Source organism: Azospirillum sp. UENF 211521 (assembly GCF_058780535.1).
Map to the genome: position 1 here is coordinate 2,350,928 of NZ_JBSNCF010000001.1, position 110,636 is coordinate 2,461,563.

Annotated in this window: 111 protein-coding genes, 1 tRNA gene and 1 pseudogene (1 of these 113 cut by a window edge); 45 read left to right on the forward strand and 68 right to left on the reverse strand. The window is 68.2% G+C overall.

The features are described from left to right. On the forward strand, positions 1–92 hold the 3' end of the coding sequence (locus tag ACWPN5_RS11040) for a hypothetical protein (RefSeq protein WP_145686354.1). It extends 136 nt beyond the left edge of the window; 92 of the gene's 228 nt are visible here — the last part of the coding sequence; the start codon falls outside the window, past its left edge; its stop codon occupies positions 90–92. 49 nt (positions 93–141) lie between these two features. Here ACWPN5_RS11040 and mltG read toward each other — a convergent pair whose 3' ends face one another. From mltG to fabD, 5 genes are all read right to left on the reverse strand, one after another. After that, positions 142–1,143 carry an endolytic transglycosylase MltG gene (gene mltG / locus ACWPN5_RS11045; protein WP_492295409.1) on the reverse strand — a complete coding sequence of 334 codons (1,002 nt, stop codon included), beginning with the start codon at positions 1,141–1,143 and terminating at the stop codon, positions 142–144. A gap of 26 nt (positions 1,144–1,169) precedes the next feature. Beyond that, positions 1,170–2,432, reverse strand: a complete 1,263-nt coding sequence (gene fabF, locus ACWPN5_RS11050) for a beta-ketoacyl-ACP synthase II (protein ID WP_145676542.1) — start codon at positions 2,430–2,432, stop codon at positions 1,170–1,172. A gap of 86 nt (positions 2,433–2,518) precedes the next feature. Next, complete coding sequence (locus ACWPN5_RS11055; RefSeq protein WP_014240383.1) at positions 2,519–2,758, reverse strand: acyl carrier protein; 240 nt, start codon at positions 2,756–2,758, stop codon at positions 2,519–2,521. A gap of 169 nt (positions 2,759–2,927) precedes the next feature. Then, positions 2,928–3,665, reverse strand: coding sequence for a 3-oxoacyl-[acyl-carrier-protein] reductase (fabG, locus tag ACWPN5_RS11060; RefSeq protein ID WP_014240382.1), 738 nt, complete (start codon positions 3,663–3,665; stop codon positions 2,928–2,930). An 8-nt stretch (positions 3,666–3,673) separates the two neighbouring features. Next, positions 3,674–4,630 carry an ACP S-malonyltransferase gene (gene fabD / locus ACWPN5_RS11065; RefSeq protein WP_145686358.1) on the reverse strand — a complete coding sequence of 319 codons (957 nt, stop codon included), beginning with the start codon at positions 4,628–4,630 and terminating at the stop codon, positions 3,674–3,676. A gap of 393 nt (positions 4,631–5,023) precedes the next feature. Here fabD and rpsF point away from each other — a divergent pair, with 393 nt between their 5' ends. From rpsF to ACWPN5_RS11115, 10 genes and pseudogenes are all read left to right on the forward strand, one after another. Further along, positions 5,024–5,461, forward strand: a complete 438-nt coding sequence (rpsF, locus tag ACWPN5_RS11070) for a 30S ribosomal protein S6 (RefSeq protein WP_035673612.1) — start codon at positions 5,024–5,026, stop codon at positions 5,459–5,461. Beyond that, positions 5,462–5,734: a 30S ribosomal protein S18 gene (rpsR, locus tag ACWPN5_RS11075; RefSeq protein ID WP_014240379.1), complete on the forward strand. Its 273-nt coding sequence runs from the start codon at positions 5,462–5,464 to the stop codon at positions 5,732–5,734. It abuts the gene before it with no gap. 33 nt (positions 5,735–5,767) lie between these two features. Then, on the forward strand, positions 5,768–6,724 hold the full coding sequence (locus ACWPN5_RS11080; RefSeq protein ID WP_145676545.1) for a DUF2232 domain-containing protein: 957 nt from the start codon (positions 5,768–5,770) through the stop codon (positions 6,722–6,724). Next, a complete protein-coding gene (gene rplI / locus ACWPN5_RS11085) occupies positions 6,724–7,293 on the forward strand; it encodes a 50S ribosomal protein L9 (protein WP_145686360.1) in 570 nt (189 codons plus the stop codon). The genes ACWPN5_RS11080 and rplI overlap by 1 nt, the downstream gene beginning before the upstream one ends. A gap of 249 nt (positions 7,294–7,542) precedes the next feature. Beyond that, positions 7,543–8,796: a cyclopropane fatty acid synthase gene (locus ACWPN5_RS11090; protein ID WP_145686362.1), complete on the forward strand. Its 1,254-nt coding sequence runs from the start codon at positions 7,543–7,545 to the stop codon at positions 8,794–8,796. Between the two features lie 182 nt (positions 8,797–8,978). Beyond that, positions 8,979–10,511 (forward strand): replicative DNA helicase, encoded by a 1,533-nt coding sequence (locus ACWPN5_RS11095; RefSeq protein ID WP_145686363.1) that lies wholly within the window; start codon positions 8,979–8,981, stop codon positions 10,509–10,511. Further along, positions 10,489–11,626 (forward strand): annotated as a pseudogene (gene alr, locus ACWPN5_RS11100) (alanine racemase). The gene ACWPN5_RS11095 and the pseudogene alr overlap by 23 nt, the downstream one beginning before the upstream one ends. Next, positions 11,626–12,402, forward strand: coding sequence for an MlaE family ABC transporter permease (locus tag ACWPN5_RS11105; protein ID WP_145676552.1), 777 nt, complete (start codon positions 11,626–11,628; stop codon positions 12,400–12,402). The pseudogene alr and the gene ACWPN5_RS11105 overlap by 1 nt, the downstream one beginning before the upstream one ends. 8 nt (positions 12,403–12,410) lie before the next feature. Then, entirely contained in the window at positions 12,411–13,202 is a 792-nt protein-coding gene (locus tag ACWPN5_RS11110; protein WP_149648698.1) for an ABC transporter ATP-binding protein, read from the forward strand. 116 nt (positions 13,203–13,318) lie between these two features. Continuing rightward, entirely contained in the window at positions 13,319–13,537 is a 219-nt protein-coding gene (locus tag ACWPN5_RS11115; protein WP_145686369.1) for a hypothetical protein, read from the forward strand. A 3-nt stretch (positions 13,538–13,540) separates the two neighbouring features. On the opposite strand, the gene ACWPN5_RS11120 is transcribed toward ACWPN5_RS11115, so the two are convergent. Together ACWPN5_RS11120 and map are read right to left on the reverse strand one after the other, a co-directional pair. Continuing rightward, on the reverse strand, positions 13,541–14,134 hold the full coding sequence (locus ACWPN5_RS11120; RefSeq protein WP_145686371.1) for an NUDIX hydrolase: 594 nt from the start codon (positions 14,132–14,134) through the stop codon (positions 13,541–13,543). After that, the gene (map, locus tag ACWPN5_RS11125) at positions 14,131–14,958 is read right to left on the reverse strand and encodes a type I methionyl aminopeptidase (RefSeq protein ID WP_145686373.1); all 828 of its coding nucleotides are present in this window, start codon (positions 14,956–14,958) and stop codon (positions 14,131–14,133) included. Before map ends, ACWPN5_RS11120 begins: the two co-directional genes overlap by 4 nt. 169 nt (positions 14,959–15,127) lie before the next feature. Here map and radA point away from each other — a divergent pair, with 169 nt between their 5' ends. From radA to ACWPN5_RS11145, 4 genes are all read left to right on the forward strand, one after another. Further along, positions 15,128–16,528 carry a DNA repair protein RadA gene (gene radA / locus ACWPN5_RS11130; protein WP_035673586.1) on the forward strand — a complete coding sequence of 467 codons (1,401 nt, stop codon included), beginning with the start codon at positions 15,128–15,130 and terminating at the stop codon, positions 16,526–16,528. 42 nt (positions 16,529–16,570) lie between these two features. Next, positions 16,571–17,257, forward strand: coding sequence for a CvpA family protein (locus ACWPN5_RS11135; protein ID WP_114856813.1), 687 nt, complete (start codon positions 16,571–16,573; stop codon positions 17,255–17,257). A 100-nt stretch (positions 17,258–17,357) separates the two neighbouring features. Next, positions 17,358–18,806 (forward strand): amidophosphoribosyltransferase, encoded by a 1,449-nt coding sequence (gene purF / locus ACWPN5_RS11140; protein ID WP_014240365.1) that lies wholly within the window; start codon positions 17,358–17,360, stop codon positions 18,804–18,806. Positions 18,807–18,896: 90 nt separating this feature from the next. Then, a complete protein-coding gene (locus ACWPN5_RS11145) occupies positions 18,897–19,607 on the forward strand; it encodes an SDR family NAD(P)-dependent oxidoreductase (protein ID WP_200478352.1) in 711 nt (236 codons plus the stop codon). Positions 19,608–19,670: 63 nt separating this feature from the next. On the opposite strand, the gene der is transcribed toward ACWPN5_RS11145, so the two are convergent. The 5 genes from der to ACWPN5_RS11170 form a co-directional block, all read right to left on the reverse strand. Next, the gene (gene der, locus ACWPN5_RS11150) at positions 19,671–21,074 is read right to left on the reverse strand and encodes a ribosome biogenesis GTPase Der (RefSeq protein ID WP_145686374.1); all 1,404 of its coding nucleotides are present in this window, start codon (positions 21,072–21,074) and stop codon (positions 19,671–19,673) included. Between the two features lie 36 nt (positions 21,075–21,110). Beyond that, entirely contained in the window at positions 21,111–22,505 is a 1,395-nt protein-coding gene (locus ACWPN5_RS11155) for an outer membrane protein assembly factor BamB family protein (protein ID WP_492295410.1), read from the reverse strand. Continuing rightward, complete coding sequence (locus ACWPN5_RS11160; RefSeq protein ID WP_145686376.1) at positions 22,505–23,149, reverse strand: tetratricopeptide repeat protein; 645 nt, start codon at positions 23,147–23,149, stop codon at positions 22,505–22,507. Before ACWPN5_RS11160 ends, ACWPN5_RS11155 begins: the two co-directional genes overlap by 1 nt. 171 nt (positions 23,150–23,320) lie before the next feature. Continuing rightward, positions 23,321–23,875, reverse strand: a complete 555-nt coding sequence (locus tag ACWPN5_RS11165) for a thioredoxin family protein (RefSeq protein WP_492295411.1) — start codon at positions 23,873–23,875, stop codon at positions 23,321–23,323. Positions 23,876–24,070: 195 nt separating this feature from the next. After that, entirely contained in the window at positions 24,071–24,718 is a 648-nt protein-coding gene (locus ACWPN5_RS11170) for a response regulator transcription factor (RefSeq protein WP_145686378.1), read from the reverse strand. 778 nt (positions 24,719–25,496) lie between these two features. Here ACWPN5_RS11170 and ACWPN5_RS11175 point away from each other — a divergent pair. Beyond that, positions 25,497–26,240, forward strand: a complete 744-nt coding sequence (locus ACWPN5_RS11175) for a response regulator transcription factor (RefSeq protein WP_492295412.1) — start codon at positions 25,497–25,499, stop codon at positions 26,238–26,240. A 241-nt stretch (positions 26,241–26,481) separates the two neighbouring features. Here the strand turns inward: ACWPN5_RS11175 and ACWPN5_RS11180 are convergent, their stop codons facing one another. Continuing rightward, positions 26,482–27,174: a LuxR C-terminal-related transcriptional regulator gene (locus ACWPN5_RS11180; RefSeq protein ID WP_038527688.1), complete on the reverse strand. Its 693-nt coding sequence runs from the start codon at positions 27,172–27,174 to the stop codon at positions 26,482–26,484. A gap of 482 nt (positions 27,175–27,656) precedes the next feature. On the opposite strand from ACWPN5_RS11180, the gene ACWPN5_RS11185 reads away from it, so the two are divergent. Beyond that, positions 27,657–27,848 (forward strand): hypothetical protein, encoded by a 192-nt coding sequence (locus ACWPN5_RS11185; RefSeq protein WP_145686381.1) that lies wholly within the window; start codon positions 27,657–27,659, stop codon positions 27,846–27,848. Between the two features lie 121 nt (positions 27,849–27,969). Here ACWPN5_RS11185 and ACWPN5_RS11190 read toward each other — a convergent pair whose 3' ends face one another. Beyond that, on the reverse strand, positions 27,970–29,424 hold the full coding sequence (locus ACWPN5_RS11190; protein WP_247883201.1) for an ATP-binding protein: 1,455 nt from the start codon (positions 29,422–29,424) through the stop codon (positions 27,970–27,972). A 785-nt stretch (positions 29,425–30,209) separates the two neighbouring features. Here ACWPN5_RS11190 and ACWPN5_RS11195 point away from each other — a divergent pair. Then, a complete protein-coding gene (locus ACWPN5_RS11195) occupies positions 30,210–32,162 on the forward strand; it encodes a potassium transporter Kup (RefSeq protein ID WP_186466119.1) in 1,953 nt (650 codons plus the stop codon). Positions 32,163–32,165: 3 nt separating this feature from the next. Here ACWPN5_RS11195 and ACWPN5_RS11200 read toward each other — a convergent pair whose 3' ends face one another. After that, complete coding sequence (locus ACWPN5_RS11200) at positions 32,166–32,984, reverse strand: ABC transporter substrate-binding protein (protein WP_492295413.1); 819 nt, start codon at positions 32,982–32,984, stop codon at positions 32,166–32,168. Positions 32,985–33,122: 138 nt separating this feature from the next. Here ACWPN5_RS11200 and ACWPN5_RS11205 point away from each other — a divergent pair, with 138 nt between their 5' ends. Further along, positions 33,123–35,864: a PAS domain-containing protein gene (locus ACWPN5_RS11205; protein ID WP_492295414.1), complete on the forward strand. Its 2,742-nt coding sequence runs from the start codon at positions 33,123–33,125 to the stop codon at positions 35,862–35,864. Beyond that, positions 35,861–36,679 carry a response regulator gene (locus ACWPN5_RS11210; RefSeq protein ID WP_492295415.1) on the forward strand — a complete coding sequence of 273 codons (819 nt, stop codon included), beginning with the start codon at positions 35,861–35,863 and terminating at the stop codon, positions 36,677–36,679. The genes ACWPN5_RS11205 and ACWPN5_RS11210 overlap by 4 nt, the downstream gene beginning before the upstream one ends. A gap of 137 nt (positions 36,680–36,816) precedes the next feature. On the opposite strand, the gene ACWPN5_RS11215 is transcribed toward ACWPN5_RS11210, so the two are convergent. Beyond that, positions 36,817–37,785, reverse strand: a complete 969-nt coding sequence (locus ACWPN5_RS11215) for a methyl-accepting chemotaxis protein (protein WP_492295416.1) — start codon at positions 37,783–37,785, stop codon at positions 36,817–36,819. A 16-nt stretch (positions 37,786–37,801) separates the two neighbouring features. Between ACWPN5_RS11215 and ACWPN5_RS11220 the strand changes: the two genes are divergently transcribed. Further along, complete coding sequence (locus ACWPN5_RS11220) at positions 37,802–38,110, forward strand: hypothetical protein (RefSeq protein WP_492295417.1); 309 nt, start codon at positions 37,802–37,804, stop codon at positions 38,108–38,110. Here the strand turns inward: ACWPN5_RS11220 and ACWPN5_RS11225 are convergent. The 3 genes from ACWPN5_RS11225 to cobD all read right to left on the reverse strand — a co-directional run bounded on the left by ACWPN5_RS11225 (position 38,100) and on the right by cobD (position 41,626). Beyond that, on the reverse strand, positions 38,100–38,651 hold the full coding sequence (locus ACWPN5_RS11225) for a PAS domain-containing protein (RefSeq protein ID WP_492295418.1): 552 nt from the start codon (positions 38,649–38,651) through the stop codon (positions 38,100–38,102). The two genes, ACWPN5_RS11220 and ACWPN5_RS11225, sit on opposite strands and share 11 nt — an antisense overlap. 162 nt (positions 38,652–38,813) lie before the next feature. Then, a complete protein-coding gene (locus ACWPN5_RS11230; protein WP_492295419.1) occupies positions 38,814–40,415 on the reverse strand; it encodes a sensor domain-containing diguanylate cyclase in 1,602 nt (533 codons plus the stop codon). A gap of 158 nt (positions 40,416–40,573) precedes the next feature. Next, positions 40,574–41,626 (reverse strand): threonine-phosphate decarboxylase CobD, encoded by a 1,053-nt coding sequence (gene cobD, locus ACWPN5_RS11235; RefSeq protein WP_492295420.1) that lies wholly within the window; start codon positions 41,624–41,626, stop codon positions 40,574–40,576. Between the two features lie 34 nt (positions 41,627–41,660). On the opposite strand from cobD, the gene cbiB reads away from it, so the two are divergent. Next, entirely contained in the window at positions 41,661–42,623 is a 963-nt protein-coding gene (gene cbiB, locus ACWPN5_RS11240; protein ID WP_492295421.1) for an adenosylcobinamide-phosphate synthase CbiB, read from the forward strand. Positions 42,624–42,695: 72 nt separating this feature from the next. Here the strand turns inward: cbiB and ACWPN5_RS11245 are convergent, their stop codons facing one another. The 9 genes from ACWPN5_RS11245 to ACWPN5_RS11285 form a co-directional block, all read right to left on the reverse strand. After that, positions 42,696–44,114, reverse strand: coding sequence for a homospermidine synthase (locus tag ACWPN5_RS11245; protein WP_492295422.1), 1,419 nt, complete (start codon positions 44,112–44,114; stop codon positions 42,696–42,698). A gap of 140 nt (positions 44,115–44,254) precedes the next feature. Further along, positions 44,255–45,529, reverse strand: coding sequence for a type III PLP-dependent enzyme (locus ACWPN5_RS11250; RefSeq protein ID WP_492295423.1), 1,275 nt, complete (start codon positions 45,527–45,529; stop codon positions 44,255–44,257). A gap of 432 nt (positions 45,530–45,961) precedes the next feature. Next, positions 45,962–46,786 (reverse strand): hemerythrin domain-containing protein, encoded by an 825-nt coding sequence (locus ACWPN5_RS11255; protein ID WP_492295424.1) that lies wholly within the window; start codon positions 46,784–46,786, stop codon positions 45,962–45,964. Between the two features lie 129 nt (positions 46,787–46,915). Further along, a complete protein-coding gene (locus ACWPN5_RS11260; RefSeq protein WP_145686402.1) occupies positions 46,916–47,479 on the reverse strand; it encodes a 1,2-dihydroxy-3-keto-5-methylthiopentene dioxygenase in 564 nt (187 codons plus the stop codon). A gap of 100 nt (positions 47,480–47,579) precedes the next feature. Next, positions 47,580–48,833, reverse strand: coding sequence for an MFS transporter (locus ACWPN5_RS11265; protein WP_492295425.1), 1,254 nt, complete (start codon positions 48,831–48,833; stop codon positions 47,580–47,582). 150 nt (positions 48,834–48,983) lie between these two features. Beyond that, positions 48,984–49,856 carry a VOC family protein gene (locus tag ACWPN5_RS11270; RefSeq protein ID WP_492295426.1) on the reverse strand — a complete coding sequence of 291 codons (873 nt, stop codon included), beginning with the start codon at positions 49,854–49,856 and terminating at the stop codon, positions 48,984–48,986. An 89-nt stretch (positions 49,857–49,945) separates the two neighbouring features. Next, positions 49,946–50,458, reverse strand: a complete 513-nt coding sequence (locus ACWPN5_RS11275) for a thioesterase family protein (protein ID WP_492295427.1) — start codon at positions 50,456–50,458, stop codon at positions 49,946–49,948. Positions 50,459–50,504: 46 nt separating this feature from the next. Continuing rightward, positions 50,505–50,897, reverse strand: a complete 393-nt coding sequence (locus ACWPN5_RS11280; protein WP_145687001.1) for a MerR family transcriptional regulator — start codon at positions 50,895–50,897, stop codon at positions 50,505–50,507. A 138-nt stretch (positions 50,898–51,035) separates the two neighbouring features. Then, positions 51,036–52,754 (reverse strand): long-chain-fatty-acid--CoA ligase, encoded by a 1,719-nt coding sequence (locus ACWPN5_RS11285; protein ID WP_492295428.1) that lies wholly within the window; start codon positions 52,752–52,754, stop codon positions 51,036–51,038. Positions 52,755–52,988: 234 nt separating this feature from the next. On the opposite strand from ACWPN5_RS11285, the gene ACWPN5_RS11290 reads away from it, so the two are divergent. From ACWPN5_RS11290 to ACWPN5_RS11300, 3 genes are all read left to right on the forward strand, one after another. Further along, a complete protein-coding gene (locus ACWPN5_RS11290) occupies positions 52,989–53,297 on the forward strand; it encodes an SCP2 sterol-binding domain-containing protein (protein ID WP_119508228.1) in 309 nt (102 codons plus the stop codon). Positions 53,298–53,376: 79 nt separating this feature from the next. Then, positions 53,377–54,009 (forward strand): DUF6134 family protein, encoded by a 633-nt coding sequence (locus ACWPN5_RS11295; RefSeq protein ID WP_492295429.1) that lies wholly within the window; start codon positions 53,377–53,379, stop codon positions 54,007–54,009. Positions 54,010–54,032: 23 nt separating this feature from the next. Further along, positions 54,033–54,317 (forward strand): DUF1488 family protein, encoded by a 285-nt coding sequence (locus tag ACWPN5_RS11300; RefSeq protein WP_038527656.1) that lies wholly within the window; start codon positions 54,033–54,035, stop codon positions 54,315–54,317. Positions 54,318–54,442: 125 nt separating this feature from the next. Here the strand turns inward: ACWPN5_RS11300 and ACWPN5_RS11305 are convergent, their stop codons facing one another. From ACWPN5_RS11305 to ACWPN5_RS11330, 6 genes are all read right to left on the reverse strand, one after another. Then, positions 54,443–55,195, reverse strand: a complete 753-nt coding sequence (locus ACWPN5_RS11305; protein ID WP_492295430.1) for an ABC transporter ATP-binding protein — start codon at positions 55,193–55,195, stop codon at positions 54,443–54,445. Then, positions 55,183–55,947 (reverse strand): ABC transporter permease, encoded by a 765-nt coding sequence (locus ACWPN5_RS11310; protein WP_186452926.1) that lies wholly within the window; start codon positions 55,945–55,947, stop codon positions 55,183–55,185. The genes ACWPN5_RS11305 and ACWPN5_RS11310 overlap by 13 nt, the downstream gene beginning before the upstream one ends. 5 nt (positions 55,948–55,952) lie before the next feature. Next, positions 55,953–56,999 carry an ABC transporter substrate-binding protein gene (locus ACWPN5_RS11315; protein ID WP_492295431.1) on the reverse strand — a complete coding sequence of 349 codons (1,047 nt, stop codon included), beginning with the start codon at positions 56,997–56,999 and terminating at the stop codon, positions 55,953–55,955. 196 nt (positions 57,000–57,195) lie between these two features. Beyond that, complete coding sequence (gene cysC / locus ACWPN5_RS11320) at positions 57,196–59,070, reverse strand: adenylyl-sulfate kinase (protein WP_145686428.1); 1,875 nt, start codon at positions 59,068–59,070, stop codon at positions 57,196–57,198. Positions 59,071–59,088: 18 nt separating this feature from the next. Further along, positions 59,089–59,886, reverse strand: coding sequence for a sulfate adenylyltransferase subunit CysD (gene cysD, locus ACWPN5_RS11325; protein ID WP_035674621.1), 798 nt, complete (start codon positions 59,884–59,886; stop codon positions 59,089–59,091). Then, complete coding sequence (locus ACWPN5_RS11330) at positions 59,883–60,617, reverse strand: phosphoadenylyl-sulfate reductase (protein ID WP_145686430.1); 735 nt, start codon at positions 60,615–60,617, stop codon at positions 59,883–59,885. Before ACWPN5_RS11330 ends, cysD begins: the two co-directional genes overlap by 4 nt. A gap of 209 nt (positions 60,618–60,826) precedes the next feature. Between ACWPN5_RS11330 and ACWPN5_RS11335 the strand changes: the two genes are divergently transcribed. Genes ACWPN5_RS11335 through ACWPN5_RS11355 form a run of 5 tightly spaced genes read left to right on the forward strand, consistent with a single transcriptional unit; the run spans position 60,827 to position 64,764 of the window. Beyond that, the gene (locus ACWPN5_RS11335; protein ID WP_145686432.1) at positions 60,827–61,384 is read left to right on the forward strand and encodes a precorrin-2 dehydrogenase/sirohydrochlorin ferrochelatase family protein; all 558 of its coding nucleotides are present in this window, start codon (positions 60,827–60,829) and stop codon (positions 61,382–61,384) included. After that, positions 61,381–62,205, forward strand: a complete 825-nt coding sequence (gene cobA, locus ACWPN5_RS11340) for a uroporphyrinogen-III C-methyltransferase (protein ID WP_145686439.1) — start codon at positions 61,381–61,383, stop codon at positions 62,203–62,205. Before ACWPN5_RS11335 ends, cobA begins: the two co-directional genes overlap by 4 nt. Before the next feature lie 24 nt (positions 62,206–62,229). After that, positions 62,230–62,556, forward strand: a complete 327-nt coding sequence (locus ACWPN5_RS11345; RefSeq protein WP_247888350.1) for a DUF2849 domain-containing protein — start codon at positions 62,230–62,232, stop codon at positions 62,554–62,556. Between the two features lie 35 nt (positions 62,557–62,591). Then, the gene (locus ACWPN5_RS11350) at positions 62,592–64,280 is read left to right on the forward strand and encodes a nitrite/sulfite reductase (protein ID WP_492295432.1); all 1,689 of its coding nucleotides are present in this window, start codon (positions 62,592–62,594) and stop codon (positions 64,278–64,280) included. Beyond that, positions 64,267–64,764, forward strand: coding sequence for a DUF934 domain-containing protein (locus ACWPN5_RS11355; RefSeq protein ID WP_145686451.1), 498 nt, complete (start codon positions 64,267–64,269; stop codon positions 64,762–64,764). The genes ACWPN5_RS11350 and ACWPN5_RS11355 overlap by 14 nt, the downstream gene beginning before the upstream one ends. A 52-nt stretch (positions 64,765–64,816) precedes the next feature. Here the strand turns inward: ACWPN5_RS11355 and ACWPN5_RS11360 are convergent, their stop codons facing one another. After that, positions 64,817–65,155: a hypothetical protein gene (locus tag ACWPN5_RS11360; protein WP_492295433.1), complete on the reverse strand. Its 339-nt coding sequence runs from the start codon at positions 65,153–65,155 to the stop codon at positions 64,817–64,819. A 290-nt stretch (positions 65,156–65,445) separates the two neighbouring features. Here ACWPN5_RS11360 and ACWPN5_RS11365 point away from each other — a divergent pair, with 290 nt between their 5' ends. Beyond that, on the forward strand, positions 65,446–67,197 hold the full coding sequence (locus ACWPN5_RS11365) for a cation:proton antiporter domain-containing protein (protein WP_492295434.1): 1,752 nt from the start codon (positions 65,446–65,448) through the stop codon (positions 67,195–67,197). 140 nt (positions 67,198–67,337) lie between these two features. Here the strand turns inward: ACWPN5_RS11365 and ACWPN5_RS11370 are convergent. The 8 genes from ACWPN5_RS11370 to ACWPN5_RS11405 form a co-directional block, all read right to left on the reverse strand. Further along, a tRNA-Pro gene (locus ACWPN5_RS11370) sits at positions 67,338–67,414 on the reverse strand. A gap of 85 nt (positions 67,415–67,499) precedes the next feature. Further along, positions 67,500–68,003 carry a MerR family transcriptional regulator gene (locus ACWPN5_RS11375; RefSeq protein ID WP_200477582.1) on the reverse strand — a complete coding sequence of 168 codons (504 nt, stop codon included), beginning with the start codon at positions 68,001–68,003 and terminating at the stop codon, positions 67,500–67,502. 40 nt (positions 68,004–68,043) lie between these two features. Further along, a complete protein-coding gene (locus tag ACWPN5_RS11380) occupies positions 68,044–68,382 on the reverse strand; it encodes an integration host factor subunit alpha (RefSeq protein ID WP_014240747.1) in 339 nt (112 codons plus the stop codon). Positions 68,383–68,520: 138 nt separating this feature from the next. Beyond that, complete coding sequence (locus ACWPN5_RS11385; RefSeq protein ID WP_014240746.1) at positions 68,521–69,492, reverse strand: beta-ketoacyl-ACP synthase III; 972 nt, start codon at positions 69,490–69,492, stop codon at positions 68,521–68,523. Between the two features lie 4 nt (positions 69,493–69,496). Next, positions 69,497–70,549 (reverse strand): phosphate acyltransferase PlsX, encoded by a 1,053-nt coding sequence (plsX, locus tag ACWPN5_RS11390; RefSeq protein WP_145686486.1) that lies wholly within the window; start codon positions 70,547–70,549, stop codon positions 69,497–69,499. 49 nt (positions 70,550–70,598) lie between these two features. Next, the gene (gene rpmF / locus ACWPN5_RS11395) at positions 70,599–70,784 is read right to left on the reverse strand and encodes a 50S ribosomal protein L32 (RefSeq protein WP_014240744.1); all 186 of its coding nucleotides are present in this window, start codon (positions 70,782–70,784) and stop codon (positions 70,599–70,601) included. 105 nt (positions 70,785–70,889) lie between these two features. Further along, on the reverse strand, positions 70,890–71,498 hold the full coding sequence (locus tag ACWPN5_RS11400; RefSeq protein WP_145686488.1) for a YceD family protein: 609 nt from the start codon (positions 71,496–71,498) through the stop codon (positions 70,890–70,892). 132 nt (positions 71,499–71,630) lie between these two features. After that, on the reverse strand, positions 71,631–72,194 hold the full coding sequence (locus ACWPN5_RS11405; protein WP_145686491.1) for a ubiquinol-cytochrome C chaperone family protein: 564 nt from the start codon (positions 72,192–72,194) through the stop codon (positions 71,631–71,633). Positions 72,195–72,323: 129 nt separating this feature from the next. Here ACWPN5_RS11405 and ACWPN5_RS11410 point away from each other — a divergent pair, with 129 nt between their 5' ends. Beyond that, entirely contained in the window at positions 72,324–72,791 is a 468-nt protein-coding gene (locus ACWPN5_RS11410) for an outer membrane protein assembly factor BamE (protein WP_145676631.1), read from the forward strand. A 70-nt stretch (positions 72,792–72,861) separates the two neighbouring features. Here the strand turns inward: ACWPN5_RS11410 and ACWPN5_RS11415 are convergent, their stop codons facing one another. The 11 genes from ACWPN5_RS11415 to rpiB all read right to left on the reverse strand — a co-directional run bounded on the left by ACWPN5_RS11415 (position 72,862) and on the right by rpiB (position 83,062). After that, positions 72,862–74,964, reverse strand: coding sequence for a sodium-translocating pyrophosphatase (locus tag ACWPN5_RS11415; protein ID WP_145686493.1), 2,103 nt, complete (start codon positions 74,962–74,964; stop codon positions 72,862–72,864). A gap of 205 nt (positions 74,965–75,169) precedes the next feature. Beyond that, entirely contained in the window at positions 75,170–75,628 is a 459-nt protein-coding gene (locus ACWPN5_RS11420; protein WP_145676634.1) for a hypothetical protein, read from the reverse strand. A gap of 89 nt (positions 75,629–75,717) precedes the next feature. After that, complete coding sequence (thiL, locus tag ACWPN5_RS11425; protein ID WP_145686495.1) at positions 75,718–76,740, reverse strand: thiamine-phosphate kinase; 1,023 nt, start codon at positions 76,738–76,740, stop codon at positions 75,718–75,720. After that, positions 76,718–77,290 carry a transcription antitermination factor NusB gene (nusB, locus tag ACWPN5_RS11430; protein WP_145686497.1) on the reverse strand — a complete coding sequence of 191 codons (573 nt, stop codon included), beginning with the start codon at positions 77,288–77,290 and terminating at the stop codon, positions 76,718–76,720. Before nusB ends, thiL begins: the two co-directional genes overlap by 23 nt. Before the next feature lie 33 nt (positions 77,291–77,323). Beyond that, positions 77,324–77,788, reverse strand: a complete 465-nt coding sequence (locus ACWPN5_RS11435) for a 6,7-dimethyl-8-ribityllumazine synthase (protein ID WP_014240735.1) — start codon at positions 77,786–77,788, stop codon at positions 77,324–77,326. A 22-nt stretch (positions 77,789–77,810) separates the two neighbouring features. Next, positions 77,811–78,935 (reverse strand): 3,4-dihydroxy-2-butanone-4-phosphate synthase, encoded by a 1,125-nt coding sequence (gene ribB / locus ACWPN5_RS11440; protein WP_200477586.1) that lies wholly within the window; start codon positions 78,933–78,935, stop codon positions 77,811–77,813. Further along, on the reverse strand, positions 78,932–79,519 hold the full coding sequence (locus tag ACWPN5_RS11445) for a riboflavin synthase (RefSeq protein ID WP_145676639.1): 588 nt from the start codon (positions 79,517–79,519) through the stop codon (positions 78,932–78,934). The genes ribB and ACWPN5_RS11445 overlap by 4 nt, the downstream gene beginning before the upstream one ends. A 113-nt stretch (positions 79,520–79,632) precedes the next feature. After that, a complete protein-coding gene (gene ribD, locus ACWPN5_RS11450; protein WP_492295435.1) occupies positions 79,633–80,751 on the reverse strand; it encodes a bifunctional diaminohydroxyphosphoribosylaminopyrimidine deaminase/5-amino-6-(5-phosphoribosylamino)uracil reductase RibD in 1,119 nt (372 codons plus the stop codon). Between the two features lie 17 nt (positions 80,752–80,768). Next, positions 80,769–81,233 carry a transcriptional regulator NrdR gene (gene nrdR / locus ACWPN5_RS11455; RefSeq protein ID WP_014240731.1) on the reverse strand — a complete coding sequence of 155 codons (465 nt, stop codon included), beginning with the start codon at positions 81,231–81,233 and terminating at the stop codon, positions 80,769–80,771. Positions 81,234–81,265: 32 nt separating this feature from the next. Beyond that, positions 81,266–82,576 carry a serine hydroxymethyltransferase gene (glyA, locus tag ACWPN5_RS11460; RefSeq protein WP_014240730.1) on the reverse strand — a complete coding sequence of 437 codons (1,311 nt, stop codon included), beginning with the start codon at positions 82,574–82,576 and terminating at the stop codon, positions 81,266–81,268. A gap of 54 nt (positions 82,577–82,630) precedes the next feature. Beyond that, a complete protein-coding gene (gene rpiB, locus ACWPN5_RS11465; RefSeq protein WP_145686506.1) occupies positions 82,631–83,062 on the reverse strand; it encodes a ribose 5-phosphate isomerase B in 432 nt (143 codons plus the stop codon). Between the two features lie 535 nt (positions 83,063–83,597). Here rpiB and ACWPN5_RS11470 point away from each other — a divergent pair. Continuing rightward, a complete protein-coding gene (locus ACWPN5_RS11470; protein ID WP_145686508.1) occupies positions 83,598–84,041 on the forward strand; it encodes a Ros/MucR family transcriptional regulator in 444 nt (147 codons plus the stop codon). A gap of 143 nt (positions 84,042–84,184) precedes the next feature. Here the strand turns inward: ACWPN5_RS11470 and ACWPN5_RS11475 are convergent, their stop codons facing one another. Next, on the reverse strand, positions 84,185–84,493 hold the full coding sequence (locus tag ACWPN5_RS11475; protein WP_492295436.1) for a hypothetical protein: 309 nt from the start codon (positions 84,491–84,493) through the stop codon (positions 84,185–84,187). A gap of 327 nt (positions 84,494–84,820) precedes the next feature. Beyond that, entirely contained in the window at positions 84,821–85,063 is a 243-nt protein-coding gene (locus tag ACWPN5_RS11480) for a DUF6898 family protein (protein ID WP_145686510.1), read from the reverse strand. Positions 85,064–85,191: 128 nt separating this feature from the next. Between ACWPN5_RS11480 and ACWPN5_RS11485 the strand changes: the two genes are divergently transcribed. The 5 genes from ACWPN5_RS11485 to ACWPN5_RS11505 all read left to right on the forward strand — a co-directional run bounded on the left by ACWPN5_RS11485 (position 85,192) and on the right by ACWPN5_RS11505 (position 87,659). Next, positions 85,192–85,704, forward strand: coding sequence for a YciE/YciF ferroxidase family protein (locus ACWPN5_RS11485; RefSeq protein WP_200477589.1), 513 nt, complete (start codon positions 85,192–85,194; stop codon positions 85,702–85,704). Between the two features lie 113 nt (positions 85,705–85,817). Continuing rightward, positions 85,818–86,240, forward strand: a complete 423-nt coding sequence (locus ACWPN5_RS11490) for a hypothetical protein (protein WP_145686515.1) — start codon at positions 85,818–85,820, stop codon at positions 86,238–86,240. An 80-nt stretch (positions 86,241–86,320) separates the two neighbouring features. Continuing rightward, the gene (locus ACWPN5_RS11495; RefSeq protein WP_492295437.1) at positions 86,321–86,740 is read left to right on the forward strand and encodes a hypothetical protein; all 420 of its coding nucleotides are present in this window, start codon (positions 86,321–86,323) and stop codon (positions 86,738–86,740) included. Then, positions 86,737–87,201: a DUF488 domain-containing protein gene (locus ACWPN5_RS11500; RefSeq protein ID WP_145686520.1), complete on the forward strand. Its 465-nt coding sequence runs from the start codon at positions 86,737–86,739 to the stop codon at positions 87,199–87,201. The genes ACWPN5_RS11495 and ACWPN5_RS11500 overlap by 4 nt, the downstream gene beginning before the upstream one ends. Before the next feature lie 8 nt (positions 87,202–87,209). Then, the gene (locus ACWPN5_RS11505) at positions 87,210–87,659 is read left to right on the forward strand and encodes a GNAT family N-acetyltransferase (RefSeq protein WP_492295438.1); all 450 of its coding nucleotides are present in this window, start codon (positions 87,210–87,212) and stop codon (positions 87,657–87,659) included. A 15-nt stretch (positions 87,660–87,674) separates the two neighbouring features. Here the strand turns inward: ACWPN5_RS11505 and ACWPN5_RS11510 are convergent, their stop codons facing one another. From ACWPN5_RS11510 to ACWPN5_RS11520, 3 genes are all read right to left on the reverse strand, one after another. Continuing rightward, positions 87,675–88,448 (reverse strand): hypothetical protein, encoded by a 774-nt coding sequence (locus ACWPN5_RS11510; RefSeq protein ID WP_145686525.1) that lies wholly within the window; start codon positions 88,446–88,448, stop codon positions 87,675–87,677. Positions 88,449–88,575: 127 nt separating this feature from the next. After that, the gene (locus ACWPN5_RS11515; RefSeq protein ID WP_492295439.1) at positions 88,576–90,153 is read right to left on the reverse strand and encodes a cisplatin damage response ATP-dependent DNA ligase; all 1,578 of its coding nucleotides are present in this window, start codon (positions 90,151–90,153) and stop codon (positions 88,576–88,578) included. After that, positions 90,150–91,136, reverse strand: a complete 987-nt coding sequence (locus tag ACWPN5_RS11520; RefSeq protein WP_492295440.1) for a ligase-associated DNA damage response exonuclease — start codon at positions 91,134–91,136, stop codon at positions 90,150–90,152. The genes ACWPN5_RS11515 and ACWPN5_RS11520 overlap by 4 nt, the downstream gene beginning before the upstream one ends. A 149-nt stretch (positions 91,137–91,285) precedes the next feature. Here ACWPN5_RS11520 and ACWPN5_RS11525 point away from each other — a divergent pair, with 149 nt between their 5' ends. Next, complete coding sequence (locus tag ACWPN5_RS11525) at positions 91,286–92,206, forward strand: pseudouridine-5'-phosphate glycosidase (protein ID WP_492295441.1); 921 nt, start codon at positions 91,286–91,288, stop codon at positions 92,204–92,206. A 109-nt stretch (positions 92,207–92,315) separates the two neighbouring features. Continuing rightward, positions 92,316–92,729 (forward strand): hypothetical protein, encoded by a 414-nt coding sequence (locus tag ACWPN5_RS11530; RefSeq protein ID WP_145676656.1) that lies wholly within the window; start codon positions 92,316–92,318, stop codon positions 92,727–92,729. Positions 92,730–92,809: 80 nt separating this feature from the next. Here the strand turns inward: ACWPN5_RS11530 and ACWPN5_RS11535 are convergent, their stop codons facing one another. From ACWPN5_RS11535 to ACWPN5_RS11550, 4 genes are all read right to left on the reverse strand, one after another. Continuing rightward, positions 92,810–93,694, reverse strand: a complete 885-nt coding sequence (locus tag ACWPN5_RS11535; protein ID WP_492295442.1) for an S-methyl-5'-thioadenosine phosphorylase — start codon at positions 93,692–93,694, stop codon at positions 92,810–92,812. 76 nt (positions 93,695–93,770) lie between these two features. Beyond that, positions 93,771–94,469, reverse strand: a complete 699-nt coding sequence (locus ACWPN5_RS11540) for a rhomboid family intramembrane serine protease (RefSeq protein WP_145686560.1) — start codon at positions 94,467–94,469, stop codon at positions 93,771–93,773. 126 nt (positions 94,470–94,595) lie between these two features. Then, the gene (locus tag ACWPN5_RS11545; RefSeq protein WP_492295443.1) at positions 94,596–98,912 is read right to left on the reverse strand and encodes a translocation/assembly module TamB domain-containing protein; all 4,317 of its coding nucleotides are present in this window, start codon (positions 98,910–98,912) and stop codon (positions 94,596–94,598) included. Positions 98,913–99,025: 113 nt separating this feature from the next. Next, positions 99,026–100,966, reverse strand: coding sequence for an autotransporter assembly complex protein TamA (locus tag ACWPN5_RS11550; protein ID WP_247888351.1), 1,941 nt, complete (start codon positions 100,964–100,966; stop codon positions 99,026–99,028). Between the two features lie 270 nt (positions 100,967–101,236). Here ACWPN5_RS11550 and typA point away from each other — a divergent pair, with 270 nt between their 5' ends. Further along, the gene (gene typA / locus ACWPN5_RS11555) at positions 101,237–103,063 is read left to right on the forward strand and encodes a translational GTPase TypA (RefSeq protein WP_492295444.1); all 1,827 of its coding nucleotides are present in this window, start codon (positions 101,237–101,239) and stop codon (positions 103,061–103,063) included. A gap of 132 nt (positions 103,064–103,195) precedes the next feature. Next, a complete protein-coding gene (locus ACWPN5_RS11560) occupies positions 103,196–103,672 on the forward strand; it encodes an OsmC family protein (RefSeq protein ID WP_492295445.1) in 477 nt (158 codons plus the stop codon). Between the two features lie 35 nt (positions 103,673–103,707). On the opposite strand, the gene ACWPN5_RS11565 is transcribed toward ACWPN5_RS11560, so the two are convergent. From ACWPN5_RS11565 to ACWPN5_RS11575, 3 genes are all read right to left on the reverse strand, one after another. Further along, positions 103,708–103,890: a hypothetical protein gene (locus ACWPN5_RS11565; RefSeq protein WP_492295446.1), complete on the reverse strand. Its 183-nt coding sequence runs from the start codon at positions 103,888–103,890 to the stop codon at positions 103,708–103,710. Continuing rightward, on the reverse strand, positions 103,890–104,066 hold the full coding sequence (locus ACWPN5_RS11570; protein WP_145686581.1) for a CsbD family protein: 177 nt from the start codon (positions 104,064–104,066) through the stop codon (positions 103,890–103,892). Before ACWPN5_RS11570 ends, ACWPN5_RS11565 begins: the two co-directional genes overlap by 1 nt. Before the next feature lie 121 nt (positions 104,067–104,187). Beyond that, positions 104,188–104,601 carry an HIT family protein gene (locus ACWPN5_RS11575; protein WP_492295447.1) on the reverse strand — a complete coding sequence of 138 codons (414 nt, stop codon included), beginning with the start codon at positions 104,599–104,601 and terminating at the stop codon, positions 104,188–104,190. Positions 104,602–105,056: 455 nt separating this feature from the next. Between ACWPN5_RS11575 and ACWPN5_RS11580 the strand changes: the two genes are divergently transcribed. Next, complete coding sequence (locus ACWPN5_RS11580) at positions 105,057–107,666, forward strand: glycosyltransferase family 2 protein (protein WP_145686585.1); 2,610 nt, start codon at positions 105,057–105,059, stop codon at positions 107,664–107,666. Positions 107,667–107,793: 127 nt separating this feature from the next. Here ACWPN5_RS11580 and ACWPN5_RS11585 read toward each other — a convergent pair whose 3' ends face one another. Beyond that, a complete protein-coding gene (locus tag ACWPN5_RS11585; protein WP_492295448.1) occupies positions 107,794–108,078 on the reverse strand; it encodes a hypothetical protein in 285 nt (94 codons plus the stop codon). Between the two features lie 240 nt (positions 108,079–108,318). Between ACWPN5_RS11585 and ACWPN5_RS11590 the strand changes: the two genes are divergently transcribed. Continuing rightward, positions 108,319–109,113: a Crp/Fnr family transcriptional regulator gene (locus ACWPN5_RS11590; RefSeq protein WP_114856882.1), complete on the forward strand. Its 795-nt coding sequence runs from the start codon at positions 108,319–108,321 to the stop codon at positions 109,111–109,113. Between the two features lie 233 nt (positions 109,114–109,346). Continuing rightward, entirely contained in the window at positions 109,347–109,760 is a 414-nt protein-coding gene (locus ACWPN5_RS11595; RefSeq protein ID WP_145686610.1) for a response regulator, read from the forward strand. 25 nt (positions 109,761–109,785) lie between these two features. On the opposite strand, the gene ACWPN5_RS11600 is transcribed toward ACWPN5_RS11595, so the two are convergent. Next, a complete protein-coding gene (locus ACWPN5_RS11600; protein ID WP_145686621.1) occupies positions 109,786–110,493 on the reverse strand; it encodes a Crp/Fnr family transcriptional regulator in 708 nt (235 codons plus the stop codon). Positions 110,494–110,636 lie beyond the last annotated feature (143 nt).

Sequence of the window (110,636 nt, forward strand, 5' to 3'; positions counted from 1 at the left end):
AATCGCTGGAGAAGATGCGCGCCGCCCGCAAGAGCTACGGCGCCCTGGGCGGTGTCGTCGCCCTGGACGTGGTGGCGTCGAACGCCGCCTGACCCGCGGCGCTGCGTTCAGGCAGGCCTTTCGCTCGGGAACAGGGGACCGCTAGTCCTGCGGCGAGTCCCCGTTGCCCGCGCCGCCGGACTGCCGTCGCTGCACCTCGCGCCACTTGGCGACGTTCCGGTTGTGATCCGGCAAGGTCTTCGCGAAGACATGCCCGCCGGTGCCATCGGCGACGAAATACAGGAAGTCGTGCTTTTCCGGGTGCAACGCCGCCTGGATGGACGCCCGCCCCGGATTGGCGATCGGCCCCGGCGGCAGTCCCGCGGCGACGTAGGTGTTGTAGGGCGACTCGAACTTCCAATCGTTGCGGGTCAGGGCCCGCCCCAACTCCCCGCTGCCATCGGTCAGCGCGTAGATCACCGTCGGGTCCGACTGGAGTTTCATGCCGGTCTCCAGGCGGTTGACGAAGACGCCCGCGACCTTGGCGCGCTCGGCCGCCACGCCCGTCTCCTTCTCCACGATGGACGCCATGGTCAGCGCCTGCTGCGGAGTCTCGTAAGGCAGGTCCTGACCACGGTTCTTCCAGGCATCGTTCAGCGCCTGGGTCATGGCGTGCTGCATCCGCTCAACCAGGGCCGAGCGCGAATCGCCATAGGAATAGTGATAGGTTTCAGGCAGTACGGTCCCGTTCTTCGGAACCGTCTTCAACTCGCCGGTCAGCGCCGGCTCGGCGTCGAGCAGCGCCACCACCTGCGCGGAGGTCAGCCCCTCCGGCACGGTGAAGCGGCGGACCACGGTCTTGCCCTGGCGCAGCATCTCCAGAACCCCGTCGACGCTGATTCCCGCCGGAAAGGCATATTCCCCGGCCTTCAACGGCCCCTGGAGCTTGGCCGCGAAGAGGAACAGGATCGGGGACTCGACGACCCCTGCATCCTCAAGCGTCAGCGCGATCGCTTCCAGCCCGCTGCCGCGCGGAATGACCACCGTCTCGGCATGCTCAAGCGGTCCGGGGGCCATCACACGGAGGGCACCCCAGAACGCCACGCCGCTGCCCGCGGTGAGGACGGTCAACGCCCCCGCCGCGATTCGGAGGCCCCAACCCATCGGCGGTCTCCGCGATGCTTCGCCGCTCAGGCGAATTCCTTGAAGATCAGAGAGGCGTTGGTGCCGCCGAAGCCGAACGAGTTCGACAGCGCGGCCCGCACGCGGCGCTCCTGCGCAACCTTCGGAACGAGGTTGACGCCGAGGCAGCTCTCCGACGGGTTCTCAAGGTTCAGGGTCGGCGGAACCAAGCTGTGGTTGATCGCCTTGATCGAATAGATCGCCTCGACCGCGCCGGCGGCCCCCAGCAGATGGCCGATGGCCGACTTGGTGGAGGACATGGCGACGTTGTTCATCGCCTCGCCGAACAGACGCTTCACCGCGCCCAGCTCGATCTCGTCGCCCAGCGGCGTCGAGGTGCCGTGCGCGTTGACGTAATCGATGTCCGACGGCTGCAGCCCGGCCCGCTTCAGCGCGTTGCGCATGGCGCGGAACCCGCCGTTGCCATCTTCCGCCGGAGCGGAGATGTGGTAGGCGTCGCCGGACATGCCGTAGCCGATCACTTCGGCGTAGATGTGGGCGCCGCGCTTCTTGGCGTGCTCCAGTTCCTCAAGGACGACGACACCGGCGCCCTCGCCGATGACGAAGCCGTCGCGGTCCTTGTCGTAGGGGCGCGACGCCTTTTCCGGCGTGTCGTTGAAATTCGTCGACAGGGCGCGCATGGCGGCGAAACCGCCGACGCCCAGGCGGCTGACCGCCGCTTCCGTGCCGCCGGCGACCATCACGTCCGCGTCACCCAGCATGATCAGGCGCGAGGCATCGCCGATGGCGTGCGCGCCGGTCGAGCAGGCCGTGACCACAGCGTGGTTGGGGCCCTTGAAGCCGTGCTGGATGGAAATGTGACCGGACGCCAGATTGATGAGGCAGGCCGGAATGAAGAAGGGAGAGATGCGGCGCGGGCCCTTTTCGGCCAGCGTGACCGCACCATCGGCAATGCCCGGCAGGCCGCCGATGCCCGAGCCCACCATGACGCCGGTGAGTTCGCGCTCTTCCTCGGTCTGGGGGACCCAGCCGGAATCCTTGATCGCTTCGTGGGCGGCGGCGATGGCGAAGATGATGAAATCATCCATCTTCCGCTGGTCCTTCGGCGGGACGAAGACGTCGGGGTTGAACAACCCCTCGCCATCGCCGCGCGGGACCTGCCCGGCAACTTTCGAGGCCAGATCGGAGGCGTCAAAACCCGTGATGGCGCGGATGCCCGATTGGCCGGCGGTCAGACGCTCCCAGTTGAGCTTATGGCCGACACCGAGCGGCGTGACCAGACCAAGGCCGGTAACGACGACACGTCTCATGGGGTATTCCTTGACCTTTCCTCGGAAAACTCAGCGACGGCCAGGCCACTTTGGAAAGCTGCCTGGCCTTTCACGCCAGCGCCTGATCAGGCGGCGGCGTTCGCCTTGATGAAGTCGATGGCGTCCTTCACCGTCAGGATCTTCTCGGCGGCGTCGTCCGGAATCTCGCAGCCGAACTCCTCCTCGAAAGCCATAACCAGCTCGACCGTGTCGAGGCTGTCGGCGCCGAGATCGTCGATGAAGGAGGCGTTCTCCGTCACCTTCGACTCCTCGACCCCGAGGTGGTCCACAACGATCTTCTTAACGCGCTCGGCGACATCGCTCATTTTTTAAGACCTTCCAATCCTTGAGACCGCTCGGGCGAATTCGGCCGGCTCAACACGCGGCTGCGTGCCTTCCTGCCACAAAAAGCCCCGTCCGATAACACATTTTTACAGCCTTGACCAGCGCCCGCGGGAGCCGGTCGGAACCTCTGGTTCAGGCAGCGAATCCGCCTCAGATCATGGCCATGCCGCCGTTGATGTGCAGCGTCTGGCCGGTGACATAGGCGGCCTCATCGCTCGCCAGGTACACGACTCCGGCGGCGATTTCCCCCGGCTCGCCCATGCGGCCGGAAGGAATGGCGGTGAGCAGCTTGTCCTTCTGCTCGGAATTCAGGGCGTCGGTCATCGCCGTGGTGATGAAGCCCGGCGCGACGCAGTTCACGGTGATGCCGCGCGACGCGACCTCCGCGGCCAGCGACTTCGACATGCCGATCATGCCGGCCTTGGAGGCGGCGTAGTTGGCCTGGCCGGGGTTGCCGGTGACGCCGACGATCGAGGTGATGCCAATGATGCGGCCCCAGCGGCGCTTCATCATGCCACGCAGCACGGCGCGCGACAGGCGGAAGGCGGCGGTCAGGTTGACGTCCAGCACCGACTGCCAGTCGTCGTCCTTCATGCGCATGGCGAGCTGGTCGCGAGTCAGGCCGGCGTTGTTCACCAGGATGTCGATCTGGCCGAGGGCGGCCTCCGCGTCCTTGGCGAGCTGCTCGGTTCCGGCGGCGTCGGCGAGGTTGCCGGGCACCACCAGGGCGCGCTCGCCCAGTTCGGCGGCGAGCGCCTCCAGCGGGGCGACGCGGGTGCCGGACAGCGCGACGGTGGCGCCCTGCGCGTGCAGCGCGCGGGCGATCTGCGCCCCGATGCCACCCGAGGCGCCGGTGACCAGCGCCTTCTTTCCGGTCAGGTCGAACATGGAATGCCTCACAGGGTCTTCAGGAACGATTCGACGTCGGCCGGGCCCTGCACGGAGGTGCCGGCCAATTCCTTGTCGATGCGCTTGGCGAGACCCGACAGCACCTTGCCGGAGCCGAACTCGACCAGCGTGTCGACGCCCTGCCCCTTCATATAGAGCACGCTCTCGCGCCAGCGAACCATGCCGGTCACCTGCTCGACCAGAAGGCGGCGGATCTCGTTGGGGTCCGACACGGCCGACGCGGTCACGTTGGCGACCACCGGGACCGCCGGCGCGTTGATCGTCACGGTGGCCAGGGCCTCGGCCATGGCGTCGGCGGCGGGCTGCATCAGCGGGCAATGGAAGGGGGCGCTGACCGGCAGGCGCACGGTGCGCTTCAGCCCGCGCTCGGCCGCGATCACGATGGCGCGCTCGATGGCCTCGGCGTGACCGGAGATCACCACCTGCCCCGACGAGTTGTCGTTGGCGACGGTGCAGACCTCGCTCTGGCCGTTGGGGGCCTTGGCGGCGGCATCGGCGATGGCCTGGGCCTGCTCCAGTTCGGCGCCCAGCAGCGCGGCCATGGCGCCCTGCCCGACCGGCACCGCCTTCTGCATGGCCTGGCCGCGCAGCTTCAGCAGGCGTGCGGTGTCGGCCAGCGTGAAGGCGCCGGCGGCGCACAGGGCCGAATACTCGCCGAGCGAATGGCCGGCGACGAAGGCCGCGTGCTTGGTCAGATCAAGCCCGCCCTGATCCTTCAGCACCCGCATGACCGCGACGCTGACGGCCATCAGGGCCGGCTGGGCGTTCTCGGTCAGCGTCAGGTCGGCCTCGGGGCCTTCGAACATCAGGCGGGACAGGCGCTGGTTCAGCGCGTCGTCCACCTCTTCAAAGGTGAGCCGCGCGACCTCGAACGCCTCGGCCAGCTCGCGGCCCATGCCGACGGCTTGGCTGCCCTGGCCCGGAAAGACGAACGCCCTGGTCATGCTGTCTGGGAACCCTAGTAAAAAGGCGCGCCACCCGCGGCGCTGCCGTTGAATTCGGCGACAGTCATAACCAGCCTTTCGGGCAAGTCAAGCGATGCTCAACGTTGTCGGGCTGGAATTGGTGCCTTTCTGTTGCATTTCCGGCATTTTTTCATTGCTGCGATGCAAAGGCGAACGGAGAAAAGGGTCTTTCCATGCCCTTTTGAAAGCGGCGGCGGCGGAATCGCCCGCCGGCTCGTGTTTCCGCTTGTCGGGATAGGGCTTTTGTGCATACTGCGCCGCTTCATAACTCCTTGCCGGTGGCCCGCGTGCCGTCGGCTAGGCCCGGGCGGCTGATTCTGTCCATAGGGGATGGGGCGCAGCGCCGGACCATGAACAGCCATGGGGAGTACAATGGCTCTTTACGAGTGCGTGCTGATCGCGCGCCAGGACATTTCGGCCGCCCAGGCCGAGCAGCTCGGCGAGCAGTTCGCCCAGATCATTCGCGACAACGGCGGCCAGGTCGCCAAGACCGAATACTGGGGTCTGAAGACGCTCACCTACAAGATCAAGAAGAACCGCAAGGGTCACTACACCCTGTTCAACCTTGACGCCCCCGCCGCCGCCGTCCTCGAGATGGAGCGCAACATGGGCATCAACGAGGACGTGCTGCGCTTCATGACCGTCCGCGTCGATGCGCTGGACGCCAACCCGTCGGTGATGATGCAGAGCCGCGGCGAGCGTGGTGACCGCGGCGATCGCGGCGACCGCGGCCCGCGCCGCTTCGACGATCGTGGCCCGCGCCCGCCGCGTCGCCAGGAGCCCACCGTTGCCGAAGGGGAGAACGCCTAAATGTCCGACAAGCAGACCTCGGGCGCTCCGGCCCGCACCGGTGGCGGTCCCCGCCGTCCGTTCTTCCGCCGCCGCAAGACCTGCCCGTTCTCGGGCGCGAACGCCCCGGCGATCGACTACAAGGACGTCAAGCTCCTGTCCCGCTTCATCTCCGAGCGTGGCAAGATCGTGCCGAGCCGCATCACCGCGGTTTCCGCGAAGAAGCAGCGCGAACTCGCCCGCGCCATCAAGCGCGCCCGCTTCCTGGCCCTGCTTCCCTACGTGGTGAAGTAAGGACCAAAGCGGACAACAGGCAAAGGTAATCCCATGGCCTCGCCCCTGGCCGCCCCTCTGGCGGCTGCCATCGGTGTCGGCGTGGTCAGCGCTTTCTTCTACCTCGCCGTTCTGTTCGGCGGGTTCGGAGCGCTGATCCTGGGCTATCTGGCGCCGCTGCCGTTGTTCCTCGCGGGACTGTGGCTCGGCTCCACCGCCTCCCTACTCGCCGGTGCGGCGGGAACGGTGGCGGTCCTGGCGGTGTCGTCCAGCGTCCTGGTGTCTCTCGCCTATCTGGTGACCGCGGCTGTCCCGGTCATCCTGGTGGTGCGGCAGGCGCTGCTGGCGCGGGCGGCGGCCGACGGGAGTGTGGAATGGTATCCTCCGGGCCGGCTCCTGATGGCGCTGACCGGAATGGGACTGGCGGGCCTTCTGGGTGCTGCGGTTCTGACGCTCGATCAGCCCGGCGGGCTGGAGGGCGCGGTGCGGGAAACGCTGAGCCGCATGGCGGACCAGATGTTCTCCGCGCAGGGCCAGCCGGCCCCGGACCCGCAGGACATCTGGATGGCCGAGGTGTTGCCGGGCTTCGCGGTGATCTCATGGCTCGTCATGACGATCGTCAACGGAGCCCTGGCGCAAGGCGTCCTGATGCGGTTCGGCCGCAACCGGCGCCCCGCCATGCGGCTGGACGATGTGGAGTTGCCCCGGTGGCTCGCCACCGCGTTCCTGCTGACCATGGTGGCCGCCTCGCTGGCGTCGGACCCGGTCGGGTTCCTCGCGGTCAACGCCGCGCTGATCCTGTCCCTGCCATTCGCCTTTGCCGGGCTTTCGGTGGTGCATGTGTTCGCCCGAAGCCGATCGGCCAAGCTGCCGATCCTCATCGGGTTCTACATGTTCCTGTTTCTTTTCGGTTGGCCGATCGTGCTGATGGTCGGTCTGGGCATGATCGAGCAATGGATTGGGCTGCGTCGCCGTCTCCGGCCCGCCGGCCCCGATCAGGAGGACGAGTGATGGAAGTTATTCTGCTGGAGCGGGTCGAGAAGCTCGGCCAGATGGGCCAGGTCGTGAAGGTGCGTCCCGGCTTCGCCCGCAACTATCTGCTGCCGCAGAAGAAGGCCATGCGCGCCACCAAGGCGAACATGGCGTTCTTCGAGAAGCAGAAGGCCCACCTGGAGGCCGTCAACCTCGAGCGCCGCAAGGACGCCGAGCAGGTTGCCGCCAAGATGAACGACGTGACGGTCGTCGTGATCCGTCAGGCCGGCGAGACCGGCGTGCTGTACGGTTCGGTGACGCCGCGCGACGTCGCGGACGCCCTTGACGCCGCCGGCTACAAGGTCGACCGCAAGCAGGTGTCGATCGAGACCCCGATCAAGACGCTGGGCCTGTTCAAGCTGCGCGTCGTCCTGCACCCCGAGGTGAGCATCTCCGTCACGGTGAATGTCGCCCGCTCGCAGGAAGAGGCCGAGCTGCAGCTGTCCCGTGGTGGCATGGTCACCGCGGCCGACCTGCGCGACGACGACGAGGACGAGATCGAGGAGGCCCCCGAGGCCGCCGAGGCCGAGGTTTCCGAGGAGGGCTGACCGCCCGCTCAACGAGACCAGTCCGCTCGTCCGGAAGCCGCCCGCCCCCCCAGGGGGCGAGGCGGCTTTTCCGCGTTCGGCACTCCGCATCGTCCGACCCTCCCCCATCCGGATGCGCCGGACGCCCCGCCGCCTGCCCCGTCCGGCGGATTGCCTCCCCCCGCACCGCTCCCCGACTCTCGTTCCCGGTGATTCGCCCGCGGCGATGAAACCGGACCGAGTCGTGTTCGACGGATGCGGAGACGCGCGATGCTGCTTGCCCGCCTGCTCAGCCCGGCCCTGACCGCCGGGGCCCTGGAGATCGTCGGTGCGGACGGACGGCGGCACCGGGTGGGTGCCGGCGCCCCCTCGCTGACGCTCCGCCTGCACGACAAGGCGCTGCACCGCGACCTCGTGGTCAATCCGCGGCTGCGCTTTGGCGAAGCCTACATGGACGGACGCCTGACCATCGACGGGGGCTCGGTCTATGATTTCCTGGCTCTGCTGAGCGCCGGCTCGGACAACGTCCAGGGCGTCCTGGGCAATCTCCGGGAAGCCGTCTCCCCGGCGCTGCGGCTCGTCCAGCAGAGCAATCCCCTGCGACGCTCGCGCCGCAACGTCGCCCATCACTACGACCTGTCGCGGGCCTTCTTCGAGCTGTTCCTCGACCGCGACCTGCAATATTCCTGCGCCTACTTCCCCACCCCCGACACCGGGCTGGACGAAGCGCAGGAGGCCAAGAAGCGGCACATCGCGGCGAAGCTGCTCCTCCAGCCGGGCATGCGCGTCCTGGACATCGGCTGCGGCTGGGGCGGCATGGCGCTCTATCTCGCCCGCATGACCGGCGCCCAGGTCACCGGAATCACCCTGTCCCGCGAACAACTCGCCGTGGCGCGCGAGCGGGCGGCCCACGCCGGGCTGGCCGGGCAGGTGCGGTTCGAACTGCGCGACTACCGGGAGATGGCCGGTCGCTTCGACCGCATCGTCTCGGTCGGCATGTTCGAGCATGTCGGGGTGCCCCACTATCCGGCCTTCTTCGCCAAGCTGCGTGACCTGCTGACCGAGGACGGGGTGGCACTGCTTCACGCCATCGGTCGGTCGGACGGGCCGGGTTCCACCAACCCGTGGTTCCGCAAATACATCTTTCCCGGCGGCTACTCGCCCGCCCTGTCGGAGGTGATCCCGGCGGTGGAGAAGGCCGGGCTGTGGAACACGGACGTCGAAATCCTGCGGCTGCATTACGCCGAAACGTTGCGCCACTGGCGGGAACGCTTCGCCGCCCGGCGGGAGGAGGCCCGCGCCATGTACGACGAGCGCTTCTGCCGGATGTGGGAGTTCTATCTGGCGGGGGCCGAGATCAGCTTCCGCTACCAGGGGCACATGGTGTTCCAGATGCAATTGGCCCGCTCGCTGGGCGCCGTTCCGCTCGTCCGCGACTACATGCAGCGCACCGAAGCGGCTCTGGCCGACGCCGCGCCGCGGCCGCTGCGCACCGGCCGGAACGTGGGCGCCAGCAACGCTTGACCAGAGCGGTCCGCGCCGCATCGACCCACAGCTTTTGCTCTGGTACAAGCCATTGACAGAGCTTTAAGTTTTCCGCTTACCCCCAGCTTTCACCGGCTGTGGGCAAAAGTTACTCACAGGAATGTGGGTAGATTTACCCCGATCGCACAGCTTTGCGCCCCGCCCTTTGCTAAAGTGCCGCTATGGATGACAAGACCACCCAGCTTTTCGAGCCGCGCCCCCTCGACGGCGGGCTGTCCCGTGCCGGTGCCGCGAAGCCGACGGCGGAATACCGCACGCCGCCGCACAACGAGGAGGCCGAACAGGCGCTCCTCGGCGCCATCCTGGTGAACAACAAGGCGTACGAGAAGGTCGGCGAGTTCCTGCGCGCCGAGCATTTCTACGACCCGGCGCACCAGCGCATCTATTCGGCCATCGCCAAGATGGTGGAGCGCGGCCAGATCGCCAATCCGGTGACTCTGAAGGCCTATTTCGACAACGACGTCGAGCTGGCTCCGGACGGCGGTGCCGGCTATCTGGCGCAACTCGCCGCCAACGTCGTGACGGTCGTCAACGCGGGCGATTACGGCAAGACGATCCATGACCTGTTCCTGCGCCGACAGCTGATCGAGGTCGGCACGGACATGGTGAACGAGGCGTACCAGCACGACCTCGACATCGACGCCATGGACCAGATCGAGACGGCGGAGAAGCAGCTCTTCGACCTCGCCTCGACCGGCGACGTGCGCGGCGGCTTCATCGCCTTCTCCGAGTCGCTGAAGGCGGCCATCGCCACGGCGGAGACGGCCTTCCGCCGCTCCAGCCACGTCACCGGCGTCACCACCGGCCTGCGCGACATGGACCGCAAGCTGGGCGGCCTGCACCCGTCGGACCTGATCATCCTGGCCGGGCGCCCCTCGATGGGCAAGACGGCGCTGGCCACCAACATCGCCTTCAACGCCGCCAAGGCGCACATGCGCAGCAACGGCGGCGAGGGCGCGCCGGTCGGCTTCTTCTCGCTGGAAATGTCGGCGGAGCAGCTCGCCACCCGTATCCTGGCCGGCGAGGCCGAGGTGTCGGGCGACAAGATCCGCCGCGGCGAGATCAAGGACAGCGATTTCCCGAAATTCGTGGCGGCCAGCCAGGAGCTGAGCCGGGTCCCCTTCTTCGTGGACGATACGCCGGCCCTGACCATCGCCGCGGTGCGCACGCGCTGCCGCCGGCTGAAGCGCACGCACGGGCTGGGCATGGTGGTGGTGGACTATCTCCAGCTCCTGCGCGGCGGCTCGACCAAGGGCAACGAGAACCGCGTGCAGGAAATCTCGGAAATCACCCGCGGCCTGAAGGCCATCGCCAAGGAGCTGGAGGTGCCGGTGCTGGCGCTGTCCCAGCTCAGCCGCGCCGTGGAAATGCGCGAGGACAAACGGCCGCAGCTCGCCGACCTGCGCGAATCGGGCTCGATCGAGCAGGACGCCGACGTCGTGATGTTCGTTTACCGCGAACAGTACTATCTTGAGCGCGCCGAGCCGGCCCGCCGGCCGGAGGAAACGGAGGACAAGTACAACGACCGCTACGCCAACTGGCAGAAGCGCTACGCCGAGGTGCACAACACCGCGGAGGCGATCATCGCCAAGCAGCGCCACGGCCCGATCGGCAGCGTCCGTATGTTCTTCGACGGACAGTTCACGAAATTCGGCGACCTCGACACGACCCATGACTTCGGCCCCACTGAGTGATCCGCTGGCCCGCGCCGGCGCCGTCCTGACCATCGACCTCGGCGCCGTCGTCGCCAACTGGACGCAGCTCCGCGACCGGGTGGCGCCGGCGGAATGCGCCGCCGTGGTCAAGGCAAACGCCTATGGCCTGGGGGTGGAGCGCGTCGTCCCGGCGCTCGCCGCCGCCGGCTGCCGGACCTTCGTGGTCGCCCAGTTCGAGGAGGCGCTGGCCGTGCGCGCCGTAGCGCCGTCCGACGCCCGCGTGCTGTCGCTGGGCGGCCTGCCCGCCGGCACCGCTCCGGACTTCACGGCCCAGCGCATCCTGCCGGTGCTGAACCATCTCGGCGACATTGCGGCGTGGCAGGCCCACGCCAGGGCGCAGGGAACAGCCCTGCCCGCCGTCGTCCACATCGACACCGGCATGAACCGAACTCGGGCTCGGCCCGGACGAGCTGGACACGCTGGTCGGCGATCTCTCCCGGCTTGAGGGGGTGGATGTCCGGGTGTGGATGACCCACCTTGCCTGCGCCGACGAGGATTCGGTGATGAACAGCCAGCAGCTCGGGCGTTTCCGCTCGGCGGTCGGGCGGCTGCCGACGGCGGAGGCGAGCTTCGCCAATTCCTCCGGAATCTTCCACGGAACGGCCTTCCATTTCGACCTCGTGCGGCCCGGCTGCGCGCTCTACGGCGTCAATCCGACCCCCGCCGCGGCGAACCCGATGCGGGGCACGATCCGGCTCGACGCCCGGCTGCTTCAGGTGCGCAACGTTGACAGCCCTATGACCGTTGGCTACGGTGCCACGCACCGCGTTGCGGCGAGAGGAAAAATCGCAACCATCGCAGTGGGTTATGCCGACGGATATCTGCGCTCGCTCAGCGGGCGCGGCCATGTCTTCGTCAACGGCGTGGCCGCTCCGGTGGTTGGGCGTGTTTCGATGGATCTGGTGACGGTGGATGTCAGCCATCTTCCCGACGAGGCGGTGACGCCCGGCGGGCTGGTGGAGCTGATCGGCCCGAACCGCCCGGTGGACACCGTGGCGAGCGAGGGCGGAACCATCGGCTATGAGATCCTGACCTCGCTGGGCGCGCGTTACCACAGGGTCTACCGCGACCCGCCGCCGCCTGAGGTCGCTTGATGGGTTTCCTTGCCGCCACCGGACGGGCCTTCCTGATCTTTCTGGAAGCCACCGGAAAGCTCGCCATGTTCACCGGCGCCGCCCTGTCGCACTGCGTGCGCCCGCCGTTCTATCCACGGCAGATCCTGCGCCAGATGGTTGACATCGGCTATTACTCGCTGCCGGTGGTCGGGCTGACCGCGCTGTTCACCGGCATGGTGCTGGCGCTGCAGAGCTATTCCGGCTTCTCCCGCTTCCAGGCGGAGGGCGCCATCGCCACGGTGGTCGCCCTGTCGGTGACCCGGGAGCTGGGGCCGGTGCTGGGCGGCCTGATGGTCGCCGGGCGCATCGGCGCCGCCATGGCCGCCGAAATCGGCACCATGCGCGTGACCGAGCAGATCGACGCGCTGTCCACCCTGTCGACCAACCCCTTCAAGTATCTGGTGGCGCCGCGCCTGATCGCCGGTCTGGCCATGCTGCCGCTGCTGGTGCTGGTCGCCGACATCATCGGCGTGTTCGGCGGCTTCCTGGTTGGCGTCTACCGTCTGGACTTCAACCCGGCCTCCTACATCGGCCGGACCTGGGAGTTCCTGGAACCGGTCGACGTCATCTCCGGCCTCGTCAAGGCGGCGGTGTTCGGCTTCATGGTGTCGCTGATGGGCTGCTACCACGGCTACCACTCGCGCGGCGGCGCCCAGGGCGTGGGTGCTGCGACGACCAACGCCGTGGTCTCGGCCTCCATCCTGATCCTGGTGTGGAACTACCTCATCACCGGCATCTTCTTCTCGACGAAGTGAGCGACTCCATGTCCCAGGTTCCCCCCGCTCATCCGCCGAAGATTTCGCTGAAGAACGTGCACAAGGCGTTCGGTCAGAAGGTCGTGCTCAACGGCATCGACCTGGAGGTCGGGCGCGGCGAATCGCTGGTCGTCATCGGCGGGTCGGGCACCGGCAAGTCGGTCATGCTGAAGTGCATCCTCGGCCTGCTGTCGCCGGACAGCGGCTCCATCCGCGTCGACGGCGAGGAGACGACGAAGCTGCGCCCGCGCGAGCGGGAGAAGCTGCTGCACAAGTTCGGCATGCTGTTCCAGGGCGCCGCCCTGTTCGACAGCCTGAAGGTCTGGGAGAACGTCGCCTTCGGCCTGATCCAGGGCGAGCACATGCCCCGCGCCAAGGCCAAGGACATCGCCATCGCCAAGATGGGCGCGGTCGGACTCGGCCCCGAGGTGGGCGAGCTGTTCCCGTCGGAGCTGTCCGGCGGCATGCAGAAGCGCGTCGGTCTCGCCCGTGCCATTGCCGACGAGCCGGAGATCATCTTCTTCGACGAGCCGACCACCGGCCTCGACCCGATCATGGCCGACGTGATCAACGAGCTGATCGTGAAGTGCGTGAAGGACCTCGGCGCCACCGCCGTGACCATCACCCACGACATGGCCTCGGCCCGCAAGATCGCCGACCGCGTGGCGATGATCTATCAGGGCCGGATCATCTGGACCGGCCACGCCAACGACATCGACAACTCCGGCAACCCCTACGTGGACCAGTTCGTCCACGGCCGGGGCGAAGGGCCGATCAAGATGCAGGTGCGGGCGCTGTGACGCGCCCGACCAGCGGGACCCGACGCCGGTTTGTGCAAAATTAACCTGCCGCCCGGTAGGGTCGGCCACGAAGACCGCCGGCCATCGCAGGCCGGCGCCCCATCGGAGAGACGAGCATGGCGGACATCACCACGAACGGACTGGCCTTCGCGAGCTTCATGCTGAGCGCCAAGATTCTGGAGACGCTCCAGGCCAAGGGTCTGCTGACCAACGAAGAGACGGTGCAGACCATCAAGAACGCCCACGAGCAGCTCCTCAAGAACGACAACCAGCTGTCGCTCGAAGGGGCCGACGCGCTCGCCCATTTCTTCGCCGGCCCGACCGACGGGAATTGAACCTTACGGCGCCGGACGGGCCGCCGACCGCGCGAGGTTGTCGCGCAGTTCCGGCAGCAGGACGGCGCCCAGCAGGGCGATGACCGGCAGCAGGGCGTAGTCGCCCTCTGCCGCCGCGGCGATCAGGTCCGCGCGGGTCAGCAGCTCCAGCCGCATCTCCTCCAGATCGCCGGAATCCGGCTCGGCCACCTTCCGGGCGTTGCGGGCCTGGAACAGGTGGCAAACGCAGCCGCGCTGGTTGGCCTGCACCACGTAGGAGCCGAGCGCGGTCCACTCCTCCGCGACATAGCCCGTCTCTTCCAGCAGTTCCCGCTTGGCTGCCGCCAGGGGCGCCTCCCCAGGATCGATCCCGCCCGCCGGAAAGGTCTGGGTGACGCGGCGCGGGCCGTGCTTGTACTGGCGCAGCATCAAGACACGCCCGTCCGTGTCCTCGACGAACATCTGAACGAAATCGCCCTGTTCAACCTGGTAATAGTTCTCGACCCGTTGACCGTCCGGGGTCTCGATGGTTTCGGCGTGCACGCGGACAAAGGGGCCGGCGTCGAGCAGGGTGCGGCGGTCCAGCACGGTCCAGGGCTTCAGCTCTTCCCCGCTCATGCCGCAGCGGCTCCGGCCGCGGTTTCGTAGGGCGGCTGGGTGTAGCCGGCCGGCGACAGGGTGAAGATCTCGCAGCCCGTCTCTGTGATGCCGACCTGATGCTCGAACTGGGCGGACAGGGAGCGGTCGCGGGTGACGGTGGTCCAGCCGTCCGACAGGATCTTCACGTCCGGCTTGCCGGCGTTGAGCATCGGCTCGATGGTGAAGACCATGCCCGGAACCAGCAGCACGCCGGTGCCGCGCTTGCCGAAATGGTCGACGTGGGGGGCGTCGTGGAACACCCGGCCGATGCCGTGCCCGCCGAAGTCGCGCACCACGCCGTAGCGGTGGGATTCCGCAAGCGTCTGGATGGCGTGGCCGATGTCGCCGAGGTGGTTGCCCGGCTTGGCCTGGGCGATTCCGGCCATCATCGCCTTGTAGGTGATGTCGACCAGCTTGCGCGCCTTCACCCCGATCTTGTCGCCGACGAAGAACATGCGGCTTGTGTCGCCGTACCAGCCGTCGAGGATCACCGTCACGTCGACGTTCACGATGTCGCCGTCGACCAGCGTCTTGTCGTCGGACGGAATGCCGTGATTCACCACATGGTTCGGCGAGATGCAGCTTGCCGCCGGATAGCCCTGATAGCCGAGGGTCGCGGGGATGGCGCCGTTGTCCCGCATGAAGGTTTCGATCAGCCGGTTGAGATGGCCCGTGCTGACTCCCGGCACCACCTGGGGCGTGATGTGGTCGAGCGTCGCCGCGGCCAGCCGCCCGGCCTTGCGGATCGCCTCGAACTCCTCCGGGCCGTGCAGCGGGATCTTCCGCGCGTCCTTGTCCGCCACCGTGTCACCTCACATCCGTTGTTCATCGTGAATTCCGGGACAGAACCTATCACCGGAACGGCCGAGAAAAGCCCCAGCTTTTTATCACCTCTGCCATAGGATTTAGAACGTCAGCTTGCTATATGTGGGGCGCTTACCCCATTCCATCGCCCAACTCATCGCTGGACCTTTGGCAAAGCCAACCACCCGCTACGTCTGCCAGGCCTGCGGCGCCTCCTTCCCGAAATGGGCGGGCCGCTGCGACGCCTGCGGCGAATGGAACACCCTCGTCGAGGAAGCCGCGCCGGAGGCCGCCCCCAAGGGGTTGGGCGTGGCGCGCGGGCGCCGGCTGGACTTCGTCGGGCTGGCCGGGTCCAGCGAGGCGCCGCCGCGCCGCATGACCCGCATTGAGGAGTTCGACCGCGTCTGCGGCGGCGGCCTCGTCCCCGGATCGGCGATCCTGATCGGCGGCGACCCTGGAATTGGCAAGTCGACCCTTCTTCTCCAGGCCATGGCCCGGCTGTCGCAGGAACACCGCTGCGCCTACGTCTCCGGCGAGGAGGCGGTGGATCAGGTCCGCCTGCGCGCCGTCCGCCTGGGCTGCGCCGCCGCACCGGTCCAACTCGCCTCGGCGACCAGCGTGCGCGACATCGTCGCCTCGCTGGACGGCACCGATGGGCCGGAGGTCGTGGTGATCGACTCGATCCAGACCATGTATGTGGACAATCTGGACAGCGCTCCCGGCACCGTTGCCCAGGTGCGGGCTTCCGCGCAGGAGCTGATCCGCGTCGCCAAGCGGCGCGGCTGCGTCCTGCTGCTGGTCGGCCACGTCACCAAGGAAGGCACCATCGCCGGCCCCCGCGTGCTGGAGCACATGGTGGACACGGTCCTCTATTTCGAAGGCGAGCGCGGCCACCAGTTCCGCATCCTGCGCGCGGTGAAGAACCGCTTTGGCGCGACGGACGAGATCGGCGTGTTCGAGATGACCGACGGCGGGCTCGGCGAGGTCGCCAACCCCTCCGCCCTGTTCCTGGCGGAGCGGCGCGGCGACGTGTCGGGCGCCGCGGTCTTCGCCGGCATGGAGGGCACCCGCCCCGTGCTGGTCGAGGTCCAGGCGCTGGTCGCCCCCTCCCCGCTCGGCACGCCGCGGCGCGCGGTGGTCGGCTGGGATTCGGCGCGGCTCGCCATGGTGCTGGCGGTGCTGGAGGCGCGTTGCGGCGTGCAGATCGGCGCCAACGACGTCTATCTCAACGTGGCCGGCGGGCTGCGCATCACCGAGCCGGCGGCCGACCTCGCGGTCGCCGCGGCGCTGGTCTCCTCGCTGACTGGGGAGCCGGTGCCCGCCGACGCCGTGGTCTTCGGCGAAATCGGCCTGTCGGGCGAGGTGCGCGCCGTGGGCCAGAGCGACGCCCGGCTGAAGGAAGCCGCGAAGCTGGGGTTTTCAACGGCGATCTTTCCGGCTAGACGGAACGGCAAGAAGCCGGGGCGCGGCGACACCGGCTTGAAATCGGTCGAACTGCAGCAGCTCAGCGAATTGCTGCCGCTGTTCCAGGCCGGATCGGGGTCCCGACCGCCGCGCGGCCGGGATTGAGACGAGACTCTAAAGCGAAAGCGCACGAGGCGTAGCGGCGTTATGGACACCTTCCCGATCAACCCGGCGGATCTGGCCGTCATCGTGGTGCTTTTGCTCTCGGCCCTGCTGGCCTTCACCCGCGGCATGGTGGCCGAGGTGCTGTCGGTCGCCGCCTGGGTCGGTGCCGCGCTGATCACGCTGAACGCGCTGCCCCACGTCCTGCCCATCGCGCAGACCTACATCCACGTCGAGATGGCCGCCTACGCCGCGTCGGCGGTGGCGCTGTTCGTCGTCAGCCTTGTGGTTTTGACAATCCTGGGCCGCGTCGTGTCGCGCGGGGTGCAGAATTCCGGCCTTTCGGCGCTCGACCGCTCGCTCGGCTTCGTCTTCGGCCTGCTCAAGGGTGCAATCCTCGCCTCCGTCGCCTATCTCTTCTTCGCTTGGCTGGTGCCGAACCCGGCGGAGCATCCGGCGTGGCTGCAGAGCGCCAAGACCCGGCCGATGCTGGTGTCCGGCGCCGCCATGATCTACGAGGTGATGCCGGACTCGCTGCGCAAGGACGGGCTGGGCCAGATGGACATGGCGCGGGAGCGCGCGCGGCAGGCGGTGGAGGCCAAGGAGGCCCTGGACCGCCTGTCCACGCCGGTTCCCGGCGCGCCGAAGACCGGTGGTGCGTCGCCATCCGATACCGGCTATAAGGACCGGGACCGCGGCGACCTTGAGCGACTGATCCAGAACGCACGCTGAACGCCGCATGGTGCAGAGTGCCTGTGAGTAACGCCCCGCTGGCAAAGAGGCCGCCGGGGCAATGCCCTTTGGTGATGCTGTGTATGACGAGGATCTTCCGATGCTGACGACGCATCCGTTCGACGACGACAAGCTGCGCGAGGAGTGCGGCGTGTTCGGCATCCACAGCCATCCGCAGGCGGGGGCCATCACCGCGCTCGGCCTGCACGCGCTGCAGCATCGCGGCCAGGAAGCCTGCGGCATCGTCAGCCACGACGGCGACCGCTTCCATCTGGAGCACACCCTGGGCCTCGTCGGCGATCACTTCTCGTCGGAAGCGATCATCGGCAAGCTGAAGGGCCCGCAGGCCATCGGCCACGTCCGCTACGCCACCACGGGCGACACGACGATCCGCAACGTCCAGCCGCTCTACGCCGACTTCGAGTTCGGCGGCTTCGCGCTGGCCCACAACGGCAACCTGACCAACGCACACACGTTGCGCCGCCAGCTTGTTCGCCGCGGCTGCCTGTTCCAGTCCACCACCGACACCGAGACCATCGTCCATCTGATGGCCATCGCCCGCGGCGGTTCGCCGGTCGACCGGCTGATCGAGGCGGTGCGGCAGGTCGAGGGCGCCTTCTCCCTGGTGGCGCTGACCCCGAACGAGGTCATCGGCGTGCGCGACCCGCTGGGCGTCCGTCCGCTGGTCCTGGGCAAGCTGGGCGACACCTACATCGTGACCAGCGAGACCTGCGCGCTCGACATCGTCGGCGCCGATTACGTGCGCGACGTCGAGCCGGGCGAGATGGTCGTTCTGAACGAGCAGGGCGTGCAGAGCCTGCGCCCCTTCCAGCCGCAGGGCCGCCGCTTCTGCATCTTCGAATACATCTACTTCGCGCGGCCCGACAGCGTGATGGAGGGGTCCTCCGTCTACAACGCCCGCCAGCGGATCGGCGCCGAGCTGGCCCGCGAATCGGGGATCGAGGCCGACGTGGTGGTGCCGGTTCCCGACAGCGGCGTGCCGGCGGCCCTCGGCTACGCCACGCAGAGCGGCGTGCCCTTCGAACTGGGCATCATCCGCAACCACTATGTCGGCCGCACCTTCATCGAGCCGACCGACCAGATCCGCCATCTGGGCGTGAAGCTGAAGCACAACGCCAACCGCGCCATGATCGAGGGCAAGCGGGTGGTGCTGGTGGACGACAGCATCGTGCGCGGCACGACCTCCAAGAAGATCGTCGAGATGGTGCGCGCCGCCGGGGCGAAGGAGGTGCACATGCGCATCTCCAGCCCGCCGACCTCGCACCCCTGCTTCTACGGCATCGACACGCCGGAGCAGAGCAAGCTGCTCGCCCACCGCATGTCGGTGGAGGAGATGCGCGACTTCATCCAGGCCGACAGCCTCGCCTTCATCTCGCTGGACGGCCTCTACCGCGCCATGGGCGCGGAGCGCCGCGACCCCCAGAAGCTAACCTTCTGCGACGCCTGTTTCACCGGCGACTACCCCATCGCGTTGACCGACGCGCTGGACCATCCGCCGGTCGAGGCGAACGTCCGCATCCGCGCCTGACCGCCTGACCACCGCCGCGACGGGCCGGCCGCAACCCAGCGGACCGGCCCGTTTGCCAATCCCGCTACCGAACATCGTCGAGTCGCCGCCATGTCCCGTCTTTCCGGCCGCACCGCCCTCATCACCGGCGCCTCGCGCGGCATCGGCGCCGCCGTCGCCAAGCGCTTCGCCGCCGAAGGCGCCCACGTCATCCTCGCCGCCCGCACCGTCGGCGGCCTGGAGGAGACCGACGACGCGATCTTCCAGGCCACCGGCCGCAACGCCACGCTGGTCCCGCTGGACCTGCGCCAGTTCGACAAGATCGACCAGCTCGGCTACTCGATCTTCGAGCGCTTCGGGAAGCTCGACATCCTGGTCAGCAACGCCGGCGTTCTGGAAGCGCTCGGGCCGGTCGCCCATTACGATCCGAAGCTGTGGCAGCGCGTGATGGACGTGAACGTCACGGCCAACTTCCGCCTGATCCGCTCCTTCGACCGCCTGCTGCGCGCGTCCGACGCGGGACGCGCCATCTTCGTGACGTCGGGCGCCGCGAACGCGCCCTACCCCTACTGGAGCCCGTACGGGGCCAGCAAGGCAGCGCTGGAGATGATGGTGAAGACCTACGCGATGGAAATCGCCTCGTCGAACCTGCGCGTCAATCTGGTCGATCCCGGCATCGTGGCGACCAAGCTGCGCATGCAGGCCTTCCCCGGCGAGGACCAGACCAAGCTGGCCCAGCCGGACGACGTCGCCGAGGCCTTCGTGGCCCTGGCCGACGCCTCCTGCACCCGCCACGGCGAGGTCGTGTCGGCGCAGGGGTGAAGAAGTTTGAGCCCTCCCCTGCGTCAGCGGGGGAGGGTTTGGGTGGGGGCCGTGAGCGACGGCTCAGTCGTCCGCGTACGGGTTCTTCTGCTTGCGCAGCAGTAGCCGCACCGGCACGCCCGGCAGTTCGAACGTGTCGCGCAGATGCGCGATCAGGTAGCGCTGATAGCTTTCCGGCAGGTCCAGCGGCTTGTTCACGAACAGCGCCACGGTCGGCGGGCGCGTCTTCACCTGCGTCGCGTAGCGGATCTTCACGCGGCGGCCCTCGACCAAGGGCGGCGGGTGGTGATCCAGCACGCCCTCGATCCAGCGGTTGAGCTGGGCGGTCGGGATGCGGCGGTTCCACTGCGCGTAGGTGGACAGGATCGAATCGAGCAGCGTGTCCAGCTTCTTGCCCTGCAGGGCAGAGATGGTCACGACCTCGACGCCCTTGATCTGGGCCAGCGCGGCCTGCAGCTTGTCCTCGACCTGACGCAGGGCCATGGCGCGGTCGTCCACGGCGTCCCACTTGTTCAGGGCGATGACCAGAGCGCGGCCTTCCTCCACCACCGTGCGGGCGATGGTCAGGTCCTGCTTGTCGAGGATCTGGTTGGCATCGACCACGAGGAGAACGACCTGCGCCATGCGGACGACGCGCAGGGCGTCGGCGACGGCCAGCTTCTCAACCTTGGCGTCGACGCGGGCGCGGCGGCGCATGCCGGCGGTGTCGACCAGACGGAACTTGCGGCCGCGCCACTCCCAATCGACGCTGATGGCGTCGCGCGTCATGCCGGCCTCGGGGCCGGTCAGCACGCGCTCCTCGCCGATCAGGGCGTTGAGCAGGGTGGACTTGCCGACGTTCGGGCGGCCGACGATCGCGATCTGGATCGGGCGGGCACGCTCCTCGTCGGTTTCCGGCTGGTCGCCGACGGGCAGTTCCTCGCCATTCTCCCCCTTGAGGGGGGCCGGGGCCGTCTCGACCGGCACCGGCTCCGGCGGCGCGTAGGGCAGCAGGGCCTCGACCAGATCGGCCATGCCCTCGCCATGCTCCGCCGACAGCGCGAGGGGGTCGCCCAGGCCAAGCTCGAAGGCCTCGTAGAGGCCGGTCATCCCCACCTTGCCCTCGGCCTTGTTGGCGACGAGGATGACGGGCGTCTTGCTTTTGCGCAGCAGGGCCGCGAAGTGGCGGTCCAGCGGCGTGATGCCGGTGCGGGCATCGACGATGAACAGCGCCACGTCGGCGCGTTCCAGGGCGCGTTCGGTCTGGCGGCGCATGCGCGCCTCCAGGCTGTCGTCGGTGACGTCCTCCAGGCCGGCGGTGTCGACCACGGTGAAGGACAGCCCGCCCACGCGGGCGGGGGCCGAGCGCCAGTCGCGCGTCACGCCGGGCGTGTCGTCGACCAGCGCCAGCTTCTTGCCGGCCAAACGATTGAAGAGAGTCGATTTGCCGACATTCGGCCGACCGACGAGAGCAACGGTAAAGGACATCGGGCCGGGGGCCTTATAAAGAACCAGGGGCGGCGATCAGCGGTACGCCACCAGCGTACCGTTCTCGCCCAGGACATATAGGGTGTTGTTCGCCACGACCGGAGGCAAATAGGTGGAGGCCGGCAGCGAATAGCGGGTCAGAACCTGCCCGTCGGCGGGTGACAGGGCGAGCATCTGCCCGTTCGACCCGGTGACGTAGAGCTTGCCGCCCGCCAGAACCGGACCGGACCAGGTGATCGGCCCCTTCTTGTCCTCCGGATCGGTGAACTGCGCGAGCTGGGTGACCCAGCGGGCATGGCCGGCCTGACGGGTCAGGGCGACCAGCTCCGAATCGTTGGTGACGACGAACAGATGGTCACCGGCGAGCCACGGGGTCTGGGTGCCGCCGATCTCGGCTTCCCACAGGCGGATGCCGATGCGCTCATCGATGGCGACCATGCGGCCGGAATGGCCGATCGCATAGACGACGCCGCGGTCGATCACCGGAAGACCGCGGATGTCGGCGAGGCTGCTCAGGGCGCCGCTGCGGCGGATCGCCGCCAGGCTCTCCTGCCACGCCACGCGCCCGTTCTCCGGGCGCAGACCGTACAGCTCGCCGGAGGAGTAAGGTGCGACGATCAGGGTCGGCGAGGCGGCCGGGCTGACGGCGCCCAGCAGGCCCGCCGTCTCCAGGATGCCCTGATGCGACCACTGGACGGCGCCGTCGGAGGCGGACAGGGCGGTGAGCTGGTTGTCCAGCGTCAGGACGAGGACACGCCCGCCCTCCACGGTCGGTGCGCCACGCACCGGACCCGGAACGCGCTTGCGCCAGATGATCGAGCCGTTGGCGGGATCGAGCGCCACCACCTCGCCGAAGCCGGTGGCCGCGAAGACGCGCCCGTCGGCGTAGGCGACGCCGCCGCCGCTGGCGCCGCCGCGCTCCTTCTCCGGCTTGGTATCGATCCGCCAGAGCTGGCGCCCGGTCCGCTCATCGAGCGCGGCGACGTGCGAGTCGGCGTCCATGGCGAAGATGCGGCCGTCGGCGATGATCGGCGTCTCCAGCAGGGAACGGGAGCTGCTGGCCCCCGTGCCGACGTCGCCGCGCCACGCCTCGGCCGGCGTGGCCGACAGAGCGAGGTTGCCGCCGCCGTGTTCCGGCGTGCCACCGGGCTGCGCCCAGGCCGGGTTGGCCACGGCGGTCGGCAGGGCGACCGGCGTGCCGACCAGCCGCTGGTCGACCTCGACCTTGCGCTCGCGGGTCAGGACGGACACCCGTTCGCCCGGCAGGGGCGGATCGGGGGTCTTGCCGAACCACCCGCTGACGGTGTCGCAGCCGCTGAGCAGCACGGCCAGCAGCGGGGCGGAAAGCAGGGCGGTGCGCAGGGAGCGGCGCTTCGCCGTGGGGTACGCGGTCGGGTGCGCGGCCGGGGCGGCCATGGGAATGCGGGTCATCAGCTCTTGCCGTAGAGGGTGGCGAGATCGGAGGCGCGCGACCGGACGCCGGCCGGAGCCTGCGAGTCGTCGGCCAATTGCTGGAACAGGGTCCGCGCCTTGTCCTTGTCCCCGGCACGGGCGGCCAGCACGGCGCTCATCTCGCGGGCGGAGAAGCGCCAGGGGTTGGCGTCGGCGGTCAGCGGCTGGAGCCGCGCCTGGAGCTGGGCCGGATCGCCGGAGTCGAGCTGGTGCATCACCGAGAGCAGGGCCGCCAGCTCGCGGTAGACCGGAGCGGCGCCGGCGGTGCCGGACAGCTTGTCGTAGACGGCCACGGCCTCCGCCGTCTTGCCCTCGCGGGCCAGCAGGGCGGCGGCGTTCAGCTGGGCGAGCGCGGCCATGCCGGGATCGGCCTTGCCAGCGAAGGCGGCCAGCGCCTCGACGCCCTTGTCGGGCCCCTGGGCGGCCTGCGACAGGGCGGCGGCCAGGGCCGTCGTCCCGCTTTCCTTCTGCGACTGCTGCCAGTTGCGCCAGGCGACCGTGCCGCCCGTCGCGGCGACGACCGCCAGCGCGGCCGCCAGCATGATGCCGCCGTAGCGCTTGAAGACGCGCTCCATGCGGTCGCGGCGCAGATCCTCGTCGACTTCGCGGAAAATATCGCTCATGGCTCTACAGCGGCATCCTACGGCACGAAAACCGTTACAGCGGGGATTGCGCCCGCGCGCGGCTGCGGCGGGCGGTTCTGATGGTTCAAAGGGCCGGATAGCACTGGGCGCCGCACGCGGTCAAGGCGCAACGGCGGCCCTCCGGGTATTAAGGCCGCGCTTTGGGCGGAATCAGGTCGGATTCCGCCATTTGATCGAGCAGCCCATGCTGGGGATCTGGTCGGTCGGCCCCTGCCCCGTCTGGGCGATGCGGACCATCGCGTGGAACAGCTCGCGCGGCGCGTCGGGGATCGGTTCGCGCTTGGAGGCGTCCAGCCGGCCGCGATACTGCAGGCAGAGGTCGGCGTTGAAGCCGAAGAAGTCGGGCGTGGAAACGGCACCGTAGGCCCGCGCGACCTCCTGGGTCTCGTCGAGCAGATAGGGGAAGGTGAAGCCGTGCTCCGCCGCGAAGCGCTTCATGTTCTCGAAGCCGTCGTCGGGATAGGCGTCGGTGTCGTTCGACATGATGGCGACGGCGCCGATGCCGTGAGGCCGCAACGCGTCGACCTCCTCGACGATCCGCCCAATCACCGCCTTCACGTACGGGCAATGGTTGCAGATGAACATGACCAGCGTGCCGCTCGGCCCCTGGACGTCGGCCAAGCTGTAGGTCTTTCCATCGGTTCCCTTCAGGCTGAAATCCTCCGCCTTCCGGCCGAAGTCGCACACCGGGGTTTCCGCCGCCATCGCTGTCTGTCCTCCGTTTGGGCCCGTATGGGCACGCCGCTGGCGCGGCTTTGAACGCGAGTATAAGAGGTGAGGCGAAAGCCGGAATCGAAAAGGCCGCGGCGGCACCTTGTTCGTGCCTGCTCGCGGCCCTGCCGGTCTCCAACCCGTTTTTCTTGTGTCCTGCCCTGCCCCGCTGCGTTCGACTCCGGTCCCTTACGAGGCCATGGCGGCGGCGGCGATCACCGCCTGCGTGCGGTTCTTGACGCCCAGCGACTTGAAGATCGCCGTGACATGGATCTTCACCGTGCCCTCGGACAGGCCGAGTTCATAGGCGATCTGCTTGTTCGACTTGCCGGCCCGCAGACAATCCAGGACTTCGCGCTGGCGCTGGGTCAGGCCGTAGGCGCTGCGGTCCGCCCCGTCCAGGCGGCCACGGCGCGGCGCCGCGTCGGAGGCCGCGGTCGCGGCGGTGAGCGCGCCGGGGGGCACATAGATGCCGCCCGAGAAGACGAGGTTCAGCGCGCCCATCATCACCTTGACGCTGCTGGACTTCGGAATGTAGCCGGTGGCCCCATGGTCGAGCGCGCCACGGATGTCGCTCAGCGCCTCGGAGGCGGAGATCACCACCACCGGAACGCCCGGCTGGCGGCTCTGCACCTCGCGCAGCCCGTCGAAGCCCGGCCAGTTCGGCATGTGCAGGTCCATCAGCACCACGTCGAACCCGCCTCCAACGCTGCATTGCTGCAGCACCTCGTCGAAAGTGCCCGCCTCGACAAAGATCGCGTCCCCGTGAAGCTGCTCCAGAAGACGGCGCAGGCCTTCACGAAAAAGGAGATGGTCGTCACCGATCAGAATTTTCATGGCCCCGTCCGCCTTCGTTTTTCCCGTTGCTTCGGATCAGCCCAACCCGGACTAACCGGGCCACCCCATTGGCGATCCACCAACCCTTTCGCCCTGTGGCTTGAAGAACTGCTACCACATTCGGAAGAGGGGCAATATCCGGACAAGGGCCATAGGTCATTTGCGGCCGGGAACCGCTGCCCCCTACAGCGAAGGCCGACTGAACAAAACACGAACTATGACCTTGCGTCTATATCTCTGCACGAAAGAAAGCGGCAGCGGAATTTTTTCCAGCTTTGGTTGTTCGAGACGAGGACGGCAGTGACGACCGGTGACAAAACACCCATTACGCGCAGAGGGTTAGCACCAATGATCGAATTGCGTGAAAACCTACCCGATCGGTGCGTCATCTTGTACGAATGGCCGGCGCTTTTCCTGCACGAATGCCCCACTTTGCGACACACACCTGTACTGGCCTTTCAGTGTGGCTCGTCACAAAAGAGTTATCGCTTGGAGCGATCCGGTCGCCATTCAGATGCGCTTGACGATCTTGAGTGATCATCTATCGTTTGATTTACGTGTTACACGACTAATTTATAAACTGTTTGTCACAGTGTCAAGTTTTTTTCCAGGTTTGATGGATATATACCAGAAATTCGATGCAGTCTTTAAACGAAATCACTTAAGCGAAGACACAGAGCGCCGACGGATAGAGAGCACGAGACAAGCCTAAAACACAGGCGGCGATAATGCCCGACAAGGGCTTGCCGTGGATGCCTCCTCCAAACAGAGCTGACCCATGCACATGAACCATGAGTACGCCCAAGAGAAAGCATCGCACTCGACCCGCAACGCGGTGACCCCAATGCACGTCTGCCTGATTCTCGACAACAATTCCCTCACCGACATCGTGGTGCAGGCGCTCGACCGGGCCGGTCGCCATCGTGTGACCGTCTTCCACGACATATCGGAACTGACGCAGAGCACGCTGACGCCCGATGCGATCTTGATCGGCCTTCAGCAGTTCACCGCGCTGCGCGAGAACGAACCGATGGTCTATCTGCGGCTGTCACGCCGGTCGCGGATCGTCGTGGTGCTGTCGTCGCGGGAATTGCTGGACGCCGCACACATCCTGGCCTTCGCCGATGCGTGGGTGTTCGAGGACATCAACGTGGACCGCATCAACGAACTGCTGGACCTGGGGCTGGAGGGGCACTGTCTGATGCCCAAGCAGTTCCTGTCCCGGCTGGGCGTCGATGAGATCCGGCTGACGCTGCTGCCGCGGTTGTCGGAACCGGAGTTCGAGACCCTGCGCCTGCTCGGCCAGGGGCTGAACAACCGGACGATCGCCAACCAGCTCGATCTGTCCGAGGCGGTCATCAAGTCGATGGTGCGCAGTGTTCTGTCCAAGCTGCACTTCCGCAACAGAACGGAAGCCGGCGTCTTCGCCGCGCGACAGCAGGGCGCGTTGCAATCCGCCCGGGAAGGCATGGTTCCGCCGCACATGCACGCGGCCCCGGCCCACCGGACGGGCACGTCCTGACGTCACGTCGGACGCGCTTCACCCCTGAAACCGAAAGAATCCCGGCCACCGTGCCGGGATATTTTCTGTCCGCCTGTCGGCGTCTCTCCGGGCCCCACCTTGGCAACGCGACCCGCGCCCTCCTCAGAGCCGGCCGTGGTGGCGACCAGACGCGCAAACGCCGGACCGGCCCGCCTCCCGAAACGGGTGTGGCGGGCCGGTCCGGCGTCTTGCACCGGTGGAGATGACCGCGGGAGAGCGGTTACTGGTGGGCCGCCGCCGCGGTCACCGCGCCGGCCCCGGCCAACTCGCCGCCGATGCCGTTGTTCAGCGCCCAGATCGCCGCCTGCGTGCGGTTGGAGGCGTTGATCTTGCGCAGCAGGCTCTTCAGGTGGACCTTCACCGTCGCCTCGGTGATGTTCAGATGGTTGGCGATCATCTTGTTGCTGTCGCCGTTCAGCAGACAGCGCAGGATCTGGACCTCCCGCTGCGACAGGCCCTTGCGCGACACCGGCATGTCGGTGCCGTTCCCGTTCACCCGGCCGGAGATCAGCAGGGCCGCGAGATGGGTCGGGAAGACCTTCTCGCCCATCATCACCAGGCGCAGCGACTGGGCCAGCGCGTCGGACGACAAGTCCTTCATCAGGTAGCCGTCGGCCCCGGCCTCCAGCGCGTTGGCGAGGCGGCGGGTGCACAGGTCGCTGGTCAAGATGACCATGCGCGCATCGGGAAGCTGGGCGCGCAGGCGGCGCATGCCGTCGGCCTCCTCCTCACCCCCATTCACCAGATCGAGCAGGATGAGCTGCGGCCGCAGGCCGTTCTCCACGGAGTTCAGCGCTTCGCGCAGGTTCCCCGCCTCGGCGGCGATCTGGAAGGGTGAATCGTCGAGAAGCCTCTTCAGGCCTTCGCGGAACAGCTTATTGGAGTCGATCAGAAAAGCACGCACTGGTTCCATTGGTCAGCTCCCGCGATTTTTGGAAAATTGCTCTGACTCCCTGGGCAATCTTGTAGGTTACCAATCACCCGAGGTTTCCCCACCCGTGCCCCACCGATGGCATTGACGTGCCGATATTTTGGATGACCTTACCCCTGTGTCGTGCAACACGGTACCACTCTGTGGGATTAAAAGAAGAACGCATTGGACATATGCGCAAAGCTACTTTTAATCATGGATTACTGCATCTCTTTTAAAGTACACAGCATCCCCAATCGAATGGATACTTTGAGGATTTCTCTACCACTTTCTTGCGGGAGCGCGCACGTTTTGGGTGCGCATGGGGACGGGCCGGTTCATGGGAGTTGCCAAAAGTTCCCGACCCCAAACGGGCAGGAGGCACTCATGCCGAAGAAGCGCATCCGCCCCTTGCCATGCCCGTCCTATGATCGCCACCGCCCCTTCGCCGTAGGTCATAACACCATGCGGCGGGAAGCTTCTTGATGGACGCGGTGCGTGGTTCGATGTGGACGATGATCGGCGCGGCGGCGGCCGGCTACCTGCTGCTTCTTGCCCGAAGCGCCTGGAAGCAGGGCGAGATGCGCCAGTTCCTGCGCAGCCTCGCCATCGTGCTCGCCTTGTGCGCGCTGGTCGCCGGCGCGGTCCTCGCCGCGATGCTGCTCGATTCGCGCTGACGACCCTGCGGCCGCCGGGCGCCGGACCGCGTGCCCGAACGCACGCCCAAACGCACGAAGGCCCCTCCCCGCCTGACGGCGGAAAGGGGCCTCCCCGGACCGGACTGCCGTGGATGGACGGTCAGATCTGGCCGCGCTCGTGGGCCTGACGCATCAGCACATACTGGCGCATCATCTGGTTGCGGAAGCGGTAGCGGGTCCAGCCCGGCTCGACCACCGGAGCCAGCACGCCGCCGTACTCCTCACGGCAGAGCCGTTCCAGGATGCCGAGCGCCTCCTTGGTCGGCGGAGCGCCGTTCGGGCCGGCCAGTTCCTTGGGGTCGAAGGTCCCGTAGGAGTCCGCCGGGCACAGGGCGCAGGCCAGCAGCACGTCCTCCAGCTCGGCGCGGCGTTCGGCGGCCAGCGCGCGGGCGTAGGAGTCGACGATGCCACGCTCCGCCTCCTGCAGGCAGCGGGTGACCGCGTAGGCGAGGTCGTCCCGCTCCACCACCGTCGAGCCGCGGCTGACCGCGCTGCGCGCGGCGTGCAGGCCGAGAAGCTGCGCGTAGTAGGGCAGACCGCGGACGAACTCGCAGACGCGGTCCACGGCCTCCGGCGCGAAGGCGATGCCGGCGTTCTCGGCCCCGGCGTTGATGAGGCGGCCGATTTCCACATCGGTCATCAGCGGCAGATGCACCGGCACCAGCGAGCGCTGGATCGACGGATGCTTGCCCAGAAGCTGGTCCAGATTCTCCGCGACGCCGACCACCAGCAAGGTCACCGGGATCGAGCTGTCGGTCAGGTTCTTGAACAGCTCCGCCAGCTTGTTGCGGAAGTCCTCGTCGGTGACGCGGTCATACTCGTCGAGGATCAGCAACACATGGGTGGCGTGGATGCCCGACAGGACCTCGTTCAGCTCCGTCACGCTGAACCCGCCCTCGGGCAGAAGCTCGTTGAAGCTGGTGAAGCTGCGGCGCGAGGCGAAGGGGTTGTCGATCCCCGACCGGTAATAGGTCGAGGGGATCTTCTTCAGGAAATGGCGGAAGATGTCCTCGAAGCTCAGCTCCGCGCTGCAGGTCAGCTTCAGCGAGAGGTAGCCGGCCTGGCCGGCGATCTTCTCAATGGCGTTGGCGACGGAGGTCTTGCCGCGGCCGCGGTCACCGAACAGGATGACGTGCGCCCGCTCCTCCTCGATGGCGGAGATGATGCGCTTCAGCGTGTCGGTCCGGCCGATGAACAGCGAGTTGAGCTGCTGCTTCGGCCGGGTCGGCGTGAAGGCTTCGCGCAGCAAGCCGTTGAGTTCGGGGGTAAGCCCCTTCAGCATGGCCGGCGCACCGACCGCCCCCGGTCCGCGCAGGCCGCCGTTGACGGTCATGGTGAAGCGTGGAAGGTCCGTGTCGGCGGGAGCCTGGCCGCGCTGGCCACCCAAACCGCCACCGAGCGGGCTGTTCAGCGGATCGTGCCGCAGCCCCGACGGGCCGCGCATCGTCTCGCTCAGCCCACCGCCCAGCCCGCCACCAGTCCCGGTGCCCGCCGCTCCGCCGACCGGGCGCAGATGCGGTGCCGGACGGCCCGCGAGGGGGCTCTGGGATTGCATCGGCGGATGGCCGTGAGCCGCATTGCCCGGGGTGGCGCCCGGTCCGGCCGCTCCACCACCCGTGATGCCGCCACCCATGGACATCCGGTCATCCGCATCGGCGGTCGCCCGCCGCTTCCGAAAGAAGTTTCGCATCCGTCCCGATCCCAGAATTCCGCGTTGTCGTCACCAGCCGGCCGAGGCCGGTGGTCTGATCGCGCCGCCCGCCCCGCCCCGGTGAAGGTGCCCGGCGGCTGCGGTGAACGCATTCCGGATGTAAGCGATGCGTCGCCAAGGGCTGCCTGGGATTTCGGATTATTATCCGGAGGAGGTCCCACCCTTATGGCGACTCCTTTCGGGTGGTCCGGTGCTTCAGAAGCCGGCGGCGTGTCCCAGCAGAGTCCAGACGAACAGGGTGCCGAACAGGGCCGTCAGGCCGGCAAGCTCACGCAGGAAAACCAGGATCGACATGGCACTCTCCCTTGGTCGGTGGACCGCGCCGCGACGGGCGCCGGTGAAACGCTCGACGTCTTCGCCGATGGAGAAAAACCTAACAGAACAAAATATGAACAACAAGGACGATGTTCATTTTTTGTTCCACTCAGAACCGGCTAACACGGCTCTGGGGGAGGATCAGTGGCGACGGCGGGCGCCGCCTTGCACGCTGCGGCTGGCACCCCTGCACCACCGGAACCATATGGTCTTGTGGTGAGCGGTTGATGTAAGGAGAAGGTTCGCGGCCGAAGCGTTCCGCCCGCAAGGAGGGACTTCCAACACCGGACCGCGATCCGAACGAACGGACCACCATGGACAGCGCCAATCAGCAAACCGGCGACGGACCGAACGGCGCCGCTCCGGCCACCGCCCCCACCTCCGCTCCCGCTCCCCCGGGCCATTCCCCTCAGGCCAACCGCATGCCCGCCCTTGTCCTGGGGGCGCTGGGCGTCGTCTACGGCGACATCGGGACCAGCCCGCTCTACACCATGCGGGAGTCCTTCACCCACACCGGCCTGCCGCTCGACGAGCCCACCATCCTCGGCATCCTGTCGCTGGCGACCTGGGCGCTCATCATCGTGGTGACGCTGAAATACGTCCTGCTCGTGATGCGGGCGGACAACAAGGGCGAGGGCGGCGTGCTGGCCCTGGGAACCCTGGCCCACCGCGGGCTCAGCTCCCGAGCGGGCAACCGGGCCATCATGGCCCTGGCGATCCTGGGCATGGCGCTGTTCTACGGCGACAGCCTGATCACCCCGGCCATTTCGGTGTTGAGCGCGGTCGAGGGGCTGAAGGTCGTCACCCCGTCCCTGTCGCCCTACATCGTCCCGATCACGCTGGCGGTGCTGACCCTGCTGTTCCTGTTCCAGAGGCAGGGCACCGGACGGGTCGGCATCTTCTTCGGCCCGATCATGGGGGTGTGGTTCGCCACACTGGCGGTGCTGGGGCTGATGCAGGTGATGCATTGGCCGGACGTGCTGCGCGCCTTCAACCCGCTGTACGGGGCGGCGCTGTTCGTCGACCACGGCTGGGTGGCCTTCCTGACGCTGGGCGCCGTCGTGCTGGCCGTTACCGGGGCCGAGGCGCTCTACGCCGACATGGGCCATTTCGGGCGGGCGCCGATCCGCATCGCCTGGCTCTACCTCGTCCTGCCGGCGCTGCTGCTGAACTACTTCGGACAGGGCGCCATGCTGCTGCACCAGCCGGAGACGCTGGAGAACCCCTTCTTCCATCTGGCGCCGGACTGGGCCCAGCTCCCGCTGGTCCTGCTGTCGACGGCGGCCACGGTCATCGCCAGCCAAGCGGTGATCTCCGGCGCCTTCTCGCTGACCCGGCAGGCCGTGCAGCTCGGCTACCTGCCGCGCCGCGAGATCCGCCACACGTCCGAGCATGAGGTCGGGCAGGTCTACATCCCGCGCAACAACTGGCTGCTGCTGATCGGCGTGGTGATCCTGGTGATCGGCTTCGGCTCCAGCAGCAACCTCGCCGCCGCCTACGGCGTGTCGGTGACGGGGGCCATGGCCATCGACACGATCCTGGCCGCGGTGGTGGCGTGGCGGCTGTGGCGCTGGAACCCCCTGCTGGTGGTGACCGCCTTCTCCCTGCTGCTGGTGATCGACCTCGCGCTGTTCGGGGCGACCCTGCTGAAGGTGCCGGACGGCGGCTGGTTCCCGCTGCTGATCGCGGCGGCGGTCTACACGCTGATGACCACGTGGCGCCGCGGCCGCCGCATCCTGGCGGAACGACTCTACGCCGACGCCCTGCCGATGGACCTGTTCCTGCAGCGCGTCACGCCCCAGTCGCCGCAGCGCGTCGCCGGGACGGCCGTCTTCATGACCGGCAATCCCGACGTCGTCCCCCACGCCCTGCTCCACAACATCAAGCACAACCGGGTGCTGCACGAGCGGGTGGTCGTCATGACGGTCATCATGGAGGAGGTGCCGCGCGTCTCGCCGGACCGTGCCGTTCTGGTGGAGAAGCTGGGCAAGGGCTTCTTCCGGGTCGTCCTGCGCTTCGGCTATCTGGAGCAGCCGCACATTCCCCGCGCGCTGGAGCGGTGCCGCCGCTTCGGCCTGCATCTGGACATGATGGAGACGTCGTTCTTCCTCGGCCGCGAGACTCTGATCCCATCGCGGTCGACCGGCCTGCCGGGTTGGCGCGAACCCGCCTTCATCCTGCTGTCGAAGACGGCCCTGTCGGCCACGGAGTTCTTCTGCATCCCGCCGGGCCGGGTGGTGGAGCTGGGCACCCAGGTCGAGATCTGACCGTCAGTCCCGCGCCACGATCGGGGTGAGGCCGAACCGGGCGGCCGCGGCCTCCAGTCGCCCGTCGCGCTTGACCGCCTCGACGAACCGATTGACCCGGTCCAGCCACACCGGGTCACCCGGCGCCACCGCATAGGCGTAGGGCGTGGGCTGGACCGGCGCGTCCGGCGTGATCAGATGGGCCCATTGGTGGACGGTAAGCACCCTGCGGCCGTAGGGATAATCGGTCAGAAAGGCGTCGGCGCGTCCCGACTGCACCTCCTCCTCCCGCTCCTGCGGCCCGGACACGATGCGGATGCTGGCCTTGCGGAGGGATCGGCTGGCGTAGTCGTCCATGACGGTGCCTTTCTGAACCGCCACCACCATGCCGTCCTGGTCCAGATCGTCCCAGCGCAGGATGCGCGGGTGCGTCTGGGAGGATACGGCGTAGATGCCGCTGCGCAGATAGGGCTGGCTGAACGCGATCCGTTCGGAGCGGTCGGTTGTGACGCCGATTCCGAACATGCCGATGTCGCAGCGGTCGCCCAGCAGGTCGGCGGCGACGGTTGAAAAACCGCTTTCCACGAAGCTGACCCGCACGCCCAGATCCTGGCCGAAGGCCCGCGCCATGTCGACATCCAGGCCCTGCAGCTCGCCGCTGTACGGATTGCGAAAGGAAATGGCGTAATAGTCCGGCCAGATGCACACGCGCATCAATCCTGTGCGCTGCACCCGGTCGAACCGCGCCTCTGCCCGGGCCGGCACCGTGCCGCCCAACAGGATCATGGACTGGAGGGCGGCGTGGAACGCCACCGCCGACAGTGCGATGGAAAGACGCCGCACAGCCCTATCCCCCCGAAATCCGGCTCACACTGCGGCAGGATAGCACCCTGCCCCCCGTCTGCACAGCGCGGGCTTGCGCTTCGCCCGCCCGCTGTTAAGATTCGCGCGAACTCATCACTCCCCACGGAGCCGCGCGTGATGGCCAAGCTTGCCCTGCTGCAGCATCGGGGCGCCCTTCTTGCATTGGCTTTCTTATCGTTGACGGCTCTTTTGTTCGAGTTCACCTATGACATTCATGCCGACCGCAGCTTGACGTTGAAGAAAGCTGCGGAAAACATCGACAATCTGGCAAGCGCCCTGGAAGCTTCGGTCAGCCGCACCGTGCAGACGGTTGACATCACGCTCGCGTCGGTGGGCGACGCGGTGATCCTCGGGCAACTGCTCGATGGCCCACCGGTCCAAGGCCGTGAAGATGGCGCGCTGGGCCCCTTGCTTCAGGACCGGCTGCGCCGGTCGCCGCACATCCGAGGTTTCTCTGTCCTCGATCGCCGGGGCGTCCTGGTGGCGACCACCGAGGATTCCCGCTTGCTCGGCACCTCCTTCGCGGAGACGGACCTGTTCCGCGCCCACCTGTCCGGCCAGAGCAGGAGCCTCCATGTCGGGAGCCCGGTGCGGGGGCGTTTCCTGACCCCGGCCGGGGCCGCCGAGGACCGCTCGGGCAAATGGGTCCTGCCGATGAGCCGGGCCATCCGTGGCGCCGATGGGACGCTTCTTGCGGTCGCGGTCGCCTCGGTCAACCCCGAGTATCTGCAGGGCGTCTTCCGTGCGGTGCGCAACGGGCTGCACGGAACGGTGTCGCTCTACCGACGCGACGGCCTGCTGCTGACCCGGTTTCCCCAGGATGGGGCGGACGGGGCGGACGGCACCGGCACGCCGATGGCGGGGATGGAGCTGTTCCGGACCCAGCTTCCGGTGTCGGAAGGCGGCGTGTTCCACGAAACCACCCCGGACGGGGTCGAGCGCATCACCGCCTACCGCGCCACACCGGTCTGGCCGCTGGTGCTGGTGGTCAGCCGCAGCGAGGACGAGGAACTGGCCGGCTGGTGGACCAACCAGCTCGAGATCGCGGTCGTCTCGCTGGGCTCCGGGCTGGTCATCCTGCTGTTCACCGCCGTGCTGACCTTGCTGCGCCGCAAGGACGCGCAATTGGAGGACGGCAACGCCCGTTTCAACGCGCTTCTGGAAACCGCCGTGGAGGGCATCCTGACGGTGCGCGCGGACGGCGTCATCGAATCCGCCAACAGCGCGGCCCACCGGATTTTCGGCTACCCGCCCGGCGGCCTGATCGGACGCCATGTCCAGGAGCTGATGGAGCCGCATCACCACACGGCCCACAACCGCATCATGGAGGCCATCGCCACGGGCGCCCGGCGGATCGGTCCGAACTTCTCCCGCGAGGTGAGTGGCCTGCGGATGAACGGGGAGGTGTTTCCCCTCGACCTGTCCCTGGCCGAGGTGCAGACGCAGCACGGCATCGTCTTCGCCGCCTTCTTCCGCGACCTGTCGGAGCGCAAGCGGGTGGAGCGGGCGCTGACCGAGGCCAAGGAGAAGGCCGAGGCCGGGCAGCGCAGCAAGATGGAGTTCCTGGCGACCATGAGCCACGAGATCCGAACACCCATGAACGGGGTGATCGGCATGGCCGGGCTTCTCCAGGAAACCAGCCTCGACGAGGAGCAGCGCGGTTACGCCGACACCATTCGCGACTCCGCGGAATCGCTGCTCACCATCATCAACGACATCCTCGACTTCTCCAAGATCGACGCCGGTCGCCTCACGCTGGAGATCACCGACTTCGAAGCGGTGCCGCTGGTCGAGAGCGTCGTGGAACTGCTGGCCCCGCGCGCCGCCGCCAAGGGGCTGGAGCTGGCAAGCTATGTCCCGCCGGCCCTGCACGGCCCGCTGCGGGGCGATCCCGGACGGCTGCGCCAGATCCTGATCAATCTCGCCGGCAACGCGGTCAAGTTCACCGATCAGGGCAGCGTCACCATCGTGCTGTCGGTCGAGCCGAACAGCCTGTTTCCCGAGGCGGACGGAGCGGACGCGGGCGACAGCGGAGGCGGAACTCCGCAGGACAGGCCGGTGACCGTCCGCTTCGAGGTTCGGGACACCGGCATCGGCATTGCCGCGGCCGACCACAAGCGTCTGTTCTCCATGTTCAGCCAAGTGGACGGCTCGTCGGCCCGGCGCCATGGCGGCACGGGGCTGGGCCTCGCCATCTGCAAACGCCTCACCGAATTGATGGGCGGACGGATCGGCGTCCACAGCATGCCCGGAGAGGGGAGCGTGTTCTGGGCCGTCATTCCCCTGTGGCGCGGCGCGGCGGCGGAAACCGCACCCAAGGCGGAAGAGGCGGGCGCCTGGGCCGGACGGCGTGTTCTTCTGGTGGACGATCTGGCGGTGAACCGCGACCTGCTGGCCCGCCAACTCGCCGCGCTGGGGCTGGAAACCGAAGCCGTCGCCACGGGAGGAGACGCCCTGCGCCGGCTGCTGGACGCCAGCGCGGAGGGGCGCCCGTTCGACGCCGCCATTCTCGATCATTGCATGCCGGGCCTGACCGGGCCGGAGCTGGCCGTCCGCATTCGCGCCGAACCGGCGCTGGCCGGCCTGCCCCTGGCCTTGGCCACCTCCCACCGCATGGGGGACGCGGAGGGAAACGCCGCCGGCGTGACAGTGCGGATCGTCAAGCCGATCCGCGCGACGGCGTTGCGCACCGCCATCTCACGCCTGTTCGCCTCGCCGCCCAAGGCATTCCCGCAGAAGGCACGGACCGCGGCGCCCCCCCAGGCAACGGGCGGGCAGCGCCCGCCGCGGCGCTGTCCGGATCGGCTCTTTCCGGTCCCCTCCGGCGCCGCATCCTGGTGGCGGAGGACAATCCGGTGAACCTGCAGGTGACCCTCGCCCTGCTGCGCCGGGGTGGCCACGCGGTCGATTCGGTGTCGAACGGGCTGGAGGCGGTCAACGCCGTCGCCGCCCTGCCCTACGACCTCGTCCTGATGGATGTCCAGATGCCCGAAATGGACGGGCTGGCGGCGACGATGGCGATCCGCCGGATGGGCGGACCGGCGGCGGTCGTGCCGATCGTCGCGATGACCGCCAACGCCATGGAGGGGGATCAGGCCGTTTGCCTGGCCGCCGGGATGAACGATTATTTGGCCAAGCCCATCGTGGCCGAACAGCTTCTGTACACCGTCGCCCGGTGGACCAATGTCCCGGAACCGGACGAGCCGAACCCGCCGAAGCCGCGCCCGGAAACGGGCCCACCGCCGCGGATCGACCATGCCAAGCGCCGGGATCTGCGCGACGCGATCGGCGATGAAGGCTTTGCGCTGCTGATGGACATCTTCCGCCGCGAGACGCCGGGCCATCTCGACCAGCTCCGGGCGGCGGCCCGGAATCGCGACTTCACGACGGTGGAGCGCTCGGCCCACATCCTGAAGAGTTCGGCCGGCAATGTGGGCTTTGCCGAGGCTTCGACGCTGGCCGACGACCTGGTCGCCGCCGCCCGCCGCCGGGATGCCGCGGGCATCGACGGCGATCGCATCCAGCGTCTGGAGGCCGCCCTGAAAGACGCCGCCAGGGATGCCGCCAAGGACAGCGCGCGCGCCGCCGCCTCGACGGAGGATGACCGGGTGGCGCTGGAGACGATTGGACCTTGGAAGGGCGGACCTCGGACGGGCGGCTCCGGGACGACCTGACCTCCCCAAAACATCCGGAGTGTGGCTTAGGGTCGTCGGGCCGCGGCTGTCAATTCCTGCAGGTACGCGACTCGCCCAAGTGGCCGGTTGCATTGACGGCCGCGTCGCCCGACCTCGCCGCCCGACCTCGCCGTTGCTCAGCGCTGACCGCCGCAGACACGCGCGACGAAGCTGTCGATGTCGCCGTTGAGAGTCACGGCGCGCCGCGCCAGCTCGCCGGCCGACGAAAGCACCTGACTGGCGGCGGCGCTGGCGTCCTGGGCGCCCGAGGACACGCTGGTCACCGCGTCGGCCACGGTGCGCACGCCGGCCGACGCTTCGCGGATGGACCGGCTGATCTCGTCGATGGCCGCGCTCTGCTGTTCGGCGGCGCTGGCGATGCCGACGGCGATCTCGTCGATGTCGTGGATCATGCCCCCGACATGCTGGATCACCGTCGCCGTGGCGCGGGTCACCGACTGGACCTGGGAAATCTGGGCGGTGATGTCCTCGGTCGCCTGGGCCGTCTGGTTGGCGAGATTTTTCACCTCGGTCGCCACCACGGCGAAGCCCTTCCCGGCTTCGCCGGCGCGCGCCGCCTCGATCGTCGCGTTGAGCGCCAAGAGGTTCGTCTGGCTGGCGATGTCGTTGATGAGCTGGACGACCGCGCCGATCTGGTCGGAGGCGGCGAGCAGCGAGCGGATGGTGGCGTCCGCCTCCCGCACCTTCTCCACCGAGCTGCGGGCGAGATCGGCGGTGCGGGACACGCCCTGGGCAACCTCGCCGATGGCGCCCGACACCTCTCCGGTCGCCGCGGCCACCCCGTCCACGTTGGACGACACCTGCTCCGCCGCCGAGGCCGCGGAGAAGGACTGCTCGCTGGCCGTGGCCGCGGTCGCCGTCATGGCGGTGGAGGAGGCTTCGAGCTGGGCGGCGCTGGCCGACAGGCTCTGCGCGACCTCCTTGATGTTGGCGCCGATGCGGGTGGCGCTTTCCACGAACTCGCGGCTCTTGCTGTCCATCGCGGCCAGCCCGTCGTTGATCTGGCGGGAATAGGCCCCGAACTCGCCGACCATGCCGGTCATCACGATGCGGCGGTAATACTGCCCCTCCGCCGCGTGCTGCATGGCGGCGTTGGCCTCCTTGCCGAAGGAACTCCACACGGTCCAGCAGACGGTTGATGGTGCGCAGCATGTCCGCGATGGGGCTGTTGCCGTGGATGTTCAGGATGCGCGGCTGAAGGTCGCCCTTCTCCGCCGCGGCGATCACCGTCATGGCCTTCCGGATGGTCCGGTTGGTGAGCCTCAGCCAGCGGATCGCGGCAAGACAGGGGAGGAGCGCCAGCAGGCCCAGCGCGGCGGCGGCGACGTTGCCGGTGGCAAGACCGTGCACCGCCTGCGCCGCCGACAGCAGGGCGACCAGAGCGATGGCGGCGAGCGATTTAGAGACTGAAGACAAACTCGTCATAGCTCGTGCCCTTGTCGCGCAGGAGTTTTTCCAGCATGGCGCCGGAGGCCGTCATCGCCGCGTTCCGGTCGGCGTGCCGCGCCTCTTCCGCGCGCAGCGCGGCGTAAAGGCCAGCAGCCGCCTCCACCGCCGGCCGCGTCGGAACGCGCCGGCTGGAATGGTAGCCGGTGATGGTCCGCCCGTTCCCGTTGTCGGGATTGCCGAAGACCGGCGTGACGTGGGCGAACACCCAGTAATGGTCGCCGTTCTTCGCCCGGTTGATCACATAGGCGAAGATCTCGGTCCCCGCCTCGATGCGGCCCCACAGCAGTTTGTAGACGCAGCGGGGCATGTCCGGATGGCGGACGATGTTGTGCGGCCGTCCCAGCAGGTCCGCCTCGCCGTACCCGCTGATGCGCAGGAACACATCGTTGGCGTAGGTGATGCAGCCCCTGAGATCGGTCTTCGAGACGATGATCTCGTCGCGGTGAAAGGTCCGCTCCTGTCCGGTCAAGCCACCGTGTGTGCCGTCTATGCCGACCGCCATGACCGTCCGCCTCTCAAACACCTGACAAACAGGTCACCAACCCGACCGTTGGTAATAAGTTTTGCTAATGACTCATAGCGTACGTAATAATCGGTTGGCTTTAAAAACGGACCGTCGCCAGCTGCGACAAATTGTACCACTCACCGCCGGGAATACAGCGGCTCACATGCCCGGTTCGTAGACGACGACGCGGTTGCGCCCCTCGCGCTTGGCCCGGTAAAGGGCGAGGTCGGCGCGGTGAATCGCCTTTTCCAAGGTGTCGTAGGCACTGTCCAGAGCGGCGATGCCGATGCTGCTGGTCAGGTGGAAGCGGCCTTCGGGACCCGGAATCGCCATGCGGGACAGGTGGCGGCGCACCCGCTCCGCGACCACGCGGGACTCCTCCGCGGTGGCGCCGGGCAGGACGACCACGAACTCCTCGCCGCCCAGCCGGCCGAGGATGTCGTACTCACGCAGGATGGCCTGACAGCCGCCGGCCACCATGCGCAGGGCGTCGTCTCCGGTGGCGTGGCCGTAGCTGTCGTTGATGCGCTTGAAATGGTCGACGTCCAGCACGAACACCGACAGCGGTTCGTTGAAGCGGTGGGCGCGGGCGAGCTGCGAACGCGCCAGCTCCATGAAGGACCGCCGGTTGTAGATGCCCGTCAGCGGATCGCGGGAGGCCATGTCCCGCAGCGCCTCCTCCATGTTCCGGCGGTCGGTGTAATCGTAGATCCAGGCCAGATTCACCTGTACGCCCTGGATCACCGCCTGATTGACGGTGAACAGCGTCCAGAAGGACGATCCGTCGGCCCGGCGGAACTGCACCTCCATGTTGGTCACCGACCCGAAGGAGCGCAGGCGATCGATCACCCGCTCCCTCTGGTGGCGGTCGAGATAATAGTCGCGGGCCTGCCGGCCGATCAGGTCCTCGCGGGTCAAACCGATCAGTTCGGCGAAGCGGGTGTTGACGAAGATGATCTTGCCGTCGTCGCGGCGCGACACCGACACGCCGATCGGGCTCTGCTCCAGGATGGCCTGCAGCCGCTCCTCGCTGGGCAGCCCCTCGGTCAGGTCGTGGATCACGCCGACAATGCCGCCGAGGTTTCCGGCGCTGTCGCAGAAGACCGCCTTGGTCAGGCTGGACAGGCGGGTGGTGCCGCCGACGAAGGGAACCGCCTCCTCGTAGCTGCGCTGCCCCCAGGTGACGGTCAGTTCGCGGTCCTGGTCGGCGTGCGCCCCGGCGATGCGCGGATCCATCACCGCGAAGGCGGTCTTGCTGACGATGCTGCGGCGCTCCAGCCCGGTGTAGCGTTCGAAGGCGTCGTTGCAATCGGTGTATTCGCCCGCCGCGTTCTTCACGAAGACGGGAACCGGCAGCGTCTCGAACAGCACTTCCTTCATCAGGAGTTGATCGCGCAGGGCGGCCTGGGCCTGCCGGTGGTGGGTGACGTCCGTGAAGACGCGCAGCGACTGCCGCTCGCCCAGCGGGCTGGTCAGGGGGCCGACCGACTCGGACACCCAGACGGTTCGGCCATCCAGGCACCGCAGCGGCCTTTCCCCCGACGCGTCCGGAAAAGCCGGAAGAATGGCCTCCTCCGGTTCGAGCGCCGCGAGGTCGCAGCCGGTCAGGCCACCGGGCGCATAGCGCAACAGAGCGTGCAGAGCCGGATTGGCATACAGGATGGTCCCCGTGTCCGTGGTGACGCAGACCCCCGACGGCAGCGTGTCGAACGCACGCCACAGCGTTGCCCGGGCTTCCTCCGCATCCCCAGAAGGACTCATTGAACCGACCGAATCCAGCATGGCCCCCACAGCGTCATGGAAGATTCTTGCGCCACGATAGGGCAAACCAGGAGTACGTTAGCCGATGCGCCTTTTTGCCCCTGTGTGCCATCTTGTCGCGCTATGGTGGTGATCGCCTATTTTGAGCGCAAAATCCATCAATTTTCGAATGTTTCCAATGCAACTTTCACACGCCCCTCCGCCGCCCCGTCCGCCGGAAGTCCCACCCTCAGCCACTCCGGCCGATGGTCGAACCGGCGGACCAGAATCCCGGCCCGGCCCAGCGCGTTGTAAAGCCCGGCCGCCCGCGGATCGTCTATAAGACGAAAGAGCGGCGTCCCTCCGGCGACGCGCAAGCCGGCATCCACCAACCGCTCGTCGAAGCGGGCCGCGGCGTCGGCGAGACGGCGACGGGTGGTGGCGATCCATTCCGCATCGGTCAGCGCCGCGGTGGCGACGGCCAACGCCGGCCCCGACACCGCCCAGGGTCCTACGGCGGCGCGCGCGTCCCGGAGCAGCGCCGGTTCGCCAAGGAGAAAGCCGAGCCGGACCCCGGCCAACCCGAAGAATTTCCCGAAGGAGCGCAGGATGACCAGCCCGGGCCGTCCGGCCACCGACGCCACGCTGCACTCCGGGGCGACCTCGGCGAAGGCCTCGTCCACCACCAGCCAGCCGCCCCGCGCCGCCTGCCGCTCCGCCAGCGCCAGCAGCCTTTCGGGCGGGACGATGCGGCCGTCCGGGTTGTTCGGGTTCACGATCACCACCACGTCGGCGCCGTCGCAGGCGTCCAGCGTTTCCACCTCCGTCACGCGATGGCCGGCCTTGACCCAACCCGCGGCGTGCTCGGCGTAGGTCGGCCCGAGCACGACGACGGCTCCCGGACGGCGCAGGCGCGGCAGAATCTGGATCAGCGCCTGGGAGCCGCCCGCCGCCAGGACGCGGTCCGGCGACGGCGCGCCGTAAAAGGCGGCGGCGGCCTCGCGCAGCGCCGTTTCGGCGGCCCGCCCCGGCAGGCGCGCCCAGGCCTCGGCCGGGATGGGCGGCAGCGGGTAAGGCCAGGGGTTGATGCCGGTGGACAGGTCCAGCCAGGGCTCGGGCGCGCCGGGAAAGGCCGCTCGTGCGGCGTCGAGGTCGCCGCCATGAATGATTTCCGTCCGGACGATCCTCTCCTGGACGATCCTCTTGGACCCCGCCGCCGATTCCGCCATCATCCCGCCCCTTCCCTTCCCCAGAGGATTCCATCCCGTGGAGCTTCATCCGTCCGTGCTCGCCGCCGCTCTCCTCATCGAGGCCGCCGCCGGCTACCCGGACGCACTCTACGCCCAAATCCGCCACCCGGTGGTGTGGATCGGGGCGCTTATCGCCCAGCTCGACCGCGCGCTCAACCGCGGTCGCGATTCCTTCGCCGTCCGCAAGGCGGCAGGGGTGCTGGGCCTGGTCGTCCTGCTGCTGGTGGTGGGCGGTGCGGCATCGGCGGTGGCCGGGCTGTGCCGGCATCTGCCGCTCGGCGGCCTGCTGGAGGCGGCGCTGGCCTCCACGCTGCTGGCGCAGCGCAGCCTGCACGACCATGTCGCCGCGGTCGCCGCCGCCTTCCGCGACGGCGGGCTGGAGGCGGCGCGCGACGCGGTGTCGCGCATCGTCGGCCGCAACCCGGCGAGCCTGGACGAGCATGGGGTGAGCCGCGCCGCCATCGAAAGCCTGTCGGAGAATTTTTCGGACGGGGTCGTCGCCCCGGCCTTCTGGCTGCTCGTCGGCGGGCTGCCGGGGATCGCGCTCTACAAGGCGATCAACACCGCGGACAGCATGATCGGTCACCGCACCCCCCGGCACGAGGCGTTCGGTTGGGCGGCGGCGCGGCTGGACGATCTGGTCAACCTGCCCGGTTCCCGCCTGTCGGCGCTGCTGATCTGGGTCGCCGCCCGCTTCACCGAGGGGGCCGACGCCGCCGAGTCCTGGCGGTCGGTGCGGCGCGATGCCCACCGCCACCGCTCGCCCAACGCCGGCTGGCCGGAAGCGGCCATGGCCGGGGCGCTCGACCTCCGGCTCGGCGGGCCGCGGGTCTATGGCGATGCGCGGATCGAGGACGCCTGGATGGGGCCGGGCCGCACCGCCGCGACCGCGCAGGACATCACCCGCGCCCTTCACCTCTACCGGCGGGCCTGCATCGCCCTGGTGGCCGGCGCGCTGCTGCTGGCGCTGACGCTCTGACCGCGCCTAAGGAAAAGGGGCTCCGAAGAGCCCCTTTCCTGTTCAGACGAACCGTCCTCAAGCAACCTGGCCTCAGGCAACCCGGAAGTTCTTGAACTGCCAGGGATCGTTGTGATCGATGTCCTCGGGGAACAGCCGCTCGCGGTCCTGCAGCGGAGTCCAGTCGCCATAGGCGCCGACCAGCTCGCCGAGATAGGGCTTGGCAATCTCCAGGATGCGTTGGAAGTCGATCTCGTCCGGCTCGACGATGCCGCGGTTGGGGTTCTCCAGCGCCCAGACGATGCCGGCGAGGACCGCCACCGTGACCTGGAGCGAGGTCGCGTTGTTGTAGGGCACCAGGGCGCGCGCCTCGTCGATGCCCAGGCGGGAACCGAACCAGTAGATGCCCTTCTTGTGGCCCATCAGCAGCACGCCCAGCTCGTCGGTGCCGCTGACGATCTCGTGCATCATCAGGCGCTGGCTCGGCTGCATGTACCAGTTCTTGCCGGCCAGCTCGTGCACCGACTTCACCGCGTCGTCGCACGGGTGATAGGCGTAATGCACGGTCGGGCGGTAGGTGACGTGGTTGCCGTCGCGCTGGGTGTAGTAGTCGGCGATGGAGATCGCCTCGCTGTGGGTGATGAGGAAGCCGTGGAACGGCCCCTCCAGCGGGGTCCAGGTGCGCACGCGCGTCGAAGCGCCCGGACGCATCAGGTAGATGGCGGCGTCGCAGCCGAACTCGTGGCGGCGGCCGTCGGCCGGGAAATGCTTCTCGTGGCTGCCCCAGCCGAGTTCGGTGGGCTGGCAACCCTCGCCGACGAAGCCGTCGATCGACCAGGTGTTGACGAACTCGCCCACCTTCTTCGGCTCGTTGGACACCTGGGTGTCGCGCTCGGCGATGTGGATCACCTTGACGCCCAGCTTGGCGGCCAGGGCCCCCCAGCCGGCGCGGTCCTTCGGGACCTCCGTCGATTCGCCGGTGTCGGCGGCGACGTTGAGCAGCGCCTGCTTCACGAAATGCGAGACGAGGCCGGGGTTGGCGCCGTGGGTCAGGACGGCGGTCGGTCCGCCCTCATAGGTGGCGCGGTGCGACAGCGCGGTCTCGCGCAGGGCGTAGTTGGAGCGCAGCGACGGCGACAGGGACGGATCGGTGTAACCGCCGGCCCACGGCTCGACGCAGGTGTCGATGTAGAGCGCGCCGACCTTGTGGCAGAACTCGAACAGGGCGACGGACGACACGTCCACCGACAGGTTGACCAGGAAATCGCCCTTGCCCAGCATGGGCTCCAGCACCTGGGCGTAGTTCTCCCTCGTCAGCGGCAGGTTGATGAATTTGACGCCAAGCTCATCCGCCTCGGCATGACCGCGCTCCTCGGCGGTGACGATGGTGATCTGGTCCTTCGTGATTCCGATGTGGCGCAAAATCAGGGGCAACACTCCCTGGCCAATCGATCCGAAGCCGACAATGACCATGCGGCCGGTGAAGGTGATGTGCTTGGTGTCCAGGGTCATCTAAGACGGTCCCCCGTGGTTGGCGTGACAGAAATACAGCCCGACACCCCCGCGCCTCTTGCAAAGGCGGAGGGTGTCGGACCAACGATGGTTTACGGTGATTTTTTAGGGATATCCACAGCTTTCCCGCGATGCGGGACTTATGCCACGCAGCTCTTCAGGACGTAGCCGGGCGTTTCCAGCAGCGGCGCGTCCGAAACCTCGACCACGCGGGCCTGGTCGAACCCGTTGAAGGCGGTGCGCAGGCAGGAGCCGTAGGCCCCCAGCTGGCCCAGCTCGATCCAGTCGCCGGCGCGGATGTCCGCCGGCAGGTGGAACGGGCCGTTCATGCGGTCCGCGCTGTCGCAGGTCGGGCCGTAGAAGGCGAAGGCCTTCACCGGCTCGTCGCCCATCGGCGCGAACGGACGGATCATGCGGGCCGGGAAGCGGAAGCCGGGAACCCCGGCGTCCGACAGGGCGCCGTAGACGCCGTCGTTGATGAACAGCTCGTTGCCGCGGCGCTTCACCACCTGCACGACCAGCGACACGCCCGGCGCGACCAGCGCGCGGCCCGGCTCGCACCAGACGCGGCAGTGGGCCGGCAGGTCGAGCTTCGCCACGCCGCGGGCGATGGCCTCCATGAAGTCGCCGAGCGGCGGCGGGGTGACGCCCGGGTAGGAGACGGGGAAGCCGCCGCCGACATCCAGAACGTCGATCACCACGCCCGACTCCGCGATGATGCGGCCGGCCAGCTCCAGCGCCCGCTCGTAAGCGGACGGGTCGAGCATCTGCGAGCCGACATGGAAGGACACGCCGACCTTCGGGGCGACCATGCGCACGGCCTGGAGCAGTTCGACCGCCTCCGTCGCCGGGGCGCCGAACTTGCCGGACAGGTCGTAGACCGCGTTCCCCTTCGGCAGGGCCAGCCGCACGACGAGGCCGAGGTCCTGGGCGTCGCCCGTCTCCTCCAGAATCTTCTGAAGCTCCTCCATGCTGTCGAGCACGAAGTCGCGCACGCCGTACTGCTGGTAGGCGGTGCGGATCGCCTCGCGCCCCTTCACCGGGTGCATGTAGTGCAGCACCGCGTCCGGGAACATCTGGCGGATCAGGCGGATTTCGCCGGGCGAAGCCACGTCGAAGTGGCGCACGCCGCCGGCCCACAGGGCGCGCAGCACCGCCGGCTCCGGGTTGCACTTCACGGCGTACAGCACGTCGCCCGACACCGCGGCGTCGAAGGCGGCCACGAAGCTGGACGCGGTGTCGGCCAGGACGCCCGGACGGATGCAGTGCATCGGCTCCTCGGGCCGGGCCAGCGCCACCGCCTGATGGACGGAGGTGCGGCGGTCCGACACCGGCGAAGCGCCGAAGGACGGGGCGGAAACGGAAACGCCGCGGCGCAGCGGGGCGACGGCGGAACGGGAACGGATGAAGCCCATGGCGCACTCCTTACCCTGGGCCACCCGGCGCGGGGCGGTCCAGCGAACAGACGGGAATCCATCACGGCCATCAAAGCCGCGGATCGGAATTCGGGTTGTGGTGAAAGGCGACGGAGAAAAGCCGGGTCAAACGCTCACGAGCGGGCTAACAGCTCCGCAGGTTCAAAGCGTCGATGTCCGGCTATGGGCTACCGTCTGAGAGCCCTGCCGTGGAGAGCCAACATGCCTACCTCCCTCTCGGGACCGGCCCACTGATGACCGGTTCTGCCAAAAAGGACGCGGTACGTCGTTGCATAACCACAGAGGGCCATTGGCACGTGCGAGTGCGTCGTCCCCGATGAATTACGCTTTTTCCCCAGCGATTTAAGTGATTTTTTGATGACAGGTCGGGATTGGCCCGGGATTGGCCCGGGATCGCAACGATGGCGGCGGTCAGCGCGGCGCCGCGTCCGCCGTCTCGGCGAAAGCCGGACGGTCGGAGCCGAGCACATGGTCCATCAGCCAGAAGCGCAGGAATCCCCGCACCGCGACGCCGGTGTCGAGCCGGCCGCTCTCCACCTGCTGGCGGATGCGGGCGAACTGACCCTCCAGCAGCCGGTGATGGTTGCGGTGGGCCACGAAGCGGCCGGGCGCCACCCGGCGCAGCACACCCTCCTCCATGGCGAAATGGGCGTGCACATGGTCGTGCAGCAGCCCCAGGAGGTCCAGCGATTCGGTGGTCGGAGCGCCGTGGCGGCTCATCGCGTCCAGCTCGTTCATGAGGTCGGCGAGCTGGCGGTGCTGCGCGTCGAGCGGCCCCACCCCGACCTCGAAGGCGCTGCTCCAGGCGATCAGGGTCCGTCCCTCCGGGGCCAAGGACGCGTTGCGCACCAGCGCGGTGTAATCGCCATCGTGCCGGATCTCGTGCCCACACAGCGCGGCGTCCAGCGTGCCCGCCACCGTGCACAGGAAATCGGTGGTGACGTCGCAGTCGCGCACATAGTCGATGAGGCGGCCGAACTGCTGGTCCAGCATCGCGTGATGGCCGGCGTGCTCCTCCCACGCGGCGAATCCGGCGGCGCGGATGATGACCTCCTCATGGTCGAAATGCATGCGCATCTCGTCCGCGAAGCGGTTGAAGCGGGGAACCATGGAGTTGCGGGTGGCGCCGGCCGCGCAGGCGCTGCGGATGGTCACGACATGCTCCATCAGCGACCTGTGGGCCGCGTCGATGAAGCCGTTGCCCGTGCACGGGACGGAGTGGCCATCCGTGGTCATGGAGCCTCCGAAGCGGGGGACGAGCGGCCAACGACTGGGCGCCGATACCGAAGGCCTTGTAACAGCGTCGCTTTTCGCCCGCAACCGGCTGCGGCGAAAGGTAACGGCGGCCGGGTCATCGGGGGCGCGTCATGGAACGGCACCGGTTTCCGGCTCGTACTTCGGGAAACGGTCGGCGATCACGTCACCGGTGAAGGAGGCCACCCAGCCGTCCGGGCGCGTGAAGAAGCGGATGGCGGTGAATTCCGGGTCCGGCCCCATGTCGAACCAGTGCTTCGTCCGCGCCGGGATGCTCAGCAGGTCGCCGGCCCCGCACACGATGCGGAACACCTTCTCGTCCATGTGCAGGTAGAAGGCGCCGCCACCCCGCACGAAGAAACGGGCCTCGTCCTCGTCATGGGTGTGTTCGGCGAGGAAGGCGGCACGGCGGTCCGCCGCGTCCGGAAGTCCGCGCGGCATCCGAACCACGTCGGCGGACTGAAAGCCGCGCGCCTCCTTCAGGGCCGCCACCGGTGCGGCGTAGACCTCCAGAACCGTCCGGGTGTCGGCGGCGTCGGGAATGGGTTGGGGCGCCGGCCAGCGCTCGAACAGCACCCCGGCCAGCGCCAGATGCGCGGTGACCAGCGCCGGGTCAGCGGAGGAGAGTTCGGTAACGGTGGGATCGGTGTCGCTGTAGACGGACAAACGGGCCATGGCCGCCTCGCTGTGCAGATGCACCCAGCATGGGACGAAGCGGCGCGCGGCGCAACCGAAACGGTTGAAACCATACCTCGGTATGCGCGCATTGAATGAATCAGCGGCGGACCGCCAAGCCCAGCGAAACAACCAGTCCGACCACCAGCAGGAGCCCGACGAATCCGCCGACTCCGGCCCAGCCGAAGGCATACCAAAACACGCCGCCCAGCGTCCCGGCGATGGTCGAACCCATGTAGTAGCAGAACAGGTAGATCGCCGAGGCCTGTCCGCGGTTGACCGGCGCCCGCTGCCCGATCCAGCCGGAGGCGATGGTGTGGACCCCGAAGAAGGCGAAGGTGAACAGGGCGATTCCCGGCGTCATGGTCCACAGGCTGTCCGGAGTCATCAACGCCAGACCGGCCGCCATCATCATCGCCGCCGCCGCCAGCACCCTGCCCCGCCCCAGCCGCACCGCCAGCCCGCCGGACAGCGGCGAACTGACGACTCCGCAGAGGTAGACCGTGAAAACGGCACCGACCGCCGCCGGGCGCAGGTCGAAGGGCGGCGCCAGCAGGCGGAAGCCGATGTAGTTGAAGACGGTGACGAAGGCCCCCATGGACAGGAACCCCATGGCGAACAGGGCGAGCAGCCCGCGGTCCATCAGGTGCCCGCGCCACGCCTCGGCCAGTTTCCGCACGCCCGCCGGCCGCCGCTGGAAATGGCGCGAGGCGGGAAGCGCGACCCACACCGCCACGGCGGCGGCGATCCCGAGCGTGCCGATCACCCCCATCGCCATGCGCCAGGACGCGACGTCGGCGACCAGCGCCGTCAGCGCCCGCCCCGACATGCCACCCAGCGCCGTTCCGCCGATGTACAGGCCCATGGTGACTCCGGCGGAGCGTGGGTCCACCTCCTCCGACACGTAGGCCATGGCGACCGCGGGAAGACCGCTGAGGGCCATCCCTTCCAGCGCCCGCACCAGCAGCAGCGAGGCCCAGTCCGGCGCCATCGCCCCGCTGATGCCCAGCGTGCCGGAGGCGAGCAGGGAAAGCGCCATGATCGCCTTGCGCCCGAACCGGTCGGACACCGCCCCGGCGACCAGCAGCGCGAAGGCCAGAACGCCCGTGGACACCGACAGGGCAAGGCTGGACTGCGCCGGGGTGACGCCGAACTCCCGCGTGAACTCCGGCATCAGCGGCTGCACGCAGTAGAGCGCCGCGAAGGTGGAGAAACCGGCGACGAAGAGAATGCGGCTCGCCCGCTTGTAGGCCGGCGTGCCGGCGACGAGATACTCCGCCGCCACGCCCTTCTGTTCAGCCGCTCCTTGCCCCGCCGGTTCGATCCGAACCCTGCCGAAATCGCCGTCCGCCACGTCGGTCCGTCCTCATGATGCGCCGCAACATGCACGCAAGAGGGGAATGTGCGCCCGCGACGGCGTCCTGTCCAACGGATCGGACGCAGTGCAGCAATATGATTCCGTTATGACAACCGGCCGCTTATGACAACAGGGTGCCCGGCGGATTCAGGGGATCAGCGCGCCGAGGTCGAACTCCTTGGCGAAGGCCAGCATGGCGCCGCAGGCGCTGGCCGACGACACGCGCAGCACGCCGTTGCCGACGACCGTCGGGAACTTGCTTTTCTGAAGCGCCTGCTGGGCGCGCTCCAGATCGGCCACCGTCAGCACCATGCCGGCCAGGAAGGGGCGCGGAACCGCCAGCGCCGGGTCGCCGGTCCAGCTCCAATGCAGCGCGGCGGGATCGGCCACCACGATGGGGGCGCTGCCGGTCGGCACGACGCGCGCCGGTCCCCGCGCCTCCACCGCCGTGCCGAACAGCCGGGCGTAGGAGGCGGCGGTGGCGTCGGGATCGTCGGCGGCAACGACCAGGGCGGCGAGGCCGGTCACCGTGTTGTCGTGCTGGATCAGCTCGGGACGCCAGACCACCTCGGGGGTGTGGTGCTGGCACAGGAAGACCCGCCCGCCCCATTCCGGCACACCGTCGATCGGGGTGGTGGTGAAGCGCGCCTGCTGCGCGCCGCCCGGCAACTCGACGGGGCGGCCGAACTCCACCGGCTCGCCCGCCGGATAGCCGGCCTCGACCAGAAGCCGCTGCGCCGCCCGCGCGTCGTCGGTCTTCAACGCCGCCGCGGCAATGCCCTCGCGGGTCTTCAGCACGTCGCTGAAGAAGGCGGTGAAGGGGTGCGGCTGCTCGATGGCGAGCAGTTCCAGATAGTCGCCCGCCCCGAACATGATGGTGTGGTTGGCCGACTTCAGCTCGCCATGCCGGCCCTTCGGCGAGATGGTGAAGCCCATGCGGCGATAGGCGTCCTGCGCCTTCTCCAGATCGCGGACGACGATGACGAGGTGGTCGATGCCGTTGATTCCGTGTGCGCCCATGACCCTTGCCCTTCCGCTTTGCCGGTTTTTCGCGTCCGGCCAGCCATAGTGCAAGGGGGCGGCGCGACGCAAGTGTCAGGGAGCAAGGGTCAGGGCGCCAGCGGTCGCTCGCGCCATGCGGCAACGACGTCCGGCATGGGCGGCGATTCCCCATGCTCGCCGTGGATCGCCAGAATCTCCGCTGGGGCGACCACGGCGCCGCGCGCCACGAAGGCGCCCTGCACCACGGCCAGCGCCGCCGTGCCCGCGGCGGTCTCCACCCGGTGCTCGATGAAGAAATACTTGTCGTCCCAGCACAGCACGCGGGTCGCCAGCTCGAAGCGCTGGAAGGGCGCCAGCGGGCGGCGGAAGCGAACGTTGGCGGCGCCGATCACCGGTTGCCAGCGGTGGCGCAGGATCGACCGCCCCATGCCGGAGCGCAGCATCAGATCGACCCGCCCCAGGTCCATGACGCTGAAATAGCGGGCGTTGGTCATGTGCAGGTTGAGGTCGAGATCGGTCGGCCAGACCCGGAAGCGCAGCCGCGCCGGTTCCAGGAATCCCACCGCCCGCCCCGCCAGGGCGGCCAGGATGACGGCGATCAGGCGGAACAGCAGATTCATAACCCCACCCCCTCCGGCTTGGCCGGGCGGATGGGACCGCATCGGCTCAGGCGCTCTTGGACGCCAATCCGCGCTCGTCCAGCGCGGCCTGCACCTGGGCCTCGATCTCCCGCAGTTCGCCCACGGTCGCTTCGAGGTCCTGGCGCTGCTGCTCCAGATCCTTCAGCCGCGCGTCGATGCGCTTCTGCAGGACCTTCAACTGCTCCACCCCGCCATCGACGGTGTAGAGGTCCAGATACTCGCGGATCTCCGCCAGCGAGAAGCCCAGCCGCTTGCCGCGCAGGATCAGCTTCAGCCGGGCGCGGTCGCGCTTGGTGTAGACCCGGTTGTTGCCCAGGCGGTTGGGCGACAGCAGCCCCTTCACTTCGTAGAAGCGCAGGGCGCGCGGCGTGATGCCCAGTTCCTCCGCCAACTGATTGACCGTGTAGAGCTGTTCCATGGTGGGGGGCACGCCTTCCGTCACGTCGCGCCGCGGCGGCGTGTGGGAAGCGAAGGCCGCTCGCTCCACGCCGCCGGACGGCGTCTCCGTTCCTACCACACACGCCGCGATGTGACAAAGCCGCGCGCCTTTCGCCCGTCACTCCTCCGGATTCTGCAGGCTTTCGGCGATCAGTTCCTTCTTCGACAGCTTGCCGACCGCCGTCTTGGGCAACTCGGTGCGGAACTCGATCAGCTTCGGCATCTCGATGCGCGAAATCTTGTCGCGCAGGAAGTCCTTCAACCGCTCCGCGGTCAGGCCGGCGCCGGGCCGGAGCTGGACGAAGGCCTTCGGGCTCTGGCCGCGGTAGTCGTCGGGGACGCCGATGACGCAGACGGCCACCACGTCGGGGTGCTGGTAGATGGCCTCCTCGATCACGCGCGGATAGACGTTGTAGCCGCCGCAGAGGATCAGGTCCTTCAGCCGGTCGAGCAGGAAGACGTAGCCGTCCTCGTCCATCACCCCGACGTCGCCGGTGAACAGCCAGCCGCCGACGATGGTGCGCCGGCTTTCCTCATCCTGGTTCCAGTAACCGGCCATGACGTTGGGACCGGACAGCGCGACCTGCCCCTTCTCACCGGGCGGCAACACGCGGTCGGGATCGTCCAGCGCGCGGATCTGCACCATGATCCCCGGCAGAGGCAGGCCGATGGAGCCCTCCTTGTTGACCCCGGTCAGCGGGTTGCAGGCGCAGACCGGCGACGCCTCGCTGAGGCCGTAGCCCTCGACCAGCACGCAGCCGGTCGCCTCCTCGAACTGGCGCTTCAACTCCATCGGCAACGGCGCCCCGCCGGAGATGCAGTAGCGGATCGACCGCATCGAATAGCGCGCCACGTCGGGATGGCTCAGCAACGCCTTGTACATGGTCGGCACGCCGGGCAGCAGCGTGGGCTTGCGCCGCGCGATGGTCTTCAGCACCTGCAGCGTGTCGAAGCGCGGCAGCATGACCAGCTCCGCCCCCGCCGCCAGCCCCATGTTCAGGATCACCGTCATGGCGAAGACGTGGAAGAAGGGCAGGACGGCGAGCATCCGCTCCTCCCCCAGCGCCATGCCGGGGAACCAGGCCTGCACCTGCCGCGCGTTGGCGACGAGGTTGGCGTGGGTCAGCATCGCCCCCTTGGGCACGCCGGTGGTCCCGCCGGTGTATTGCAGCACCGCCACGTCGCGCCGCGGGTCCAGCCGCACCGGCGGCATCGCCCCGTCGTTGGCCAGCAGCGCGTCGAAATCCACGTGCCGCCCGTCCTGCGGGATGCTGGCCAGCTCGCTACGCTTCAGGACGCGGAACAGCACGCTCTTCACCGGGGACAGGATGGAGGCCATCCGGCAGACGACCACCGTCTTCAGCCGCGTGCGGTCCAGCATCGCCTCGATGCGCGGGTGGATCTGCTTCAGATCGAGCGTGACCATGATCTCGGTCCCGGAATCCTCGATCTGGTGCTCCAGCTCCCGCTCGACGTAGAGCGGGTTGTAGTTCACCACCGTGCCGCCGGCCTTCAGGATCGCGAAATAGGCGATCACGTAGGTCGGCGTGTTCGGCAGGCACAGCCCCACCCGCACACCCGGCTTCACCCCCAGCGCCGCGAAGCCCTTGGCCGCCCGGTTCACCAGCCCCAGCACCTCCGCGTAGCGGTAGCGGCGGCCGAGGAAGTCCAGGCACGGACGGTCGGCGTAACGGCGGGCGGCCTCCTCGAACAGCTCGGCCAGCGGCGTCACGGCGATCGGCTGGTCCCAGGCGATGCCCTCGGGGTAACGGGCCAGCCAGGGATGGGCCGGCGTGTCGTCGCCGATGCTGCCCCGGCGCGCAAGATTCTCGGTCATCTCCGATCCTCCCGGCTGCGCGGCGGTCAGGACAAGCGACGGCGGTAGGCGGTGCGGGGGGTTCGGAGTCCGGGCGCGGCGGCGGTCTGCATGGTTTCACTCCCCTCGATTGATTTGATGGTTTCCGGATCGTTGAGGCGCCGGAAACCTTTTGGTTATGACGTTGACGTAAACGTAAACTCCGCCTACTGTCAAGATCCGACGAACACGAATCCAGGGGAGAGAGACGGATCCATGGTTGAGGACATCCTGCGCGAACTCCAGTCCCGCTCCACCAGCTTCCGCAGCCTGAAGGCCGACGTCCGCTTCGCGCTGGAGGACGGCGAGGCGGTGCGGGTCAACGCCCGCGAGACGCCCGTCGCCATCGCGCGGGAGGGGGCCGGGGACGACGATCCCGACTGCACCATCCGCATCTCCGCCGAAAATCTGAAGAAGCTGATGGACGGGAGGCTGAACCCGATGCTGGCCTTCACCATGGGCAAGCTGAAGGTGGACGGCTCGATGGGCGTCGCCATGAAGCTGGCGCAGCTTCTCGACGACTGAGCGAAGGCAACGGACGGCGGCACCATAAGCCGCCGCCGCACAACGACCACAAAGGGCGAACACAGGGAGGGAACGATTCATGACGCACGCCCTGCGCGCGGCGCTGGCGACCGCCGGCCTGCTGCTGTCCACGGCCGCAGCCCACGCCGCCGAGCCGCGCACGCTGACCTACCGGATTTTGATGGGCGACGATCCGGTGGGGTCGGAAACCGTCCGGCTGGAGCCGCAGGGCGACGTGACCAAGGTCGCGGTCACCGCCTCGACGCGCGTGAAGGTGCTGTTCATCAACTTCCGCTACGACCACAAGCGGGAGGAGGTCTGGAAAGGCCGGACGCTCGAATCGATGAGCGCCCAGACCGACGACGACGGCACGCCCCACGCCATCCGCATGATGCGGACCGGCGGCGGCTATTCCGTCACGGTGGACGGCAAGGTTGACCAAGCCGGCGCCGACGCCCTGCCCCTCACGCTGTGGACACCGGAGGTGCTGAAGCGCCCCACCCTGCTCTCGGTCATCGACGGCAAGCCCTACCGCGTGCGCACCGACCTCGTCGGCACCGAGACGCTGACGGTCGGCGGGCAGGCGGTGCCGGCGCAGCATCACCGTATTTCCGGCGACGTGGAGCGCGATTTGTGGTTCGACGCGCAGGGCACGCTGCTGAAGACCCGCTTCAAGCGCAGCGGCTACGATGTTACCTACATTCTGGACTGAGACGTGTTCTGCGTGAGGGTGTGATGCCGCTGTTCGTGTTCCCCGACGACCCGTCCTGGAACGAGGAAGCCGACGCCGTGGAGTTCGCGGTGGAGGTCGGGGAGTATCACGGGCGGGTGTTCGTCCCGCGCCGCGCCCTGCAAACCCTCGCCGGCCATCTGCCGAAGCCGGACGAGGCGCTTCAGTATGTCTGCCTGAACCGCCCGGTCTTCGACAAGGCGGTGGAGGCCCGCATCATGGACCGCAAGCTCGACCCGGATGCGAACGTGCATCTGACGGCGCGGGATGTGAGAAGGGTGGCACCGTAGACCGTAAGTGGTCGCGTCGAGCCCCCACCCAAACCCTCCCCCGCTTCGCAGGGGAGGGCTTTTTCTCCTCCCCTTGCGGAGCGGGGGGAGGCCGGGAGGGGGGCTCGACACGACCACCCCTACCCTCAAATGCTGTAATTGTCCGCGATCCCCGACCGCAGCTGCTCAACCTGCTCGCGGAAGCCGCCGCTCTCGCGGCCCGGCTCGTTGCGGACGTCCTGGACGATGCGCGCCGGGCTGCCGCCCAGCACGATGATGCGGTCGGCGAGATGAACCGCCTCTTCCAGGTCGTGGGTGACGAACAGCACGGTCTTGCCGGTCTCGCGGTGGATGCGCAGCAACTCGTCCTGAAGCCCGTGCCGGGTGATGGCGTCGAGCGCGCCGAACGGCTCGTCCATCAGCAGGATGTCGGGATCGACGGCCAGGGCGCGGGCGATGCCGACGCGTTGGCGCTGGCCGCCTGACAGCTCGTAGGGCCAGCGCCGGCCGTAATCGTCCAGCCGGACGAGACGCAGCGCCGCGGCCACCCGCTCCTCCCGCTCGGTGGTGGAGATCGGCAGACCCTCCAGCCCGAAGCGGACGTTCTTGGCGACCCGCCGCCAAGGCAGCAGACGGGCGTCCTGGAAGACGAGGCTGACCGGACGGTGGCCCGGCTTCTTCGTCTCGTGGATGGTCACGGCACCGGCGCGCGCCGTGTGCAGCCCGGCGACGACGCGCAGCAGCGTGGACTTGCCGACGCCGGACGGTCCGACGATGGCGACGAAGCTGCCGCGCTCGATGGACAGGTCGACGTCCACCAGGACCGGCGGAGCCTCGGCGCCATAGCCGATGGCGACGCCCTTCAAGTCGATCACAGCGGAGCCATTCACTTTTGCCATGCGAGCACCCGCTGCTGAACCTGCATGAACAGGAAGTCGCACACGCCGTAGAGCGCCGCGATGGTGACCATGTAGAGCACGACGATGTGCGTGGCGAGCAGGCCGGAGGCGTCGGACATGCGCGCGCCCAGGCCGGAGATGCCGAACAGCTCCGCCGCCACCACGGTCATCCAGCCCTGCCCCAGCCCGGCGCGCACGCCGGACAGGATGCCCGGCAGCGCGCCGGGCAGGACGATCTTGAACAGGCGCGGGATCAGCCCGCCCTGCCCGAAGGCGTGGCCGAGTTCGATCAGGTCCTTGTCCACCCCGCGCACCGCGCTGTAGGTGGCGTAGTAGTTGATCCAGAAGACCGTCAGCGCGATCAGGAAGGTCGCCGCCGACTTGCTGACGCCGAACCAGATGATCGCGAAAGGAATCCAGGCGATGGACGGGATGGGACGCAGCATGCGCACCACCCAGGCCTGGAAGGCGTCCCAGACGCCCCAGGTCGCCGCCGCCGTGCCGAAGGTGATGCCCAGGACGGTGCCGAGCGCCAGCCCCGACAGATAGTGCGACAGGCTGGCGAAGACCATCGCCTGCCAGGTGCCGGACCGGAACTCCGCCAGGAAGGCGCCGGGCACCGCGCTGGGCGAAGGCAGCAGCCCGGCGGGCACGACGCCGCTGCGCGCCAGCGCTTCCCAGGCGAGCAGGAAAGCGCCGACGCCGAGCGCCGACAGGGCGATGGAGCTGTGAAGCTTCAGCGGTTGACGCATCGCGCTTACTTCGCGGCGGCCGCGTCGTAGAAGCGGAAGTCGAAGGCCTCCGCCACCGGGATGGTGCCCTCGGCCGAGCCGATCTCCTTGGCGTAGGTCATCATCTGCTCGACCGCCGGGACGACGCCGTGCGGGTCGGCGACGAACTTGGAGCCCGGCGAGCGGAAGGCGGCCTCCAGCGTGGCCGGCTCCATCAGGCCCTTGCCTAGATACTCGTTGGCGACCGTGGCGGAGCGGGCCGGGTCCTTGGCGATCAGGTCGACGGCGCGGATGTGCGCCTTGAGCAGGCGGGTCAGCGCCTCGCCATGTTCCTTGGCGACCGGGCCGCGGACCGCGATGACGGTGCCGGGCTGGTTGGGGAACATCTCCGCGCCGGTGGCGAGCAGGCCGACGTTCGGGTCGACCTTCTGGGTCACGGTCACCGTCGGCTCACGGATCGTCGCGGCGTCGAGCGCGCCGGCGAGCAGAGCCTGCTGGGTCTTCTCGATGCCCATGGAGATGATCTCCACGTTGGCCGGATCGGCCTTCACCACCTTGAACAGCCAGTGGCGCAGCACCGTGTCCGGGACCGAGCCCGGCGGCTGCGTGCCGATCTTCACCTTGCGGCCGCTGTCGGCGACGAACTTCGCGATCGAGTCAGCGGTGGCCTTGCCGCCCAGCGCCTTGGCGAACTCGCCGCGGCTGGCGACGACCATCTCCTCGACCGCCGAGTTGGCGATCACCGACACGTCCGCGCCCTTCGAGCGGGCGACCAGGACCGGGGCGACGCCGGCGTAGAGCAGGTCGATCTTGCCGGCGGCCATCGCCTGGATCGCATGCGGGCCGGATTCGAACTTGGTCAGCTTCAGGTCGATGCCCGCCTCGCGCGCCCAGCCCTCCCCTTCCAGGATGAACAGCGGCGCGGCGGCAAGGATGGGGATGTAGCCGACCTCCAGCTTCACCGGATCGGCGGCGCGGGCCGCGCCGGGCGTCAGGGCGGTCAGGGACGCGGCGGTCAGGGATGCGACGGCGGCCACAGCCAGCATCGCGGAGCGTCGGGTCAGGGCGGTCATGGTTCCATCCTCGCAGGAAATTGCCCGCCTATTTAGCACATCTCCTATCGGAAGGAAGAGCGAATTGCACATTATTGAATGATGAAATGCCCGATTTCACATAATGCGTCTCGCAATGTGAAATCCAATCCACCATAGGAAAAGCCCCTTCGCGGCGACGCGAAGGGGCTTTTTCCCGAACGGACGAGGGAAGCCGTTACACCCGGTCGCGCTTCAGGGCGTTCCGGCCGAACGCGCCGTCCACATAGTCGAGCAGTTCACCGAGCGCCTCCACCGGGGTGACCGCACCGGTGTCGATGGTCAGCTCCGCCGCCTCCGGAGCTTCGTAGGGGGCGGACACGCCGGTGAACTCCGGGATCTCCCCGGCGCGCGCCCGGCGGTACAGGCCCTTGGGATCGCGCGATTCGCAGGTGGCGAGATCGGCGGCCACATAGACCTCGTGGAAGCGCTCGCCGCCGATGGCCCGCGCCCGCGCCCGGTCGGCCTGGAGCGGCGAGATCAGCGAGGCGATGACCAGAACGCCGGCGTCCGCGAACAGCTTGGCCGTCTCGGCGACGCGCCGGATGTTCTCCGCCCGGTCCTCCGCCGAGAAGCCGAGCCCGGCGTTCAGCCCATTGCGCACATTGTCGCCGTCCAGCACGAAGACCTGCCAGCCGCGGTCGAACAGGGCACGCTCCAGCGCCATGGCCAGCGTGGACTTGCCGGCCCCGGACAGGCCGGTCAGCCAGAGGACGCCGCCCTTGTGGCCGTTGGCGGCGTTGCGCTCGTCCGCCGTGACGGCGTGCGACACCTCGGTCGTGTTGGCCGAGGCCGCGGGGCCCTCATCCACCTCGACGACGATGCAGCCGCCGACCACGTCGTGACCATCGATCAGCACGCCGCGCCCGGTCCGCGACAGCGCCGACGCGAGGTCGACGGCGATCGGCGAGCGGGAGCGCAGGACGACCTCGGCCACCTCGTTGCGGTGGACCGCCTTGGCCGGGGTGCTCGACAGGTCCTCGATGTCGATGACGGCGGTGATGCTCTCCACCGTCACGCGGTGCTCGCCCGTCGTGATCTTCAGCGTGTAGGTCTTGCCGACCGCCAGCGGCTCCGAGGTCAGCCAGAAGGCGCGGACGCCCAGCCGGTGGGTGACGTGCGGCGCCCCTTCCTCATGGTGCGCAACGTGGCCGCGCTCGGCGAAGATGCGCTTGTCCAGCGTGATGCCGATGCTCTGCCCGGCCTGGGCGGCGACGATGGGCTGGCTGTGGTTCCACCCCTCGATGCTGACCACCGTGGCGGTGGCGCCGGTCGGCGAGAAGCGCAGCGTGTCGCCGACGCGCAAGCGCCCGCTCTCGATGCGGCCCGCCAGGATGCGGCGGTCGTCGGGCTTGTAGACGTCCTGCAGCGGGAAGCGCAGCGGCAGTTCGGTCGGCGCCTGCTGCGGACGGAAGGCGTCCAGCGCCTCCACCACGGTCGGCCCCTCGTACCAGGGCGCCTTGTCGGAGCGGCTGACGATGTTGTCACCGTGGCGCGCCGCGATCGGAATCACCGTGGAGGTGTGCAGGCCGAGTTCCGCCAGATAGGCGCGGATCTCCTGCGAGACCGCCTCGAACCGGTACTGGTCGAAGTCGACGCGGTCCATCTTGTTGACGGCGACGGCCACTTGGCGCACGCCCAGCAGATGCAGCAGGAAGGCGTGGCGGCGCGACTGCTCCAGCGCGCCCTCGGCAGCGTCGATCACCAGCAGGGCGGCGTCGGCCTGCGAGGCGCCGGTCACCATGTTCTTCAGGAACTCGGTGTGGCCCGGCGCGTCGATGATGACGTAGGGGCGTTGCTCCGTCTTGAAGTGGATCTGCGTGGTGTCGATGGTGATTCCCTGGTCGCGTTCGGCCTGGAGCGCGTCCATCACGAAGGCCCATTCGAAGGGCATGCCGCGCTTGCGGCTCATCTCGTGGACCTGCTCCACCTTGCCGTCGGGCAGGCTGCCGGTGTCGTTCAGCAGGCGCCCGATCAGCGTCGACTTGCCGTGGTCGACATGGCCGACGATGACGATGCGGAGCTGGCCGTTCAATTCGTTCCGGATGTCCATGGTCCCAATCCCCGCTTCTTACATGTAGCCCGAGCTGCGCAGGCGCTCGAAGCTGTCCTCGGCCTCGTTGTCCATGGCGCGGCCGGCGCGCTCCGGAATGCGGGTCACGACCAGTTCGGCGATGATCTCGTCGATGGTGCCGGCGGTGCTGTCCACCGGGAAGGTGATGTTCTTCTCGCCCAGCGAGCGGTAGCGCTTGCCGTCCTTGGCGAAGTACAGCGGGACGATGGGAATCCCCTCGCGCTTGGAGTAGCGCCAGATGTCCAGCTCGGTCCAATGCAGCAAGGGGTGAATGCGGACGTGGGTGCCTTCGTCGAACCGGGTCTTGTAATGGTCCCAGAACTCCGCCGGTTGGTCCTTCACGTCCCAGTCGCCTTCCAGCGAGCGGGGCGAGAAGACGCGCTCCTTGGCGCGGGTCGCCTGCTCGTCGCGGCGGATGCCGACCATGATCCCCTGGTACTTGCCGGTGCGCAGGAGGTTCTTCAGCCCCTCCGTCTTGCGGGCGGCGGCGCGGGTCAGCGGCGGCAGGGTCTGGTCCATGTCCGCTTCCGGCGGGCACGCCTCCACCCGCAGGTCGAGGTCCCACTCCCCGGCGATGCGGTCGCGGAAGTCGTAGACCTCCTGCAGCTCCATCGCGGTGTCGAGCTGAACGACCGGGAACGGCACGCGCCCAAAGAACGCCTTGCGGCAGAGCCAGAGCAGGACGTTGCTGTCCTTTCCGATCGACCACAGCAGAGCCAGCTTGTCGATGCGGTTGTAGGCCTCGCGGAGGATGTAGATGCTCTGGCTCTCAAGGTAATCGAGATCGGCGGTCATTGTGCGGTTCCGGTCTTCTTGAAGGTGTGAATGCCGCATTCGGTCTTGGCGGTTCCGGCCCAGCGGCCCGACCGCGGGTCCGCACCGGGAGCGACGCGCTCGGTGCAGGTGAAGCAGCCGATGGACAGGAAGCCGTCGGCTTCAAGCGGGTGGCGCGGCAGGTTGCGCCGGGTGAATTCCTGCTCGATCCGCTCGCGGTCCCAGTGGGCCAGCGGGTTGATCTTGATGCGGCCCGTGCCCTCTTCCTCCTCGAACAGGGGAAGGGCGGAGCGCGTGGTGGCCTGGAAGCGCTTGCGCCCGGTCACCCAGGCGTCGAAGCCTTCCAGCGCGCGGTCGAGCGGCACGGTCTTGCGCAGATGGCAACAGGCGTCGGGCGAGCGGGTGAACAGCAGGCCGTCGGGGTCCGCCGCCGCCAGATCCGCGTCGGTCGGGCCGATGGTGCGCACCCCGGTCAGGCCCAGGGCGGCGATCAGCTTGTCGCGGTAGCGCAGGGTCTCACCGAACAACTTTCCCGTGTCGACGAAGACCACCGGGAAGGACGGATCGGCCTCCGCCGCCAAGGCGAGCAGCACCGCCGATTCCGTTCCGAAGGATGAAACGACAGCAACGCGACCGTTGAATTCATCGCGCAGAAGCGCGTTCAGAAGCACCGCCCCGTCCAACCGCCCATAGCGTTCGGTCAGGTCGGCCACGCGGTCGAATTTCACAGCACGAGCGAGTCCATCGAGCATGGCCTGTTTGCCTATCCACGAAGTGGAGTATTTGTTCTGAATTGCACATTAACACCAGTTTCACGTCGTTGCAATGCATATACATTGTCTACATGTATTATAGGTTTAAGCGAGTTTGTGAAATCTGTTGATTACACCCCGCCATCGCGCTTAAATGCGCCCATGATGTCTTTTCACGATGGCTTCGGTGTGCATTCCAGGGGGCGGCGATGATCCCGATCGCCCTTGACCCGGCGCATGCGCGGATTGCCCTGGTTGGCCAGGGACCGCTGGCGAAGCGCCGCCTTACGCAGCTGCGGGAAGGCGGCGCGGCACCGGCGGTCTATTCACCGGAACCGGATGCGGAATTGCTCGCCCTCGCGGGAGCGGCCCTGCGCCGCGCCCTGCCCTCGCCCGCCGACTTGGAGGGCGTGCAGGTGCTGTTCGTCGTCGGCATCGACGACCCAACCGCGGAGTCGCTGGCCCGTCAGGCACGCGACCGCAGCATCCTGGTCAATGTCGAGGATGTGATTCCGCTCTGTGATTTCCACGCGCCGTCTGTGATACGTCGCGGCGACCTTCTCATGACCGTCTCCACCGGGGGCAAAAGCCCGGCGCTGGCCCAGGTGCTCCGCGAACGGCTGGAGACGCTGTTCCCCGCCGTCTGGGCGGACCGGCTGGCGGAACTCGCCGCGCTCCGCGACCGCCTGCGCGCCACGGGCGCCAAGGGACCCGAGGTGCTGCGCGCCTGCCGGGATCTGATCGCCGCCAAAGGATGGCTGCCATGATCGCATCGTCTCTTCTGTCCCGTCTGCCCGCCTTTGAGCCGGGCAGCGTCTGGCTGGCCGGAGCCGGCCCCGGCGATCCGGGCCTGCTGACCCTGCTGGCCGCCAAGGCGCTGGGCGAGGCCGACGCCATCGTCCACGACGCGCTGGTCGGCGGCGGCATTTTGGAGGCCGCCAACCCCGACGCGCTGCTGGTGGACATGGGCAAGCGCGCCGGCCACCCCTCCCCCAAGCAGGAGGCGATCAACGCGCGGCTGGTGGATCTGGCGCGGGAAGGCCGGCGGGTGCTGCGGCTGAAGGGCGGCGACCCCTTCGTCTTCGGACGCGGCGGCGAGGAATGCCTGGCGCTGGCCGAGGCCGAGATTCCCTTCCGCGTGGTGCCCGGCGTCACCGCGGGGATTGGCGGGCTGGCCTACGCCGGCATCCCGGTGACCCACCGCGGCTTCGGCACCACCGCGACCTTCGTCACCGGTCACGACAAGGCCGGCGGCCTGCCCGCCGATCTGGACTGGGGCGTGTTGGCGCGGATGCCCGGCGCGCTGGTGTTCTACATGGCGCTGGGCACCATCGGGAACATCGCCGAGCGGCTCGAAGCCGCCGGCAAGCCGCCGATGACCCCGGTCGCCATCGTGTCGAGCGCCAGCACCGAGGCGCAGGACGTCATCGAGACCAATCTTGCCCATTGCGCGCGGGACGTCGTGCGGCTACAGGCCAAGCGCCCCGCGATCGTCGTGGTCGGCGAGGTCGTGCGGCTGCGCGCCCTGATCGGCGCGTGGCAGCAGACCACCGGCCAGAACCCGTTTCCCATCGCCGTGTCGGCGTGAGCGTTCGTTTTAGGAGTTGAAGGCATGGCGTTGAGCGACAAGTCCAGGAACGAGGCGGTGCTGAAGGCCATCACCGCCAACCGCCTGCGCGACGGCGAGGTGATCTTCCTCGCCCCCGGGTCCGGCTGGGTGGAGCGTCTGGACGACGCCGCCCTGTTCGAGGACTCCGCCGCCGAAACCGCCCTGGCCGCCGCCAAGGCGCAGGCGGAGGGTGAGCAGTTCGCCGTGGACGTCTACACCTTCGACCTGCGCGTCGTGGACGGGCAGCGGGTGCCGGTCAAGACGCGCGAGCGCATCCGGGCGCTCGGCCCCACCGTCCGCATCGATCTCGGCAAGCAGGCTGCGGCCTGAACCGGGCGGCCACTTTTTTGACAAGGGCGAGTTCCATGAACCACATCGCGCCCGGCCGCAACGCCGGGGTCTACAGCTACGACGACATCGACCGCCGCTTCGTCGCGGAGCGCGTGGAGCAGTTCCGCGCCCAGGTCGAGCGCCGCCTGTCCGGCGAGCTGACGGAGGACGAGTTCAAGCCCCTGCGGCTGATGAACGGCCTCTACCTCCAGCTCCACGCCTACATGCTGCGCATCGCCGTTCCCTACGGCGTCCTGACCGCGCAACAGCTCCGCAAGCTGGCCGAGATCGGGCGCAAGTACGACAAGGGCTACGGCCACTTCACCACCCGCCAGAACCTTCAGTTCAACTGGATCAAGCTGGAGGACACCCCGGCCATCCTGCACGAGCTGGCCGAGGTGGACATGCACGCGCTGCAGACCAGCGGCAACTGCGTGCGCAACGTCACCACCGACCAGTTCGTGGGTGCCGCGCGGGACGAGGTGGTGGACGGGCGCGTCTACGCCGAGATCCTGCGGCAGTGGACGACCCTGCACCCCGAATTCACCTTCCTGCCGCGCAAGTTCAAGATCGCCATCATGGGGTCGGACGCCGACCGCGCGGCCATCCGCGTCCATGACGTCGGCGTCTTCGCCAAGCGCAACGAGCGGGGCGAGGTCGGCTTCACCTTCTACGTCGGCGGCGGCCTCGGCCGCTCGCCCTTCATCGGCAAGCTGGTCCGCGACTGGGTGCCGGAGGAGGACTTCGTCGCCTATCTCGAAGCCATCCTGCGCGTCTACAACCAGTACGGCCGGCGCGACAACATCTACAAGGCGCGCATCAAGATCCTCGTCCACGAGCTGGGCCAGGAGAAGTTCACCCAGGAGGTGGAGGAGGAGTTCGCCCGCCTGCGCGGTCCGAAATACCGCCTCGCCCCGGAGGTCGTCGACGAGATCCGCCGCCGCTTTGGTGGCCCGGCCTACGAAACGCTGACCGACGAGCCGGAGTCCTTCCAGGCCGCCAAGGCCGCGAACCCGGACTTCGCCCGCTGGGTGGCGGTCAACGTGCTGGCCCACAAGGTTCCCGGCTACGCCGCCGCCACCATCTCTCTGAAGCCCGCCGGCGGCATCCCCGGCGACGCCACGTCGGAGCAGATGGAGCTGATCGCCGATCTGGCCGACGCGCACAGCTTCGGCGAACTGCGCGTCAGCCACGCCCAGAACCTCGTGCTGGCCCATGTCCGGCAGGATGAACTTTTCACCCTGTGGACGGCGCTGGAGGCCAACGGGCTGGGCACGCCGAACGCCGGGCTGATCGGCGACATCATCGCCTGCCCCGGCCTCGACTACTGCGCGCTGGCCAACGCCCGCTCGATCCCGCTGGCACAGGCCATCTCGGCCCGCTTCGCCGACCCGGCGCGCCAGCAGACCATCGGCGAGCTGGGCATCAAGATCAGCGGCTGCATCAACGCCTGCGGCCACCACCATGTCGGCGCCATCGGCATCCTCGGCGTGGATAAGAAGGGCGAGGAATTCTACCAGATCACCGTCGGCGGCGACCCGACCCTGACCACGGCCATCGGCGACATCCTCGGCCCGGCGGTGACCGCCGACGAGACGGTGGACGCCATCGAGGCCATCGTCGATGTCTATCTGTCCAACCGGCACGACGGGGAGCGCTTCATCGACACGCTGAAGCGTGTCGGCCACGGCCCGTTCAAGGAGAGAGTCTATGCCGCTCATTAAGGACGGCCGCATCGTCGAGGACGACTGGGTCGCGGTCGCCGACGGCGAGCCGGTCCCCGCCGACCGCCCCGCCATCGTCACCTTCGAGCGCTGGCAGGCGGAGCGCGCGAGCTTCGACGGACGCAACGCGGCGCTCGGCGTCCGGGTCAAGAGCGGAACACTGGCCCCGGCCATCGCGCCGGACCTGGACCGCTTCGCCCTGGTGGCGATCGAGTTCCCCAAGTTCCGCGACGGCCGCGGCTTCTCCACGGCGCGCGAGCTGCGGGAGCGCTTCGGTTATCAGGGTGAGATCCGGGCGGTCGGGCACGTCATTCCCGACCAGTACCGCTTTCTCCTGCGCACCGGCTTCACCTCCGCCGAGGCGCCGGAAAACACCAACCCGGAGAGCTGGGCGCACGCCCTGACGGAGATCACCGTCGCCTTCCAGCCGTCGCTGGACGACCCGCAGCCGCTGTCGCTCCTGCGCCGCCGCCTCGGGTCCTGACACGCATCTCGCCGCGCCCGCCTTCCGAAGAGGGGAGCGGGCGCGGCGCGGTTCACAGTCCGCCGAACAGCCAGTAGAGCCCGGCCGCCGCCGCCGCCGCGATCGCCGCCAGCACACCGCCGACGGTGCGCCGCAACCGGGCCTCGCGCCGCTCGACCTCCTGGCGCTTCTTCAGCAGATACTGCTGCTCGGGCCCGAGAAACGCCCCCGAGTCGCCATCCAAGGACAGGGCGCGCTTCGCCACGCTCCGGCCGCGCGCCGCGGGAGCCGTCCGGACCGGCGGTCGCGCCGTCCGCCCCTCCAGAACCATCGATTCGCCCGCCAGCGGACGCCCCGTGCCCGGACGACCCCGGCCCGCCTTCCTGGATGCCTTGCGTCTTTTGCTCGCCATGCTCCTCACCTCACCGTCGCCCGGCGAAGCATAGCGGCCCCGCCCTGCTTATCCACCCCTTGATCACGGCGGGCCAGCAAGGTCACACCGCCTTTTCCACCCCGCGCCGAATCATTGGGCAATTGAGGGGAATTCGCGCAAATCGCGTTTCAGTTCCCGAAAAAAGCAAGCGCGAGACTGGAAAAAATCCCGACGACACCGCCCACAGGCACCAGCAAAATCCGTACTATGCGGCATCGCGCCGATGCAGCCAGGATTCTCGCATGTCCCATGACGTTCCGCTTATTTCAATGATCGCCATCGCATTCGGGTTGGCCTTCATCTTCGGATACCTCGCCGACCGCATTCGCTTGCCTCCCCTCGTCGGTTATCTGCTCGCCGGTGTCATCATCGGTCCCTTCACGCCGGGCTTCGTTGCCGATGGTGCCCTGGCAGCGCAGTTGGCCGAAATCGGCGTCATTCTGCTGATGTTCGGTGTCGGTCTTCATTTCTCGCCCTCGGACCTGTTGGCAGTCCGGAAGATCGCCGTTCCCGGCGCGGTCGGCCAGATTGGCCTCGCCACCGCGCTGGGCGTCGGGCTGGCCTGGCTGTGGGGCTGGAGTCTCGGCGCCGGTCTTGTGCTGGGCCTCAGCCTGTCGGTGGCGAGCACGGTCGTGCTGCTGAAGGCGCTGGAAGAGCGCGACATGCTGAACACCGCCGAAGGCCGCGTGGCGGTCGGCTGGCTGATCGTCGAGGATCTCGCGATGGTTCTGGCGCTCGTGCTGCTGCCGGCCCTGGCGGAGGTCCTGGGCGGCCACGCGCCGGGCGCCGCTGGGGGCGCCGCTGGGGGTCATGGCGGCGGGTCCGACGGGCCGATCTGGCTCACCCTGGCCCTGACGCTGGGCAAGGTGGCGGCCTTCTCCGTTCTGGCGATCGTGCTCGGCCCGCGCGTCGTCCCGGTGATCCTGACCAACGTGGCGCGCACCGGCTCGCGCGAGCTGTTCACCCTGTCGGTCCTGGCCATCGCGCTCGGCGTCGCCTACGGCTCGGCGGTGCTGTTCGGCGTGTCCTTTGCGCTGGGCGCCTTCTTCGCCGGCGTGGTGCTGAACGAGTCGCGCTTCAGCCACAAGGCGGCCACCGATTCGATGCCGCTGCAGGACGCTTTCGCCGTTCTGTTCTTCGTGTCGGTCGGCATGCTGTTCGACCCGTCGATCCTCCTGCGCGACCCGCTGGCGGTGATCGCCGTGGTGGCCCTGATCGTGATCGGCAAGTCGCTGATCGCCTTCGGCATCGTGATCCTGCTGCGTTTCCCGGTGGGCATGGGTCTGGCGGTGTCGGCCAGCCTCGCGCAGATCGGCGAGTTCTCCTTCATCCTCGTCGGGCTGGGCCTGTCGCTCGGCCTGCTGCCGGAGGAAGGGCGCGACCTCGTGCTGGCCGGGGCGCTGCTGTCGATCACGCTGAACCCGGCGGTCTTCGCGGCGGTCGCGGCGCTGCGCAAGCATCTCCAGGCCAAGCGCGCCCCCGGAGTGCCGCCTTATGGCTGGGAGCAGTTCGAGCAGCTCCAGAGCAGCCTCGCCGACGCCCGCCATCAGGCGGAGGAGCGCGAGAAGGAGCACGACCTGCAGATCCAGGCGCTGGCCAAGACCTTCCCCGTGCTGTCCCTGCTGGACGCCCACGAGCAGGAGCGGCTGATGATGCTGTTCCGGCCCAAGTCGGCGGTGCCGGGCGAGCGGATCATCCGCAAGGGCGACCGCGCCAACGCCATGTACTTCATCGCCTCCGGCGCCGTGGAGGTGCTCATGGACGGCCATACCATCCGCCTGGGCGCCGGCACGATGTTCGGCGAAATGGCTCTGCTGAGCGGCCAGCGACGCAACGCCGACGTCGCCGCGGTCGACTACTGCCAGTTCCAGGTGCTGGAGCGGCGCGACTTCAACCAGTTCACCGCCCGCCACCCGGCGCTGCGCACCGCCCTGATCGACATGGCCGCGCAACGGCGCAAGATGAACCAGCAGGACGCCGCCACCGACGGGGCCGTGGCCGCGTCGGAGAGCGCCGCCTGAACGGACGCGCGTTGCAACGGAATCGCCGCCGGCCCTTTCCGCAAAGGCCCGGCGGCTTCCGCGAACCGGTCGTTGGAGAAAAGCAAAAGAAAAGGCCTTGGAGCCGATCAGCTCCAAGGCCTTTTCATCTTCCAGAACATTGGTCGGAGCGACAGGATTTGAACCTGCGACCCCCAGACCCCCAGTCTGATGCGCTACCAGGCTGCGCTACGCTCCGTTCGACGGACCGCCCTTCGTTCTGGAAGGGAGCGGGACTATAGCCGGGACCTTGGTCCAACGCAAGCGCTACAGTTCACTTTTTTTCACACCTCTCGAATTTCTTTTTCCTCTCCCAAAGCGAGCAGAAGGCGCGCTTCCTTCAACTCGTCAAGCGCCTGGGCGATGGCCTGCCGGATGGTGTCCGACAGGCCATCGAGCGCAACGACCGGAGCGCCCTCCTCCCCGCCGAGCGAGGGCATGGCCGCTTCAATAGGAACGGCCTCGAAGGTGTCGGGGACATCCGGTTCGTCCGGCGTCTCCTCCATCCTCCGGGCCTCCGGATCGTCGTCCACCTTCCCGTCCTTCAGGAGGCGCTGGACACCCTTGATCGTGTAGCCCTCGCCATACAGCAGGTTCTGAATCTGCCGCAGAAGGTCCACGTCTTCCGGGCGGTAGTAGCGCCGCCCCCCACCGCGCTTGAGCGGGCGGAGCTGCGGGAACTTGCCCTCCCAGAAACGCAGCACATGCTGCGGCACGTCCAGGTCGGACGACACCTCGCTGATCGTGCGGAACGCCGTGGCGGACTTCGTGGGGCCGCGCGCCTTCATGTCCGGAAAACCCTTGTTGTCGACCGCTCCGTGAGGCGGATCAGGAAACCGCCTTCACGCGCTGCGCTTCGGCTTCCTCCGCCTCGACGACCTCGTTGATGCGGTTCTTCAGGACATGGCTCGCCCGGAAAACCAGGACGCGCCTGGGCAGGATCGGAACCTCTTCGCCGGTCTTCGGGTTGCGGCCGACCCGCTGCCCCTTCTGCCGGATCTGGAAACTGCCGAAGGATGAGATCTTGACCATCTCGCCGCGGGCCAGGGCGTCGGAGATCTCCTCCAGAACGCTCTCGACCAGATCGGCGGATTCGTTGCGCGACAGGCCGACCTCTTGGTAGACCGCTTCGCTGAGCTGCGCGCGGGTAACGGTGTTCTGTGACATGGTTCGCTTCCCCCCCGAAACCATAGGGGAAAAACCGTAATCCGGGGAAAGAACCCGGTCAATTCAAAAGCTTGGATCGCGTCGTCGTGAGCGGTACCGCAAACGCGGCCCGTTGGGGAGGCAAAGCGGCTTTGCCGCTTACCAGCGCACCATCGCGGCGCCCCAGGTCAGGCCGCCGCCGATGGCCTCCATGAGGATCAGGTCGCCGCGCTTCACGCGGCCGTCATGCACCGCCTCGCACAGCGCCAGCGGGATCGAGGCGGCGGAGGTGTTGCCGTGGCGGTCCACCGTCAGCACGACCTTGTCGGACGGCAGCTTCAGCTTGCGGGCGATGCCGTCGATGATCCGCTGGTTGGCCTGGTGCGGCACCAGCCAGTCCACCGCCGACGGCTCCAGACCGTTGGCGGCCAGGGCCTCCTCGACGACCGAGGACAGCTTGCTGACGGCGTGGCGGAACACGTCCTGGCCGTTCATCCGCACATGCCCGGCCGTGCCGGTGGTCGACGGCCCGCCGTCGACGTAGAGCAGCCCGTACTGGGCGCCGTCCGAATGGAGGTGGGTCGACAGCACGCCGCGGTCCGCCGACGTTCCGGCGGCGTCGTAGCCGTCCATCACCACGGCCCCGGCGCCGTCGCCGAACAGGACGCAGGTGGTGCGGTCCTTCCAGTCGAGCAGCCGGGAGAAGGTCTCCGCGCCGATGACCAGGGCGCGGTTGGCCTGCCCAATGCGGATGAAGTTGTCGGCGATCGACATCGCGTAGACGAAGCCGGCGCACACCGCCTGGATGTCCAGCGCGAAGCCCTTGGTCCCCAGCGCCGCCTGCACCTTCGTCGCGGTGGCCGGGAAGGTGTTGTCCGGAGTCGTCGTCGCCAGCACGATGCAGTCGATGCTGGCGGCGTCCACCCCGGCATGCTCCAGCGCGCGGGTCGCCGCGGCGATGGCGAGGTCGGAGGTCAGTTCCCCGTCGGCGGCGATGTGGCGCGACTTGATGCCGGTGCGCTGGACGATCCACTCGTCCGAGGTGTCCACACGGGCTTCGAGATCGCGATTCGTGACGACGTTGGCCGGGAGATAGGAACCGCAGCCGAGAACTCGGGAACGCTTGACCATGATGTTAGACCGCCGCCGCCTTCGTGTCGGGAAGAGGCTTGGCGTCGCCGAGACGCTGCATCTCTTCCTTGATTCGGTCGTTGAAACCGTTTGCCGCCAGATTGTAGGCCACACCGATGGCGTTGGCGAACCCGATGGCGTCGGTGCCCCCGTGGCTCTTCACGCAGACGCCGCGCAGCCCCAGGAACATGGCGCCGTTGTAGCGGCGCGGATCGGTGCGCTGCTTCAACCGCTTGAAGGCCCCGCGGGCCAGCAGATAGCCGAGACGCGCCGTCCAGGAGGACTGGAACGTCCGGCGCAGGAACTCCGTGAAGAGCTTCGCCGTGCCTTCGGCGGTCTTCAGGGCGACGTTGCCGGTGAAGCCGTCGGTCACGATCACGTCCACCGTGCCGGTGGCGATGTCGTTGCCCTCGACGAATCCATGGAAGCGCCCGGGGAGCGGCATCTCGCGCAGACGGGTCGCGGCGGCGCGCACCACCTCGTTCCCCTTCACCTCTTCCGAACCGATGTTCAGCACGCCGATCGTCGGCTCGGACAGGCTCAGCGCGGTGCGCGCGAAGACCGCGCCCATCACGGCGAACTGCACGAGGTTCTCGGGCTGGCATTCGGTGTTGGCGCCGAGGTCGAGCATGACGCTCTCCCCCCGCAGGGTCGGGAAGAAGGAGGCGATGGCCGGGCGGTCGATCCCGGGAATCGTCTTCAGCACGAACTTGGCCATGGCCATGAGCGCGCCGGTGTTGCCGGCGGATACGACGCAGGCGGCTTGCCCGCCCGCCACCGAATCGATGGCGAGGCGCATGCTCGACTGACGCCCGGCGCGCAACGCGACCGACGGCTTGGCGTCGCCGGCCACGGCGTCCGGGGTGTGACGCACCTCGGCCACCGCTCTCAGGGCGGGTCGCTGCGCAAGCAGCGGCTCGATGCGGGCGGTGTCCCCGAACAGCAGGTAATGCACCTGCGGGTGACGCTCGCGGGCGATATCCGCCCCGGCAATCACCATGTCGGGTCCTTTGTCACCGCCCATGGCATCAAGGGCAATGGTCAGGCGCTGGCTCACCGCGGACAGGCTCCCTGGCTAGGACGTAGGGCGGCCAACCAAACCGCCATCAGGCCGCCGGAGCGCTCTGAACCACTTCGCGCTGGTCGTAGTGACCGCAGGAACCGCAGACATGGTGCGGACGCTTCAGCTCGCCACAGTTCGAGCACTCGGCGTAGGACGAGGTCGGGAGAGCGTGGTGCGAGCGACGCATGTTGCGGCGCGACTTGGAGGTCTTCTTCTTCGGAACAGCCATGGCCGTAAACTCTCTTCATTGTAAAAGGCGGCCCGAAGAGGGGCCGCCTGACGCGAGCGGCATTCAATACGGCAATTGCCCCCGAAGGGCAAGCCCGTTCCGCCCTCAATTCTGTCGTTTCAGACGTTCCAGCACGGCGAACGGGTTCGGCTTCTCCGGATCGGCGGCGGCATCATCATCGGCGGGGGCCGGGGCCTCCTCCTCCTCTTCGCCTTCGTTGTATCCGTCGAACGCCACGCCTTCTGCATGAGGATAGGGGTCGAGCGCCAGGGACAAATGCTGGGCGGTCAGTTCGCCGATGTCGATGCGCCCGTTGGTCATGGCCTCCGGGATGTCCTCCTCGGCGATGTTCGGGTCGATCTCGATCTCGTCGTCCTCGCTGGGAACCAGCGACTCCGGAGCGAACAGAGCGCCGAAGCGGTCGGAAACCTGGGCCGGCACCGGCTCCAGCGTGATGACGCAGGTCTGCACCACGTCGGCCTCCAGCTCTCCCTCGACGCGCACCATCTGGTCGCCGCGCACGGAACGCAGGCGGACCCGGGCGGTCAGCCGCCGGATTTCCTCCAACTCGAACCGCTCGGCCAACGCCTTGCGCTCGGCTTCCGTCGCCTCGATCGTTTCGACCAGGTCGCCGTCGCGATGGACGGCCTCGGCGCGGACGATGCGCGAGAACTCCGGCGCGGGGCCGGCGGAAGGCTGGGTCGTGTTGCGCATGTCAGGCAATTCCTTGTCACAGCGCCCATTCTTCAGCGGGCGCCTTCGTCTCACTGTCAGATGAATTCGGACGCCGGGAAAGGCAAGCCCATTCGGCGCCCCCCTATAGAAGAAGAGACTCGACGGACTCGGTCAATCCGCCCCGGCGCCGGGCGGCGGACCGAAGCGCACCTCCCCGGCCATGAGCGACTCCAGCGGCTGCGCCTCCAGCCCGGCGGCCTCGCGCCGGACATAGGCGGCCATGACGGCCAGCCGGTGCGGCGGCACATCCGATGCGGTGCCATAGACGTTGTTGTCGAGGGCGACCTCCAACGCCGCGGCGTTGTCACCGGCGTCCGAGGCGGCGAGCGCGCGGTCGTAGACCTCGATCCGGCCGGCGATGCCGCGGGCCATGGTCTTGATGCGCCGCCCGACTCCGCTGTCGCCCACCCCCTGCTCCATCAGCGACTTCTCGAAATGGTCGATCATCGCCTCGAAGAGCAAGCGCGAGCGGTCCGCGGCGGCGGCCCCCTGCCCCTTCAGGCGGCGCATCACCAAGAAGACATGAAGCACCACCATGTCGAAGCGGCCATCCAGCGTGTCGGGAACGCCAAGGTCACGGTAAAAGCCCGGCAGGCGGGCCTGCGCCGCGATCGTGAGATAGAAATCGGCGACGGCGCGGGCTTCACGCCGACGCCGGAACAGGCGGTCAAGCACGGTTTCTCTCTCGCTCGGAGTTTCGTTGACAGGACAAACCGCGTGATGCGATTGTCCCGCCATTGCGGGCGGAATCCGGCCTGCCGCTCGAGTCCGGCGGTCCGCCCGCGCCATCATAGCCTGAGCACCATGACGAGATCGATTCCTTCGGCGCTGTGCGCCTTCGCCTTTCTGGGTCTCGCCGTCTCCGCGTGCTCGCCCACCGTGGCGACCCGTGGCAACATGGCGGACCCCGACCGCATCGCCGAGATCAAGGCCGGCCAGTCGCGGCGGGAGGATGTGGCGGACATCCTCGGCACGCCGACTTCCGTGGGAACCTTCGACCAGAATGTCTGGTACTACATCGGCCAGAAGACGGAAAAGCTCGCCTTCTTCGAGCCGAGCGTGATGGAGCGCCGCGTCGTCGTGGTCCATTTCGACGACGCCGGCGTGGTGAAGGAGATGAAGCAGCTCGACGCGGCCGACGGCCAGCGGGTCGACATCGTCGACCGCAGCACGCCCACCGCGGGACGCGAGCTTAGCCTGCTGGAGCAGATGCTCGGCAACGTCGGTCGTTTCTCCGCCAAGGATTCGCGGAACCGCGGTCCCGGCCGCTGACGCCGAACGGTCTTCCGAGACAAAAAAAGCCCCGCTTCCGCGGGGCTTTTCTTTTTGTGCCGATCGGGTATCAGCCAATCTGGGCGAGGATCGCCAGCAACAGGATCGCCACGATGTTGGTGATCTTGATCATCGGGTTGACCGCCGGGCCGGCGGTGTCCTTGTACGGGTCGCCGACGGTGTCGCCGGTCACCGCCGCCTTGTGCGCGTCGGAACCCTTGCCGCCGTGGTTGCCCTCCTCGATGTACTTCTTGGCGTTGTCCCAGGCACCGCCGCCCGAGGTCATCGAGATGGCGACGAAGATCCCGGTCACGATGGTGCCCAGCAGCATGGCGCCCAGCGCGGCGAAGGCCTGCGCCTGGCCGGCGATGGCGGCGATCACGATGTACAGCACCACCGGCGCCAGCACCGGCAGGAGCGACGGGATGATCATCTCCTTGATGGCGGCGCGGGTCAGCATGTCGACGGCGCGGCCATAGTCGGGCTTGGCGGTGCCTTCCATGATGCCGCTGATCTCGCGGAACTGGCGGCGGACTTCCACCACCACCGAACCGGCGGCGCGTCCGACCGCGGTCATGCCCATCGCCCCGAACAGGTAAGGCAGCAGGCCGCCGATCAGCAGCCCGACGACCACATAGGGATCGTCCAGGCGGAACTCGACGGTCACGTTCGGGAAATAATGCTTCAGGTCCTGCACATAGGCGGCGAACAGAACCAGCGCGGCGAGACCGGCGGAGCCGATGGCGTAGCCCTTGGTCACTGCCTTGGTGGTGTTGCCGACGGCATCCAGCGCGTCGGTCGTCACGCGGATGTCCTTGGGCATGTCGGCCATTTCCGCGATGCCGCCGGCGTTGTCGGTCACCGGTCCGTAGGCGTCGAGCGCCACCACCATGCCGGCCAGAGCGAGCATCGTGGTCGCGGCGATGCCGATCCCGAAGATGCCGGCCTGCCCGTAGGCGATGATGATGCCGACGCAGATGACCAGCACGGGAAGCGCCGTCGCCTCCATCGAGACCGCCAGCCCCTGGATCACGTTGGTGCCGTGCCCCGTCTCCGACGAGCGGGCGACGCTGCGCACCGGGCGGAAAGCGGTGGAGGTGTAATATTCGGTGATCCACACCAGGAGGCCGGTCACGCCCAGCCCGACCAGCGACGATATGAACAGGTTGCCGCCCGTGACGTAGCCGCCGCTGTTCAAGGGAATCGGCCGGGTGAAGCCGAACATGATCGCGGTCACGATCAGGATCAGCACCAGCGAGATGCCCGCGGTGGCCGCCAGCCCCTTGTAGAGGGCGGCCATGATGTTGTTGTTGCTGCCCAGCTTCACGAAGAAGGTGCCGGCGACGGAGGCGGCGATGCAGACCGCACCGATGACCAGCGGGTAGACGAGCAGCAGGCGGATCACCTCGCCCGAAAAGAAAATCGCCGCCAGCAGCATGGTGGCGACGATGGTGACGGCGTAGGTTTCGAAGAGGTCGGCGGCCATCCCGGCGCAGTCGCCGACGTTGTCGCCCACATTGTCCGCGATCACCGCGGGGTTGCGGGGGTCGTCCTCCGGAATGCCGGCCTCGACCTTGCCCACCAGATCGGCGCCGACGTCGGCCCCCTTGGTGAAGATGCCGCCGCCGAGCCGCGCGAAGATCGAGATCAGCGAGGCGCCGAAGCTGAGGGCGACCAGGGCCTCCAGCACGGCGCGGACCTGGATCGGGTCGGTCACGCGGTAGATCATCGTCAGGATGCCGTAATAGACCCCCACCCCCAGCAGGCCCAGACCGACCACCAGCATGCCGGTGATCGCGCCCGCCTTGAAGGCGATGTCCAGCGCCGGAGCCAGGCCCTGGGTCGCCGCCTGGGCGGTGCGCACGTTGGCCCGCACCGACACGTTCATCCCGATGTAGCCGGCGGCCCCCGACAGGACCGATCCGATCAGGAAGCCGATGGCCACATGAAGGCCGAGGAAGGCGCCGAGGATGACGAGAAGCACCACGCCGGCGATGGCGATGGTGGTGTACTGGCGATTCAGATAGGCTCGGGCGCCCTCCTGCACGGCCGCAGCGATTTCCTGCATGCGGTCGGAACCGGCGGAGGCCGCCATGACTTGCTTGCCCGCGTGGTACCCATACGCCAGGGCCAACAGGCCACTGGCGATGATGATGACGAACGCTGCTGCCATCGGTTCCCCCAAATTCTTATGGTTTCGGGCCCGATTACCGCCTTGTCGTGAAAACGACCCGTACAAACGAAGGTGGATGACGGGCGAGTTGTTCACGAAAAGGATGCCGAAGAGAAGGGCACAATGCAACAGCCGCCACGCCCGAATAGGCGCGGCGATTTGGCCGAGGCGCTCCTGACTTTCGGGTAGGCTTTTTTCAGAACGGTTACAAATTGCGCTGTGTAACCACCTGAACAAGAACATTTTGCACCACCCCCTCCCCCACGACTTTCGCGGCGGCGGCGGCGAGTTTTTCTTTTACGGCAATGATGTTGACCAAGTTGCCGGTCATCACCGACCGGTCGTCCACCGCCGCATAAAGGGCCGACAGGCAGCGGTCGTAGACGAGCGGCTGGCGGGCCTGGACGAAAGGAACCTTGTCGAGAACGACCTCCAGCGTGACGACCACGGTCACGAACTGCTCGACCTTCTGCGTGCCGATGGCCGGAACGACCAGGGGGGCCATGCGGACGAAGCCGGTCGGCGGCTTGGGCGGCGGTTCCTCCTTCTTGGGAGCCGATTCGCCATGCTCGACGAAATACTTGTTGTAGATCATCCAGCCGCCGAAGCCCGCGCCGCCCAGCAGCAGCAGGCCCAAAACCAGCAATATGACGGCCTTGATCACGCCAACCCTTTCCCGGAAACGGAACGGGTCGAGCCTAGTGCCGCCCTGCTTTCGATTGCGTTAAGCGGAGTCGCGGGGCCGCCCCGCCGTCAGAAATGGTCCCAGCCGCGAGTCGGCAGGTCGAGTCTTCGCCCCTGTGCGTCGGTCACCGTGACCTCGCCCGCCGGCCCGTCCAGCAGATGACCGATCGCGGTCACCGGCACACCGGTCTCCGCCGACAGGGCGGCGAGCGCCGGGGCGGCATCCTCCGGGGCGGTGAAGAGCAGTTCGTAATCGTCGCCGCCGGTCAGCGCCATGGCGAAGCGCACCGGATCGTCGCCGATCACCGACCGCGCGGCGCCCGACAGGGGCACGCGATCCGAGTCCAGAGCCGCGGCGCAGCCCGATTCCTCGCAGAGATGGCCGAGATCCGCGACCAGACCGTCGGAGACGTCGAGACAACCGGTCGCCAGCCCGACCAGACGCGGCCCCAGCGTGGTCCGCGGATCGGGCCGCCGCAGGCGCGCCAGCAGAACGGCGCGCGCCGAGTCGTCGGCCACCTCCAGCGTTCCGTAGGCGATCCGCAGGCCGAGCGCCGCGTCGCCGATGCTGCCGGTGACGTAGACTCGATCGCCGGGGCGTCCGCCCCAGCGCGGCACGGCCCCGCCCTTCGGCACCAGACCGAAGGCGGTCACCGACAGGGTGATGGGTCCTGAGGTCGAGACCGAGTCGCCGCCCGCGAGCGCGATGCCGAACCGGGCCTGATCCTCGCCCAGCCCGGCTGCGAAGCCGGCCAGCCAGTCCTCGCCCACCGTCTTCGGCAGGGCGGTGACCAGCGTGTAGGCGTAGGGGGCCGCCCCCATGGCGGCGAGGTCCGACAGGTTGGTGCGCAGCAGCTTCGCGGCGATGTCGGCGGGTGCGTCGTCGGGAAAGAAATGGACGCCGGCAACCATGGCGTCCGTGGTGACGACCAGTTCCTGGTCCGCCGGCACGCCGAACACGGCGGCGTCGTCGGCGAGCCCGCGGGCGCCCGGAAAACCGGACGCCAGCGGCCTGAAATAGCGGTCGATCCGCCCGAACTCGCCGAGCGGCCTACCGGCTTCGGACGAGCTAGCGGTCTTTGGGCTGGTCACGGCTGGGGTCCGGCTGGGCCAGCTCGTCCGGCCGCAGCGCACGGGCCACGTGGTCGAGCACGCCGTTCACCATGCCCGGCTCGCGCGCCGCGAAGAAGGCGTGCGCCACATCCACATACTCGCTGATGAGGATGCGCGGGTGCGTGTCGTTGTGGACGAACAGCTCGTAGGCGCCGGCCCGCAGGATGGCGCGCATCAGGAGTTCCAGGCGGTCGAGCGCGTAGCGCGGCTCCAGAGCCGAGGCCAGCATGCCGTCCACTTCCGTCCGGCGGTGCGCGGCGCCGCGGACGATGTCGGCGAACAGCTGCGGGTCGGCGGAGACGAACTTCGCCCCGTCAATCTCCTCGCCCAGCCGGTGATTGATGAATTCACCGATCACGGATTCCACGGCGATGCCGGTCGGTTCGATCTGGTTCAGGTCGATCTGGTACAGGGCCTGAACGGCGGCAAGGCGCGCGGCCTTGCGCCGGGCCTTGGCCGATCCGCCACCCGTCCGGTTCCGGGAGCCGCGCTTCTGTTTCGCGCGGCCAGCCGCGTCGTCGTTGCTCATGTTGCTCAGTCTGTCAGGAATTGCACCGCGGGGTCACCGCGGATAGAGGCGGAATTGGCGCTTGAGTTCGATCATGTCAAGGCAGGCGCGCGCCGCGAAACCGCCCTTGTTCTTGGCCGTCACGGAGGCCCGGGCCCAAGCCTGCTCGCGGTTTTCCACGGTCAGCACGCCGTTGCCGATGGCCAGGGCGTAGCGCAGCGCGAGGTCCTGGAGACCGCGGGCGCTCTCGTTGCAGACGATGTCGTAATGGGTGGTTTCGCCGCGGATCACGCAGCCCAGCCCGACATAGCCGTCAAAACGCTTGCGCGCCGTGAAGAAATCCATGGAGCGCAGGGCGTACAGGATCGCCGCCGGAATCTCCAGGCACCCCGGGACCGAGACGCGCTGGTAGGTGGCGCCCTCCTTCTCGATCTCGGCGATGGCGCCTTTCACCAGCTCGTCGGCGATGTCCTCGTAGAAGCGGGCTTCCACGATCATCAGATGGGGCTTTTCGGTCATCTCAGGGTCGCTCGGCTGGCCGTTACTGGTCTTGCAGGGGAATCGGGCGGTGGCCGAGCACGGTCAGGCCGTACCCCTCCAGCCCGATGATGGACTTCTTGCGGTTCGACAGCAGAACCATGTCGCGCACGCCCAGGTCCAGCAGGATCTGCGCGCCGACGCCATAATCCCGCAGCGCGGGGGTCGGGTTGTCATGGCCTTCCAGCCGCGCCAGCACCGATTCCGTCAGGCTGTTCGCCATCGGCTCGCGCAGCAGGACGATGACGCCGCGGCCTTCCCGCGCGATCATCTCCATGGAGGCCTGAAGCTCGCCGTCGCGCGCGGCGCTCTTGTCGCCCAGCACGTCGTCAAGCACCGACAGGGCGTGCATGCGCACCAGCACCGGCTCGTCGCCGGAGATGTCGCCGCGCACCAGCGCGATGTGCTCCGCGTAAGCCACCTTGTTGACATAGACGTACATCTGGAAACGCCCGCCGAAGCGGCTGTCCAGGGTCGCCGCCAGTTTCTGCTCGACGATCGTTTCGGTGCGGCGGCGGTAGGCGATCAGGTCGGCGATGGTGCCCACCTTCAGCCCGTGGAACTGGGCGAACTTCACCAGATCCGGCAGGCGGGCCATGGTGCCGTCGTCGTTCATGATCTCGCAGATCACGCCCGCCGCGGTCATGCCGGCCATGCGGGCGATGTCCACCGAGGCTTCCGTGTGGCCGGCGCGGACCAGCACGCCGCCGTCGCGGGCGAGCAGCGGGAAGACGTGGCCCGGCGTCACGATGGCATCCGGCCCGGCCGTCGGGTCGATGGCGACCTGGATCGTGCGGGCGCGGTCGGCGGCGGAGATCCCGGTCGTCACGCCCTCGCGCGCCTCGATGGAGACGGTGAAGGCGGTCTGGTGGCGGGTGCCGTTCTGCTGCGCCATCAGCGGCAGGCGCAGCCGCTCGATGTGGTGCTGGTCCATGGCGAGGCAGATCAGGCCGCGCCCGTACTTGGCCATGAAGTTCACGGCCTCGGGGGTCGCGCACTGAGCCGGGATGACCAGATCGCCTTCGTTCTCGCGGTCCTCGTCATCGACGAGGATGAACATCTTGCCCTGGCGCGCTTCCTCGATGATCTCCTCGGGGCGCGACAGATACTCGTGAAACTCGGACGTCATTCCTGCCCTGCCAGCCGCGCCACATACCGCGCGAGCATATCGATTTCCAGGTTCACCCGGTCCCCGGCCTTCAGCGCGCCGAAGGTGGTCGCATCCTGGGTGTGCGGGATGATGTTCACGCCGAAGCGCGCACCATCGACCTCGTTCACCGTCAGCGACACGCCGTCCAGCGCCACCGACCCCTTGGAAGCGATGTATTTCGCCAGGGAGGCCGGCGCCTCGAAGGTGAAGCGCTTCGACTCGCCGTCGGCGCGGATGTCCACCACGGTGGCGACGCCGTCGACATGGCCGGACACGATGTGCCCGCCCAGCTCGTCGCCAACCTTGAGCGCCCGCTCCAGATTGACGCGCGTGCCTTCGGCCCAGCCGCCCAGCGTCGTCTTCGACAGGGTCTCGGCGGAGGCCTGGACGGCAAACCAGCCCGGGCCCTTCTCGACCACGGTCAGGCAGACGCCGTTGTTGGCGATGGACGCGCCGATGGGAACCGTCTCCATAGCGAAGACGGTCTCGACGGTGAACCGGGTGTCGCCCTGCCGTTCCACGGCCCGAACGCGCCCAACATCGGTGATGATTCCGGTGAACATGGGCCGGCAATTTAGCAGGTTTTCAATCGTGTGAAAGATTCATCCGCACGGCGTGCCACGCAACGGACTGTTGCGCCCGGCACGGTGCCGGACGTCCTGAAAAACGGCGCCGCTCACCCGCGGCGGACGTAGCTTTCCACGAGATCGTCTCCGGCCGGACGCAGGTCGGTGCGGCGGAATCGCGCCATGCGCTCCAGCCCGTCCACCCCGAAGGCGTGAACCGCCGGCAGCCCGTCGCCGCCCATGACCGAGGCGGCGCGGAACCATTCCAGCCGGTCCACCAGATTGGCGCGCAGCAGCGAGGCCGCCAGTGTGGCGCCGCCCTCCACCAGCACGCGGGTCAGCCCGCGGCGGGCCAGGGCCGTGCTCGCCGCGGCCAGATCCGGCAGGCCGGCGGAGTCGGCGGGCACGCGGATCACCTCGAGTCCGCAATCCTGGAAGACGGCCAGGCGGCTCGGGTCCGCATCCTCGCGCGTGACCACCCAGGTCGGCACCGAGCGCGCGCCCACGGCCAGCTTCCCGGTCAGCGGCAGGCGCAGGCGGCTGTCCACCACGATGCGCACGGGCGACCGGTGGCTCAGACCCGGCAGGCGGCAGGTGAGTTCCGGATCGTCGGCCAGGGCGGTGCGGATGCCGACCATGATGGCGTCGTGGGTGGCGCGCAGCCGGTGTCCCCAGGCCCGCGCCGTCGGCCCGGTGATCCACTGCGACTGGCCGCTGTGGGTGGCGATGCGTCCGTCCAGCGTCGTCGCCGCCTTGAGCGTGTAGAGTGGCCGTTCGTCCTGGATGCGCCGGAAGAAGCCTTCGTTGAGCGTCCAGGCCTCGTCCTCACAGACGTCGGTGTCCACCGCGATCCCCGCGGCGCGCAGCCGTTCCAGCCCGCCGCCGGCGACCCGCGGATCGGGATCGCCGCAGGCCACGACCACCCGCGCCACCCCGGCCTCGACCAGCGCCAGAGCGCAGGGCGGCGTCTTCCCGTAGTGGTTGCAGGGCTCCAGAGTCACATAGGCGGTTGCGCCGCGCGCAGCCCCACCGGCCCGCGACAGCGCTTCCGTCTCGGCGTGGGGCCGCCCGCCCGGCTGGGTCCAGCCGCGCCCGACCACCACGCCGTCGCGCACGATGACGCAGCCCACCGCCGGGTTCGGCCATGTGTTGCCGAGACCGCGCGCCGCCAGGACCAGCGCGGCCCGCATGTGGCGGAGGTCATCGGGGTGGATGGCTTGCTTCGCCATGGGCACCGCCCGCCCCCTCACCCGTTCTGGGCTTCGGGGGCGAGCTGCTCGACGAACTCGTTGAAGTCCGACGCCTCGCGGAAGTCCTTGTAGACCGAGGCGTAGCGGATGTAGGCGACCTGATCGAGCGTCTGGAGCGCCACCATGATCATCTCGCCGATCTGCTTCGACGGGATCTCGCTCTCGCCGGAGGATTCGAGCTGGCGCACCAGGCTGTTCACCACCCGGTCGATGCGGTCGGCGTCGATCGGGCGCTTGCGCAGGGCGATGCGCATGGAGCGCAGGAGCTTTTCGCGGTCGAAAGGCTCCCGCTGGCCGGTGCTCTTCACCACCGTCAGCTCACGGAGCTGAACGCGCTCGAAGGTGGTGAAGCGCGCGCTGCAACTGGGGCAGAACCGCCGCCTGCGGATCGCCGAGTTGTCCTCGGTCGGTCGCGAGTCCTTGACCTGGGTGTCCTCGTGTCCGCAGAACGGGCAGCGCATGTCCGGCCTTTCCCCTTAGTCGGTCGTGATGATTACAGCGTCGGGTAGATGGGGAAGCGGCGGCACAGCTCGCGCACCTCCTCCCGCACCTTGGCCTCGACCGCCGCGTTGTCGCCGGAGTTGCTGGCGGCCAGACCGTCCAGCGTCTCGACGATCAGGCGGCCGACCTGCTCGAACTCGGCCACGCCGAAGCCGCGGGTGGTGGCCGCCGGGCTGCCCAGACGGACGCCGGAGGTGACCATCGGCTTCTGCGGGTCGAACGGCACGCCGTTTTTGTTGCAGGTCATGCCGGCGTGCTCCAGGCTCGCCTCGGCGGCCTTGCCGGTCAGGTTCTTCGGACGCAGGTCGACCAGCACGATGTGGCTGTCGGTGCCGCCGGACACGATGTCCAGGCCGCCCTCGATCAGCACCTTCGACAGGGCGCGGGCGTTGTCCAGGACGCTCTTGGCGTAGGTCTTGAACTCCGGACGCAGCGCCTCGGCGAAGGCCACCGCCTTGGCGGCGATGACGTGCATCAGCGGGCCGCCCTGCAGGCCGGGGAAGACCGCCGAGTTGATCTTCTTGGCGATCTCCTCGCTGTTGGTCAGCACCATGCCGCCGCGCGGGCCGCGCAGCGTCTTGTGGGTGGTGGTGGTGACCACGTCGGCGTAGGGGAACGGGTTCGGGTAGACGCCGCCGGCGATCAGGCCGGCGTAGTGGGCGATGTCCACCATGAAGTAGGCGCCGACCTCGTCCGCGATGGCGCGGAAGCGCTGGTAGTCGAGGACGCGCGGGTAGGCGGAGCCGCCGGCGATGATGAGCTTCGGCTTGTGCTCGCGGGCCAGACGCTCGACCTCGTCGAAGTCGATCAGGTGGTCGTCACGGCGCACGCCGTACTGCACGGCCTTGAACCACTTGCCCGACAGGTTCGGGGCGGCGCCATGGGTCAGGTGGCCGCCGGCCGCCAGGGACATGCCGAGGATGGTGTCGCCCGGCTGGAGCAGGGCGAGGTTGACCGCCTGGTTGGCCTGCGACCCCGAGTTCGGCTGGACGTTGGCGAAGCCGCAGCCGAACAGCTTGCAGGCGCGCTCGATCGCCAGCGTCTCGGCCACGTCCACATACTCGCAACCGCCGTAGTAGCGCCGGCCCGGATAGCCCTCGGCGTACTTGTTGGTCATGACCGAGCCCTGGGCCTCCAGCACCGCCTGGGAGACGATGTTCTCGGACGCGATCAGCTCGATCTGCTCCTGCTGGCGGACCAGCTCGTCGCGCACCGCGCGGGCCAGTTCGGGATCGGTCTCGGCGAGCGAGGCGGCGAAGAAGCGGCCGATCTCGGCGCGGGGGTCGGCGTTGGTCACGGTCATGGCAGGGCAGGTCCTTGGTTCAGAAAGCAGTCACGGGCCGGGTGAAGGGCCGTCTCATCCCATCTTGGCGATTCGCCGGCTGTGCCGCTCACCGCCTTCGAAATCGGTCTTCAGGAAGGCGTCCACGCAGTCCTTCGCGATCTCCGCGCCGATGATGCGGGCGCCCAGCGCGACCACGTTCGCGTCGTTGTGCTGACGCGCGAGGCGGGCGGTGGTCACGTCGTGCACCAGGGCGGCACGGATGCCCGGATGGCGGTTCGCCGCGATGCTGATACCGATGCCGCTGCCGCAGATCAACACACCGAGCGCCGCGCGCTTGTCGTTGATGGCACCCGCCAGCGCCGTGGCGAAATCCGGGTAATCCACCGATTCCGGACCGTTGCAGCCGAGGTCCAGCACCTCGTAGCCGTTGCCGGCCAGCCAGGAGGCGATCTGGGCCTTCATCTCGTACCCCGCGTGATCGGACGCGATCGCGATGGTGGTCATGAAAGAAAAACTCCGTGCACGAATACGAATGGCGCCGGCCCGGAGGGAACACCCTGCGGGGACGGCGGCATGGCGGCAAGCTACCAGATGTCGCCCCGAACCGCCAGAAGGACACAACGCACAGGGGCTTTGCGCCGGGCACAGAACCGCAGAAGGCGGCATGGCGGGGGCTGAAGCGGAAAAATGGACGGAGCTCGCGATACATGCCGAGAACAAATGTTTCTCTATTTCCCGTGCCCGTTGACGTTAACGGCCAGTAAGCATGTTGAGCGATTCGGTGTCGCACCACGAATCGGTCAGTTGCGGGGCCCGATTCCCATGGTCTTGCCTAATTTCCCCTCACTAGACGATGCCTAAACGCGGGGCAGTGCAGCCCCCGTCCGGCCATTTCCTGGGACATCTGATTTGCCACGCCTTGTAACTTCATGCAGATCGCAAATAACTTAATTCGCTGCTTTCGAAATTATATTGACACCCAAATCACGCTGTGCAACTTGGTTGCTAGGGACAAAATGAAAAATCAGGACTAATGGCAATGAGTGACCAGCTTCGCGCCGATGTGCCCGATAACGAGCTTCTGCGGATGACCGCGGACATCGTCTCCGCATATGTCAGCAAGAACGTTCTGCCGGCGCAGCAGATTCCCGAGGTGATCAACACGGTCTACTCGTCGCTGACCGGGCTGAACACGCAGCCCCGAGAAATTCCGACGGAGCCTCTGAAGCCCGCCGTGCCGATCCGCAAGTCGGTGACGCCCGAATACATCGTCTGCCTGGAAGACGGCAAAAAGCTGAAGATGCTGAAGCGCCATCTGCGCTCCACCTACAACATGTCGCCGGACGAATACCGGGCGCGCTGGAGCCTGCCGCCGGATTACCCGATGGTCGCGCCGAACTACGCGGCGCAGCGCTCGGAGTTCGCCAAGCGGATCGGCCTCGGCCGCAGCTCCGGCCGCCAGACCCGCCGCAAGGCCGGCTGAGCGCCAGCACCGTCCTGAACGAACAGGGCCGGCCTCCCCGATGGGAGGCCGGCCCTGTGTCGTTTCGCCCTTATGCCTTTCCCAGGCCCGGACCGTCCGGACCGTTGCGCGGGGGACGTTGCCGAACCCGCCCGCGCCTCTCATCACCCACAGTTGCGGCCGGACAGGCGACAGTTGAATCGCTCGACATTGCGGGTCAGTTCCTGCCCGGTGCTGGTGTTTTCCTCGTTCAGGCAGCGCAGATAGTCCATGGTCTTGTCCACGTACTCCTTCACCTCGAACTGGCAGGCGGCCATCTTGTCCGCGCTGACGAAGGTGGTGGTGTCGCTCATGCAGAGCGGAACGCCGGGCTTCGTGCAGATGATGGTGGTTTCCGCCCGCGCCGGGCTTAGCGCCGCCACGGCCAGCACCAGCAGCGCGGCCGCCGGCGCCAGGGTCTTTCTCAACAGCACGGGCATTCTCCGCAAGACCGTCACGCAACGCATTGCGATCGTCTCCCTCCGCATTCGGTCAGGGCCGCCGCGCCCGGAAAGCGCTGCCCGGGACGCACGGCGGTCCGTTCGTTCGTGGAACGGTTTCTACAGGCGTTACATCCGATGCACCAGTGCCCACGGCGCGGCATAGGTCTAGAGTCGGAGTCGAGCAGTTCACCCCCGGACCGGTTCCGCAGGTCCGGCACCGGGATGTCAGTGCTCACCATCAGCAGAAGCCAAGACTAGCCGCGCCCCCCGCCCCGCCGGGAGGGCGCGCTTCTTGGCGTCCGCCTGTCCGGATCTGCGTCAGCGTTTGGCCGCGTCGCGCTTCATGACGAACTGGAGCTTGCTGATCGCGGTCCGTTTCAGCAGTTCCAGGCTGCCGGTGGCCGGCCCGACGACCGACACCTCCGTCGCGGTGACCGGATCGATGGCCATCACCTTCAGGTAGCTGCCGACCCGCTGGAACTCGAACAGCACCTCGCCGGGGCCGTTTCCCGCGCCGTTTCCAGCCGTCTGGCCTTTTCCAGGCGCCCGATTGCCCACCATTGCTTTCTCTCCATCGCCGGCCTTCGCCGGTCCCGATACCACCTTAGCACAGCGCAACCGTCCCGGAACCCCATCTGCCACGTCCTGTTGTTGGCGGACGACGCACTCAGCAAGGGAGTACCGGCACCATGGCTGCCAAGACCATGCAGGATCTGCTGATCGAAGAACTTCGCGACATCTACCACGCCGAAAAGCAGCTCACCAAGGCCCTGCCGAAGCTGGCCAAGGCGGCGCATTCCGAGAAGCTCCGCGCGGCCTTCGAGTCCCATCTGGAGGAGACCCGGGGCCAGATCGAACGGCTGGAGCAGGTCTTCGACGAGCTGGACACCCGCACCCGCGGCAAGCATTGCGACGCGATGGAAGGGCTGATCAGCGAGGCCCGCGAGATCATGGAGATGGGCCTCGCCCCGGAGGTTCAGGACGCCGCCCTGATCGCCGCCGCCCAGAAGGTGGAGCATTACGAGATCGCCAGCTACGGCACCGTCCACGCCTACGCCACCGCCTGCGGCCTCACCAAGGTGGCGGATCTGCTGGAGCAGACCCTGAACGAAGAGAAGGAAACCGACAAGAAGCTGAATGTTCTGGCCATCAACGACGTCAACAAGAAGGCGATCCAGGCCAGCGGGCAGAAGGCGGCCTGAAAACGGCGCGCCGGGTCATAAGCCGAATCTCTTGTTACAGCAGGGGCCATTGAAGGCGGGCGGGTGAGCCCCTACTATCGGGGTCACCCAATCGATTTCTCCGGTGCCCGTTTATGCGCAGGGTCGCGTCCTTCCTCGGTTGCCTTCTCATCGTCGCCACGGTCGCCGGTTCGGCCATGGTGGCTCAGGCGGCGGAGGGGCCGGCGGCCCTGCCACCCTCCGTCCGCATCAAGCCGGTGATGGTCCCCATCGTCAGCCGCGGGCAGGTCGAGCGTTACACCCAGATCGAGGTCATGCTGGAGGTGGCGAACGCCACCCGGCTGGGCGAGGTCCAGGTCGCCATCCCGCGGCTGCACGACGCCGCCCTGCGCGCCGTCTATCTGGGCATCGAAGAGGGGTGGATCGTCCGCGGCAACATCGCCAACATGCCCGCCCTGCGTCGCAAGATCGACGAGGAGAGCGTCAAGCTGTTCGGCAAGGACGTGGTCAGCCGCATCCTCATCACCCCGCTCGCCCGGCAATCCTCCTTCCCCTGACCCCCCTCCCCCGTTCCGGCGGTTGCCTCCCCGGCCGCTTCGCGGCAGCATGGCCGCCTGACCGCTAGGGAAACGCGAGAATGGCCTTGGTTTATGTGGCGCGCAGCGCCGCGCTGACGAAATGGGCGTCCGACGTCGGACAGGGGAAGCACATCTTCAAGCTGGGCGTGGCCGCCGACACGGACGCCGCCAAGGCCGCCATCGACGCCGGCTGGGCGGGCGAGAGCGACTGGCGCCCGGTTCACAGCCAGGAGGTGGCGGAGTTTGACGAGGAAGCGGTGATCGAGCGCCTGATGCGCAAGGAAAAGGTCATCGACCCGACCTATTACCCGAAGCTGAAGGGCGCCTCCGGCGTCTTCCGGATCACCCTGACCAACGTGCAGAACAGCCTTCTCGTCGCCAAGGCGATGTCCGCCGACGAGCCGCTGACCGACGTCAAGGTGAAGCCGAAGGACATCGCGGAGTACATGATCCGCAACGCCCTCCCCTCCCCGTCATGAGCAGCCCGCCGCCGCTCTACACCATTGGTTACGAAGGCGCCTCCTTCGACTCCGTCCTGCGTGCATTGAAGGCGCGGGGAGTCGGGGTTCTGCTCGATGTGCGCGAGTTGCCCCTGTCCCGCCGCGCCGGCTTCTCGAAAAGGCCGCTGTCCGCCGGTCTGGAGGAGGCCGGAATCGGCTACGTCCATCTGAAGGGGCTGGGCACGCCCAAGGAGGGCCGCGTCGCCGCCCACCAGGGCGATCTGGACCGCTTCTGGGCGATCGTCGACGCGAAGATGCAGACTCCGGAAGCCGAGCACGACCTGAACCGCGCCGCCGCCCTGGCACGGGAACGCCCGGCCTGCCTTCTCTGCTTCGAGGCGTCGCCGCACCTCTGCCACCGGCTCCGCGTCGGCGAGAGTCTTCACAGCCGCTTCGGCTTCACGGTGGAGCATCTGAACCCCACCGACCTTTCCTTCTAGGGGCTGACATGCATTCCCGCTGGTACCGCTTCGCCGACCTGTCCGCCGGCACCTTCCACGACATGCTCCACCTCCGCCAGAGCGTGCTGGTGGTGGAGCAGGCATCGCCCTTCGCCGACCTCGACGGCCGCGATCCGGTGGCGCAGCATCTGGCGCTGTATGACGGCGACGTGCCGACACCGGTCGGCTACGCCCGCATCTTCGGCCCCGATCCGGAAACCGGCGCCACCTCCTTCGGGCGGTTGGCGGTCGCGCCGGCGTGGCGCGGCAAGGCGCTGGGCCGCCGGCTGGTCGCCGAGTGCCTGGAGCGGCTGGCCCGGGAATGGCCGGAGCACGACGTGCAGATCAGTGCACAGCTTTATCTGGAAAGCTTCTACGGCGGCTTCGGCTTGCGACGTGTCAGCGCCATCTACGACGATGTCGGCATCGACCACATCGACATGCGGCTGAGCCGATAGGGCGGAGAATCCTGTCTACTTCTTCGCTTCGGCCAGGATGTCGCCGGCTTCCTTGCGGATGACGTTCAGGTTCTTCAACAGGATCGCCAGCGCCTGATCGTAGTTGAAGGCCTCCTCCGACTCGTCCGGGATGTCGGTGTCGTCGGCCGCGACGGAGACCTTGGCCTTCTTCTTCACGGTGGCGAAATACTCGCTGCCGGTCTTCTCAAATCCCTTGATGGCCTTTTGCAGGGCGTCGACGTCGTTGGCGCGTGTGGCGGCGTCCAGCGCCTTTGTCGCCTTTTCCAGCCCGCTCGACGCCCGGAAGGCGAGCAGGAAGCCCTCGGCCGGCTTCTTCTTGCCGGTCAGCGCCTCGAACATCTTCTTGGCGGAGGTCCAGTCGGCGAAGAAGGTGGTGGCGGGCATCTCCTTGGCGCTGCCCGCCTTCTCCAGCTTCTTCAGGGCGGACTGGCTTTCCAACTGGGCCATCTGTTCGACGTTCATGGCGCCGCCCAGCATGTCGGCCGCCACCTCGACGGCGCCCTCGTTCTTCGCCTTCTGCGCCTTGACGATGACCGCGCTGAGCTTCGCCCGGAAGATCTTGGTCGCCTGGAGCAGATCGGCCAGCGCCGCGCGCAGCGCCTTGGCGTCCCCGGCCTTGTAGGCCTTGTCCCAGGCCGCGGCGGCCTTCTCGACGTCGCCGGACTTCTTCACCACCGCCAGGGCGTCGCCCGAGTTCGGAATCTTCTTCGCCTCGGCCTCGCACTTCGCCTTGTGTTTCTTGAATTCGGGAGCGGCGGCGAACGGCATGGTCAGGTCTCCGGCTTGATGTCTTCCCCGCTCGACCGCAGCGAACGGTTGCAGAAGACTAAGCGCTGCCCCACCAGCGTCAACGCGGACCCGGTTCAAAATGGAAGAAGCGGCCGGTTGGGCGAGGTTACCCGACGACCATGGCCTGGAGCGTCTCCAGCCGGTCGGCCTCCGCCGCCGGCTTGTCCCAGCGGATGCGGTGGACGCGCGGGAAGCGCATCGCCAGGCCGCTCTTGTGGCGGTTCGACGGGTGCACGCTGTCGAAGGCGACCTCCAGCACCAGCCCCGGCTCGACCTCGCGCACCGGGCCGTAGCGGCGGGTGGTGCGGTTGCGGACCCAGCGGTCGAGTTCGACCAGCTCCGCGTCGGTGAAGCCGAAATAGGCCTTGCCGACCGGCACCAGCTCCTCGCCGCGCCAGACGCCGAAGGTGAAGTCCGAATAATAGCTGGACCGCTTGCCGTGCCCGCGCTGGGCGTACATCAGCACGGTGTCGAGGGTCAACGCCCCGCGCTTCCACTTGAACCAGGGTCCCTTGGGACGCCCGGCGACGTAGACGCTGTCCTTGCGCTTCAGCATCAGCCCTTCGATGCTGTTCTCCCGGCTGCCCTCGCGCAAGCCCTTCAGCGCCTCCCAGCCCTCGAACGGCACCAGCGGCGACAGGTCCATCCGCCGGGGGCGCACCGCGTCGTGCCAGCGCTCCAGCCGGGCGCGCCGCTCGGTGAAGGGCAGACTCCGCAGATCCTCCTCGCCGTCGAACAGGATGTCGTAGAGCCGCACCCAGGCGGGAAACTCCTTGAGCATCGCGGCGGTCACCGTCTTGCGGTTCAGCCGCTGCTGAAGGTCGTTGAACGGCGCGATCGCGCCCTCGTCGCGGGCGACCAGCAACTCGCCGTCCAGCACGGCGTCGAAGGTCATGTGGTCGGCGATGTCGGGAAAGGCGCCGGACACGTCGTCGCCGGTGCGGCTGTAGATTCGCCGCTCGCCGCCGCGGGCCGCCAACTGCACGCGGATGCCGTCCCATTTCCATTCCGCGGCGTAGTCGGCCGGATCGAGCCCGGCCATGTCCTCCTCCTCCAGCGGATGGGAGAGCATCAGCGGGCGGAAGCCGGCCCCCTTCCCCGCCGCCGGACGGTCGGACTTCCCCTCCAGCCAGGCGAACAGGTCGGCGTAGGGCGGGGTCAGCCCATGCCAGCACTCCTCAAGATCGCCGAGATCGACCTTGCCCCACTCTGCCAGCGCCGTCTTGGCCAGCCGCGCCGACACCCCCACCCGCAGGCTGCCGGTGATGAGCTTGAGCAGCGCGAAGCGGCCCGAGGAATCCAGCGTGTCGAGCCAGCCCTCGACCAGCCCCATCACCTGCCCGCGCTTGGCCGCGCGCAGCGTCTCCACGACCTCGGTCAGGGAGGGCGGCAGGCTGTTCGCCCGCTCCGGACGCTCCGGCCAGATCAGCGCCACCGTCTCGGCAAGATCGCCGACATAATCGTAGGACAGGGCAAACAGCTCCGGATCGACGCGGGTGGCGACCAGCTGCCGGATGGCCGCCGGCTTGGCCTCGTGGAAGACCAGCGATTCCGTCAGCGCCGCCAGCGCCCAGCCGCGGTCCGGGTCCGGCGTGGTGGCGAAGAAGTCGGCCAGCAGGCGGATCTTCCCATTGCGCGCCGGCATGAAGACCAGCCCGTCGATCAGCGCGGAGAAGTTCCTCACGCCCCCTCCTCCTCGAAGCCGACCAGGGCCAGGGCGCGGGCGCGGATGCCGCGCTGGGTAGCGTGGTGGACCAGCGCTTCCTCCCGGCCATGGGTCACCCAAACCTCGGGGGCCGCGACCTCGTCGAGCGTCTGGACCAGCTCGTCCCAATCGGCGTGGTCGGAGATGACCAGCGGCAGCTCGACGCCGCGCTGGCGGGCGCGCTGGCGAACGCGCATCCAGCCGGAGGCCATCGCCACCACCGGGTCGGTCAGCCGGCGCGCCCAGCGGTCGGCCACCGCGCCGGGCGGGGCCAGCACCAGGGCGCCCTTCAGCTCCTCCTTGGCCGCGACGGTGGCCGGGCGAAGTTCACCCAATGGCACGCCGAAGCCCTCATAGAGTTTGCAGATCGGCTCCAGGGCGCCGTGCAGGTAGATCGGCCGGTCGTAGCCGGCGGCGCGCAGCAGGGAGATCACCCGCTGGCATTTGCCCAGCGCGTAGGCCCCGACGACATGGCTGCGCTCGGGAAAGAGCGACAGCGAGTGCAGCAGCTTGTCGATCTCCCCCAAATCCGGCGGGTGGCGGAAGACCGGCAGGCCGAAAGTCGCCTCGGTGATGAAGACGTCGCAGGGCACCGGCTCGAACGGCGCGCAGGTTCGGTCGAAGCGCCGCTTGTAGTCGCCGGACACCACCACCCGCGTGCCCTCATGCTCCAGCACCACCTGCGCGCTGCCCAGCACATGGCCGGCGGGGACCAACCGCACCGTCACGTCGCCGATGCGGATCGCCTCGCCGTAGTCGAGCGTCTGCGTCGCGGCCCCCGCCCCCTCGCCCAGCCGTTGCCGCATGATGGCGAGCGTCCCGGCGGTGGCGAGCACATGGGCGTGGCCGGGCCGGGCGTGGTCGGAATGGCCGTGGGTGACGACCGCGCGCTCCACCGGGCGCAGCGGGTCGACGTAGAAGCCGCCGGGCTCGACGTAGAGCCCCTCGGGGCAGACCTTCATCCAGCGTTCGGCGGGGGGCGGGCGGGGCTTTGTGCAGGCATGTGCTGCAATATAGGCCGCCCTCGCGAAAGGACAAAATTCCGATTCCCCCCGGTTGCGCCGAGGCGGAGCGCAGCGCAGGATGCGGAAGAACCAGGGAGACTCCGACCATGCACCACCGCCTGTCCCCAACGCCCGAGGTCGCAGCCGCCCTGGCCGAGGGGCGGCCCGTGGTGGCGCTGGAATCCACCGTCATCTCGCACGGCATGCCCTATCCGAAGAATCTGGAGACGGCGACGGCGCTGGAGGACGCGGTGCGGGCGGAGGGGGCGGTGCCCGCCACCGTCGCCGTCCTCGACGGGCGCATCCGCGTCGGGCTGGACGCCGAGTCCCTGGAACGGCTCGCCAAGGGCGGCACCGGCGTCCTGAAGCTGAGCCGCCGCGACCTGCCCGTCGCGCTGGCGACCGGGGTGCCGGGCGCCACCACGGTGGCCGCCACGATGATCGCCGCAAGGCTGGCCGGGATCGCCGTCTTCGCCACCGGCGGCCTGGGCGGGGTGCATCGCGGCGCCGAAACCAGTTTCGACGTGTCGGCGGACCTCGACGAGTTGGCCCGCACCAGCGTCTGCGTCGTCTGCGCGGGTGCGAAGTCGATTCTCGACCTGCCGAAGACGCTGGAGGTGCTGGAGACTCGCGGCGTCCCCGTCCTGGGGCTGGGCACCGACGAATTTCCGGCCTTCTACAGCCGCAACTCTGGTCTGCCCGTCTCTCATCGCTGTGACAACGTGCATGAGGTCGCGGCGATCCTGAGGGCTAAATGGGAGCTTGGGCTGGAGGGTGGCGTGGTCCTCGCCAACCCCATCCCGGAGGCCGACGCGCTGGATGGCGACGCCATGGAGCGGGCCATCGCGCAGGCGCTAAAGGATGCGGAACATCATGGAATCACGGGAAAATCCGTCACGCCTTTCCTCCTTGCGGCGCTGGAGCGGATCACCGGCGGGCGCAGCCTGACCGCCAACATGGCGCTGATCCGAAACAACGCGGCCACCGCGGCGCGGCTGGCGGCGGCCTACGCGTCGCCGGCCTCCTGATTGGTCATAGGTCGTTACGCATAAGAGGTAAGCCATCCGTGACGTCCGGATTTAAGTCCCCGTTAACCGAAGCCGGGTGAATCTGCGCTCGTTCTTCACGGAGGTCTCTATGCGTGCGCCCAGCCCGTCGAACCTGGTTTCCCGGATGATCGCCATGGCCGCCCAGCCCGACGAGGGCATCGGCGAAGCCGACAACCGCCCGGCTGCGCGGGTCAAGAAGATCGTCTGGGCCTCCCAGGCGGCGAAACTGCGGGGGTCCCTCTCCTCGCGCCTGGTCCATGAAATCGAATGCGCGGTATCCGCCGACCTCGACAGCATGGAACTGCCGGAGGTGTTCTTCACCTCCGTCGAGTTCGCCGGCCGCGTCATCACCTGCGACCTGGACGCCTCGGGCACCGCCTCGATCTTCGGCCTGATCGAGATCAGCGATTATGACGAGCTGGTGGAAGAAGCCGGCGACGACGCGCTGTTCGGCGTCGATTGGGACGGCGTCTACGTGACCCCGGCGCGCACCCGCCACTGAGGCTTTCCACCCGGCTTGAAATGACAAAGCCGCGGGATCCGGACGCACGCCGGGTCCCGCGGCTTTTTGCGTTGGCGTCCTCAGCCCAGCGAGCGGGCGAGGATGATGTCGAGATTCTTCAGCATCTCCGGGTCGCGCTTGTCCGGCGCGGTCATGATCGCGTGGTCGAGCGCGGTGTGGCAGCCCTGGGCGCACAGCCCGTCGCGCACCTGGAGCTTCGGAGCAAGCGTCCTGACCAGCGACCGCGCCTTGCCGGCGTTGGCGACCACCACGCGGATGACGGCGTCGACGGTGACGTGGTCATGGTCCGGATGCCAGCAGTCGAAGTCGGTGACCATGGCGACGGTCGCGTAGCACATCTCCGCCTCGCGGGCGAGTTTGGCCTCCGGCATGTTGGTCATGCCGATGACGTCGCAGCCCCAGCTCCGGTACAGCTCGGACTCGGCCTTGGTCGAGAACTGAGGGCCCTCCATGACCATGTAGGTGCCGCGACGCTGGTGCGGGACCTTCAACTCGACCAACGCCTCCTCGATCAGGTCGCCCATCCGCCCGCAGACCGGATGGCCCAGCGCCACATGCGCCACCAGACCGGTGCCGAAGAAGCTCTTGTTGCGGGCAAAGGTGCGGTCGATGAACTGGTCGATCACCACGAAGGTGCCGGGCGGCAGATGCTCCTTGAGCGAGCCGACGGCGGAGACCGACAGGATCTCGGTCACGCCCAGCGCCTTCAGCGCGTAGATGTTGGCGCGGAAGTTCAGCTCCGACGGCGGGATTCGGTGGCCTCGGCCGTGGCGCGGCAGGAAGACCAGCGTCTGGCCGTTCAGCTCGCCCGTCAGCAGCTCGTCCGACGGGTCGCCGAAGGGCGTCTCCACCTTCACCCAGCGCTGATTCTCCAGCCCGTCGATGTCGTAGACGCCGCTGCCGCCGATCACGCCGAGCACCGGCGCGGACCCGGTTTCCGCCATAGTCACATGCCTCCGTCAATGGAGGGCGCAGTATTCCGCCCCGGCCCGGCAAAGGCAACGGTCACGGCAGGGATGGTCACAGGGTGCGCAGCAGAACCACGACCAGCGTCAGATAGACGGCGGCCTTCGCCGCGGTGCTGAGGCGCGCCACGCTCCACAGCGCCACGCCGGGGCGGCGGAACAGGGCGACCAGCGCCATCCCCGCGCCGAACCCGCCCAAATGGGCCGCCCAGGCCACGTCGCCCAGGCTGGAGTCCGGGGACGGCGGCATCAGCGTCATCGCCACGTTGATCGCCAGGAAGCTGCCCACCACGAAGGAGGCCGGAACGCGCGGCCCGGGCGTCACGCCGAGCGTGGCCTGCGGATGCAGCAGCAGGAAGGCGCCCATCACCCCGCAGATTCCCCCGCTCGCCCCGACCAGCGGCGCCATGGGATCGACGGCCAACGCCCCCTCGACCACGGCCCCCGACGCGGCGCACAGCAGGAAGAACAGCAGGTAGCGCAGGCTGCCCATCGCCAGCTCGACCGCGCCGCCGAAGGCCCAGAGCGCCAGCATGTTGCTGACCAGATGCACGATGTCGCTGTGGATCAGGACATGGCCGAACAGACCGCGCCACACCGCCCAGCTCGGCAGCGGCCCCGCCGTCTCCACCGTTCCGAAGAAATAGGCGGGAACGAAGGCGAGGGATTCCGGCGGCACGCCCAGCACGAAGGCCAGCGTGCAGGCCATGACGATGCCCTGGTTGACGTAGGGAATCCTTCTGGCAGCGCGCACCGCTCCCCCTTCGCCGATGACCGGAGCCTTGGCGGCGCGGCCTTCATCCTTGTTCGATATGGGGGCTCTTGCGCCGATGACCAGCGCCCGAACGCCGCGCATGGACCGCAGAAAGGCGGGCGACGCCTAGTAGTTCCACTCCCACTTGACGCCGACGCGGGTGTCGGAATCGGCGCCGACGTCGGCCTGGGCCTTGATGTTCTTGGTGATGTCGACCTCGACCGTGGCGCGGCTCTGGTTCGCGCCGATGCCCTGCTCCACCCCGACATAGACGCGGTCGCTGACGTAGCGCCCGGCTTCCACCGCCCCGCCCTTGCCGTCGGCACCGCCGGTGAACTCCAGCCGGTCGACGCCGAGACCGCGACGCAGATTGCCGAGCAGGCCGGGCCCGCCACCGCCGAAGCCGGCCAGGGTCGCCGCGGACTGCGCGAGCTGGACCGCCTCCACCGCGTTCAGGTTGCCGACCGACTTCCCGAACAGCACGGCAGACAGCACCTCGTCCTGCGGCAGCCCTTGCGGGGAGGTCAGTTCCAGCTTCGGCTGCCCGGCAGTGCCGGTGACGAGGACCTGGGCGGTCACGTCGTTGGCCGTAGCCTCCGCCAGGAAATCCAGCCGCGGGTCGATGGTGGGTCCCCCGTCGAACTCGATGATGCCGCGCTTGAAGACGAAGGTCTTGGCGAGAAGGTCCAATTCGCCTTTCAGCATGTTCAGCCGCCCACCGACCAGCGGCTGGCTGGAGGTGCCGGTGACGGTGAGCTGGCCGGCGAACTCCGCCTCCAACCCGCGGCCCCGGACGAAGATCTGGTTCTGCGCGTTGATCGTCAGGTCGAGGATCATCGCGAAGGCCGGTTCCGGCGCCGCCGGCCCGTTTCCAGCCGGCCCGTTCTTCAGGCTGACCGGCTGCGCCTTGCGGCCCTTGCCGACCTCGACGACCTTCAGGTCAACCACATTGGGCGGGGTCTGGTTGGGGATCTGGATTTCCGCCCGCTCGATCCGCACAGGACCGGCGAGACGCGGATTCAGGAAGCTGCCGGTCAGCGTCAGATTGGTGCCGAGGGTGACCACCGCCAGATCGTTCTGCACCAGCCGGGCCCGGTCGGCCTGGATGGCGAGGTCGAGCTGCTGCTGCGGGTCCGCGGCGGCGGGACGGATCACGCCGCGGGCGCTGATCTCGCCGCCGTTGGTGGTCCGCCCGCGGAAGCTCTGGATGGTGAAGACGTCGCCGTCGCCGACGATGCGGGCGTCGATGTTGCTGATGATGGCGCCGCTCGCCCGGTTCTCGTAGCGTCCGTTGGCCAGGGTCACCGTGCCGCCCAGCCGGGGGGCCGCCACCGTGCCGTCGACGCTGACGTCCAGCCGCAGCGTGCCGCGCGCCCGGTCGCCGCTGGCCGCCAGCAGGTCGTTGGCGAGCGAGGCATCGATGGCGCCGCGCAGCGCCGCCTCCAGCCGGCCGCGCTCCGGCACCGAGAAGGCCAGCGTGTCCGGGTCCATCGCCAGCGGTGCGGCGGCGGTCAGGGTCACCCGGCCCGCGTTGTTGCTGGTGGCGACGTCGCCATCCACCGACAGGCGGGCCTCCCGCCAGCGCGCGTTGACCGTGGCGTTCAGGCCCGGCACGCCGGCCTGGGTGGTCTGCTGCGCCTTCAGGTTGGCGATGCGCAGCGTGGCGTCGGCCTGCGGACGGCGGACGGTGCCGCCGAGCGTCGCCTGGGCGTTCAGCGTGCCGTCCAGCCGCAGAGTCGGGTTGGCCAGCCGGGCCAGCGCCATCGGCACGCGGTCGAGCCGCAGCTCGCCCGACAGCCGCTCTCCGTTCAGGCCGAGATCGGCGGCGAGCTGGGCGTTGCCGCTGACCAGCCGCAGGCCGGAGACCTCGTAGCGCCGCTCGCCCAGGGCGATGGCGGCGGGCTGGGTCAGCCGGAAGGATTCGCCGCTGTAGCGGCCCTGGAGCCGGTCCAGCCGGATGCGGTTCAGCGCGCCGTTCTGGGTGAATTCGCCGGCCAGATCGAGCCCCAGCGGGTCGCGCCCGGCGCCGGCGGCTTCCGCCCGGAAGGCCGCCTTGGCGAGCGAGCCGTCAACGCTGGCGGTCACGCGGGCCAAGTCGTTGCCGGCGGCGGCCCCGTCCTGAAGCTCCACACGCGCCTTGCCGCTGGCGTTGCCCAGCGCGTCGACGACGTCGGCGTTGGCGGTCAGGCGGCGCGCGGCGAACAGCGGACCGCCCTCCCCCTCGACGCGGAGGTTGGTGGCGTTGGCGGTCAGGTTGGCCGCCTGCTTGCCGTTCGGCGCGTCGAGCGCGACGGTGAAGCCCGCCGCCCCGGTGAGCGGCACGCCGGCCAGCTCCGACAGGGCCTGAAGCTGCGGCAGGTTGCCGTCGAGCTTGCCGGTCGCGGTCATGGCGTCGAGCGCAACGCGCACCGCACCGGTGATCCGGTTCGGCCCGTTCGCCACGGCGAGGTCGCTGATGCGCAGCGCCTGCCCCTCCAGCGCGTAGGCGGCGTCCGCGGTCAAGCCGGCGCCAGCCAGTTCGGTGCGGGCCGACACGCGCCCCTGCGGGGCGCCCGGCAAATTCTGGGCGGTGGCGTTCAGCCGCGTGTCGCCGAAGCGGCGCCCCTGCACGGCGAGGTTCCGCGCGTGCAGCGCCGCCTCGGCCACCAGCTTGTCCAACGGGCCTTTCGCCGTCGCGTCGAGCGTCAGGCCGCCGGCCATCTCAGTCCCGGCAGCGGTGCCCACCGGGGCGAGGTCGGCGATCTCCAAGCGGGTCTTCGCGTCCACGGCCCCATCCACCAAGGCCGCGGCACCGGTCAGTCGCCCGTTGCGGCCATCCACCGTCAGGTCGGTGAGGCGCATGGCGCCCCCCGGCTCCATCACCGCCTGGGCGCCCAGGCTGACGTCGCGGCCGAGCACGCCGTCGGCCGGCGTTCCGGTCTGCAGGCCGCGCAGCGCGCCGCTGAGACCGGCCGTCAGCGTGCCGTCCTCCTGCCAGCGCACCGGCCCGGCCAGGGCCAGCGAGCCGGCCAGCGGCTGCCCGGCGAGGGCGGAGAGGCGCGACAGGTCGTCGGCGTTCAGCGACACCGTCACGTCGGCGGTCTGGCCCCAACCGGTCACGCTGCCCTGCGCTCCAACGCTGGCCGCCGCGGTGGTCAGGGTCACCCCGTCGATCCCCACCGCGCCGGTGTCGGCGTTGATCCGCGCCCGCCCGTCCAGCCGCACCTCCGGCCCGGCGACCGAGGCCAGGGCGGGATCGTCGGCGGCGAGGTCGCGGATCAGCCCTTCCACCACCACGGTCAGCGCGTCCAGCGTGCCCTGGGCGGTGCCCGACACGGTGCCTTCCCGCCAGGCGATGCCGGGGGCGAAGCCGTGCAGGGTGGAGTCCGGCCCGGCCTGCACCTCGTAGCGCAGGTCGAGGCTGCGGCGGTCGGCGCCGACGCGCCCCGAGAGATTGGCCGTGGCGGCGGCGGTCTCGACGGCCACCGGCTGCAGGGTCAGGGCGCCGTCCGGAGCGACCACCACCGTGCCCTTGAGCGCCGGCTGCGGGCCGGCCAGCGGCGCGATGTCGGGGCCGAGCAGTGACGCCACGTCGCCGGTCGCCGCGAGTGTCACGGCGTGCCCCTCCGGCACCGCCTTGATCGTCGCGTCGGCGGCCAGCCGGGCGGCGTTCTCCGCCGCCGCGGTGAAGGTGCCCTTCCAATCGTCCAGCGAGCCCTGCCCGTCCAGCGACGCGCTGACCGGCGGAGCGCCGGGGATGTTCAGCGCGGTGGCGATCAGCCCGCCCGCCGGCTCCGACGCCTTCAGATTCAGGTCGAGCCGCTTGTCGTCGGGGTTGAAGGCGACGTCGAGCGCCACCGTGCCCGGCTGGTCTCCGAGACGGTCCACGTTCAGATGCACCTCCAGCGACGACCCGCCGGACGCGAGGTCGAGCGACCCGTCGATCTTCAGCCGCGCCTCCTGCCCGATCAGCGGCTCGGCCAGGACCAGCTCGGCAATCGCCAGCTTGTCCACGGCGACGCCCACCGGCAGGCTGGGCAGCAGGGAGGTCGGCCCCTGGTCGGGTGGCGGCTCCGGCCCTTCGGCGGGCAGCGGCGCGCGCTCGACGACGACGCGCTGCGCCTCGATGGCGTCGGCCTTGGCCCGCCCGGTCAGCAGCGCGGTCGGGGCGAGGTTGACGCGCAGGTCCTCCAGCCGCAGCCACACGCCCTCGCGGTCGGCGACGGTGACGTCGGAGATCGTGAAGTTGACGGGCACCGCGCCACCGATGGTGCCGATCTTGACCTGAAGGTCCGGACCGTTGACCGCCTTCTCGATGGTCTGGGCGATCCAGCGCCGGACGGCGTTGGCCGGACCCCAGCCGCCCCCGTCGGTGTCGGCCGCGCGGGCGGCCTCCGTCAGGACCGCCCCGCTGAGGACGGTGATGGCCAGAAGAAGGACGATCAGACGACGCAAAACCGACACCACGCACCCCGTTGCGGCATTCCCCGAATGGTATAACGGGAAAGAGCATGGGCGATCCCGATCCAAGTGGCAAAAATGCGACCCGACCCGGCATCACCGGTTGAAAGGACGAATCAGAAGGCCTGACCCAGACTGAGATAGAGCTGCCACTTCGCATCGCCGGAGTCGGCGTTCAGCGGGAAGGCGACGTCGGCGCGCAACGGCCCGAAATCAGTGTAGTAGCGGGCGCCGATGCCCGCGCCGACCTTCAGCGGCTCCTTGAAGTCCGGGAAGGCGCTGTCGAAGACGGTGCCGGCATCGACGAAGGGCACGATGCCGACGGTCTCCGTCACCTTGACGCGCAGTTCCAGCCCGGCCTCGAACAGCGAGCGTCCGCCGGTCGGGTCGCCGTAGATGTCGCGCGGTCCGGCCTTCTGGAAGCCGTAGCCGCGCACCGACCCGCCGCCGCCCGCATAGAAGCGGTGGTCCGGCGGAACCTGGTCCAGGGAGGCTCCCACCGTGCTGCCGACTCCGATGCGCGCCGCCGCGACGTAGCGCCCGTCGTCGGACAGGTCGCGGTAGGCCGACGCGTTGATCTGGAAGCTGGTGAAGATCGAGTCCGTATCCCCGGCGTAGGGGAACCAGGGGGTGGCAAGCAGCGAGGCGCGGTAGCCCCTGGACGGGTTCAGCAGGTTGTCCGAGCCGTCCCAGGCGACGCCCAGCGGCACGCCGATGAATCCGGTCTGATACTCCCGCAGGTTGGAGCGCACCCGCCCGCGTTCTCCCGACACGCCGTAGGAGACCTTGAGCTGGTCGGTCACCTGCCGCTCCAGCGAGGCCGAGCCGATGGTGGCGACGCGGTCGTAGGCCGGCGGCTGCTCCGACGCGACCTGGAAGTCCAGGATCAGCGACTGGCGCGGCGCCAGGAAATCGGGCTTGCGGAAATTGGCCGACAGGCGGATGTCCGGCAGGTCCAGGCTGCCGCGCGGTCCCTGCGCGGCGCCGTTGTCGCCGCCGATTCGCCCGACCTCGACGCCCAGCCGCAGCCGCTCCGCCCCGCCGAACAGGTTGCGGTGGCCCCAATAGGCCGAGCCGCCCACGCCATCCTCCGACGAGTAGAAGGCGCTGGCCCCGATGAAGCGGTGCAGCTTCTCGGCCAGGGTCACGTCCACCGGCGTGACGCCGCCCGGCCCCGGCTCCTCGGCCAGCCGCACCCGCACCGTGTCGAACACGTCGAGTTGGGCGATCTGCTGGCGCGCCCGGTCGACCTTGGCCGGGCTGTAGATGTCGCCCTGTTTCCAGGGCAGGCGCCCGCGGATCAGCGTCTCGTCGACGCTGGCCAGCCCGTCGATCTTGGTGTCGCCGAACATCACCAGCGGGCCGGGATCGACCGAATAGGTGACGTCCATGCTGTGGTCATCGTGATCCACCACCACCCGCCGCTCGGCGACGGTGGCGAAGGGGTGGCCGCGGTCGGTCATCCGGCGCAGCAGAGCGGACTGGGCGTCGACCACCTGCGGCGCCCGCGCCCGCTCCCCCACCGGCAGGCCGATGTCGGCCGGCGTCACGTCGCCGCCCGGCAGCGGCGCGCCGTCGGTGGAGGCGATGGTGATGGTCTTGAAGCGGTAGGCCGTGCCCGGCGTCACCGCCACGGTCACCTTGGCCGGCGTCTGGGCCGCGTCCACCCGGATGTCGAGCACCGCGTCGTAGAAGCCGGCGGAACGCAGCGCCGTCTGCAGGCGCTCCCGGTCGCTGTCGGCACGCCGTTCCAGCCCCAGCACCGACGGTGGCGGATCGCCCTTCAGGCTGACCAGCGAGGAGCTGTCGCGCAGCAGGTCGCGCAGCTCGTCGTCCTCCATCCCGGTGAACTCCACCTCATAGGGGATTTGCGGGCCGGGGGCGTTGGGCGTGGGATCGTCCGGCGCGGAGCCGTCCGGCGCCGCGGGCGGCGGAGCGGCCTCCTGAACCGGGTCCGGCGCCGGGTCCTGCGCGCGCGACGGGTCGCCCGGCACGGCGACGAGCGCGCTGGACAGGAGGAGGATGGCGAGGCGGGAAGCGGAAACGCGGCGGGTCATCAACCGACCATGTAAGATTCCTTGTTCCAGACGCCAATGATTCGGTCGCTGTGACGCAAGGAAATTCCGCATAGGCGCTTTGGGCGAGTTTCCCTCACCTCGCCGCTTGCGTTATGAAGCCGGATCATTATATTGCGTCGCAACAGTTTCCCCGGCAGAGCCCCCCGATCGATCTCGGAGGGTTTTTTTGTTGTGCGCGGTCAACGAGCCGCGGTGTCGGGGCGGCATTGCGCAACGGAAGCCCCAAGCGGATTTAAGAGTCCCCGACACATGAATCTTCGTAACGTCGCCATCATCGCGCACGTCGACCACGGCAAGACGACCCTGGTCGATCAGCTCCTCAAGCAGGCCGGTTCGTTCCGCGAGAACCAGCAGGTCGCCGAACGCGCCATGGACTCCAACGACCTGGAGCGCGAGCGCGGCATCACCATCCTGGCCAAGTGCACGTCGGTCCTGTGGAACGACCTGCGCATCAACATCGTGGACACCCCCGGCCACGCCGATTTCGGCGGCGAAGTCGAGCGCATCCTCTCCATGGTGGACGGCGTGGTCCTGCTCTGCGACGCCGCCGAAGGGCCGCTGCCGCAGACCAAGTTCGTGCTGGGCAAGGCGCTGAAGCTGGGCCTGCGCCCGATCGTTGTCATCAACAAGGTGGACCGTCCCGACGGCCGTCCGCACGAGGTGCACGACGAGGTGTTCGACCTCTTCGCCTCGCTCGACGCCTCGAACGAGCAGCTCGACTTCCCGACCCTGTTCGCCTCGGGCCGCAACGGCTGGGCGACCACGGACCTGGAGAACGGCGCCCGCGAGACGCTGACCCCGCTGTTCGAGCTGATCCGCGACCATGTCCCGTCGCCCAAGGTGGAAGAGGACCTGCCCTTCGCCATGCTGGCGACCACGCTGGAGGCGAACCCCTACCTGGGCCGCATCCTGACCGGGCGCATCCAGACCGGCAGCGTCAAGGTCAACATGGCCATCAAGTCGCTGAGCCGCGACGGCAAGCTGATCGAGAACGCCCGCATCAGCAAGGTGCTGGCCTTCCGCGGCCTGGAGCGCGTTCCGGTGGACGAGGCGCACGCCGGCGACATCGTCGCCTTGGCCGGCCTGACCACCACCACCGTGGCCGACACCATCTGCGCGCCGGAAGTCGCCGAGCCGCTGAACGCCCAGCCGATCGACCCGCCGACCCTGGCGATGACCTTCTCGGTCAACGACAGCCCGCTGGCCGGCCGCGAGGGCGACAAGGTCACCAGCCGCATGATCCGCGACCGCCTGTTCCGCGAGGCCGAAGGCAACGTGGCGCTGCGCATCTCCGACACCGAGGGCGGCGACGCCTTCGAGGTGGCGGGCCGCGGCGAACTGCAGCTCGGCATCCTGATCGAGACGATGCGCCGCGAGGGCTACGAGCTGGCCATCAGCCGCCCGCGCGTGCTGTTCAAGACCGACCCGCTGAACGGCCAGCGCCTGGAGCCGATCGAGGAAGTCGTCGTCGACGTGGACGAGGAGTTCTCCGGCACCGTCGTGCAGAAGATGGCGGAGCGCAAGGCGGACCTCATCGAGATGCGACCGTCGGGCGGCAACAAGACCCGCATCGTCTTCCACGCCCCGTCGCGCGGCCTGATCGGTTACCAGGGCGAGTTCCTGACCGACACCCGCGGCACCGGCATCATGAACCGGCTGTTCCACGGCTACGCCCCCTACAAGGGCACGATCGCCGGCCGGCGCACCGGCGTGCTGATCTCCAACGCCGACGGCACCGCGGTGGCCTACGCGCTGTGGAACCTGGAGGATCGCGGCCCGATGCTGATCGATCCGGGCGTTCCGGTCTATCAGGGCATGATCATCGGTGAGCACACCCGCGGCAACGACCTCGAGGTCAACGTCATCAAGGGCAAGCAGCTCACCAACATCCGCACCACCAGCAAGGACGAGGCGGTCCGCCTGACCCCGCCGATCCAGATGACGCTGGAGCGCGCCCTGTCCTACATCGGCGACGACGAGCTGGTGGAGGTGACGCCGAAGTCCATCCGCCTGCGCAAGCGCTACCTCGACCCGAACGAGCGCAAGCGTCACGCCCGCGCGGCGGAAGCCAGCTGAGGCGCAAGCCTTACGGCAGCTCTGCATTGAGATCGCGGGAGGGCTTCGGCCCTCCCGCTTTTTTTATGGCCCGTTTTCTTTTCAGCACCATTGTTCGCGGTTACCCTCCCGGAAACACCTCCGGAGGGACCAATGTCAGGGCGCGAACACCGGTACGACACGACGGTCACCTGGACGGGCAACCAGGGAAGCGGAACCGCTGGCTACAAAGCCTACAGCCGTGACCTCGAGATCATGGCCCCCGGCAAGCCGCCGATCCCCGGCTCGTCCGACCCGGCCTTCCGCGGCGATCCCGCGCGCTACAATCCCGAGGACATGCTCGTGGCCTCGCTCTCGGCCTGCCACATGCTGTGGTACCTGCACCTGTGCGCGGTGAACGGCGTCACGGTGACCGCCTACAGCGACCCGGCGAGCGGCACCATGGCGGAGGACGCCTCCGGCGGCGGCCGCTTCACCGAGGTGGTCCTGCGCCCGCAGGTCACGCTGGCCGCCGGCAGCGATTCCGCGAAGGCCGTGGCCCTGCACCATGAGGCCCACGAGAAGTGCTTCATCGCCAACTCGGTCACCTTCCCGGTGCGGGTCGAGGCGCGGATCACCGGCGAGGGCTAAAGAAAAACCCCCTCCCGGTTGGGAGGGGGCGATTCCTAGTCCCGCAAGCTCTTCTTCTTGATATCGGGCTTCTCGCCCAATTCGTCGAACTTCTCCTGGACCGGCTTGTCGGGGTCGCCCGAGGCCTGCCCGGTTTCCTCGATGAGCTTGTCCTCGATCCGCTGGGCGGCGTCGGACGGGGCATCGTCCTTGCGATACCCCCGCTCCTCCGTGCCCATCACTTGTCGCCTTTGAGGATGTCCTTCACCTTGCCGACGACCTTGTCCAGCTTGCCTTCGGCCTTGTCGGCGCGGCCCTCGTCCTTCAGATCCTGATTGCCGGTCAGGTCGCCGGCCTGCTTCTTGACTTCGCCCTTCAGCTCCTTGCCGGCACCCGTGATGCGATCGGTGTTCATGGTGCCCTCTCCTTTGATCGGTGAATGTTTCAGGGAGCATAAACAGGGCAGTCTGCGAAACGTCACGCCTCCGCTTGGCCGCAAAGGGAGAGGGAGCCGTCGCGTTCGGTTTCGCCGGGCCTCACTTTTGGCCCAACCCTGCCCCGATCTTTCGGATAAGGCTGTCCCGCTCCTCCGGGCTGTAGCGCTCCGCGAAGCCCGACCCCCACACCGGCCCCGGCCACGCCGGGTCCTCCTTGGAGCGGGCAATGACATGGATATGAAGCTGCGGAACCAGATTGCCCAGAGCCCCGACGTTGATCTTGTCCGGGCTGAACAGGGTTTCCAGCGTGCGCGACGCCCAGGCGATCTCGTCCACCAGCCGGTGCTGGTCCTCACGGGGCAGTTGGTGGATCTCCGTCAGATCATGCCGGGCGGGGACCAGGATCAGCCATGGCCACACCCGGTTGTCCATCAGGAGGACGCGGCACAGCGGCCATTCGGCGATCGGGGCGGTATCGGCCTGCAAACGGTCGTGCAGATGGAACATCGTCATGGGGTCCCGTGTCTTTCCTGTGCTGTCTTCCCTTCGGCCCGTAAGGTCTTCCTTGCGGCGTCCGCGGAAGAAAACGCCCACGTGGCGCGTTCGTCCAGAGGGGCCTTCGTCCAATGGGGATTGCCGCCGCTGCAGGTCTGGGCACCGGCGCGTCGGAGTGGGACTGGTTGCGGGACTGGGAAAAATGTATAAACTGCCGCACGATCTTTATTCGGTCCGGTGATGTTCCGGTCGGAGGCGTTCGGTCCTCCGGCTTATACGGATCGCGCGGCGGATTGAGGCGTGTCCTGCAACCAGGGTGGTGGGTACGGGTGTTCGGTCCGAAGGCGGTGTCGGGGCGGCGAGTCCCCCTGCGTGCCGGCCCGGTGGAACCCCTTCGCTGAATTGAAAGATGCCCGGCCGGGGCGGACCAAGCCAGGACGGCCGGCAGACGTTTGGGACAAAGAAAGACGGTCATGCGCAAGTCGGCGATCGCGGCTCTTCTTCTCGTGATCCTGGGCAACATCGGAGTCTGGGCGCTGTGGAACCGCCCCGTCGCCGAACGGTCCTGGGGCGGCGCCATCAGCGGCGTCGGTTACACGCCCTTCCACCCGGACAAGAGCCCGTCCAAGGGCGACAAGGCCTCGGCGGAGGACATCGAGAAGGACATGAAGGCCCTGGAGGGGTCGGTCAAGGGCGTGCGCATCTACTCCACCACCGACGGGTCGGAGCAGACGGCGCCCATCGCCCGCAAGTACGGGATTCCGATCACCGCGGGCGCCTGGATCGCCGGCAAGCCGGAGATCGACGAGCCGGAGATCAACGGCCTGATCAAGCTGGCGCGCGACAACAACAACGTCCGCCGCGTCCTGGTCGGCAACGAGGCGATCCTGCGCGCCGACATCACCGTTCCGCAGGCCATCGAATACATCAAGCGGGTGAAGAAGAAGGTCAACGTCCCGGTCTCCACCGCGGAGCCGTGGCACGTCTGGCTGGAGCATCCGGAACTGGCCGACGCGGTGGACTTCCTGGCCGTCCATCTGCTGCCCTACTGGGAAGGCGTGCCCGCCGACCAGTCGGTCGATTACGCCATGTTCCGCTACAACGAGCTGAAGACCAAGTTTCCGAACAAGCACATCCTGATCTCGGAAATCGGCTGGCCGGCCGACGGCCCGTGGCGCCGCGGCGCCGAGGCGAGCCAGGTCAACCAGGCCAAGTTCATCCGCACCTTCCTGAACGTCGCGGCGCAGAACAAGCTCGACTACTTCATCATGGAAGCCTTCGACCAGCCCTGGAAGCGGGAGATCGAAGGCACCGCCGGCACCAGCTGGGGCCTGTGGGACGCGTGGCGCAAGCCGAAGTTCCCGATGATCGGCGAGGTGACGGAGCTGCGGAACTGGCCGCTGCTCTGCGGCATCTCCATCGCGGTGGGCTTCCTGCCGCTCGTCTTCTTCCTGTGGCGCCGCGGCGGCGACCTGAAGTTCGGCGGGCAGGTCTTCTACGGCGCGATGATCCAGGGCGTGTCGTCGGTTCTGGTCTTCACCTTCACGGCGGCCAGCGTCGCCGGCCTCGCCACCACCACGGAAATCGCCTGGGGCATCCTGGTCTTCTGCCAGCTCGTCCTGCTCGCGGTCATGCTGATCGACGGGCTGGAGCTGACCGAGGTCGTCTGGCAGGACCGCTTCAAGCGCAAGTTCCAGCCCTGCTCGGCCGCGCCCCTGCCCAACGCGCCGAAGGTCTCCATCCATGTGCCCTGCTACAACGAGCCGCCGCACATGGTCATGGAGACTCTGGACGCGCTGGCCCGGCTGGACTACCCGAACTACGAGGTCCTGCTGCTCGACAACAACACCAAGGACCCGGCGGTGTGGCGCCCGGTCGAGGAGTACTGTCGCAAGCTGGGGCCGAAGTTCCGCTTCTTCCACCTGGACAACTGGCCGGGCTTCAAGGCCGGCGCGCTGAACTTCGGCCTCGCCCAGACGGCGCCGGACGCCCAGCACATCGCCGTCATCGACAGCGACTATCAGGTCCATCCAGACTGGCTGAAGGCGACCATCCCGCACTTCGACCGGCCCGAGGTCGGCTTCGTGCAGTCGCCGCAGGATTACCGGGACTGGAGCCACGACTTGTTCCAGCGGATGATCAACTGGGAATACGCCGGCTTCTTCCACATCGGCATGATCCAGCGCAACGAGCGCAACGCGATCATCCAGCACGGCACCATGACCATCATCCGCAAGTCGGCGCTGGAGGAGGTCGGCCGCTGGGGCGAGTGGTGCATCACCGAGGACGCCGACCTCGGCCTGCGCCTCTTCGAGCACAAGTACGAAGCCGTCTACATGCCGGAGAGCTACGGCAAGGGCCTTGTCCCCGACAGCTTCTCCGCCTACAAAACGCAGCGCTTCCGCTGGGCCTACGGCGCCGTGCAGATCCTCAAGCATCACTGGCGCGACCTGCTGCCGGGCGGCCCGCGCCTGACCGCTGGGCAGAAGTACCATTTCATCACCGGCTGGCTGCCCTGGTTCGCCGACGCCGCCCACATGATCTTCGGCATCGCCGGCATCATCTGGTCGATCGGCCTGCTCGCCTTCCCGAAATATTTCGAGTTTCCGCCCAGCGTCTTCATGATCCCGACGCTCAGCGTCTTCGCCTTCAAGGTCGGCGCCTCGCTCTGGCTGTACGAGGCGCGGGTGAAGTGCGGATTCTGGGACAAGGTGGGGGCGGCCATCGCCGGCATGGCGCTGACCCACACGGTCGGCCGTGCCATGTGGCTGGGCATGCTCACCTCTGGACGTCCCTTTGTCCGCACGCCGAAGTGCGAGAACCAGCCGGCGCTGATGCAGGCCTTCCTGATGGCGCGGGAGGAGATCGCGCTGCTGCTGGGCCTGTGGGGCGCCGCTCTGGCCATCGTGCTGGTGTTCGGCCACGAGAACCGCGACGCCTTCATGTGGTCGGGCCTGCTGGTCGTGCAGTCCCTGCCCTACCTGTCGGCCTTCATCACGGCGCTGATCAATGCGTTCCCGAACATCGGGTTGGGCAAGCAGCGTCCGCAGCCGACCGAAACCGCCGGGGCCGGAGCGGACTGACCGCTCCCACCCGTCGCACGGCGAAACGAAGAGAGCCCCGCCAGTCGATGGCGGGGCTCTCTTCGTTTTGTCGATGCGGCTGATCGCCCGACTGGCCGATCGCCCGTCCGGCCCGCCCCACGCTTGCTCAGTCCTGGGAACCGCTGTCCGCCATCTGGCCGACCGCAATTTGCGCCGACGCGGGATGGGTAGCGTTCACCTGGATCATCAGGCGCTCGACAATCTGCAGCGCCAAACGATGCAGATTGGGGTCCTCGACCTTCGGATCGCGATTCTGGTGGGCGGCGGCGGCGTCCTCAAGCGCGGCATGCGCTTCCTCGAGCCGTAAAACCCCGCGCTCCACCAGTGCGAGCATAAGTGATTCACAAATCGAGAGGGCAGCCAGTCCCGCCGCATCCCGCTCCGCCGCCATGCCGCCCCCCGCACTGATCTGTTACCACCGCCGGCCGTTCAAAACCCCATACGGCCAATGCCACCAACAGTTTTGTATATGATCCCTCACCTGTCCGGTCGAGAAAATCTAAGCCCCATTAACCTATGTTATAGATGGTTTTATCGTTTGGCTTAATCGTTCGAGGCCGCCCGGAATTGGGCTGGCAGTGGCACTCGCTTCGGGGCCATAACAATTGGACGATCAAAGGCTGGAACAGAAATGACCCGCGCCCAGGCCAACATACCTTCATCTCCACTGGGGCGCAAGATAACGAGTTACATGAGCTTGACAGATGAGGAGAAGAACTTCCTCAACGAATTGGAGCGCAATGTTACCAGGCACGGCTCTCGATCCGATCTTCTTCAGCAAGGGGAACGCTACGGTTGCGTGCGGGTGATGCGCAAAGGTTGGGCAATCCGTCACAAGGCGCTGCCCGATGGGCGGCGGCAGGTGGTCAATTTTGTCCTGCCAGGGGACATCATCGGCTTTTACTGCAACCTCTTCGAGACGGCCGACCATGGCGTCACCACTCTGACTCCCGCTGAAGTGGCAAACTTCCAGCCGGAACGCATCATTGAACTGTTCAAGCTCTTCCCGCGTCTGGCCGCCGCCCTTGCCTGGTCTGGCGCCAAGGAAGAGGCGATCATCGCCGAACGGCTGCTCAGCGTCGGCCGCCGCACCGCGCTGGAACGCACCGCCCATTTGATCGTGGAGTTGCTGCGGCGGCTGAGCATCGTCGGGCTGGTCGAGGAAGGGCGCTTCACCCTGCCGGTCACCCAGGAGATCCTGGCCGACGCGCTGGGGCTCAGCATCGTTCACATCAACCGGACGCTCCGCCGGCTGCGGGACATCGGGCTGATCGACCTGGCGGGCCAGCAGATCACTGTCCACGACGTGAAGCAGCTCGCCTCCGTCGGCCAATTCGACGAGTTGTACCTCCACCTGATCCAGGCGCCCAAACAGCTGGAGCACGCGCTGGACGCCAAGTCCGACCGCAAGCGCGCGGGGGACTGACCCGATCGTCGCACCCCGAAGATATCCTCTTCCGATTAACCTATGACAATGCAGTGGTGCGCTGTTCGATATAGAATCTAAATTGCCTGCTCAGATAATTGAGTGAACCGATCACCGAGCGGACAGCGGCCACCCCGACCCGGTTTTCCCGAACAGGCCGGACGAGGGGTATCGGGCAGCCGGCATCGCCGTCCTGTGTTTCACTGGTCCCCCGCTGTTCATTTGGATACCGCATGACCGACGCCCCCCTCGCCGGCCGATCCACAAGCTCCGGCACACTGACGGTCGCCCTCATGGAGGACGACATGGTGCTGTGCCTGTGCATGGAAACCCTGTTCGAGGACTGGGGCATGCAGCTGGTCAGCGCCCCGACCCCCGCCGCTCTCCTGGACGCGCTGAACGGCGGGGCTCCCCCCGACATCCTGGTCGCCGACTATCATCTGGGGCGGCACGGCAAGGCTCCGGAGTCGGTGCGGACGGTGCTGGCGGACCTCGGCCCCGCCCTCCCCGTCATCATCACCACCGGGGACGAGTCCGCGGCCACCCAGGCGGAAATCCGCGATGCCGGCTGGTATTTCCTTCCCAAGCCCTATGATCCCGAATCGCTCCGCGCCCTGATCCTCACCGTTCTGGAGCGCGCCGACTGAGTAGCCGGTTCCGGACGAAGCCCCGTCAGGCGCCGGACCGGACATCCTCCACCAGAGCTTCCAACCGATGCAGGTCGTGGACGACCAGCGCGTCGGCCCGGCGCTCCACCAGCCCATCGCGGGCGAGGTCGTTCAGCACGCGGGCAACCGTCTCGCGGGCGGTGCTGACCCGGCTGGCGATGTCGGCATGGACGGGGATCGGCGCGATCACCGCCGTCCGCCCGTCCACCTGCGCCCGCTTGGCGAGCCGCAGCAATTCGGCGTGGACGCGGTTGTTGGCGCCCAGCGTCGACAGCTCCATCACCCGGTCGGTGGCGATGCGGACGACCCGGCACAGCCGCCGCATCACCGCCATGGCGAGGTCCGGATGGCCGGACACCAAGTCCTGAAAGGGCCGGGGCGCCAGGAAGGCGATCAGCGTCCCTTCCTCCACCGCCACCGCGGAGGCCGAGCGGGGAAGCCCGTCGATGGCCGCCATCTCGCCCAGGAATCCGCCGGCCTCGATGTCGTCGAAGCTGATCTCGCGGCCCGCCGGCGAATGGCTCAGCACCCGCACGCGCCCGTCGACCACCAACGCCACATCCCGCGTGTCTCCCTGATGGTCGATGATCTGCTCGTTCGCATGGAAGCGGCGCCAACGGCACAGGCGCGCCACGGCGGCGCGCTCCTCCGCGGACAGCGGGCTCAGCAGCGTGATTCCATCCAGCCGGGACGGTCCAGCGTCGGCGGGCACGGCGTCTCCTTGATCGTTGGCGCGGTCGTCAGTTGCTGCCAGGCGGCAGCCTGTGGTCATGGACGGGCAGAATAGCCGGGGCTGCGCAAAGGTGGAACCTCCTCCCTCCGACGGGTATCGCTAACGTCCCGTTAACCCTGAAG

Coding starts and splice junctions, on each gene's coding strand:
- mltG (WP_492295409.1), bottom strand. CDS start 1,143: ATGGGTTGGGGCCTCCGAATCGCGGCGGGGGCGTTGACCGTCCTCACC.
- fabF (WP_145676542.1), bottom strand. CDS start 2,432: ATGAGACGTGTCGTCGTTACCGGCCTTGGTCTGGTCACGCCGCTCGGT.
- ACWPN5_RS11055 (WP_014240383.1), bottom strand. CDS start 2,758: ATGAGCGATGTCGCCGAGCGCGTTAAGAAGATCGTTGTGGACCACCTC.
- fabG (WP_014240382.1), bottom strand. CDS start 3,665: ATGTTCGACCTGACCGGAAAGAAGGCGCTGGTCACCGGCGCCTCGGGT.
- fabD (WP_145686358.1), bottom strand. CDS start 4,630: ATGACCAGGGCGTTCGTCTTTCCGGGCCAGGGCAGCCAAGCCGTCGGC.
- rpsF (WP_035673612.1), top strand. CDS start 5,024: ATGGCTCTTTACGAGTGCGTGCTGATCGCGCGCCAGGACATTTCGGCC.
- rpsR (WP_014240379.1), top strand. CDS start 5,462: ATGTCCGACAAGCAGACCTCGGGCGCTCCGGCCCGCACCGGTGGCGGT.
- ACWPN5_RS11080 (WP_145676545.1), top strand. CDS start 5,768: ATGGCCTCGCCCCTGGCCGCCCCTCTGGCGGCTGCCATCGGTGTCGGC.
- rplI (WP_145686360.1), top strand. CDS start 6,724: ATGGAAGTTATTCTGCTGGAGCGGGTCGAGAAGCTCGGCCAGATGGGC.
- ACWPN5_RS11090 (WP_145686362.1), top strand. CDS start 7,543: ATGCTGCTTGCCCGCCTGCTCAGCCCGGCCCTGACCGCCGGGGCCCTG.
- ACWPN5_RS11095 (WP_145686363.1), top strand. CDS start 8,979: ATGGATGACAAGACCACCCAGCTTTTCGAGCCGCGCCCCCTCGACGGC.
- ACWPN5_RS11105 (WP_145676552.1), top strand. CDS start 11,626: ATGGGTTTCCTTGCCGCCACCGGACGGGCCTTCCTGATCTTTCTGGAA.
- ACWPN5_RS11110 (WP_149648698.1), top strand. CDS start 12,411: ATGTCCCAGGTTCCCCCCGCTCATCCGCCGAAGATTTCGCTGAAGAAC.
- ACWPN5_RS11115 (WP_145686369.1), top strand. CDS start 13,319: ATGGCGGACATCACCACGAACGGACTGGCCTTCGCGAGCTTCATGCTG.
- ACWPN5_RS11120 (WP_145686371.1), bottom strand. CDS start 14,134: ATGAGCGGGGAAGAGCTGAAGCCCTGGACCGTGCTGGACCGCCGCACC.
- ACWPN5_RS11135 (WP_114856813.1), top strand. CDS start 16,571: ATGGACACCTTCCCGATCAACCCGGCGGATCTGGCCGTCATCGTGGTG.
- purF (WP_014240365.1), top strand. CDS start 17,358: ATGCTGACGACGCATCCGTTCGACGACGACAAGCTGCGCGAGGAGTGC.
- ACWPN5_RS11145 (WP_200478352.1), top strand. CDS start 18,897: ATGTCCCGTCTTTCCGGCCGCACCGCCCTCATCACCGGCGCCTCGCGC.
- der (WP_145686374.1), bottom strand. CDS start 21,074: ATGTCCTTTACCGTTGCTCTCGTCGGTCGGCCGAATGTCGGCAAATCG.
- ACWPN5_RS11155 (WP_492295410.1), bottom strand. CDS start 22,505: ATGACCCGCATTCCCATGGCCGCCCCGGCCGCGCACCCGACCGCGTAC.
- ACWPN5_RS11160 (WP_145686376.1), bottom strand. CDS start 23,149: ATGAGCGATATTTTCCGCGAAGTCGACGAGGATCTGCGCCGCGACCGC.
- ACWPN5_RS11165 (WP_492295411.1), bottom strand. CDS start 23,875: ATGGCGGCGGAAACCCCGGTGTGCGACTTCGGCCGGAAGGCGGAGGAT.
- ACWPN5_RS11170 (WP_145686378.1), bottom strand. CDS start 24,718: ATGAAAATTCTGATCGGTGACGACCATCTCCTTTTTCGTGAAGGCCTG.
- ACWPN5_RS11175 (WP_492295412.1), top strand. CDS start 25,497: ATGCACATGAACCATGAGTACGCCCAAGAGAAAGCATCGCACTCGACC.
- ACWPN5_RS11180 (WP_038527688.1), bottom strand. CDS start 27,174: ATGGAACCAGTGCGTGCTTTTCTGATCGACTCCAATAAGCTGTTCCGC.
- ACWPN5_RS11185 (WP_145686381.1), top strand. CDS start 27,657: ATGGACGCGGTGCGTGGTTCGATGTGGACGATGATCGGCGCGGCGGCG.
- ACWPN5_RS11190 (WP_247883201.1), bottom strand. CDS start 29,424: ATGCAATCCCAGAGCCCCCTCGCGGGCCGTCCGGCACCGCATCTGCGC.
- ACWPN5_RS11195 (WP_186466119.1), top strand. CDS start 30,210: ATGGACAGCGCCAATCAGCAAACCGGCGACGGACCGAACGGCGCCGCT.
- ACWPN5_RS11205 (WP_492295414.1), top strand. CDS start 33,123: ATGGCCAAGCTTGCCCTGCTGCAGCATCGGGGCGCCCTTCTTGCATTG.
- ACWPN5_RS11215 (WP_492295416.1), bottom strand. CDS start 37,785: ATGCAGCACGCGGCGGAGGGGCAGTATTACCGCCGCATCGTGATGACC.
- ACWPN5_RS11225 (WP_492295418.1), bottom strand. CDS start 38,651: ATGGCGGTCGGCATAGACGGCACACACGGTGGCTTGACCGGACAGGAG.
- ACWPN5_RS11230 (WP_492295419.1), bottom strand. CDS start 40,415: ATGAGTCCTTCTGGGGATGCGGAGGAAGCCCGGGCAACGCTGTGGCGT.
- cobD (WP_492295420.1), bottom strand. CDS start 41,626: ATGATGGCGGAATCGGCGGCGGGGTCCAAGAGGATCGTCCAGGAGAGG.
- ACWPN5_RS11245 (WP_492295422.1), bottom strand. CDS start 44,114: ATGACCCTGGACACCAAGCACATCACCTTCACCGGCCGCATGGTCATT.
- ACWPN5_RS11250 (WP_492295423.1), bottom strand. CDS start 45,529: ATGGGCTTCATCCGTTCCCGTTCCGCCGTCGCCCCGCTGCGCCGCGGC.
- ACWPN5_RS11255 (WP_492295424.1), bottom strand. CDS start 46,786: ATGACCACGGATGGCCACTCCGTCCCGTGCACGGGCAACGGCTTCATC.
- ACWPN5_RS11260 (WP_145686402.1), bottom strand. CDS start 47,479: ATGGCCCGTTTGTCCGTCTACAGCGACACCGATCCCACCGTTACCGAA.
- ACWPN5_RS11270 (WP_492295426.1), bottom strand. CDS start 49,856: ATGGGCGCACACGGAATCAACGGCATCGACCACCTCGTCATCGTCGTC.
- ACWPN5_RS11275 (WP_492295427.1), bottom strand. CDS start 50,458: ATGAATCTGCTGTTCCGCCTGATCGCCGTCATCCTGGCCGCCCTGGCG.
- ACWPN5_RS11280 (WP_145687001.1), bottom strand. CDS start 50,897: ATGGAACAGCTCTACACGGTCAATCAGTTGGCGGAGGAACTGGGCATC.
- ACWPN5_RS11285 (WP_492295428.1), bottom strand. CDS start 52,754: ATGACCGAGAATCTTGCGCGCCGGGGCAGCATCGGCGACGACACGCCG.
- ACWPN5_RS11290 (WP_119508228.1), top strand. CDS start 52,989: ATGGTTGAGGACATCCTGCGCGAACTCCAGTCCCGCTCCACCAGCTTC.
- ACWPN5_RS11295 (WP_492295429.1), top strand. CDS start 53,377: ATGACGCACGCCCTGCGCGCGGCGCTGGCGACCGCCGGCCTGCTGCTG.
- ACWPN5_RS11300 (WP_038527656.1), top strand. CDS start 54,033: ATGCCGCTGTTCGTGTTCCCCGACGACCCGTCCTGGAACGAGGAAGCC.
- ACWPN5_RS11305 (WP_492295430.1), bottom strand. CDS start 55,195: ATGGCAAAAGTGAATGGCTCCGCTGTGATCGACTTGAAGGGCGTCGCC.
- ACWPN5_RS11310 (WP_186452926.1), bottom strand. CDS start 55,947: ATGCGTCAACCGCTGAAGCTTCACAGCTCCATCGCCCTGTCGGCGCTC.
- ACWPN5_RS11315 (WP_492295431.1), bottom strand. CDS start 56,999: ATGACCGCCCTGACCCGACGCTCCGCGATGCTGGCTGTGGCCGCCGTC.
- cysC (WP_145686428.1), bottom strand. CDS start 59,070: ATGGACATCCGGAACGAATTGAACGGCCAGCTCCGCATCGTCATCGTC.
- cysD (WP_035674621.1), bottom strand. CDS start 59,886: ATGACCGCCGATCTCGATTACCTTGAGAGCCAGAGCATCTACATCCTC.
- ACWPN5_RS11330 (WP_145686430.1), bottom strand. CDS start 60,617: ATGCTCGATGGACTCGCTCGTGCTGTGAAATTCGACCGCGTGGCCGAC.
- ACWPN5_RS11335 (WP_145686432.1), top strand. CDS start 60,827: ATGATCCCGATCGCCCTTGACCCGGCGCATGCGCGGATTGCCCTGGTT.
- cobA (WP_145686439.1), top strand. CDS start 61,381: ATGATCGCATCGTCTCTTCTGTCCCGTCTGCCCGCCTTTGAGCCGGGC.
- ACWPN5_RS11345 (WP_247888350.1), top strand. CDS start 62,230: ATGGCGTTGAGCGACAAGTCCAGGAACGAGGCGGTGCTGAAGGCCATC.
- ACWPN5_RS11350 (WP_492295432.1), top strand. CDS start 62,592: ATGAACCACATCGCGCCCGGCCGCAACGCCGGGGTCTACAGCTACGAC.
- ACWPN5_RS11355 (WP_145686451.1), top strand. CDS start 64,267: ATGCCGCTCATTAAGGACGGCCGCATCGTCGAGGACGACTGGGTCGCG.
- ACWPN5_RS11360 (WP_492295433.1), bottom strand. CDS start 65,155: ATGGCGAGCAAAAGACGCAAGGCATCCAGGAAGGCGGGCCGGGGTCGT.
- ACWPN5_RS11365 (WP_492295434.1), top strand. CDS start 65,446: ATGATCGCCATCGCATTCGGGTTGGCCTTCATCTTCGGATACCTCGCC.
- ACWPN5_RS11375 (WP_200477582.1), bottom strand. CDS start 68,003: ATGAAGGCGCGCGGCCCCACGAAGTCCGCCACGGCGTTCCGCACGATC.
- ACWPN5_RS11380 (WP_014240747.1), bottom strand. CDS start 68,382: ATGTCACAGAACACCGTTACCCGCGCGCAGCTCAGCGAAGCGGTCTAC.
- ACWPN5_RS11385 (WP_014240746.1), bottom strand. CDS start 69,492: ATGGTCAAGCGTTCCCGAGTTCTCGGCTGCGGTTCCTATCTCCCGGCC.
- rpmF (WP_014240744.1), bottom strand. CDS start 70,784: ATGGCTGTTCCGAAGAAGAAGACCTCCAAGTCGCGCCGCAACATGCGT.
- ACWPN5_RS11400 (WP_145686488.1), bottom strand. CDS start 71,498: ATGCGCAACACGACCCAGCCTTCCGCCGGCCCCGCGCCGGAGTTCTCG.
- ACWPN5_RS11410 (WP_145676631.1), top strand. CDS start 72,324: ATGACGAGATCGATTCCTTCGGCGCTGTGCGCCTTCGCCTTTCTGGGT.
- ACWPN5_RS11415 (WP_145686493.1), bottom strand. CDS start 74,964: ATGGCAGCAGCGTTCGTCATCATCATCGCCAGTGGCCTGTTGGCCCTG.
- nusB (WP_145686497.1), bottom strand. CDS start 77,290: ATGAGCAACGACGACGCGGCTGGCCGCGCGAAACAGAAGCGCGGCTCC.
- ACWPN5_RS11435 (WP_014240735.1), bottom strand. CDS start 77,788: ATGACCGAAAAGCCCCATCTGATGATCGTGGAAGCCCGCTTCTACGAG.
- ribB (WP_200477586.1), bottom strand. CDS start 78,935: ATGACGTCCGAGTTTCACGAGTATCTGTCGCGCCCCGAGGAGATCATC.
- ACWPN5_RS11445 (WP_145676639.1), bottom strand. CDS start 79,519: ATGTTCACCGGAATCATCACCGATGTTGGGCGCGTTCGGGCCGTGGAA.
- ribD (WP_492295435.1), bottom strand. CDS start 80,751: ATGGCGAAGCAAGCCATCCACCCCGATGACCTCCGCCACATGCGGGCC.
- nrdR (WP_014240731.1), bottom strand. CDS start 81,233: ATGCGCTGCCCGTTCTGCGGACACGAGGACACCCAGGTCAAGGACTCG.
- glyA (WP_014240730.1), bottom strand. CDS start 82,576: ATGACCGTGACCAACGCCGACCCCCGCGCCGAGATCGGCCGCTTCTTC.
- rpiB (WP_145686506.1), bottom strand. CDS start 83,062: ATGACCACCATCGCGATCGCGTCCGATCACGCGGGGTACGAGATGAAG.
- ACWPN5_RS11470 (WP_145686508.1), top strand. CDS start 83,598: ATGAGTGACCAGCTTCGCGCCGATGTGCCCGATAACGAGCTTCTGCGG.
- ACWPN5_RS11480 (WP_145686510.1), bottom strand. CDS start 85,063: ATGGTGGGCAATCGGGCGCCTGGAAAAGGCCAGACGGCTGGAAACGGC.
- ACWPN5_RS11485 (WP_200477589.1), top strand. CDS start 85,192: ATGGCTGCCAAGACCATGCAGGATCTGCTGATCGAAGAACTTCGCGAC.
- ACWPN5_RS11490 (WP_145686515.1), top strand. CDS start 85,818: ATGCGCAGGGTCGCGTCCTTCCTCGGTTGCCTTCTCATCGTCGCCACG.
- ACWPN5_RS11495 (WP_492295437.1), top strand. CDS start 86,321: ATGGCCTTGGTTTATGTGGCGCGCAGCGCCGCGCTGACGAAATGGGCG.
- ACWPN5_RS11500 (WP_145686520.1), top strand. CDS start 86,737: ATGAGCAGCCCGCCGCCGCTCTACACCATTGGTTACGAAGGCGCCTCC.
- ACWPN5_RS11505 (WP_492295438.1), top strand. CDS start 87,210: ATGCATTCCCGCTGGTACCGCTTCGCCGACCTGTCCGCCGGCACCTTC.
- ACWPN5_RS11510 (WP_145686525.1), bottom strand. CDS start 88,448: ATGCCGTTCGCCGCCGCTCCCGAATTCAAGAAACACAAGGCGAAGTGC.
- ACWPN5_RS11520 (WP_492295440.1), bottom strand. CDS start 91,136: ATGAAGGTCTGCCCCGAGGGGCTCTACGTCGAGCCCGGCGGCTTCTAC.
- ACWPN5_RS11525 (WP_492295441.1), top strand. CDS start 91,286: ATGCACCACCGCCTGTCCCCAACGCCCGAGGTCGCAGCCGCCCTGGCC.
- ACWPN5_RS11530 (WP_145676656.1), top strand. CDS start 92,316: ATGCGTGCGCCCAGCCCGTCGAACCTGGTTTCCCGGATGATCGCCATG.
- ACWPN5_RS11535 (WP_492295442.1), bottom strand. CDS start 93,694: ATGGCGGAAACCGGGTCCGCGCCGGTGCTCGGCGTGATCGGCGGCAGC.
- ACWPN5_RS11550 (WP_247888351.1), bottom strand. CDS start 100,966: ATGACCCGCCGCGTTTCCGCTTCCCGCCTCGCCATCCTCCTCCTGTCC.
- typA (WP_492295444.1), top strand. CDS start 101,237: ATGAATCTTCGTAACGTCGCCATCATCGCGCACGTCGACCACGGCAAG.
- ACWPN5_RS11560 (WP_492295445.1), top strand. CDS start 103,196: ATGTCAGGGCGCGAACACCGGTACGACACGACGGTCACCTGGACGGGC.
- ACWPN5_RS11565 (WP_492295446.1), bottom strand. CDS start 103,890: ATGGGCACGGAGGAGCGGGGGTATCGCAAGGACGATGCCCCGTCCGAC.
- ACWPN5_RS11570 (WP_145686581.1), bottom strand. CDS start 104,066: ATGAACACCGATCGCATCACGGGTGCCGGCAAGGAGCTGAAGGGCGAA.
- ACWPN5_RS11575 (WP_492295447.1), bottom strand. CDS start 104,601: ATGACGATGTTCCATCTGCACGACCGTTTGCAGGCCGATACCGCCCCG.
- ACWPN5_RS11580 (WP_145686585.1), top strand. CDS start 105,057: ATGCGCAAGTCGGCGATCGCGGCTCTTCTTCTCGTGATCCTGGGCAAC.
- ACWPN5_RS11585 (WP_492295448.1), bottom strand. CDS start 108,078: ATGGCGGCGGAGCGGGATGCGGCGGGACTGGCTGCCCTCTCGATTTGT.
- ACWPN5_RS11590 (WP_114856882.1), top strand. CDS start 108,319: ATGACCCGCGCCCAGGCCAACATACCTTCATCTCCACTGGGGCGCAAG.
- ACWPN5_RS11595 (WP_145686610.1), top strand. CDS start 109,347: ATGACCGACGCCCCCCTCGCCGGCCGATCCACAAGCTCCGGCACACTG.